The organism is Marinomonas sp. ef1, assembly GCF_002806845.1.
GTDB classification, from domain to species: domain Bacteria; phylum Pseudomonadota; class Gammaproteobacteria; order Pseudomonadales; family Marinomonadaceae; genus Marinomonas; species Marinomonas polaris.
The window spans coordinates 57,672-143,045 of the sequence record NZ_NHTT01000012.1 but is presented as its reverse complement, the minus strand read 5'-3'; the positions used below and the strand labels follow the sequence as shown (position 1 = coordinate 143,045).

Sequence of the window (85,374 nt, the reverse complement as noted above, 5' to 3'; positions counted from 1 at the left end):
GGGTGTATTTACGCGTGACCAGTAAAATCAAAAAGCTGATGTTATATGGTGTTGTCTTGGCCTTATTTGGTGAGGTGGTATTTTCCCTTCTTTTGGGAATGTACGAATATCGTTTAGAAAACGTGCCGCTTTATGTACCTCTTGGTCACAGTCTTATTTATGCTGCCGTGTTTTATATTCAAAAAGAAAAAATCATCCAACACAACAAAGCGCGGGTTGTTTCGATTTTGTATTGGGGAATGATCGTCTATTCAAGCCTTTGGTTGTTACTTGACCAAGATAGATTGGGCTTTCTTTGTATGCTTGGCGTTGTGCTGTTTTTGAAAAAAAAGCCGGGCAACGAGTTGTTCTTTCTCATTATGTTTTTCATGGTGGTGTATTTAGAGTTGCTGGGAACCTATTACCAATGCTGGGCGTGGCCTGATACATGGTTTTCAACGGTTTCTTTCATTACCAGCAGCAATCCACCAAGTGGTATTAGTGTGTTTTATTTTGGGTTTGATATTGGTTGTTTGTGGATTTATAAAAAGCTGAATAGGCAAAAGTGGAGCCGGATGAAATCGCTTAGGCTGCTTAGCAACTCTTAAATAAAAGCTTATAAAAAAACAAAACGAACCACTATTTTCATAGTGGTTCGTTTTGTTTATAGATCTGTTTAGTCTGAAAGTTTATAGATCAGCTTCAATGACAGCAACTAGCGCGTCATCTTTAGGTGTCACATCTGGCGAGAAACGAACCACTTTGCCATCTTTGGTGATAAGGAATTTTTCAAAGTTCCACACCACTTCTGGTGCTTTAGTCGCTTCGATTTTATGGCCGGCCAACATGGTAACCATGGCGTCACGATTCGGCGTAACCGGTGCTGCTTCAATCAGGCTTTTGTATAAAGGATGCTTGTCTTCACCAGTAACAACAATCTTGCTGAACATTGGGAAAGTCACATCGTAAGTTAGGCTGCAGAACTGTTGAATCTCTTCATCGCTACCAGGTTCTTGTCCCGCGAAATCGTTTGCAGGGAAACCAAGGATTTCTAAACCTTGCTCGTTGTATTTCTTGTACAAGGCTTCAAGGCCTTCGTACTGAGGCGTTAAACCACATTTAGACGCAACGTTAACAATCAAAACCGTTTTGCCTTGGTAAGTAGATAGGTCAACGCTTTCGCCTTGGATGTTTTTAACGCTGAGATTTAGTGGATGACTCATAAAAACTCCTTATCAATTTATATTCGATGCAAGGATCTTAGCGGTTTGTTGCTTAAACAATGCGGAAAGATTGCATAACCTTAGAGTAGATTTATTTTTAGCTTTTTAAGGGGCCGCCTTGATCTAACAGCAATTCGCGTAGTTTGCAGAACACCTCTGTAGATTGACGAACGCCGTCGTGTTCGTAGCTATTAGTCAGCCAAACTTGCGTGTTGGCAACTTGCTTCGCCGTTTTTAGTGACAGCTCACGAGGCACGTACATATCGTTGTGATACACCGCCGCGACGATAGGCACCTTGTTCTCGGCAAGCTTGGCAAGATCGTAAAGCGGCTTATAGTCTTGGTAGTCCGCTAGAGCATTCGCAGCATCAGCAAAAGGACGTAACGAAGTAATTTGTTCAAACATCCATGGATAGATCATTTCGCCCGTTAACATCAAAGGCGAGTGTGACGCGTCAAATTCACTAAACTGATCTCGCAGCTGGTGTGCGGCCCAGCTAGTGCTTTCATTAGGTCGACCATAAATGCTTTCATGGATGACTGCAAAAAGTGGCCCTTCATGGTAGCTGGTGTGGTTCATCACTTGTTCTAAAAATACATCACTGAGTTTGTTCTTGTCGCTGCCAGCAAAGGCTTCATCGACCAACCAATGCAGCTGATCAATCCCTGGTCCCATGCCCAGTAAAATACCGATGCTTTGGAATCGTTCTAAAGTAAGTTGGTCGCCATCAGGCAAAAGCACTTTCTCGTTTGTTAGGCATTGTGCGATCTTCGCCATGACCTTGGCGTCTTCTGGATAACAAGCATAATAGTCTTGGTTTTTCTCGATCACCCGCTGATAGGTGAGCTGGTAAACCTCTTGTGCCGATTCCTCTAAACCTGCCAATCCGCCCGTTATATAACACGCCGCTAGACCTTCAGGGGCTTGGGACAAATACGTCAGCGTGATAAAGCCACCGTAGCTTTGTCCCAAAGTTTCAAATAAACGACCACCATAGACCGTTTTACGTAAGTGTTCGCAGTCGGCCACTATGCTGTCGGCACGGAATTTAAGCAGATAATCACGACCGTCTTCGGCGGACAATTTATTGATCAGATTGGTATCGATGCGACTGCTACGCCCTGTGCCACGTTGATCGATCAGAATAACACGATGGGTTTTTAACGCTTCCACCATCCAAGACGGTGAACCTGGCATAGGGCGAGGGGATTTGCCGCCAGGGCCACCTTGTAAAAATAGTAACAAGGGTAACTCATCATCGGCGCGGTTTACATTAACCACCTCACGAGCAAACAGCGTAATCATTGAACTGTTGTCAGGGTTTTCATTAAGGCCCTTCTTAGAGCTCTTTTTAGGGATCTTGTTAAAGGAACGCCAATCCAACGGAACCTCTAGTTCGTGATTGGTGATGAGCATTCCTTTCATTTTGTACTGTTGGCTGACTGTGTTCATATTTCCCCGTTTCCTTGGCATAGCGATTTAAATCATTTGCCACTTTAGCACTGTCAGACATTGTAGTTCGAATGCTTTTATCCATCAGGATTGATTATTAAGATGTTTTTGCGTCAGCTAAAAAATAACGCAGAACCTTTTACAGCATTGTTCCCCAGACTTGAAATTGTTATTTTTAGTAGCAATCTATTACTCTAAGCAAAATGATTAGATATGCTTATGGATAGACACGATCCATATTAGATTTACGACAAGACAGCGCTACGGAGTGCCTTTATGAAAACACTTGATTTTTACCCTACGACAGAAATAGATGAATTGGCTTGGCCTGAAGAAAACTACGACTTAACAATTGATTCTTCGGCATTGCTATTTTTCACAGATTTTAAAAACAACAAACCTTTGGTCGTTGAATCCACAATACCTGTTCTCACTGCCAAAGAGCTAATGCAGAAAGAACACGTACGTTTGAAATTTGTTATCGATGAAAAGAAGCATTTTATTGGTGTGGTTAGCTCTGACGATATCATTGAGCGCAAAATCGTACAGAAAGTGTCTGAAGGCTTGGAGCGAGCTGAAATTGTTGTAGCTGATTTGATGACGGCTAAAAAGAACCTAAAAGCATTGGATTGGCAGGATATTTCTAAAGCCACCATTTCAGATGTAATTACTGCGCTTAAAAACAACGGTGAACGTCACTGTCTTGTTCTTGATCGTGAAAATCATGAGATTCGTGGTATTTTCTCTGCCAGTGATATTTCTCGAAGACTTCGTCTTAATATCGATATCCAAGAAAAAACCAGCTTCTCTAAAGTATTTACAGCCACACTTTAAAGTTCAAATAAGACTTTTTTGTCTGACACTTCCATAGCCCCTTATTGCTCGTTGTTCATAGGCAATAAGGGGCTATTTGGTTTAATGCAGTTCACTTAATCAACTTTTCGATAACATGGTCAAATACATTTACATGCAAAGCCATGCTGTCTCCTTCCTATGAAAACAGTTCTCTCAACATTGGCTCAGGGTTGTTCAAGAAGGCTTTGGTAACTCCGTAATGTTCGGTGTCTTCGTATTTTACTGGATAAATGCCTGTTTTATCGATTTGGTAAATTTTCGCTCCTGGATACGCCATAAGAATCGGTGAATGTGTTGCTATGATAAATTGAGATTGATTGTTTATCAGTTGATGCATTCGACTCAATACAGCGAGTTGTCTTGTTGGTGAGAGCGCGGCTTCTGGCTCGTCAAGGAGATAAAGCCCATTTCCGCCGAAACGTTTCAACATAAGAGCGAGAAAAGACTCACCATGGGATTGATGATGCAGCGACTTTCCGCCATAGCTATCTTTAATAAATGGTGCTGGCGAGGGGTCTTCATCTAATTCATCAATATTAGTGGCAACGTTATAGAAGCTTTCTGCCCGTAGGAAAAAGCCGTCTCGGTAGCGTTTAAAGGATTTCGAAAGGCGAAGGTAGCTATGTAGATCCGAATGAGTACTGCGCGTACCGAAGTTGAAGTTTTTGGTGCCGCCTTCTGCGTTGAAGCCAAGACTGACTGCAATGGCTTCGAGCAAGGTGGATTTACCACTGCCGTTTTCCCCAACAAAAATAGTCACAGCTTTATCGAACTCAATAAAATCCAGTTCCTTTACCGCTGGGATAGAGAAAGGATAAACCTCAAAAGAGTCGATTAAATCTCTTTTAAGTTCGATGGTTTTCAAATATGGCAGCGGTTCCATGCTCATTACTCTTGCTACTTTTTAGGGTTTATTCACAGACAAAAAAAGCCTCAAGGGAGGCTCTTTTGATGAGTTTTAACATAATAGCAATATAGCGCTAAGCAATCCAAATCTGTTGTACGTTGACAAATTCGCGGATGCCTTGTGGGCCAAGCTCACGTCCATAACCGGATTTACCAATCCCGCCTGATGGCAACCTTGGGTCACTTTTGACGATGCCATTGACGGCAATTTGTCCTGACTCCAGTGTCTCAATGGCTCGGTCTATGGCCACTTGGTTACTGGTCCAAATGCTGGCGCCTAAGCCGTATTCGGTGTCGTTTGCCAACTCCAGCGCTTGATCAATCGTATCAATTGGCGTCACGCTTAACACTGGTCCAAAAGTCTCTTCTTCAAATACTGTCATGCCAGGCTTTACATCAACCAATAACGTCGGCGGATAGAAGAAGCCCGAGCGAGAGGGTAAGTCTCCGCCTGTTAAACATCGAGCACCAGCTGCGATGCTTTCTGATACTTGGCGATGCAGTTGATCTCGTAAGTCTTCTCTCGCCAATGGCCCTAAATTATTGCTTTCGTCTCTTGGGTCGCCACACTTCAGTTTGCTAAAGCGTTCTCGCAGTGCTTCACAGACTTCGTTGTAAATTGATTTTTCGACAAACAAACGCTTCACTGAGATGCATGATTGCCCCGCATTGACCATGCGCGATAGGGTAATAATATCGAGGGCTTTTTCCAAATCCGCATCGGCCATCAGAATACAAGGATCAGAACCGCCAAGTTCTAACACGGCTGGTTTTAATCCCGCTGCGGCTTGCGAGGCAATGAATTGTCCCGCCTTGCTAGAACCGGTGAAAGATACAGCTTTCACTTTTGGGTGATCGATCATTTTGCTCGCCACTGCGTTTGTTACCGTTAAGTTAGCAACCACACTTTTTGGTACACCAGCTTGATAAAAACATTCGACCAATTTGTTTGCCGTGGCTGGCACATTAGGATCGGCTTTTAGCACGCAAGTATTGCCCGCCATTAAGGCTGGCGCCAGAAAACGCAATGCCAACCAAACCGGCGCGTTCCAAGGCAAGATACCCAAAACCGTACCAAGAGGAGGGTATTGCACATAGCTGTGGCTTGCGTCCGATTCTAAGGTTTCAGGTGTCAGAAACGCTTCGCCATTGTCAGCGTAATATTCTGCGCACCAGGCGCTTTTCTCAACCTCGGCAACGCCTTCTTTAATTGGCTTGCCCATTTCCAGCGCCATTAAATCGGCCAGTTCGTGTTTGTTTTCGCGCATCGTAGCAGCAACGGCCTTTAATATGGCTGCGCGTTTTGGGTAGCTTGTGGCTTTCCATCCGGAAAAGCCTGCTGCCACCTTATCGATGGCGGAGCGAGCTTCGTCTAGCGTTAAAGCTTCATAAGAAGGTAAAGCTTGCCCAGTCGTCGGGTTAATGCTTTCAAGCGTTGCTGTTTCTAATTTGGCTGCTGTTAACATGGTCACCTCCAATTAGCTGGCCGCTTTTTCGGCTTGCTTGGTGTTCGATTTGGTTTTCTTCGCTTCTTCTTTAGCAGGCAAGGTGCTGGGCTCTTTAACAGATACGCTGCTGGGCAGCTCGATTGCTCTTCTTTCCTGAGGCACTGCTACGCCGGATTTCACTGTGAAGTCGCGATCCATGCTAAAGAAAGAGCGACAACCGTCTTCGGTGATCTCGATAGTGTCTGAAATACCACAGGTTTTATCGCCTTCAATGCCCCACATCCATGGAATCATGTGGAAGGTCATACCCGGTTTTAACACCGCAGAATTACCTTGTTTCAAGCTGATGATATAGCCTTCATCCCAGCTTGGCGGGAAGGCGATACCGATAGAGTAGCCAGAGCGAGTAATCAAACTAGCACCCACTTGGTTGTCCATAATGATATTGCGCACCATGTTATCCACGTCCGACACTGTCATTCCAGGCTGTACCACTCGATGAATTTCATTGAGTGCGCGTTTCATGATTTCTTGGGATTGATACATGGCATCAGACAATTCGCCAAGAATCACAGTGCGCATCATGGCCGTATGATAACGACGATAACAACCACCCACTTCGAGAAAGACATGCTCGCCGGGTAGAACGGTACGACCTTCGAATGTTGCGTGACCAATCATGGTTCTTGGGCCAGAGGTGACGTAAGGCATCACGGCTGGCGTTTCACCACCAGCTCGGAACATAGCCGCGGCGATTTCCGCACCAATTTCATTTTCCGTAATACCGGGACGACAAATCTCGATGCCTGCTTTCATGCCTGCTTCTGTGGCGAGCGCCGCACGACGCATTACCATGATTTCTTCTTGAGACTTGCAGATCCGACCTTCTTCGACGATGCCGAAGCAATCCATCAATTTGGCATCTCGCAAGGTGGTATGAATGCAATCCTGCTGATAAGCAGGGAAGAAGTAACTATTGCGTTCATAACCAATACGTTTGTTGCCTAAACCAAATTCACGCAACGCATCCACCAGCATCTGGATGGCATCGCCCGTATCAGGGTAAGGTCGTGTGACCTCTACCCAAGTACGCGCAATCACGTTGGATTCCTCCAACGCGCGGGTGATCATAAACGGCTCTTTTTCGAGCGGAATGACCAGCGCCTGAAAGAAGGAATAACCTGTCGTTTGGTAATCAGTTAAATAAGTAATGTTTTCTGGATCGGTGATCACAATCGCATCCAAGCGACGCTCGGCAATGCGAGCGCGCAATTCACCCAACCGACGCTGATACTCAGCGAAAGTAAATGTCATATCATCGCGTTCAATCATGCGGCTTCCTCCATTACAAAACGTACAGCGTCTTTCAAAATATCCAAGCCTTCTGCAAGATCTGCTTCTGGGATGGTCAATGGTGGAATAATCTTCAACACTCGACCGCCACTGCCGCAAGCGCCAAGCATCAAGCCGTTATGGAAACAACGTTGTACGACTTTCGCTGCCACTTCACCGCTACCCATGTCCAAACCTAGAATCAGACCTTTGCCGCGCAGTTCTTTTGCACTGTTTTCGCTAACCAGTGGCTCTAGTACATCGCGTACCGTTTTGACTTTTTCCATGACTTCGTTCATCAGCTTGTCATCGTCAAAGTAGCTCAAGGCGACTTCGCCCGCGACAAACGACAAGTTTTGTCCACGGAAGGTGCCAGTGTGTTCACCTGGTGACCAATGCTTATCCAAATCTGGATGTACCAGATTCATTGCCATTGGCGTACCCGCGCCACCAATGCCTTTGGCTAAGGTGACGATGTCTGGATTGATTCCCATGTTATCAAAACTGAAATAAGAACCTGTGCGGCCGCAGCCCACTTGAATGTCATCGACGATCAACACAGAGCCAAATTCTTTGGCGAGTTTTTCTAATTTCTGCATCCATTCTTTGCTGGCAACGTTAACGCCGCCTTCCGCTTGGATAGTTTCTACCATAAAAGCTGCTGGTGGCTTGATGCCGCTGGATGGATCACGATACTGACTCGCCAATGCATCTAATGCCGCAAGTGAAGCTTCTTGATCGTGTTCCTGATCGAATAACTCATGGCTGACATGCAGCAAAGGCACGCCAGAAGCCTGACGGAAATACTCGTTGGCCGTTGCTGCCAAAGCGCCTAACGTCATGCCGTGAAAGCCTTGGCTAAAGGCGACAATGTTGTGACGGCCTGTGGCGTTACGTGCCAGCTTCATCGCGGCCTCTACCGCGTTGGTGCCAGTGGGTCCCATGAATTGCATACGGTGTGGCATGTTTCTAGGAACAAGAATGACATCGGTAAACTTCTGCATAAACTTAGCTTTGGCTTGGGTTTGCATATCCAAACTGTGAAGCACACCATCTTTTTGCATGTAATCGATCATTGCTTCTTTCATGTGTGGGTTGTTATGACCAAAGTTAAGCACCCCAGCGCCAGCGAAGAAATCAATGTATTCCTTACCATTTTCATCAATCTGACGTGAGTTTTTTGCCGTAACAAAAACCGTTGGGTACGTGCGAGCGTAAGCTCGAATGTTGGATTCTCGTTGTTCGAAAATAGTCATGTCGTCTCCTTATGAAACTTCTGTTCACTTGCTGTTTTGTGGTTATGCTTTTGGTTTTATCGCTTTGGTAGTGATTGATCGGTAAGGCCTGCGAGTTGGCAAAACCAACGGCAGACATCGGCAATCAATCGATCATTGAAATCGTAATGTGGACTGTGACAAGCCACGTTGTGGCCTTCGCCATCGTCACTGCCAATCAAGGCAAACGCACCGGGAATAGCTTGCAAATAGTAGCTGAAATCTTCCGACGCCATGATCGGCAAGGCTTGTCCGTGATTAAGTGTTTGTTCGCCATAAAGCGATTGCCAAACCTCGCGTGCATGAGTGGCTTGGTTCTTATGATTGATGGTTGCTTGATAACGCATGTCGTGTTGTACAACGCATTCCACGTCATAAGCTGCCGCAGTTTGCGTGGCGACATCGGTAATATGTTGGTTGATTAGCTGCCGAGTTGCTTCGTCGGGCACACGAATGCTGCCGCTTAGCGTCGCTGTTTCTGGAATCACCGTTGGCGCTGTTCCGCCATGTATTTGCGTTACGCTGATCACTGCTGTGGCTTGAGGTGCAATGCGTCGGCTAACGATCTGCTGTAACGCCACATTCACAGCACTGGCCGCCAAAATTGGATCGGCACATAATTCTGGTTGGCTGGCGTGCCCGCCACGGCCTTTGAATTTCATGCTGAAAGTTCCATTGCCGCACATGACAATATTGTCTGGGCAAGCGATCGTGCCATATGGCAGAGCAGGCCAGTTGTGCCAACCGTAAATTTCTCCGACATTTTCCAATGCGCCATCTTTGATCATTTCGCGGGCACCATGAAAACCTTCTTCGGCTGGCTGAAAGATGAGTACCACGGGCTGAGGTAACTCTTTTTCAAATTGTTTTAACCAACGTGCTGTTGCTAGCAGAGTGGCTGTATGTCCATCATGACCACAAGCGTGCATGCAGCCTTGGTTTAGTGATTGCCATGCTTTGCCTGTTTGCTCGTCAATTGGCAAGGCATCCATATCTCCACGCAAAGCAATCGTTTTGCCTTTAGCGTTTTTGTTCAGCCATGCGATGGTGCCAGTATCGGCACAGGTGCGCCATGGAATATCCATCGCATCGAGTTGGCTGCGAACCAATGCCGCTGTGTTTTTTTCTTGCCAACTAAGCTCTGGATGAGCATGCAATTGCTTACGTATGTTTTCCGCATAGATAATATTTTTTTGCCATAGATCCTGCATAATGACTCCCTGAACATTATCAAAATAAAGTCTGAATATTTTGGAGAACTTCATACAGTAGTAATTAATTAATAGCGGGGTTGCAAGTAGTCAAAATTAAAACAGCTGCGAGAATGAGCGTAAATAAATTAAAATATGATCCAAAAGAACCAAAAAAAACGCTCAAAACAAATAGATAGGGAAATAGGAAAAAACTTCAAAAAAATATGAAAATTCACATTTCATACAAGAAAATAAACGTTTTTAAGAGGCACCAAAAATGCACGTATTGCTCTTGTTTTGGGCGTTTAGCGGTGTAAGTATATATAGCTTTAAGATGTCACATCTAATGATTAGTTATATAAATTTTTTATTGTTTAAATTTAGAGTTCTAATTACTTTTTAGTTATTTATTTGTTCTCAAAGTTTTTTATTGTTTAGGTTTTTTGATTTAAAAAATAGGTTAGATATTTTTATTGTTGGCTAAATGGACTGGCTGAAAATGTTCTGGCGCTATATAAAACCATAGCGCCAAAAATAATGAGGATTACTGTAACCAATGAAAAGATTTTTTTAAAAAACTGACGGCGTTTTTTTGAATCCATTCTCCATGGGCAAGAATTATTTTGTCTGGCTGCCAATTTATCATGGTTTGTAGGCAGTCTCTTGCTGCTTCTTTTCGTCCTATAAAAGTCATCCGCCAATCGATGGGCATTTTGCCATTTGGGCTTATGATGCCAGTCATTTGTGCTAGCAGCTTCTTAATGCCTTTGAAGTGATCAGGGTGAAAGTTTTCAATTAAATCTGTCACGATTAGGGTCTTCGATTCTCTGTGGAAAAAGATCACCTCTTCCATGACCTTACTGCCTTTGAAAATCAATTGCTCTATTTGTTCTTGCCACTCAGGTTCAGGTGCATCTTTCAATGCACTATCAAAGTGTAAGTCTGGGCGCTTTTCTTCTAAACCTGGGGGAGCGTAGGACTTCGCTTCAGGGTATTGTTGCATCCACTCTTGCATAAACAAGTGATGAATTTTATTCGGTGAGACAAGATAAGATACCTTGCCCAGAGCGTTCACGTCGCTGATTAGCTCGTCACTGATTTTTGCTGGTGAATGAATCCATATCTCCCCAGAATTTAAGCGAATGACGGTCATTCTAGTGGTGTAGGGCATGGTGTACCAAGAAACAGTAGCACCATCATGGATCCAAATATTGTCTCCGATTTGTTGTAGCATTTTCATGGTTATCCTTAGCAAAACAAGTAGTAGATGAGTAACTCATTGTTTTCAAGCAGGATAAAAATAACACATGAATATTGTGTTAAATAGATTAAGGTCTTAAAAATAGGTTGAACTTTGATCTGCCTCCAGAAAACGTACAGTTTTCGGATATAGATGAAAAGCTTGAAGTGATGAGCAGTGGCCATTGTTTAGGCTATTTTTTTGCAGAAAGGTGAGGTTGCAAATAGGGCTTTTTTCATCTCGGCGTGGCTCAAAGAAAGGAAGATTTCAAAGGTTGCTTGAAAAATGGACTTCTGAAGCTGCTATTTTTATCGCATATTTGTTGGAAGTTAGGCTAAGGTAGATTCGTCTTTTTATCTTTTCTTAGGTGACTTATGCATAAACTCCCGCCTCGTGCGTTGGAATACCTTAATGCTATTGCTCGGTATAAAACATTACGAAAGGCTGCCGCTAGGCTGAATGTTGATCCTTCTGCTGTAAGTCGTTTGTTGTCACAGTTAGAGGAAAGTTTGCTATTACCTATCTGGGACAGAACGAATAATCGTAACCCAATTACTCCAGCAGGAGAGGAACTACTTCAGTATTATCGAAAAATGTCTGCAAGCGAGCAGGCAACTTTATCGAGAATCGATGACTTACTGAACCTACGAACTGGCGAAGTCCGCATTGCGGTAGGTGAGGGGATTTTAGGTGATCTTATTTCATCTTCATTGCAGTCATTTTTGGAAAAGCATAAAGGGATTCAACTTTCGGTAGAAATGGCCGGAGCACAGGATGCGGTACAGTTACTGCAGGAGGAACATATTGATTTTGCGTTAACCTATGCGTCGGTGAATAACCCTAAACTATATTGTCATTTAGAAACCAGCCATCCTCTTGAATTAATAGTACCGCCGGGACATGCTCTAACCAAGCAAGAAAACCCTGTTACTTTCCATTCTGTTGCCGAGTATCCTTTTGCGTTGCTTGATAAATCTACTGGTATGGGGCGTTTGGTCACACTTGCAGAAGAACTAAATCATTTAAAATTAACACCGCGTTTGCGAACCAACTCAGTTGCGGCGTTGAAGAATTTTGTGATGTCGGGCCTTGGTATTACTTTTATGCCGTTGTTAACAGTACGTGAAGAAATTAAACAAGGAAAAATCGTCGTTATTCCTATGGAAAGTAATATTTTTTCCCAAGCAAAAGTTCAAGTTTTAAGCATAGAGAGTAGAGAGCTAACTTTGGCTGCTCAGGCTTTATTGAATCATCTTAGCGAAACAATGGAATTCTTAGCTCTTAAATAGTGCGATAGGTTTTGTTTTGCCTTACGTGTTGACTTAATTGCAACGCTTTGATGCTTGTGATGTCAACAGCTCAAGTTTAAGTTGGTTGTGTGGATAATAAAATGATAGAAAAATCACATGACTCTAAAATCATAAAGGAACTCAAAAATGACAGTTATCAATCAAGTATTAGGCAAAACTCGTTTGTTTAAAGCAATGGCATTGGGAGCGGCGATTTCATCCATGTCGTTTGCTATCCAAGCTCAAACAATCAACCTAAGTTATAACGGTGCGGCTGATGTAGATAAGAATGCCGTACATTTATTTGCGACGAATCTGCAAAAATTAGTCGATCAGAAAACCAATGGTGAGCTGACCTTAAAGCTTTATCCAAATAGCATGTTGGGTGAAGAGGAAGAGCGCATGGAGCAGGTATTAAATACGCCAAGTCTAAATGTTGCTTCTTTTGGTGGTGTTTCTCCTTTATTCCCTGAAATTTTTGTTAGTGCAATTCCTTTCCTATTCAGTGATTTTGATCAAGCCCGCCAGTTTTTTGATGAAGGCAGTTACTGGAAAGCAGTGCAGAGCGAGTTTTATAAGCGCACTGGTGGACACCTAATGGCTGTAGTGGAAGAGGGTGGTTTTCTTGCCTTTACCAATAACAAACACCCAATTAAGTCTCCGAAAGATTTTGAAGGTCTTCGTTATCGTGCCATGGATAAAAGTCAGGTTGCTCTTTACAACGCATTTGGTGCGTCTGGTACACCAATCCCTTGGACAGAAGTTTATCTTGCACTAAAAACAGGTGTCGCTGATGGTCAGATGAATCCGCCTATGTACATTATTTTAGGCAGTTTATTTGAGGTGCAAAAATACGCAACTTTGGCAAATATCCAATATTCAGACCAGTTCTTAGTAGGTAATGATGAATTGCTAAAAAGCTTATCAGCTAAAGACAAAGCGGCTTTGTTAGAGGCTGTGAAAGAGGCTAATGACATCAACAGAAAAGCGGTGCAAAGTCAGGTTGAGTCTCGTATTGCTTTCTTGGAAGAGAAGGGGATGGAAGTATATCGCCCTACGGCTGCAGAGTTAGAAGAGTTTCGTACAGTAGGTCAGCCTTCTTACTTTCAGTGGTTAGAAGAGGAAGGTATTGATCAAAAATGGGTCGATTTAGCATTAAAAGATGTAGGTTTTAAAAAGTAAATCCCATTTAGTTCGGCGCCTTCGGGCGCCGTTACGAGGCAATTATGACTCTGAATTCTATACGTGCATCAGCGTATCGCTTGTTGTTGTTTATATCTGCATCCATTCTCGCTATGAATGTATTGCTTATTTTGTATAGCGTATTTACTCGCTATATTTTAAATCATTCGCCTATTTGGTCGGATGAACTTTCTCGGTATGGAATCATTGCCAGTGTCATGTTGGCGATGTCTTGCGCTTATGTAGACTCACGGCACATGAGAGTCTCTTTTGTCGAACAAAATGTCGGTCATACTGCTCGTCAGTTGATTCGTATGTATCAATGGTTAGTCGTGTTGTGCGTCTCATTATTTTTTACTTACGTAAGTGCACGTTACTCAATATCCATGGGTAAATTTGCCAGCATGAGTCTTGGCGTGAGTAAATCGATTCCTTTGTTATCTGTGCCTATTGGCTTTGGTGCACTGTTTCTGATGGTATTTATACAAGGACCATTCCCGCAGAATCAAGAGAGGAATGAAGTATGTTGATTGCTATCGTTGTTACCTTTTTAGTGAACATATTATTAGGCGTGCCATTATTCATTTGTCTTTTATTGGCATCATTAATCGGCTTTTATTTTGTCGATTTTTCGTTAGCTTATCGCATGGTTCCACAACAGTTTTTTGGCGGTATTAATTCCTTTGCTTTAATGGCCATTCCACTCTTTATTTTTGCCGGTAACCTGATGAATTCCTCAGGATTGACGTCACAATTGATTCGTTTAGCGAACTCATTGGTCGGACATCTACGTGGTGGCTTGGGTTACGTTAATGTGGTCTCTAGCGTGTTTTTTGCAGGTGTGAATGGTTCAGCCGTGGCAGATACCTCTGCTCTTGGGTCGTTGCTGGTTCCCGCGATGAAAAAAGAAGGCTATTCAACTAGCTATGCAGCAGGTTTAACCGCAGCCAGTTCTTTGATTGGACCGATTATTCCACCCAGTATTTTCATGATTCTTTATGCGTCTTTGACCAATACATCAGTGGGTGATTTGTTTCTTGCAGGCGTCATTCCAGGTCTATTGCTTGGCGGTGCATTTATCGTTATGAATTATCTGTATGCCAGAAAAGCGGGTTTACAAAGTCAAACAGAAAGATCCAGCTTTAAAGGTATTTTGCAGGCTTTTTGGTATTCGGCTCCAGCCTTGATTGCGCCTTTTATCATTGTTTCTAGTATTGTTTTTGGTTTTGTTACGCCTACAGAGTCAGGTGCTTTAATTGTTGCTTACGCTTTGTTGCTGGGGTTGTTGAATCGTAGCTTATCCTTTACCAAGCTTCGTGAAGCTCTGGTTGATACTGCTATTCTGACTGGCACCATCTTTGTCATTATCGCAGCGTCGTCTGTGGTTAGTTGGTTATTGGCTTATGCACAATTACCTTCTCAGCTCGCTGTATATCTGGAGCCTTTTAAAAATAATCCGACGGTTGTGCTTTTGATTCTTAGCCTGATTACTTTTTTTATCGGTATGTTGATGGAAGAAGTATCTGCGCTGATGTTACTTACGCCGGTATTTTTTCCAGTGGCGATTGCCTCAGGTGTTGATCCTGTGCATCTTGGTGTGGTTATCACCATAAATATCACTATTGCATTGATAACACCGCCAATGGGAGCATGTGTCTTTGTGGCTGCTGCGGTGAGTAAAATTGAGATTACTGAGATGTTTAAAAGTATTTGGCCGTTTGTGATGGTGGCCGTTTTTGCTCAGATCTTTGTTATTTGCTTTCCAAGCTTAACCTTACTACTACCGAGTATTTTTAATTGATATGAGCAGTTACAGACTACAAAATCAGATTCCTCCGTCAAATGATTTTTCTTGGGATAATTACAGGCAAATTTGCATTGAAGATAACGGGGAAGTATTGATACCGTTGAGTACATCGAACCGGTTAGTGACTTATCCTTTTTACGCAAAAATGGGTATCGCCAATGCCATTCCCGAGTGTTTTGTGCGGGAAAGTGTGTTTGATAAATTACACCAAGTAACTAGTCTTATGCCTTCTGGCATCAGATTAGTGGTGCTAGATGGTTGGCGTCCTTTTTCGGTACAACAATATTTGTTTGATACTTTAATTAACATCTTGAAAAAGTCGTTTCCGAATCATGCTGAAAGTTTTTTGCATGAAAAGGCAAAAAGTCTGGTTTCACCACCAAGTACCGATGTTAAAGCTCCCAGTCCACATCTTACTGGCGGATCGGTTGATGTGACCTTATGTGACGATATGGGGCGTTTTTTAGATATGGGCACTCACTTCGACGAAGCTAGTCAGTATTCATGGACCGACGCGCTTGAAGCGCCTAGTTGGAATAATAAAACGCCACAGGAAAATCGCCGAATTCTTTATAACGCAATGATCGAAGTAGGTTTTACTAACTTGCCTAGCGAGTGGTGGCACTATGATTTTGGAAATCAGCTGTGGGCGTATCGCACTGAAAGTAAGAAGGCGATCTATGGTGTTACTCGACCAAGAGACATCCTTAAGCAATGGGAAAGTGAAATCATAGACAATGGTTTTATATAGTTTTCTGTTGGCTATTTGGGGGTAGATCAAAAACTAAGTTGCCCTAGATAATATGTTTTATCTAGGGCAATCATTTTCATTAAACAGCTGCAGTTTAGTTGTTCAAATACTTGTACATTAACATTGTCTTTTTTAATTAATTGAATGACTCTATTCTTTTTTGTATTTCATCTTTCGGGTTTATCGAACCGCTGATTCATTAATATACCAAGTGTCATTTTTTCGATGGATACCAATGATGATAAGTGCTTCGCGTTTCTCGTAAATACCTTTCCACACAAAGCGAAAGCAACCGTCATGATCGTCATCACGATAGCCTTGTAAAGCGCCAAAATACTCGTAACCCACGTTTCGACCATTTCTGGCTTGCATGTGTTTGATGTCATGCTCAAAACGCTCTGGAGAGAAATCGACAAGATCTTTTTCTTCGTAATGCTTAACAAACAACTCATAGTTACCCGTGTCATCTGCTTTCAGCATTTCCTTAAGGAATTGTTCCGCGATGGCTCTTTCATTTTTGAGTTCAGGCATAGTGGTTTCCTTATGAATTTGTCGTGAAGTTTTAACGAGTCTAACTGTTGTCGGGTCTATTTACGAAACTTGGCCAAATGACAGCTTGCTATACTTGTCTCCGAGTTGGCTAGATATTACATCTAGTGCTTTAAATAACTTATTTTTAAACTTTGTTAAACTGCATATTTTTTAAAAATACATCAATGAATTTTTGCACCGCGGGTAGTTTTTCCCGGTTTTTACAGCTGTATAGATAAAAATTTCGGTAAATAATAGGATCGCAAATAGGTATTATAACTAGTCCATTTTGTTTCACTGATTCGATTGCATAAGGCAGACAGATCGTAACTCCTAAACCATTTGCAACCATGCTCAAGGCCGTTGACATGAAGTTAACCAAGTATTTCGGACTAATTATATACTCAGAAGACTCACGTAATAAATTGTCAATGATAAGCTCTGTAAAGGATCCTCGTAGAGTTATTAGCTCTAGGTTGGCAAGGTCTTTCCATCTGATATTGGCCTCTTTCGCAATCGGATGATTTGGGGTGAGTGCCAAATGAAAAGGGTGTGAGAATATTAGCTGTTTGTTAAGGCTAGATAGTAATTTTCTTTCTGGTCCAATACCAATATCCGCCTCACCTAGGTTGACAATTTCTTGTACGTTTTCTACCCCACAATCAATTAGACTGACTTCAACCTGAGGAAACATTTTACTATATAGAGCGATTATCCTAGGTAGTTCAGCCGATGCTAGTTGCTGAACAACAGCGATTCTTACTTTGCCATAGTCAAGTTTTTTTAGGCCCATCACTTCATTTGTCAAAGCGTCCATTTCATCTAGCATACGGATAACTGCAGGAAGAATGTTTCTACCGGCTTCGGACGTTTCTAATTTTCTGGTCGATCGATCAAACAAGCCTAATTCTAAGTTGAGCTCTAATTCCTTGATGATACTACTAAGTGCTGATTGAGTGATGTGCAGATTTTCTGCCGCTTTAGTAAAGCTTCCCTCTTGGTGAACCGCCAGAAATGCTCGTAATTGCCTTAGTGTAACATTCATTAGATTATCCTATATATTTATCAATATAATCTGTTTGTCTAATAAATATATACCTTATAGTATTTTTTACATAAAGATAAATATCTTCAAAATAAAAATAGAAGGGCTTATGGACATCAAAAAGACATTTTTACCTGTTGACGAGCGTAGCGATTTCTCAATTCACAATCTACCTTACGGAGTTTTTAGTAGTGGCAAGTTGAGCCCTCGGATAGGTGTCGCTATAGGTCACCAAATTATAGATTTGAGTCAGCTTGAAGAAGCAGGCCTCCTTCCTACTTCAGACAATTCTGTTTTTAATTGTGACACGCTTAACCCTTTTATTTCTCTTGGAAAAGAAATCTGGCATGAAACACGGGCTCGCCTTCAAGACCTTTTGGATTTCAATAATCCAGAATTACGTGACAATAACGAACTGTGCGACAAAGCAATCATTAACCAAGCCGATGTACAAATGCATTTGCCTATTCATGTTTCTTCTTATACTGACTTTTATTCATCTCGTGAGCATGCCTTTAACGTGGGCTGTATGTTTAGAGATCCTAAACATGCCTTAATGCCTAATTGGAGTGAGCTGCCTATTGGTTATAACGGTCGTGCTAGTTCTGTCGTAGTTAGTGGTACAGATATAGTTCGTCCAAGCGGACAGGTCAAAGTTCCTGATTCAGAACGCCCCATTTTTTCTAGCTCTCGAAAATTAGACTTTGAGTTAGAAACTGCTTTTATAATTGGGCGTCCAAACGCTATGGGTAAGCCTGTTTCTATTGAAAACGCTCATGAGCATATATTTGGTATGGTACTTCTCAATGATTGGTCCGCACGTGATATCCAGCAATGGGAATACGTTCCACTCGGCCCGTTTAATTCAAAAACATTTGCTTCTTCTATTTCGCCTTGGGTAGTGACTCTTGAGGCTTTAGAGCCATTTCGTTGTTCCGGACCTAAGCAAGAACCTCTTCCGTTGCCTTATTTACGCGAGAAGCGTGATAACAATTTTGATATTAACCTTGAAGTATCTTTCGATGTTGCAGGTCATGAAACGGTTATTAGTAAAACAAACTTTAAATACATGTATTGGACAATGCCTCAGCAACTTGCACACCACACCATCAGTGGCTGCAATATGCAAGTTGGTGACTTGTTAGGCTCTGGCACCATTTCAGGGAAAGATAAAGGGAGTCGTGGCAGTTTGCTTGAGCTGACTTGGAATATGACAGAGTCCCTTACCTTAAATAATGGTGAATCACGATACTTTATTGAAGATGGGGATGGCATCGTCATACGAGGATATGCTCAAAAAGATGAGGTGCGTGTAGGGTTTGGTGAAGTACGTGGAAAAATCCTTCCAGCTAACAAGTTTAATTTTTAAGGCGAATATCATGATTAAACTTTATAGCTATTTTAGAAGTTCAGCTGCATATAGAGTGCGTATCGCTTTAAATCTAAAAGCGCTGCCATACGAGTATATCCCCGTTCATCTATTAAATAATGGAGGGGAGCAACACACCGCTCATTATGAATCTATAAACCCTATAAAGCTGCTACCTACTCTAGTTGATGGAGAGCAATTTTTTACTCAATCACTTGCCATAATTGAGTATCTTGAAGAAGCCTATCCTAATACAACATCGCTTATGCCTGATGACGTCAATTTGCGAGCTAATATTCGGGCTGTTAGCCAAATCATTGCATGTGATATTCACCCTATAAATAATTTAAGGGTTATTCAATACTTAAATAATCGATTAGATGTCGATGAGACGCATCGTAATGATTGGTACAAGCATTGGATCACAGTTGGTTTTGATGCATTGGAAAAGGTTTTAGCTAAACAACATGGAAAATTCTGTTTTGGTGATATTCCAACCATGGCGGATTGTTGTCTAGTTCCTCAAATTTATAATGCCAAACGTTTTGAAATTAGCCTTGATAATTACCCACATATTCTTTCGGTTTATTCATCTTGTAAAGAGCATCCAGCATTTATTCAGGCCGAACCAGAAAAACAACCCGATATGGCTTAATATTAGAGGAAACTGTTATGACATTTAAAATAGAGCAAATTCACCATGTTGCATATCGTTGCAATGATGCAAAAGAAACTGTGGAGTGGTACACGAAAAATCTTAATATGGATTTCATTTTAGCCTTTGCTGAGAACCAAGTACCTTCAACCAAAGAACCAGATCCTTATATGCATATTTTTTTGGATGCTGGTAACGACAATGTACTAGCATTTTTTGAACTTCCCACCCAGCCAAAAATGGGGCGCGATGAAAATACTCCGACCTGGGTTCAGCATATTGCTCTTCGCGTCCATGATCGCGACACGCTTTTAGCTGCAAAAAAACAACTTGAAGAAAATGATGTCGATGTACTAGGTATTACAAATCATGGTGTATTTCATTCGATTTATTTCTTTGATCCAAATGGACATCGAATTGAACTGACATACGACGATATAACCGCTAAAGCTAAAATTGCTCAAATTACAGAAGAAATCAAATACGAAATGCTAGATGAGTGGACAAAAACCAAACGCGCTCCCAAGCATACGGCTTTTCTTCATGCGGAAGAGTTTGAAGGTAATAAAAACAATTAAATTATTTTCATTAATTCGTTAATTAGTACGAAAAGGTAAACGTGATAAAAAGAGGTGTTAGGAACATTAGATCCATGTTCTAGGTATAAATTCGAAAAATATTTCCTGCTATTGCTTAGTAGTAGAAATAATAAAAACAAAAAAATAAAACTTCATTGAGGAAATAAATATGTTTAAAACAATTCGCTCTATATTATTAGTCGGTTCCGTAGTAGCAGGAATTAATACACCTGTTTCAGCGCAGACAGTACTAAATGTAAGTACTTGGTTACCCCCTACGCATGTACAAAATTCTGTAGTGTGGCCAACTTGGGGGAAGTGGGTTGAAGAAGCCACAGAAGGGCGAGTTACAGTTAATATTGAGAATAGCTCGAATAACCCAGGCCAGCTATTTGAAGTTGTTGAAGACAGTGTTGCTGATGCGTCTTTTAGTTTTAATGGTTTTGTTCCTGGTCGCTTTGAGCTAGAGCAAATTGTCGAGCTTCCTGGGCTTGGTGCTAATGCAGAAGCGGCTTCTTTGGCTTACTGGCGCACTTATCAAAAATACCTACAAGCGGCAAATGAATTTGATGGACTTGAGGTTATTGGCTTATTTACTCATGGACCTGGCGTTATGCATACTAGCTTTCCTGTAAATAGCTTAGACGACCTAAAAGGCAAAAAAATTCGTATTGGTGGGGGAGTTCAAGCAGAAATAGGTAAACGACTTGGTGTAATTCCTGTCGCAGCGCCTGGAAATAAAGTTTACGAGCTTCTGCAAACAGGGGTGGTTGATGGTGCATTTATGCCTATGGTTGAACAACAAGGTATGCGTTTAGTTGAAGTTGCTCCTTATGTTACTGTGCTACCTACAGGGATGTACATGGGAGCGTTTTCTATGTTTATTAGTCCTGATTTTATGGACTCCATCGGTGAAAAGGATGCCGAAGCAATTCGCAGTGTATCAGGTGAACGCTTATCTTTAATGGCAGGAGCTGCTTGGGATAAATCTGATATTGAAGCAAAAAAGTTTTCTGAGGAAAATGGAGGTAAAGTTAATTTACTCAGTTATGGCGATCAGATGTCACTAGATTATCTTAAAGTTACGGATGGTATAGATCAACAGTGGTTAGAGTCCGTAAAAGGTAAGAAAGTTGATGCGCAAGCTGCATTAGATTTCCTCCGCATAGAAGCACAAATGTTCTCCACTAAACAAAAAGATGCTGGAGTTAATTAATGTCTTTTATCTCATGGTTGAATGCAAACTATGAGGAGAGAGGGCCAATGAAATGGTTGGCCTTCTTCTTTGAGCTAATAGCGGCAGCCACTCTATTTGCTCTTATGATCCTCACATGTGTTGATGTTGTTGGTCGTTATTTTCTTAATCATCCTTTAATCGGAGCTACTGAATTAACTGAGATTGGCTTAGCTATTGTTATTTTCTCTGTCATGCCTGTTGTTACATGGCGTGGTTCGCATATTGTGGTCGATTTAATTGATGCATTTATAAAAAACACGTATTTACGTGTGTTGGCATTAGTTTCATCTATCGTTATTTCATCTTCATTGTACTTTATATCCTTTAGAATATGGGATGTTGGATCCCGTATGTTAAAGCGTAATATTACTACTGAATTTTTGCATATTGAAACTGGACTTGTTGTTCAATATATTGCGGTATTAAGCTTTGTTACCGGAATAAGTGCTCTCCTTTATTTTTTATTATCAATCTTTGCACTACCAAATTTAGGAGAAAAGAAATGACTTTGATCCTAATAAGTTTTGCAGTTCTTTTAATGATGATAATGCTATTAAGGATTCCAATTGCATTTGCAATGGGCGTGGTTGGTTTTTTTGGCTTTGCTATTTTGAACGGACTAACTTGGGAAAATATAGGGAATTTTAGGTGGAGTATCCCACTTTCAATGGCTTCCAATCGCATTGTTGATACAGCGCAAGATTATGGCCTCTCAATAATTCCACTATTTATTCTAATGGGGAATTTAATAACAAGATCTGGCCTTTCAAAACAACTATACGCTGCTTCATATGCATTTCTTTGTCACAAAAAAGGTGGCTTAGCTATGGCTACTATCGCTGCCTGTGGTGGTTTTTCTGCGGTTAGCGGTTCTAGTCTTGCTACTGCGGCAACAATGGCAAAAGTGGCGATGCCACCTATGCGAAAATATGGCTATAGTGATGCTTTAGCAACAGCTTCTATTGCCTCTGGTGGCACATTAGGTATTTTAATTCCGCCAAGTGTAATGTTGATTGTGTATGGGTTATTAACTGAAACGAGTATTCGAGAGCTATTCGCAGCTGGTCTTATACCCGGCATATTAGGAATCTTTCTATATCTTGGGGCTGTTAAGTATGTTGTTTGGCGTGACCCAAGTGCAGGTCCTTCTGCTGAAGTAATGAGCTGGGCTGAAAGGCTGCATGCTCTAAAGGGAGTACGGGATATCTTGGGGCTGTTTATTCTGGTGATGGGTGGTATTTATTTAGGTATATTTACGCCGACAGAAGCTGCAGGTATTGGTGCTGGAGGAGCATTGGTTATTGCATTATTACGTCGAAGCCTGAGTTTATCTTCTCTGTTCAAAACACTAGCGGATAGCGCTCTAACATCGGCTACATTATTCGTGATTATTATAGGTGCGTTAATATTTTCTGATTTTATTAACCGTGCTGGGTTGCCTGGAATGATGGTGGATTTTGTTGTGTCACTAGATGTTGCTCCCATTTTGGTGATCTTCGTTATTTTAATGATTTACATTATCCTAGGTATGGTCTTAGAGAGTTTTTCCATGCTCCTCCTTACCATTCCTGTATTTTTTCCCATAGTTTCCGAGCTAGGTTATAGTTTAGTTTGGTTTGGTATTGTTGCTGTTATTGTCGTTGAGATTAGCTTAATAACGCCGCCTGTCGGAATGAATGTCTTTGTGTTAAGTAGTATTATTAGGGATGTCAAAACAGGGACTATTTTTAGAGGTGTATTACCTTTTTGGACTGCGGATATAATTCGCTTACTTCTCGTTGTTTTTATCGTTCAAATTTCAACGTGGTTGCCAGATATGATTTACAAATAATATGCATTTTTATCTTTTTAAAAATGTGTTTGGGTTTTCATATAAAGCCAGTAAGTAAGAATTTATACTGGCTTTATATGGTGTGGATTGATTTTAATCAGATGTCTGTGGGTTAGGCTCTAGATTAAATGATTTAAGAAAAAAGTAGACCTTTGAATGTATCCCAAAGTGTCAGACGCGATTGAAATATGAATAGGAAGAGTTATTTTGAGGTAAACTTTACCTCCAATATTATGGGAATGTGCACATGTCGCTAAAAATACTCAGCCACTTATGGAAGTCACCGATACTTTAAAACTTAAATGTTTATCGCCAAATCTAAGTTACTTTCAGATTCAACAAAAACTAACTTTGTCTGCCACTTATAGGCTACCGCTTAACTAGCCAAAATTCTTACGATTTCTGGCTTGCATGTGTTTGATATCATGCTCAAAACGCTCTGGAGAGAAATCGACAAGATCCTTTTCTTCGTAATGTTTAACAAACAACTCATAGTTGCCCGTGTCATCTGCTTTCAGCATTTCCTTAAGGAATTTTTCCGCGATGGCTCTTTCATTTTTGAGTTCAGGCATAGTGGTTTCCTTGCTTGCTTGGTTATTAGTGGTCTGAACGAATTGAAATTATAGCTGCTTTAAAAACTGCAATATTGTTGGTCAACTTAAAGCAACAAAACCACTTTATATTGCATAAAGTGGTTTTGAATTAGAATTTACGAAATCTAAAGGCTAGGGTTGAGTTAGTGGCTAATACCACTACCGCCAGCCACGGCAATATTATAAGGGATACCTTCAATGTTAATGGTCTTCGACTCAGAGAAGTCCTTTGCATTAATGAGGCGTATCAGGCCAGCATTTGGGTCAGTGATAACAATATTATCACCAGCCATGGCTAAGCGAGGTCTTGGATCATTCCAGTCCCCGTCCATACTGTATGGCGCTGTTACACGAGTGCTTTTTTCGATTTCACCACTCAATAAGTTAATACGGTGGATTTGACCATTTTCAGTTAGAACGTAGGCATTCTGAAGCCTAACTGGATCTAAAATGAAGTCCACACGGCGGAAGGGCAACTCCACAAGCTGCATGTAAGGTGCTTCTGTTGGATCTATGATGGCTAAGCTTTTTTTGCCATAGTTGCCAAGGAATATCTGAAAGGATTTAGAGCCTAATAAAGTGCCTGTTGTTTCCCCTTTTGGAAAGTCTGCAGGGTAAGGAAGCATTTTGTATTCTGTACCGTTTTTACCTGCTTTTGCGGCTAAGACTCCTTCTTTGCAACCGACAGTTAGATAAGCGCCAGAAAAAGCTTCTCCATGTAATCCTGTGCAAGTTTGCAAATCACCTGCTGGTGTTCCGTCTGTCTTAATTGCTTGTAAACCAATTCGTGGCGGAGCATGACCTTCTTCAGCTTCGTTAGATGCGATACTAGAAAGCCAGTTATCTTCCCAAGGTGTCACAAAGCCATGATGTGCATGATTTTGTTGGACTCGCGTTACTTCAATATGTCCCTCCGTTAGTTCATGGCCATCTAAAACATCAGCGTACCCACCTTTATCAAAGTTGATGGACACTAGATCATCGTGCTCAACTAGATGGAATGGACGAGGGCCCTGAAGCACTTTTTTTAGAGCGACAGGATCATTGATTTCTATATCTGTATGGGCACCGTGATCATGGAAGTGAAAGCCGGATTGAATAAAGTTCACCTGATCATTATCAGACTGAACCGCAACGATTAGGCCATTGTTGGAAACAGAGTAAAGCTTGCTTTGCCCTGCAGTATTAAAGGTCCAACGCTTATCTGGATTATCTAAGTCAAAAGCAGTGACTTGTGGTGTAGCGTGATCACCAATAAATACACGATAACGAGTCATGCTGTCATCGTGGTTTTCACTTGCAATCGCAATAGTACTAATGCTCAGTGCGAGAAGGCTAACACTGCTAAGGCGTTTGATCATTCAGTTTTCTCCTTGGAAATTATAATTTTTACTCAATGCAGACCTGTTACTTGCACCTGCCTTGTCCATCTAAGTTAAAAAGAATAGTAATGTTATAATGTAACAATATTTTGTGCAATTAATGTATAACCGATAGATTGGTAAAATTGATTACTTGAAAAGAGGAGAATGATGCAGCTTCAATAAAGTTTATTTCTTTAATCCTTATCAATATTCTTAAGACCAAGAAGGATAGCGGCAGCAATCAAAAGAGAGCCCGAGATTTTATTAAAATAGTGCCCAATACGGGATTGAAACTTTTTTGCGAAAGATGCCGCAGATTTGCCGTAAAAGCACAAGAACAAGCCATCAACAACAAGATAAGTGATGCTCAAGACGATAAATTGCGGCAACAAAGGCTGGGAAGTAGAAATAAACTGAGGGAACAGCGCAGCAAAGAAAATAATCGCCTTAGGGTTGGATGCTGAGGTGATAAAACCTTGCCAATATAAAGATCGAATGGAACGAGGTGAGGTGTTTTTTAAACCAGATTGATTTGAGAAAAATAACCTCAAACCTGAATAAATAAGGTATGCGACCCCAGCCCATTTAATCACTTCGAAAATCTGCTGAGAGGATCGAAGGCTTGCGGTTAAACCAATAGAGGCCGCGGTCATTTGCAAAAAGTTAGCGGAAAGGTCACCACAAGCCGTTGCGATTGATTTTTTAAAGCCATTAACAATACTGTTAGACAGCATTAGAATATGGCTCGCTCCTGGTGGAAACATGAACGCCAACACTGTTCCAAAATACACTAACCATACTTCAATACTCATAAACCTTACCTGCTGATAACTTATTGTGTTAACGCATAGGCTATTTTAAATTTCGATGGCTTAATTTATCTTGTATGACATAAAACATCGACAAGTTGCCAATTATGAATGCAAACGAGCTTATTCAATATTTTTCTGATCGTCAGGTTGTTTCAAAAATAATTAATCTGCCAGCGAATGGCGTAGAGGAATGGCACGCGCACCCGTGGCATCAAGTGTTATATCCGATCGCAGGATTACTGCAATCCACTATTGAGAGCAAAAGCATTATCGTTCCACATAACGGAATGCTCTTCATACCAGCCAATGCTATTCATAAGTCAGTATCTGTAACAAAAACGCAATTTTTAGCGGTGTATTTAAATCCAAAAAGTACTGTGAGTTATGGCAATAATGCAAAGTCTTGTTTGGTAATGCCATTCTTGAAGGAACTTATTGTGTTGTTGGTCAAGCAAGGTTTGGACAATCACACAGAGCAAATGACGACGAACTTGCTTTGTGTGTTACGAGATCAAATCGCTATAGCAGAGAGTTACGAAATTCCCTTGTTGATTCCAAATGATAGAAGATTGATGGCGATCTTCGTAGAATTTAATCAACAACCAGATTTGGCGTTAACTCTTTCTGAGTGGGCAACCAAGGTCGGCGCATCGCCGCGAACGTTATCGAGACTGTGCGCAAAAGAATTTAATCAATCCTTCGCCATGTGGCGACAAAATATCAGATTGGTTTTATCGCTACAGTTACTTGAGAAAAACATGTCTATTCAAAACATCGCCTTGGATTTAGGTTATCAATCTGATTCCGCCTATATCCATGCCTTTAAAGGATTGTTTGCTCAAACGCCCAGCCAATATCGTAAAAGGTGTTTGTTGGTTTAGACTATTTTATTTTTTGAGAGGGTTGCTAATTTCCCAACTCCAAACATTCCCCTTCCATTGCCTTAGTATCCTCAGGATCATGTGTAACAAGCAGGGCAGGTATGTTCGCTTGGCGTATTTCGTTGAGTACAAAGGCTCGTACGTCGCGTCTTAATGCTGGGTCTAGTTTGCTGAAGGGTTCGTCGAGCAGTAGGTAGTCGGGTTGGGAAAGTAGGGTGCGGAGCAGGGCGACGCGGGCTTGTTGGCCGCCCGAGAGTTCTTTCGGTAAAGCGCTGGCTTTATCGGGAATGCCGAGTTTTTCCAAGGCATTTTGTGCCATGGTGATGCGTTCTGCTTTGTTGATGTCGGCAGGAATGGCAAACAATAGGTTTTCGATGATGCTCATGTGTGGGAACAACAAGGGCATTTGTTGTAATAAGCCGACTTTTCGATCTTGCGTAGATTTTGTCTGCAAAGCTTCGTCGTTTAAAAAGGCTTCGCCAGTGGTGGTTAAGTTAGATGATAAAGAGCCGCTCAAAAAATGCAGTAGGCTGGATTTACCAATGCCACTCGGCCCCATGATAGACAAGATTTGTCCGTCGGCGATCTCAAAGCTTAAATCTTTGATAAGTGTCTTATCGCCCAAAGACAAAGAAAACGCATTTACAGTCAGCACATTTTGTCCTTTTCTATTAATCCAGTGTTTAAGGCTTTCTTGAATTTAAGTCGCCATTTTGTCCAGCGTGGTGGAATGAATTGCGCGAGCCAAAATACCATGATGGGAAAGAAGGCTTGCAACATTGCCATGCTGCCCACTTGCTTTCTATCACCCGATGCGGCTTGGGCAACGGCTTCGGTTGTTAAAGTGCTGTAACGGCCTTCACCCGCGATAAGAGTTGGTAAATATTGGGCGATGCTGACGGAAAAACCAATGGCAAAAGCGGTGAATATCGCTGGTTTTAGCATGGCGATTTTGACTAAGACATAATTGCGCCAAGGGCGATGATTGAGTCGATTGGCTTGCAGTAAGTATTCCTCTTCGTATGCCAAATAGGGGCCTTTTAGTGTTAAGTAAACATAAGGCAAAACATACATTAAATGCAGAGCAATAATCGCGCATAGATCGCCATTCAGGTTTAAATAAATCAGCAACACATGCAAACCAAATAAAAAACCAATTTGCGGTAATAGAATCGGCACGTAAATCAGCCAATCGAATACGTGCTGTTTACCATAGTCGGTGAAGTGAGAACGTCGCTTGGTTTCCAACATAACAAGACTGATGACGCAGGCTAACAGTGTGGCAATTAATGCAATGGCCAGTGTGTTCGAAGTGAGCTCAATCAACAGCGGAGTGGCGCGGTCGATATTGTCCCAAGTCCATTGGCTTGGTAACGCATCGGGAAACCGCCAGCGTCTGGCAAGCGACCAAATCGGCAGCAAAGCTAGAGCCACAAAGGCATTCAATAAGGCGAGCAAACCCAAAACTACGCCTAATCGAAGTAGGTTGTCGGTTAAACCAAAACGCTTGCCATTGCTGCGCTCTGCTCGGGTTAGCTTGCTAAACAATAAATGCGCCAGCTCCCAGCCTGCTAAAACGGCAACAATGATCAACATCAGAGAAATTGCGCCAGCGCTTGCCATTAAGCGCATGGATAAATCGGGATCATTAAACCAGCGTAACAATGTCACCGCCAGTGTCGACGGTGTGTTAGGGCCGATGACTAAAGCTAAATCCACCACAGTCAAACTAAAAGCAATGACGATGAAAATAGGCAAACGAATGATTGGATATAACTGAGGAATTAATACTTTGCACCACAAGGTAAAGCGGCTGTAACCGAGGGCTTGGCCGACTTGCAGGCTTTCTCGAGCCTTGATGCTTCTCATCGTGGCGAGCATGACAAACAATAGATAAGGCATTTCTTTTATCACAAGGGCGAGAATCAGTGAAATGCCAAAAGGGTCTTGCACCGTTATCCAGTTTGGCGGTCGATCGAACCCTGTCAGCCATGGGCTAAATAAGCGTACTAACCAACCGGACGGACTTAATAAAAACAACAAGCCGATGGCAATCGCCGCATGGGGAATCGCTAGAACCGGCGATAACGCGGCTTCGACTTTACGGAAAAACGGACGCTGATAACCCCAAGCCAATAGCGACAGTGCGAACCAAAGAGCGAATAATGGTGCGGCTATGCCGGTTATTAGAGTCAGTTTTAAACTGGCGTAAAATTCCCCTTGGGAGAATAGATTGCGCCAAGGTGCCAAGGAAATATGGTATTCGCCAAGGGGCGGGAAATACGCAAACGCAGGAAGCAAGGTGCCGACCAAGCCAATGACAATAGGAAAGATCAGTAATAGGGTGATAATCCCCGTGATCCATTTAGCGTGTTTTAACGGCATCTTGCTTCTTATTCAGCTAATTATAGAATTTTTCACGACGTCATGAATGCGGCAGTAGTCGTGCTATTAATTATTGTGCGTAACGCTTACGCCACTCCGATTCCAATGCTCCCACCCAACTACTGTGTGGTTCTGGCAAGGTTTGACCTAGCTCTTCAATGCTTAATGTGGCGATGCCACGTGGCAAGGCATCGAACTTGGCTTGCTCAGCAGCGGATAGTTTTGCGTAAGATAAAACACTTAAATCGCCCCAAATGGTTGGCGTTTGTTTTTTGATTTGCGCTTCTGGCGACAGCATGAAGTTCGCGACGACTTGTGCACCCGCTTTAGCACCACTGTTATAAGGAATTGCTAGAAAGTGTGTATTACCAATGGTGCCCCCAGTGAAGACGTAAGAGCGCACTGTATCCGGCAAATTGCCTTTATCGATTTGTACCGAAGCGGAGGAAATATCAAAGCTTAAGGCAATGTCGATCTCTTGGTCATCAAGCAAACGCACCATTTCTTCTGAGCTGGATGGGAAAGTTTGGCCGTTGCGCCATGCCACTTGGTGCAGTTGATCGAGATACGCCCATAACGGCGCGGTGATTTTTTCGAAATCCACAATGTCGGCCGGTTGCGACAGCGCTTTGCGGTAAGGCGTTAATTCGTACAAGGCTTGTTTCAAAAAGGTCGAGCCTAGGAACTGTGGTGGCTCAGGATAGGTGATTCGTCCAGGATGCGCTTTGGCGTAGGTGAGTAAATCGGCAATGGATTTTGGCGGATTACTCAAAGTCGCTGTGTCGTGCATGAAGATGACTTGCGCCATGCCCCAAGGAGACTCCATACCATCGACTGGCGTGCCGAAATCTTGGGTTAAGCTTTGACGGGCATTTTCATCTACATAAGTGATGTAGTTAGGTAGAGACTTGCTGAAAGGGCCGAACAGCAGATTGTTGTCTTTCATAGCGCGGAAATTTTCGCCATTCAACCAGATAAGATCGATGGAGCCATTGCTGTTTTTGCCAGCGGCTTTTTCGGCTAATACTCTGTTTACGGCGTCCGACGTGTCGGTTAGTTTCACTTGTTTAAGCGTCACATCGTATTCTGCTTTAATGCGATCAGCGGCCCACTGAATATAATCGTTAATGTTGTCGGCTCCGCCCCAAGCGTTGAAATACACTGTTTGGCCTTTGGCTTGTTGAAGCGTGTTTTGCCAGCTTTGTTGACTTGCGTTGGTTTGAGTTGAAGTGGCCAGTGTAGGCAAGCTTGATAAGGCTAGGGTGGCAGCGATGGAGGCCGCGACAAACGATTTTCTCATTCCTTTCTCCTGATGTTCTTTAGTTGTTTTAATCTTTACGAGTTCTTAGACGTAAATAGATCGTTGTTTCTTACAGCTTTTATTTAAGGAATTGGTTTTTATTAAAAATGGGTTTTAGCGTACCATGTTGCAGGCTCAATTTGGGCGAATGTTTCACGGCTTTTTTGCGAGGTGTTATGTCTTATCAAATCTACTCTCATGTATTACCTAGCGCGACACCGGGCACCCAGCGTATTTTAAAAGCGCATCATTTTGGCGAAGCGGGTGCACGTCCTAAAGTCTATTTTCAGGCGGGATTGCATGCCGATGAATGGCCAGGTTTTTTGGTGCTTAACACCTTGCTAAGACAACTAAAAAAAGCCGACGATGCAGGTTTGATTCAAGGTGAAATTGTCATTGTGCCTGTGGCGAACCCGATTGGTTTGGCGCAGAACTTCCACGGTTATATTCCCGGTCGTTTTGCGTTTTCCGATGGCGGCGGTAATTTTAATCGCAACTGGCCACAGTTGGGCGCGAAAGTTGAAAAACGTATCAAGGGTGATGTGACCGGCGACATTGAAAGCAATATTGACCTCGTCCGCCAAGCCATTCACGAAGAGTTGGCTTTGTTGCCCGAAACCACGGAACTGCAAGGCATGAAGAAAACCTTGTTGGCTTTGTCTATGGATGCGGATGAAATTATCGATCTGCATTGTTCTGGCGAAGCTAGTATGCACGCCTACGTGGCGCAAGAATTTGAAGGCCACTTTAAGCCATTATTGGCGCTATTGGGCGCGAAAGTTGGCTTGTCTGAATTAGAAACTGGCGCTGCTTCGTTTGATGAAACCAATGTCAGCGTGTGGCGTGATTTAAAAGCCCATTATGCCCATTTGATTCCTTGGGGAAGCCGCTCTTTAACGGTAGAATTACGCGGCGAAAATGACATCTCCAATGAGTTTGCCGAGCAAGATGCACAAGCTTTATTTGATTATCTTGTGCTGCGAGAAGTGATTGCTGGTAAGTCACCAGCGATTGATGACAGCGACGTTGAATATTATCCACTGGATGCCATGGATTTAGTAAAAGCGCCGTGTGCTGGCATTGTTTGTTACCACAAAGCCATTGGTGAAGAAGTGGAAGCGGGCGAGGTGATTGGCGAAGTGGTAAACCTGATGGACGATGATGTGGAAACCTCTAGTTATCCTCTGGTGGCGCGAACCAATGGCGTATTTTTCGCCCGCGTACAGCGTCGTTTGGTTGTATGTGGTGAATCCATCGCCAAGATCGCCGGCAGAGAACACCTCGCGTTTCGTGAGATCGGCAAGCTGTTTGAAGACTAGAAAAATTGACCACTTAAAAGTCGGCAATTAGTAATTGAAGATCCAATCGTATAAATACTAGGCAAAATTATTTTGACACAAGTACAGCCCAATACTGAGATGACCACCTTGTTAACCGATGAGCAAACGCTTGTTGTACATCACGATCTCACATCGCCTGCGAAAGTTATCGCCGTGGCGGGTGCAGGTAAAACCACCACCTTAATTTCTCGTATCGAGCATTTATTGGTTCAGGGTGTTGATCCGTCTCACATTGGCGTATTTATGTTCAACAAAAGCGCGCAGGAAGAATTTTCCGAGCGTTTGAGCAAGCGACTCATGAGTGCTGGGCATTTCCGTTCTCCCAGTGTGATGACTTTTCATGCCTTTGGGATGAAGTTTTGTCGTCGTTTGGAACAGCAAGGTTGGTTGTCTGCCGCCAAGTTAATTACAGACGATTTTAGCTTGGTGAAGATGTTACGCGAGGCCTTGCAACGTCTGGTTCGCAATGGTGAGAAAATCGCTATTTTGGATGAGAAAGATTGGCTGGAAGACGTGCTGTTATTTGTCGATCAGGTCAAAGCGTCTGACCAACCAGCACAGATTGTTTTTGAAGCCTTGGGCTGGTCCAGCGAACGCAAGTTTTTCCCTGCGCTATACGATGAATTAGAAAAGCTGCGCAAACGTAATAACATTCGTTTTTTTGCCGATTTACTCAGCGATCCTTATGAATTAATCAGTCAATTAGACGAAGCTGAACGCGTGAGAGTGCGTGGCTTAGTGCCTGATTTCCGTTATTTGTTAATTGACGAATTTCAAGATATCAACCCTTGCCAATACGAGCTGCTAAAGCTGCTTTATTCTGCGCCTTGCCAATGGATGATTGTGGGTGATGTACAGCAATGTATTTACGAATGGCGCGGTGCCAGTCCAGAGATCATGGCAAGCCAGTTTGACCAAGATTTTGCCAATGTGGTCACGTATCCGTTGAGCACCAGTTTTCGTTTTGGTCATGCGGTCGGTTTAATGGCGTCGAGCGTGATCAGTGAAAACGATCCTGATGCCTTGGTGATTGGCGCTGGCGAACGCACCAGAGTGTCTTTTGCACGAGCACCGAAGACAGGCAAAGCCTTGCTGGGCGAATTGAAAGCTTGGGTGGAAGAGGGTCGTGCGCTAAGCGATACCGCAGTGTTGGTGCGTTTGTACAGCGACATGGTGCCAGTGCAATTAGCCTTGATGCACAAAGGTGTGCCGTATCAATTACACGGTGATTCGCCGTTATTGGAAAATCGTCAGATTCGCATGCTAATGGCGTATCTTGCGGTGATTGCTGGTGGCTTAGAAAATACCAGCACGTTTTTTCACCCCGACGATATCGAATACTTGCTGATGATTCCGAGCCTTGGTGCTTCGATGGCTCAGCGTAAAACCTTAATCCAACAAGCCAAACAATCGCCGCATTTGTTGCCTCAGATTATTGAGTCTGTTGCGGATGCGACGGATGGTTGGCGCGCCAAAAAGCTTTACGAACGTGCTGACTGGTTGCGCAGCTTAAGTATTTATCGCACCGATCCGGCGCAAGGCTTGGCGCACACTTTAGAAAAGTTAGGCATTTATCGCTACTTTGAAAGCACCAGTAGTAAAGATATTCAGACCCAAGAGAAAATAGCTACTTGTGATGCCTTTATGGCCTATGTACGTGGTGTTGGCGGTGATGCAAAATCGATTTTAGAACAACTTGCCACCTTGAATGAAAAACAAACTGACGATGTTCACGGAGTGCATCTGATGACGATTCACAAGTCGAAAGGCTTAGAGTTCGATCAGGTGTTATTGTCTGGCTTACAAGAAGGGCGCTTTCCTTATTATGATGAGGATCTAAGCGCCATTGATAAGCAAGCTGCCAGTGATTTGGCATCCGAACGCCGTTTGTTTTATGTGGCGATTACCCGCGCGAAACAGAAACTCGTGCTATTGGAAACGCCGAGTGCAGACGAGCATAAACGCATGAAGCAGGGTGATATTCCCCGCGCAGCACTGAAAAGCTTGTCTTTATCGCGTTTTGTCTTTGAAGCGCAGCCTTATGCAGTGAGTCGTATTTGCGAAGCCTGGTATGTCGAAAATGTTGGCACGCCAATTGATACGGAAAAAGGTTCGGTCTTTCAGCGTTATTTGAACGCGGTCGATCCTTCTCCGTCGCTGACCTTTCGTCATCGGGTTGAAGGTAAAAGTCTCTTACAGCCCGGCGACAAAGTACGCCACGATCAGTTCGGTCAGGGTGTTGTCGTGCGACAAGAACGAGACGAAAAACAAATGATTTTTGTGGATTTTGGCGAAGTGGGTCTAAAACGCTTTAATCCTAAGCACACACAACTTATTAAACTGTCTTCCAGAGCCTAAGGAACGCGTAATGTCCATTCCATTGATTGATTTATCTAAACTGACTCACGAGAGCGAGTCAGTCCGCCAAACTGAAATAAACGCCCTAGACAAGGCGTGCCGAGAGATTGGATTTTTCTACCTAACTAATACAGGTATTCCGAAAGAATTGATGGCCGCGTTGATGCGTGAAGCTAAACGATTCTTTAATCAGCCGCAAGATGTGAAAAACGCTATTGATATTAAAGACAGTATTAATCACCGCGGTTATGGCAATATTGGTGAAGAGCAGCTGGATGAAATTGGTCACGCGGATTGGAAAGAAACCTTTGATATGGCGTTGGATTTTCCAAAGGATCATCCTTTGGTCGCGAAATACCCAACCATGTACGGGCCAAACCAAAATCCAAGTGATCCAGCAACCGTAGAAGTACTGCAAGAATACTATGTACAAGCCTTTCAGGTAGCACAAAAATTGCTGACGGCTATGGCGCAAGCACTGTCTTTGGACAATGATTTCTTTGTACGTTGCTTTAAAGATCACGTTACCGTGTTACGTATGATTCACTATCCGCCGCGTCCAGCTAACGACCATGACAACGGCGCGGGTGCGCACACGGATTACGGCTGTGTCACCTTGTTGTTGCAAGATCAGATTGGTGGTTTGCAAGTGAAAAATCGCAAAGGCGAATGGGTCGATGCAACGCCAATCGATGAAGCGTTAGTGGTAAATATTGGTGACTTGATGCAGCGTTGGACCAACGACGAATATGTTTCTACTGCACACCGTGTGCGTGCTTCGTTGCCAGATGTGCATCGTTACTCGTTTCCATTCTTTGTGGAACCAGACTACGAAACCAATGTTGAGTGTGTGCCGAGTTGCGCTACATCTGACAAACCTGCGAAATACGATGCTATTTTAAGCGGCGACTGGATTCAGTCGCGCTTTGATGCGACTTACGCGTATCGAGAAAAAGAGAGCGCATAAAAGAAGGGTGCATAAATAGTATCGCAATAAAAAACCTCATCTTGATCCAAGGTGAGGTTTTTTTGTTTTATCGCCTAGTAACAAGTTATCTAGGTAGATTTACTGTGCGAGGTAACCACCGTCTACAGGATAATACGATGCAGTAACAAAAGACGCCGCATCACTGGCTAACCAAGCCACAAGGTGGGCGACTTCTTCTGGTTTGCCAAGGCGCTTAAGTGCGTGTTTTTGAGCAAGCATATCTAGTGTCTCGGCATCTAAATGTTCATCGACCAAAGGCGTATGAATAAAGCCAGGGCCTACGGCATTTACACGAATGTTGTCCTCTGCATGCTCGACTGCAGCGGCTTTGGACATACCAACAACGCCATGTTTTGCGCTGACGTAAGCGGGTGAGCTCGGGAATGCAACTTGGCCAAGGATGGATGCCATGTTGATAATGCTACCAGAACCATTTTTACGCATGGCAGCAATGGCTTCGCGTTGGCAATAAAAAACACCGTTGAAGTTAACATCAATCACTTTTAACCAATCTTCTGTGGTGTAATCGCCAGATTTGCAAGCGGGGCCGCCAATGCCTGCGTTGTTGACCGCTATATCTAGACTACCAAGTTGCTTCACGGTTTCATCCATAGCAGCTTTGACCGATTCAGGATCACTTACATCGACTTTAATGGTGATGCATTTCACATTGTATTTACTGATAGATTGTCTAGCTTTTTCTAATGCTTCTTCATGAAGATCCCAAATGGCGACATCGGCACCTGAATAGGCCAGTAGCTCTACACAGGCTAAACCAATCCCTGATGCGCCGCCTGTTACCATGGCTTTTTTGTTGTCTAATTGGTAGTTGATCATGTTAGCTCCTTTTAATTGAATCAATGCAATTGAATAACTTACCCCTGAAGGGTAACAGTCAAACGATTAAGTTGCATGATGTAGGTCAAAGGAAGTGGGAAGATAAAGTAGCAATAATATAAAAGATAAATTATTTATTAAAAGTGACCGCTAGGCGGTCATTTTTAATAATTCAGACAAAGGTTGGATTTGGTAATTTTGACCTTTGATTCTGGCAATGTGTCCTGCTGGAACTTGAGTCCAGCTGTCGCTGCAATGGTCGAGAGGTTCTGAGCCAATCACAATGTGCTTGGCGAATTGCTTGCAGTATAGGCTTGGCGCCAGTTCATCACTGGAAAAGCGAATCGCGGTGATTTCTTCTCCGTCTGAAAAAACCGCCGTGAAGCGCAATGGATCTTTGATGTTCTTCTGTTTCATCATGTCGAGAATTTGCGATAAAGTTATCTCAATCGCATATTCTGGATTCGTTTCTAAACCATTGGCGATCATCAATAGGAAAATAACTTCTGAATCAGTTGCGCCATGACGGTGGCTATAAAGATGCTCTGGAATCAAGCGATCCAACTGCCAGCGTAAAGACTCATAACCGCCAATTTGTCCGTTGTGCATGAATAACCAATTCTTGTAACTGAATGGGTGGCAGTTCGAACGGTTGGTTTCTGTGCCCGTAGAGGAGCGAACATGGGCGAAGAATAGCCCACTTTTAATGTGTCTCGCTAAACTCTTTAAATTGCTGTCACTCCAAGCTGGCAAGACTTCATGATAAAGTCCAGGTTCTTCGCGTTCATCGTACCAGCCAAGACCAAAACCATCGGCATTCACGGTGACTTCGGATTTTCTGGCGCTTAAGCTTTGATGAATTAAAGAATGCTCTTGTTTAAAAAGCAATGACTCAAGGTAAACAGGATCGCCTTGGTACGCCATCCAACGACACATGATTTTCTCCTAGGAATAAAATAAAGGGAAGTAACTAAGTTACTTCCCTAGAGATCTTAATTTGCTGTAGCTCTATACTTTGAAGTAGCTGATTTTTGCCGACAATTGTGTGGCTAATGAAGCCAGCTGTCCAGCTGAGTTACTAATAGAATGTATAGATTTAGTGGTGCGTGATGCAATCTCCGTAATATTTTCGACATTGCGGCTTACTTCGGCCGTTACTGATGCTTGCTCTTCTGCTGTCGCTGAAATTCTATCGTTCATATCGCGAATTTTAGACACGGATTGATTGATATGTCGAAGCGAATCTTCCTCGTGTTTAACTTGATTTACGGCATCAGTGGAGCGCTGATGGCTCGATGTCATGGCTTTTACTGCAGAGCTTGTACCACTTTGTAATAGAGCAATCATTTTCTCAATTTCTTGTGTGGCATTTTGCGTGTTCTGTGCAAGATGGCGCACTTCATCAGCTACCACAGCAAAGCCTCGACCTTGCTCACCAGCTCGCGCAGCTTCAATCGCAGCGTTTAGAGCGAGTAGGTTGGTTTGTTCTGCAATACCTAGAATGACGTTAAGGATATTACTGATTTCTTTAGTATTGGATTGTAATTCATTAATAGTATGTGCAGAACTGGCTATTTCAGTCGCTAATTCTTGAATGCTATCAATTGTTCTAGTGACAATTGCGGTGCCTTCATTGGCTGCTGTTTCGGCATCATGCGCTGCTTGGCTTGCGTCTGTTGTGGATTCAGAAACATGCACTGCCGTGGCTTGAATTTCTTGTATCGCTTGAGATATGAAGTTGGTTTCTTGTTGTTGGCGATCGACCATTTCAGAGGATTCGTCGGTAATACGGTTAAGGTCATTAGCTGCATTGGTCAACATGGAGCTGGACTCAGCCACATCATGCAAAATGCTACTAAGCTGAATGACTAGTTTGTCCATTGCTGTTTCCAGCATGCCGATTTCGTCTTTGCGTGTGCTGGCAATTTTAGATTGAACCAAATCACCTGAGGCAATTTCTTCTGCGCGTCGAACAGCTTTAATAAGCGGTCTACAAATGCCGTTAACAATGATGATACTGACAGTGATACCAATCACAATGAGTACTGCGGCAAATAAACCACTGGCATAAATGGTTTGATCAAGTTTGCTGTTTTGGTTGTCTGCAACGGCGCTACTGTATTCATTAATGGAGGTTATAATTTCCTCCATTTGTTTGTTCACCGTAATCAAGCTTTCGTCAGCAGCGCGTCGAGATTTATTCGCTTTCATGGTGTTGAGCTTGACCCACCAGCTGTAGGTTTCTGTGCTGGCTTCTAAGAAGATAGCTTGTTGCTCTTCTAGTGCTTTAATCTGTTCTAGTAAGCCGTCTAATCCATCGTGTACTGGCATGGTTGCAAGAATGCTTTTTACATTTTCGATACTGGTTACCAACTCACCAGTGTAAGTTTTGAATTTTTCTGCTGATTCTGCAATTTGCTCAGTGCCATACCCACCAATTGTTTTAGCAATAGATACTTGGAAGTAACCGCGTTCAAATTCAACAGATTGTTGTAGTAAAAGCTGACGACTTTTTTCTAAGTTCTTAACTAGTTGGAGGCTTTGCGTGGAAAGGCTTTGTAATTCTGAAGACACGGATTTACTGGTAAGTGCAGAACTAACGCTCATACCAACAATAACCAGCGAAAAGAGTGCAATAAGTGAAAGTATTTTAGTGCGTACGGACAGATTTAACATAGTTAACCCAATGAATTAAGAGTGTTGGTCGATATCTCTTATCCAGCAATACTTATGCCAATCAAGTTTCATTCCCTCGCACGAAGGGCGTTGACTTGTTATCCTTCCTGAACTTGTACTTTATTTGATCTAAAGTTTGGCAAAATATTTGCTAGCTTCGAGAGTGAATAAAAAATTTGCTTTTTTACCGTTCAGATTCGATTGCATAATTCTTGTGGAATGTGCAAAAAAAACTGACAAGACCTAAGGTAACTCGAAAGGGAGAGAGAAGCATAGTGGTTTTTTGCCAAAATGCTCCATTTTTGTGCGTTTTTTGTAACTTACTTGGTTGTAGATGGTGCAGAGCTGATAACAACGTCGTTTCCGTCAACCGTAAAAAAGAAGCAGTCGCGTCGATTGGTATGGCAAGCAGGGCCTTGTTGATTCACTTTGACCAGAATCGCGTCGCCATCACAGTCGAATGACATAGATACCAATGTTTGGCGGTGACCAGAACTTTCGCCTTTACGCCAGTAGGTTTGGCGTGAGCGAGACCAATAACATACTTGACCTGTTTCTAGGGTTTCACGAATGGATTTTTCATTCATGTACGCCAACATTAATACTTCACCAGTATCATGTTGTTGCGCGATGGCCGCGACCAAGCCATGCTCGTCTGTTTTTAAATTTGCTAATACTGTGTCTAAAGATAGCTTTTCGCCTTTGGCGAGGTTTTCGTACTCTTTTAAGCTCATATTCTTGCCTTTATTTTTTCTGAGATTGCGCCTTTACCAATGCCTTCAAAACCGTGGGCTTCAATGTGCACATCTGGATTCTCTTCTGCTAATACATCGGCAATGTGGGCAGAAAGGGATTCAACCGTGGTATCGCAATCCAGCATGTAGACTTGATTGCTGTCGATTTTTAGCTCAAACAAACCTTGCTGGCTGGTGTAGCTAAAGCAGTGATAATTTACACCGTTTTCAGTCACTTGGCTTATCAAGTCTTCTTGGGTACCTAAATAGATGTCTTCCCAACGCTTTGCCCAATCGTGTTCCATTGCAGCATTTCGTGCGCCATCTGTGTAAATCTCAACCGTAGAGCGATGACCATGAGCAATCCGTTGGCAATTACCTGCATGCTTCTTTAAGCCATGGCTGTATTGATATTGTGCGCCAGTAATTTGCTCTGGTGAAAAACGCACGCTAACGGCTTCTAATTCCGCTGGCAGCAGATTAAGAATTTGCGACTCAACCCATTTAGCAACCGCTTCTGGCGTGACTTCTGTCATTGGCAATACACAAATGGCTTGGGTCGGCGCGTCGCACTGAAAGACACGTTTATCGTTAGTGGCGGCTTTACTGTGATCAAAGTGAAAAGACACGCGATCATCAGCTAATGGAGTCATAGTTGATCCGCTGTGCTCAGCAGGAATCGCCAGCATGTGATCGATATTTTCATCCAGCCATTTCTTGATTTGTTTTTTAACGATACTGAAATCACAAATCATGCTTTCATCGTTTAACTTGCCTGTCAGCACAATGTCTGTCTGCCAGCTTTCACCCAACAAACCACGTGTGGCATCAAAGTAGGAAAAATCCACGTGGGTCAGGTTTTTTACAAATAGCTTCAACTCGCTACTCCTATGATTCTTAATGGCGCGTATCTTACCGTAAATAGAAGCAGCGTTATAGCTTGATACAAAGAAGCAATAGAGTAGAGATGGAGTAGAAAAGGGTGATGATTAGCGGCAATTTATAAGTATTTGAAAATACATAAGAAAGGCGGTTGATATTTCGATTTTGCTGCGTATAATTGCGCCCCAAGGTCAACAAGCCTCCTTTATGGTGTCTCTGCTGGTCCCCTCGCAACGATAAACCGTTAATCTGGTCAGGTCCGGAAGGAAGCAGCCACAGCGGTGGACTTGTGTGCCGAGGTGCGGCTGGTAGAGATGCCACCTTAATCTCCCCAAAGTTCTAAACTCTCCCTTTTTTACACCAATATTTATTTCATTCTTTAATGCCGTTATAAATCTCTTCACGATGTATAGTTACGTCTTTCCTCGCTGCTGAACATAAACAACACCACTTGTAGGGCACGATAAGCGAAGCGTAATCTGCCGTGAAAGCGCAGCTTTCTTTTGTGAGCATAAATCATTTTTCGTTTGGCCCTAATAGATACAATAAGGGGAATGCTACACAGCCATGAAAGTGACGGACTGGACAAACGCTACATGCACACCCATTTGAGAGAACAGATGCGCAAAGCGTTGGGGGAGTGGGGCAATAAACTAAATCAAGCTTGTGAAAATAAAAAAGTATACTAAGATCAATGTCTAGAGATAAACAGCATATTTTTTATCTTAATTTAATCTGCAAAGAATGCTTGGAAGTGAGATATCTCATTCCAACAACCTTCCGGTCGGGTTGCTACCACCAAAATGACCGGTTTTAAACCTAAATTGGTAGCAAAGTCTGAGCCGTCTCTGTCCCGACCCTTTATGAGACTGAGACATTGTTGAAGGAGTTAGTCTATGACTAAAACTACTTTGGCGGGTTCAGCAAGTTTGCACCTTCGGCTAGGTGCTTTTGGTGTTTTGTTTACAGCTTTGTCTGTAGCATTTACTCCTGGTATTGCGTTCACGTTGACGCTAGTGGCATCAATTGCTTTAGCTAAGTTGTAATGCTTAGGTACGTATTCAGTTAGGCTGGCGTACCGCCTTTATTGTGTTTTAAGGCGGCTGATTTTTTTTGAACTTCTCTTCTTATATTTTTCTAATCATTACATACGAAAACTGGCAAATAGAAATTTATATATAGCTATTTTAGAAAGTAGAATCACAAACTAATGGAAGAATATTTTTTTGGTAGTCTAAAGTGATATTTATATAGTAAAATTATTGTAAATATTAGGTTGTTTAAGGATGAAGCTGTTTTGATCAAACAAAAATTAGAGAAAGGTAATATAAGGTTTTTCAAAGTAGACCATTGTGGCTTTTACAAGCAAAAAAGTGGTGGTAAACAGCATGTAGATGGTGACATGAAATTTGTCATTGAAAAATTTAATAATTGGGTTACTGGCCGAGAATTTCAAAATACTATTCCGTGGGATGTTGATGCTAACCCTAATCGTGAACAGCTCTACTGCAGGTGTATAGACGTTGATGATGAAACTGGTGATGCACTTGTGGTTTTTTGGAGACGCATTGGGAACGGAAGTACGAAATTTGGTGGCATATCTTTAAAAGCAAAAGTGGGTGATGATGGATCTCAGGATTTAAATATTGACACTGCCGATATGATAGTTGGTCAACCAATGTATTATTGGTTTATTCCAGAATTTAATGTAATTGCTACTGTTAACTTTCCACATGGTGCAGCAAGTACTGAGAATCTCCGTCATTATATAAAACGATGCTTTGATAATAGAATTGAACACCCCCATAAAAAAACAAGTCATGTTGATCATCCTGTTACTGGTAATACGATAAATGTGACTTATAAAAATCCAGATGATGGAAGTTCTTCTAGGTTTTATTTTGAATCTAGTCTTAAAGAGTTAAGTGCTAGTGAAATGGAGCCAGATAAATTAGCTACAAAAATTTCTCATGTTGTTACCCGAGATGTTATATCTCATGTTTCAGATGCTTCTGAAGGTAAAAAAACTATATTCAAGCTATTTGAGAAGGTTAAAGAAGTAAAAGATTCAAAAAAAGTTGAAATAACGGAAGAGGTTAGTTTAAACGAAAATGAGTTGAGGCGTTTAATTAAAATACATCAAGAAGAATTGCAGTTGTTAGAAGATGACAATAATTGGTGTAATATTGGTTTTAAAGAATATGGAAGTGATAAAGTAAGATGGATTGATAGTTATGTAACTCAATCATATATATTGATGTCTCCTAGACTAAAAGGAAGTTTATATTTTAACTCAAAAGCTGTGATGTATGAAATTAAGAAAAAAAGGAGCTCCCTTCTGAGTTTTCTAGCTCTTACGGCTAATTCTGCAGCAGATAATCAAAGAAATACAGTTATCGAAATGCCATTAAATGATGATACAATTGATATGTCTTTATCTAATGAAGTGTCTTCTCAAGGTTGAATGAAATGAAAGAAGTTCTGTTCTTTTTATTTAAAGCACTATTATCAAATTTTGTTTATGTGATATTTTCGGCAGTGTTAACATTTTTTTTGTATAATATCGTAAGGATGAGTGATTTATTTTTGATTAATTCTTCTTTGCAAAATATATCAATCGGTTTTTTTACATTGACAGGGATTTGGATTGCTTATATATATCCTAAAGCTATTTTGTCTTTTGCTTCTTCTAAAAAATTAGATGGTTATGATGACGACGAATTAAATAGAATACAAAGTTTAGTTGAGGTAGTTGTTTTTTCAATTGTGATTTTGATTTCGGCTCTTATGTTTAATTTATTTTACGCTTTGTTAAATCCATTGGTTTTAAATTTAGAAGCTAGAGTATATTTGAAAATTCTAGCTGTTTTTTCGATTTTTTTACTATTTTTTCTACAGTTGAAAATGGCGTTTCAACTAATTATTTCTAATATAGACTTCATTAATGATTTATTCATCACACGCGCTAAAAAGAAGGCAAGTGATGAATTGTTTCCTGAGCAGACTGATAATAAACCTTAAGACTTTTAAGGTTTATTCGGATTTACTCTTTTGATATTTTGATCTACCATTAATTTGCACTGGCAAAATCCAGTGTCGGGATTGCAACATCCGCCACAGATATCATGGCCATGATCCAAACCATCCGAAACTACCAACAACAACTCGCCAGAATCCAAACCAACCCCGCATGGGTCGACCAAACCATCGAACGCGTCAAAAACGCCACAGGCCGACACTTCGGAGAGGGTTAGAACAGTTTAGGAACAAGGGGCGAAAGCCCCTTGGTTATTCTTCCCAGTCTTCTTCTATTTCTTTATTACGAAATTTTTCGTCTAATTCCTTTGAGATTTTAAGCATTTCGTTTTGCATTAAGTCACTCAGGTGACCAAGAGGAATGTACTTGTTTCGCACTAAGTCGCTTTTTTTAAATTCAGGCAATCTTGATATGACAGAAAGGTATTCATTGAGTCTTTCTGGCTGTGTAGTAGGGCGCTGTATCTGTTTTGCGAAGGCAGAGGAAAAATCTTTAATGCCTTTCTCATTATCATCATCGTTTTGCTCACAATAAATCTTCTTAGCTAATTCTTTTTGAGACAATCCAAGCTGTTCACAAACTCTCTTAATTTCTAAGATTAATTGTTTGCTCTCTTCCAGTTGTTCTTCCTTGTTTTCTTTTTTTGTCCTCATACGTCCTTTTCCATTGGTTAAGATGTTTTTGTCCTCAGGGCATGTATTTTTAATTTAAGGAGTAATAACTATGTTGAAATTCATTAACGTACAAGCAGGAAAAAACACACCACCAAACGGACCAAGTACTACAGGTAACCCTTCAGGTGGTGGTCGTGGTAACAATTCACCACGTGGTAAATAGTTAGTAGCAAGCTGCGATATTAGCTTTAAAACGAGTAACAAATTGTTGCTCGTTTTCTTTAATGTCACTGTAACTTATATCATCTACAGTTTTTTCTAGTGCACAAACACAGAGAGAAGCTTTTTCTTTAGCGGACTTTCTAGATAGGGCGTAGAATTGCCCAGAAGAACATGCGCTGATCAATTCATATTCTGCTGCCATTGGGTAGCGATCATCTGAAATCGCCTTTTCAACTTTGTATCCACCAAGTGCGGCTATGCAAACAGCGAAAGTAGTTGATATTATTGGTTTTTTGAAACGTTTGTAATAGTGATTAGCTAGCGTTTTTTCACACTTCCCACACTTAATGTTCTCTGCGTATTCTATTTGATTTGCTTCTTGACAGGCAGGGCACTCGATCTGCATTGTTTTTCCTTGTGCTGGTTTAACGTCTAAAAAAATAGATTTTAGACGAACGATGCTGCTAAGTCTTTACAATATTCATAAGTCTCACGTCTCTCTTTGCTCGCAAAATCGGAAATACTGCCTCTTACAAAAATTCACTTGGTCATTCCCGCTGCCTAAAACTATACTGTATATCCATACAGTATTTTGGTGTTGATCATGTGTGTGACTTATCGTGATGTGTTCGAGTTGGCGGCTCAGGGCGGTTCGCCTGTATGAGCAGCAATAAAACAGTCTTTGCTTTGGTCGATTGCAATAACTTTTACGCCAGTTGTGAGAAGTTGTTCCGGCCAGATTTAAAGCACACGCCTGTTGCTGTGTTGTCGAATAACGATGGTTGTATTGTCGCGCGCTCCAAAGAAGTGAAGGCGCTGGGCATTAAGATGGGCGTGCCGATGTTTCAGGTTCAGGACGAGATAAGAAAGCACGGTATTGTGTGCTTTTCGTCGAATTATGCGCTGTATGCGGATCTGTCGAATAGGGTGATGACCATCTTAGAAGAGGAAGCGCCACGGCTGGAAGTGTATTCCATCGATGAAGCCTTTATGGATTTAACCGGTGTCGATCACGTGACAGATTTGCTGGCGTTTGGCAAACGAGTAAAAGCCAAGGTCGATCAATGGACGGGCATTACGGTAGGCGTGGGTATTGCGCCAACCAAGACGTTGGCGAAGTTGGCCAATCACGCGGCGAAGAAGTACCCAGCCACCGGTTCGGTGGTAGATTTGATGGACCCAGACAGACAAAAGCGTTTATTGGCAATTGTTGATGTCAGTGATGTGTGGGGTGTTGGCCGTCGTACCACGGCAAAGCTAAAGGCGAGGGGAATTCATACCGCGTTGGATCTGGCGAATGCTGACCCTAAATCGATTCGAAGTGAGTTCTCTGTGGTGCTGGAGCGAACCATTCGAGAGTTGAATGGGGTATCGTGTTTGGATCTGGAATTGGTTAGGCCAACAAAGCAGCAAATCATTTGCAGTCGGTCATTTGGTCACAAGGTGACAGACAAGCAAGAACTACGCGAAGCCATTGCCAAGTACACAACCAGAGCGGCCTCGGCAACGTCTTCTTCGCCTCGCAAGGCGTGTCATCACAATGGTCAATGAAACGCGAACACCTATCGCCAGGCTACACGACCAGATGGGATGAACTGCCCAAGGTTTGGTGACTTTTTTTGTACGAATCTCCAATAGAAAAAGTCGTCATATGAATTTGGAGTCAGATAAAAAATTGATTGTTAACGATGCCGCCAAATCCTTTTGTATAACAGAAAGCATCGCCGTCGTACCCGCCACCGACATCATGGCCATGATCCAAACCAGCCGAAACTACCAACAACAACTCGCCAGAATCCAAACCAACCCCACATGGGTCGACCAAACCATCGAGCGCGTCAAAGGCGCTATGATCGTCTTTATTGTCTTTTTTCGAATGTACAAAGCCTAGATTAAAAACACTTAAGTGAAATAACTGAAAAATCTGGATGTTTTCAGATATTTCATTTATGTTTGCTGTTACTGAGGCTGGCTTTTAGCTTGCCTTGATAGTGTTAAGGGTGAGGGGTTACTCGAATGATTAAAACAAATTTAAATGTTGAGCCAGATACCAGTGCAATAATCAAAGCGCAGCAGTACCTGAAGCTGCATCAAGCGGATCTTGATAAGTTAAAAATTGATGTGTTACTCAAGAATGGTCAAAAAGCTGAATTTGAATTACCCAAATTGACGCTTGATGCACTTGTTCAAGTGTTAGGTCAATTGGCTAGGGATGGAGGTGATCAGTTCTTTGAACAGCAGATTGACTTGGAGAAAATGGTTAGTCCTGCTGTGGCGGCTAAATTTCTTGGGATGTCACGACCAAAGGTAACAGGCTATATTTTGGCTGGGCAAATTCCATCTATGAAAGTAGGTACACATCATCGTGTAAAAATGGCAGATGTGTTGTTATTTAAAGAGAAGCTTTCTAGTGCCAAGGGATCAAGAGAAGAGACTCTTAGTTTAATTGCTAACTTTGAGCAAGAGTCAGATTCGATGTAAGGGAACTATAAAGATCCGGAGATCACGGTCGAAGATTTGCTAATAAAGCTTGATCGTTCAGTGCCAAGTTTTACACATTTAGTAAGAGGGTCATGACTTAAGAGCTTGCTTGTGTTGTTTTTAAAGTACCGGCTTTAGGTGATTTTTTGTGTTTCAGACGCCACCAATAAAACAGTTGTAGAAACAATAAAACCGCCAGTTGGGCGGTTTTATTGTTTTAGCGCTTGGACTAAGTGATCAGCCTTGGCTGACGAACTTCATTGAGATGGAGTTAACGCAGTGGCGGATGTTGTTTTCTGTGAGTCTTTCCCCTTCAAATACATGACCTAGGTGGCCTTCGCAATTGGCGCAGACGATTTCTATGCGTCGGCCATCGGCATCTGGTACGCGTTTTACAGCATTGGGGATTTCGTCGTCAAAACTTGGCCAGCCGCAGTGAGAAATGAATTTGTGTTCTGAGGTGTAAAGCGGCGCTTCGCATTGGCGACAAACATACAGGCCGCCTTCCATTGTGTCGGTGTATTCTCCAGTGAATGGACGTTCGGTGCCTTTATCAAGGATTACACTAGCTTCTACAGGTGTAAGCTTGTTGTATGGTTTACTCATAAGACTTGTTCTCCTGTCACTATGATGGACGTTATTGGTATAAATTATGGCATGCCTTATCGCTGTAGACTAAGACAATAAATTGCACGGCGAGTTCGAGTTTTTGTGGGCGTTAGTTTTTAGTAGGGGGTGAGCATAAAAAAGCCCATCTTAAAGACGGGCAATTTTGTGTGCGGATACGCCATTATCAATATATAGCGTCGAACTTTGGACTTGAGTTTAAGGTTATTCCATTAAACCAAGGCGCTTTTCTTCGGCTTCACGTAAGAAACGGAAAAGTTTTTTACGGTTTGTGGTGTTGCCTTCTTGAGATACTTCTTTTTGAGATTGGCGAATAAGTTGTCTAAGCAGTTGAATGTCTTCAATCTGTGGGTTTTCTGCTAAGTATTCAGACAGCACTTCTTTGCTGTTCTCGCCAATTAGCATATCGCGTTTAATCTCAAGCTGATGAAATAGCTTGTTGTAAGCAGCAGAAGTGGAATCGAAAAGCGCTACACGGTGCGCTATGGCTTCATGGTCTTCTGTACGCATTACTTTGCCGATGTATTGCAAGTGTCTTCTCATGGCTTCATGTTGCTTTATGCGGCCAGCTTCAACGAATGCTTCGCGTAGAGTGTCAGACATTTCCACTTTTTTAAGCTGATTTTTGCTTAAGCCTAGTAGTTTTTTTCCAAGATCTTGCAGGGCTTCCATTTCACGCTTGATCTGGGTTTTGCTCTTAGGGGTTTCTTCGTCGTTGTTTTCAAATTGATCAAAGTCTGTCATGGGAACCTATATTAGAAAAATAGTAGCGAGACCAAGGAAGGATAGAAATCCAACCACGTCGGTCACGGTAGTCAAAATTACGCTGCCTGCTAGGGCAGGGTCGATGCCAATTTTTTTTAGTAGAATTGGCAGAAGTGTACCAGTGGCTGCTGCAAATAGCAGATTTATTATGATGGCGCCCGCAATGATATAGGCAATCTTGATGTTGTCAAACCAAAGTGCGGTAAGTGCGGCTATTACTGTTGCCCAAAGAAGGCCATTTATGAGTCCAACAATGAGCTCTCTATTAAGTAGCCAGCGAGTATTGGTGGAGCCTATCTGATTGAGTGCAATACCACGAATGACCAGTGTCAGTACTTGAGAACCAGCTATACCGCCCATGCTAGCAACGATTGGCATGAGTATAGCTAATGCGACAACTTGGTCTAATGTCTCTTGGAATAAGCCAATAACGTAAGACGCTGTAAAGGCGGTTATTAGGTTTATGCCAAGCCAAACTGCACGTCGCTTGGTGGTTTTCATGATAGGCGCGAAGGTATCTTCGTCATCATCAAGACCCGCCATGCTTAACATGGAGTGTTCGGCTTCGTCACGGATAACGTCTACAACGTCATCGATGGTGATGCGGCCAAGTAGTTTTTTAGTTTTGCTGTCAATAACGGGAGCGGATACTAGGTCCATTTTTTCAAAAAGCTGCGCGACTTCGCTAGCTGGTGTTTCTGCGTCAATGACGGTGAATTCTGTTTCCATGATATCGCGCACTGTTGCGTTAATATCTGATACCAGTAGTTTGGTAAGTGGAAGTATTCCTAAAAGGCGATCTGAGCGGCTGACAACAAGTAAGTTGTCTGTCATGTCTGGTAGTGTTGAGTGTCTGCGTAAATAGCGAAACACCAGATCGACGGTAATATTTGGACGTATGGTGATGGTGTCCGTATTCATCAAGCCGCCGGCAGAATCTTCCGAGTAGCTTAATAGTGCTTCAACTCTTGTTCTGTCTTGCGTGGACATTGACGCAAGAACTTCTTTTACGACCTTTTCTGGTAGGTGTTGTAGTAAGTCGGCTAGGTCATCGCTTTCAAAATGTTCGGATACGGCGATAAGTCGCTCTGTATCCATGTTTTTCATGAATTGTACGCCAATATCTTCGCTTAGATATTGAAGTACTTCGCCTTCATTCTTGGCTTCTATTAACTCCCAAAGAAGCTTACGCTCTTTGGGAGGAGAAGACTCTAATAGACGAGCAACATCCTGTGCGGGCAAAGCGCCGTTAAGTAAATAACGGATTTGCATGGTGGTACCGGATTCGAGCGATTCGGTGACCGTTTGGAGGTGATTTAGAGTGTTTTGCTCTGACATATAAGTCTTACTCGTCTTCACCAAAACGATTATTTATTAATTCTATTACCGCTTTTATTGCATCTAACTCGTCTTCACCATTGGTTTTGATGCGAATTTCTGTGCCTTTGCCGGCAGCAAGCATCATCATTGCCATGATGCTTTTTCCGTCAACATTTCGGCTATCTTTTTCTATGGTGATATCGCAAGAAAAGCGAGTGGTTGTTTCAACCAATTTGCCAGCAGCGCGAGCATGCAAGCCAAGTTTATTTATGATCGTGACGGACTCTTCCTGCATGCTTTTTTCCTATATTAGTGATTCAAATATATTGAATAGTTCTTCATTGGTCTGTGCTGTGCGCAATTTATCCAGTGCTTCTGGGGATTGGGCAAGTTCTGCTATTTGAGCTAGCGTTGCAAGGTGTTGGTCACACTCATGAGGTGGAACAATTAATGCAAATATTAAGTCTACCGCTCTTTTATCGATGGAATCGAAATCAATCGGAGTTTGCAATGACATAACGACAATAGCGGTATGGTTTGCAGATTCTAGGCGACAGTGTGGAATAGCTATGCCGTTGCCTATGCCTGTACTACCTAGCTTTTCACGACCTAGTAGTGCGTCATAGACAGCTTCGTTGTCACAATGTAGTCGGTTGGAAGCAACTTCAGCAATGCTTTCAAGTACTCGTTTTTTACTAACAATATCTTGTTTTGCGAGAACGAGTTCCGCTTTTAATAATGATTTCAAGGACATGATAAAATGGTTTCCGTTTAGATCAGTCGTTTTCGTTCATTGGAAGGAGGGATGTTCATCGCCTCTCGATATTTGGCTACAGTGCGTCGAGCAACCTGTATGCCTTGGTCTGCTAAAATAGCAGCTAGCTTGTTATCACTTAACGGTTTTTTCGCCGGTTCATCCGATACAAGCTTTTTAATCATAGCTCGTATTGCGGTAGAAGAACATTCTCCGCCGGAGGCGGTGTTTACATGGCTGGAGAAAAAGTATTTCAGCTCAAAGATGCCCTTCGGTGTGTGCATGTATTTCTGAGTTGTTACCCTGGAAATAGTTGACTCATGCATACCTACTTCTTCTGCGACATCGTGAAGAACCATTGGTTTCATGGCTTCTTCGCCTAGTTCGAAGAAATCAATTTGTCGACTTACAATGCAGCTTGCCACTTTTAATAAAGTTTCGTTGCGGCTCTGTAGGCTCTTCATGAACCATTTTGCTTCTTGAAGAGAGGTTTTTATGTAAGTCACATCTTCTGCTGTTGCTGCTGCAGTGCTAGCCATCGCTGAGTAAGTCTCATTGATTTTGATGGGTGGCAAAGCGTCATTATTTAGTTCCACTTGCCATACGTCATGGCGTTTTTTCACTGTGACATCAGGAATAACGTAGTCCGTGTCGTCAGCGTCAATAACTGAGCCTGGGCGTGGGTTGAGCTGTTGAATCAAATTGACGACTTCTTTTAGCGCTTCGTCTTTGAGTTTTGTTTTACGGCTCAACTGAGCAAAATCTCGATTACCTAGTAATGGTAGGTAATGATCAATAAGATTGTATGTGCTCTTATACAGCGGGTGGCTTTGGAATGCTTCTAGTTGCACAAGAAGGCAGTCGCGTAGGTCAATTGAGCATACGCCTACAGGGTCAAAGCGCTGCAATCTATGCTGCACTGCAATGACTTCTTCAATATCTAGATCTTCTAATTCAGTGCCGAGAGATTCCCAGATGTCATCGGGAGAAATGCTTAAGTAGCCATCAGGTTGAACGCATTCAATGATGGCGTAAGCGATTTCAATGTCGCGATCTGACATGTGGGTTAAATTTAATTGCCATATAAGATGGTCTTGGATGCTTTCTGCTGGTGCGTTACGGCTTTCGAAGTCGCTATCGCCTTCGTAGCTGTTGTGATCGCTGACAGCTGCAGAACTTTGATAGGTATCATCCCAGTTACTATCTATGGATAGTTCTTCAGGGATGCTTTCTGTCCACTCAGATTCTACGCGTGGTTCTTCGCTATTATTGTCGACTGTTGTATCGGCAGCGCTTTTTGATTCTATGCTTGCAGGGATGTCGTGATGAATTTGTTCGTCGTCGTCGAGCTCAAGCAATGGGTTCGATTCAAGAAACTCATGAATTTCTTGTTTTAAATCCAACGTAGAAAGCTGCAGCAAGCGAATAGCCTGTTGCAGTTGTGGCGTCATAGTCAGCTGTTGACCAAGCTTTAATTGTAAAGACTGCTTCATAGAGCAACTCTTTCTTCTATTTGAATGAATTGGAACGAGTTATGCATACTACTCCCTTTCTACAGCAATGATAAGGGGTTACAGACGGAAGTCGTCGCCTAAATAGACCTTTTTTACTTGTTCATTGTTGATGACGGTACTGGCATCACCAGATGCAATGATGTAACCATTGCCAACAATGTAAGCTTTATCACAGATGTCTAGTGTTTCTCTGACATTGTGATCGGTAATTAAGACACCGATTCCACTTTCTTGGAGATGTTTGATTATGTGTTTTATGTCACCAACTGAGATAGGGTCTACGCCGGCAAAGGGTTCATCAAGTAGGATGAATTTTGGGTTCATGGCAACCGCTCTCGCTATTTCAACCCGGCGCCTTTCTCCTCCTGATAGTGCCATTCCTAGGTTGGTGCGAATATGGGTGATATGAAACTCTTCTAAGAGTTCTTCTAGTCTTTCTTGTTGTTGTGCTTTTGTTAGCTTTTTGCGGGTTTCTAAAATTGCTAGGATATTATCTTCTACAGACATTTTCCTAAAAATAGATGCCTCTTGAGGGAGGTAGCCAATGCCTTTTTGAGCACGAGTATGCATGGCGTCATGAGTGATGTCTTGGCCATCAATAAATATGCCGCCAGCGTCGTTTGCTACCATGCCAACTATCATATAAAAACAGGTGGTCTTACCCGCGCCATTAGGGCCAAGCAGGCCAACGGCTTGGCCAGACTCAACGGAAATAGATACATCCTTTACGACTTGGCGTTTTTTGTAGCTCTTCGCAAGGTGTTTTGCTTCTAGTAGTGCCATCTATTTTTTATTCTCAGGTGCTTGTTTATCTTTTGGCGCTTGTGGTTGTAAGGTCATTGATACGCGCCCTGAATCTTTTTTCTCAGCACTGAATGTGCCGTCATCAATCATATAGAGGATGTAGTCTGCGGTGATGGAGTTCTGCATTCTGCTTAGGTAACCATCACCAATAATTTCTAATTTTGATTCGCTGGTTAAATAATGTATTTCATTGCCTTTACTGATAACAATGTTGCCGCTCCAGTCTATCTGCTGACTGAATTTCGCAGGTTTTCCTGTGGCTTCTAGGCTGCTAAATTTTCGGGTCTTAGCGTCTGTTGTTACTTTAAGGTATTGGGCCTGAATTTCAATGGTACCTTGCTTAACAAATACATTACCTTTGTATATTGCTTCGCCTGAATTTTGGTCGAATGATGCCTCATCAGCTTGTATTTCTAATGGCTTGGTTGTGTCTTCAGGTAGTGCGTATGCGTATTGGCCAATTAGGGCTGAAGTAAGCAACACGCTGACGTTAATGAATCGTTTCATATTTTCCTCGTACAGATCCTGTCATCACGACTTCTTCTGAGTTTATATATGTTGTAATTGTGCCAGCAGAAGTCTCTCCTTGAGTGGAGATAAGTGTTGCATTTCCATAGCTGGTTAGTGATTGATCTTTATCTAAATAATGTATGTTATCTGCACTTAGCTTTATATCTTCAGATTGAAGGTATTTTTTAGTCGCTCTGGCATTTTCGGTTAATAGAATATCATTACTTCCGTCTTCAATAACCCCTTTATCTGCTTTTGCGCTCCAATGGCCTGATTTTGAGTAGCGCTCGACGTTAGGCGTTTGTAAGAGTGTTTTGGATTTTGCTATGTAGTGCAGCGTTTGTTCAGCATCAAGTGTTTCTATCAGAAGCCCGTCAGCATCAAACTCTTTAACTTTGACCTTAGTAATAAAGTAGTCTGGAGAACTGCTTAATGAGTCTGCTTGAACGAGGTTTTGTATAGGTGCTGCCCCATACCATCCTAAAGAGGCTACTACTATTAAAGTAGCCCCAATGATTAAAAGGCTTTTGGGTTTTGTTAGTGTTTTTAACGAAAGCATTACACCGAACCGTTTGAGCTAATAATAAATAAATAAACACCATAAGAAGCAATAAGCGGTAAGCCTACCCATCTAGGGATGCTGTTGTTTTTCGTTTTCCTGAAAATGAAAATAGCAAGAGCGAGTGCAACAGTTAAACCTAATACCCAAGGGAAATCTCTGCTTATCACGCTTTGATCTACTAGTCCTGGAGCAATAAGGGCTGGTAGTGGTAATACGGTGGCCAAGTTGAAGATGTTTGATCCCAATATATTGCCAATTGCTATATCGTGATGGCCTTTTCTGACGCTGCTAATTGAAGCCGCTAGTTCAGGTAGGCTGGTTCCAACTGCAACGATAGTAAGGCCTATAACTAATTCGCTTACGCCTAAAGCGGTTGCTATGCCTATTGCACCCCAGACAAGTAATTTAGAACTTCCTATCAATACAGCTAATCCGATTAGTGCAATGATGAGGGATTTGCTGACAGAGGTTCCATCGTCTTCTGGTAAGCCTTCTTTTAAATCTTTTTCTAAATCTTTACTGCCTCTTAGCAATATTGTCAGGATAATAATAAAAGCAGCAATTAGAATCACGCCATCCCATACGCCAAGGGTCTGATCGTATAGTAAAAAACCTGCTAGCAGGGTGATAGCTAATACGAGAGGGACTTCTTTGGTGGACAGTCCGGAGGCGATTGGAATTGCTGAGAATAATAATGTGATGCCGAAGACAAGTGCGATGTTGGCAATGTTCGAGCCAAGCACATTGCCAACTGCTATTTCTGGTGCGTTATCAAGTGCCGCAATGGCCGAAACGACCATTTCTGGTGCGGATGTGCCGAACGCGACTAACGTAATCCCTATTATCATTGGATTTACATTCAGTTTCTCTGCTACAAGCGCAGAGTGTTCTATAAATTTGTCGGAACTCATTACGAGCAAAACTAACCCTACAATTAGGGCGATAGAAAACAACAGCATGGTATTGATATTACTCAAAGATACAGGGAGTACCATTTAATGAGGTTTGGCGTTGAAATTCAAGGCTTGATCTTATAAACAAAGTGGATTTGGCTGTGTCATGATTTTATTTGTTGGGGGGCGATGTTAGTATCGGGCCATATTTGATAGGGATTAAAAAGGTGTGTCAGTGGTAGATGCTTATATAAAGGTCCAAAATGTTAGTTTTTCAAGGGGAGAGCGTTCTATTTATGAGAACGTATCACTTACTATTCCAAGAGGTAAGATTACTGCGGTGATGGGTCCTAGTGGGACGGGGAAGACGACATTGCTACGTTTAATTGCGGCGCAGCTCGCACCAAACTCAGGCACTATTTTAGTAGACGGTCAAAATGTTCACGCTTTGTCCCGCTCTGAACTTTATAAGGTGCGCAAAAAAATGGGCATGCTTTTTCAAAGTGGTGCTTTGTTTAGTGATATGACTGTCGCTGAGAATATTGCTTTTCCAATGGAAGAACACACCAAGCTGGATGCAAAAACAATAGCGGGTATTGTCTCTGATAAGCTTTATAGCGTTGGTTTACGCGGTGCCGCTAATCTAATGCCGTCGGAATTATCTGGAGGGATGGCTAGACGTGTTGCGTTAGCCCGTGCTATCTCTTTGGATCCAGAGTTAGTAATGTACGATGAGCCTTTTACTGGGCAAGATCCTATTTCTAAAGGTGTTCTTGTTAAGTTGATACGCCAGCTTAATGATTCAGCAAATATGACGTCTGTTCTTGTATCTCATGATGTTGAAGAGTCTCTTTCTATTGCTGATCATGTGTGTATTTTAGCTGGCGGGCGAGTGATTGCTGAGGGTTCTGCCGACGAAATTCGTGCTTCTGATGACCCTGAGGTAAAGCAGTTTTTGAATGGTGAACCTGATGGTCCTGTTCCCTTCCATTATCCAGAAGAAAGTATTTCTAGTAGGGCTGCATTATGAAAAGCATTGAGTTGTTGGGGGCGTCGCTACTGGATTGGCTTGAAGCTGTTGGTCGAGCCGGAATATTTTTGGTACAAAGTATTTTTAGGTTGCCTGTTCGGTTTAAAGAGTCTGTAAATTTGCTAGTGAAGCAGCTTTACTCTGTTGGGGTGTTATCTCTCGTTATTATTATTGTTTCAGGTGCTTTTATTGGCATGGTGCTGTCGCTTCAGGGTTACAGTATTTTGGCTAAGTTTGGCTCAGAAGAAGCAGTCGGGCAGCTACTGGCGCTTTCTTTGTTGAGGGAGTTGTCTCCAGTGGTTACGGCGCTTTTGTTTGCTGGACGTGCTGGCTCATCTTTGACGGCTGAAATTGGTTTGATGAAAGCAACGGAGCAATTATCCAGTTTTGAGATGATGGGTGTTGATCCTCTAAGACGGGTGATTGCGCCTCGCTTTATTGCTGGTGTGATTTGCTTGCCTATCTTGAGTTTGATTTTTTCTGCGTCGGGTATTCTTGGCGGACATCTTGTTTCTGTTGAATGGTTAGGTGTTTATGATGGCGCTTTCTGGTCATCAATGCAGCAGTCTGTGTATTTTGATACTGATATTATGAATGGCCTTATTAAGGCGTTATGTTTCTCAGTTGTTGTTACATGGATCGCTGTTTATCAAGGTTATGAGTGTGTCCCCACTTCTGAAGGGATTGGTAAAGCAACCACTCGTACAGTGGTTTTAGGTTCATTGGCTATTTTGGCTTTAGATTTTGTATTAACCGCCGCTATGTTTGGGGATTTTTAGCATGAGAAGTAAGCGTTCAGAATTGTTGGTAGGGTGTTTTATTGTATTGGGCGTTGTTGCTCTTGTTTATTTGGCCGTTCAAGTGAGTGGGCTTGCCTTCTCTAGCAAGAAAGACACGTATCAGGTCGTTGCTAGGTTTGATGATATTGCAGGGCTCACAAATCGAGCTAAAGTCTCTATTGCTGGCGTGGCGGTTGGTAATGTTGAGTCAATTACGTTTGATAAGAAGTTGTATATGGCTTTGGTAACAATGAATATTGATTCGGACGTTAATAATATTCCTACCGATAGTTCTATTGCAGTGTTGACGAGTGGTTTGCTGGGTGAGAAGTATTTAGGTATTTCTATTGGGGCTGAGGATGAAATGCTTAAAAATGGCAGTGAAATTTTTGATACCCAATCCGCCCTGGTTTTAGAAACTTTGATCAGTCAGTTCTTGTTCAAAGGCGGCGATTCGGAGAAGTAATATATGTCTAAGATTTTATCTGGTGTTGTTTTTGTTTTTTCCTTGCTTGGGTCAAGTGTAACTTGGTCTGACGTTGATGGTGCAAGGGATACGGTTATTAAAGTTGTTGACGCTTTTCGAACAGATATCGTTGCTGATAAAGCGGTGTTGTCTAAAGATCCGGTTTTATTAGAGAAGCGAGTTGATAATATCTTGGCGAATGTGGTCGATTTTGATGATTTTTCCAAAAAAGTGATGGGAAAATATTATCGAAGAGCATCGCCTGAGCAGCGTATTCGCTTTGCCAGTGTTACTAAAGATACCTTGTTGAAAACATACGGTACTTCCTTGCTTGAGCTGGATGCAGATCGAATTAATGTTTTACCTCTAGGGCCTCAAGGTAGGGGGAAAGAAACCAAAGTTGACGTTGACTTCCAGATGGAATCTGGCGGCATGTTAAATATCAGCTTTTTCATGGAAGAGTCTAAAAAAGGTGTATGGATGTTGAGTAATGTTGTGATTAACAACATTAACTTTGGCTTAACCTTTCGTAAGCAGTTTGGTGTCATGATGGAGCAGAATAAGAATGACATTGAGTTGGCTATTTCTGCTTGGCGAGAGTCTCTAGCGAAGAAGTCTTAATTCAATAAATCTGGCTTTATTGTGAGCAATAAAATCCGAACCCATTAAATGGGTTCGGATTTTTTGTTTTTTGGGAGGGAGCATTGTCAGTCTTGATTAAAATCTTAGAAAACAAGTGGTTTTTTATTCAGAGTTAGGCTTAGAGGTGTTAAGTAGTTGGCTGTACTCATGTAGAATAGGGGAATCGAGCATATTTTATATATTGGAGCGACTGTGAACGCAGGTGAAGTTAAAGCACTTTTGGAATCCTCTATCCGCAACTGTGAAGTGGTTGCAGAGGGAGAAGGTTGTAATTTTCAAGTAGTTGTAGTGACAAGTGAGTTTGAGGGGCTGTCAACGGTTAAGAGGCAGCAGCTTGTGTATTCACATCTTCAAGAAGCTATTTCCAGTGGCGCCATTCACGCCGTTACAATGAAAACCTATACGCCAGAACAAATAAGCAAGCTATAAAAGCTATTATAAGAGATTAAAAATATGGATAAGCTTCTGATTACCGGTGGTACTCGGCTTAATGGTGTTGTTCGTGCTTCTGGTGCGAAAAATGCTGCGTTGCCAATTTTAGCGGCAACCTTGTTAACTAAAGAATTGATCACAATTAAAAACCTTCCTCATTTACACGATATTACCACCATGCTTGAGCTGCTTGGCTCTATGGGATGTGGCGTTGTTGTTGACGAAAAAATGAGTGTTCAGCTGGATGTTTCGACTCTTAATAATTGCGAAGCGCCTTATGATCTTGTTAAAACCATGCGCGCTTCTATTTTGGTTCTTGGTCCTTTAGTCAGTCATTTTGGTAAAGCGGTTGTATCACTTCCTGGTGGTTGTGCTATTGGTAGTCGACCAGTGGATTTGCATTTGCGTGGTTTAGAGGCCATGGGTGCAACAATCGCTGTAGAAGGTGGCGATATTATTGCAAGCGTTGATGGTCGTCTTAAAGGTGCTCGTATCTTTTTTGATAAAGTGACAGTAACGGGAACTGAAAACCTGTTGATGGCAGCGACTTTGGCTGATGGACAAACTATTTTAGAAAACGCGGCGCGTGAACCTGAAGTGGTTGATTTAGCTGAATGTTTAATTTCAATGGGCGCTAAAATTAAGGGCCATGGTACAGATACCATTATTATTGATGGTGTTGAAGCTTTGCATGGTACCAGTTATCCAGTGATGCCAGACCGTATTGAAACAGGTACTTTCTTGGTTGCTGCTGCTATTACTGGTGGCAAAGTGCGTGTTATTGATACCAATGTTAAGTCGCTTGAGGCTGTTCTTTCTAAATTGGAAGAGGCTGGCGCGAAAGTAACTTGTGGTGATGATTGGATTGAAGTGGATATGGAAGGGCGTCGTCCAAATGCTGTAAACATCAGTACTGCGCCGTACCCTGCGTTTCCAACAGATATGCAAGCACAGTTTGTTGCCTTGAACTCAATTGCAAACGGCGTTGGTCGAGTTATCGAAAATATCTTTGAAAATCGTTTCATGCACGTAGATGAAATGCTTCGCATGGGAGCCGATATTGAAGTAAATGGTAACACTGCAATCGTTCGTGGTTGTGAGCGCTTGAAAGGCGCGCCAGTAATGGCGACGGATTTACGTGCTTCTGCAAGTTTGGTGCTTTCTGCTTTAGTAGCAGAGGGTGATACAAAGATTGATCGTATCTATCATATTGACCGTGGCTATGAGTGTATTGAAGAAAAATTCGGTTCATTGGGTGCGAAAATTTCACGGGTCTTAAATTAATATGAGTAAAACATTAACGATTGCGCTGTCGAAAGGGCGCATTCTTGGTGAAACTTTACCGCTTTTAGAAAAAGCGAATATTGTTCCAGTTGAAGATATTAGTAAGAGCCGAAAATTAATATTCGATACCAATCATGAGCATATCAAGCTAGTTATTTTGCGTGCGACTGATGTACCGACTTATGTTGATCATGGTGTGGCAGACTTTGGTGTTGCTGGTAAAGATGTGTTGATGGAAGCATCCACTAAAAATCTTTACGAGCTGCTGGATCTTAAGATAGCGAAATGCCGTTTGATGACGGCGGGCGTTGTTGGTCAGCCATTGCCTAATAGACGTTTGAAAGTTGCTTCGAAGTTTATCAAAACAGCGAAGGCATATTTTGCTGAGCAAGGTATTCAGGCTGATGTCATTAAGCTATATGGTGCGATGGAATTGGCGCCTATTATGGGCTTGGCTGATCTTATTGTGGACATCGTTGATACAGGCAATACACTAAAAGCAAATGGTCTTGAGGCTCGTGAGTTGATCGCGCCAATCAGTACACGTTTGGTGGTCAATAAAGCGGCTTATAAAACGAAGTATTCTGAAATCGAGCCTATCCTAGAAATGATAAGACGTGCGGTTGAAGATAACGAGGGCAAATAATTGAACCTGAATATTCGAGAATTCTCTTCTAGTTCTGCTGGTTTTCGCTCTGAACTAGAGTCTTTACTTGCTTGGGACTCAGTGTCTGATGCAGGCGTACAAAAGGCAGTGGCCGATATTGTTGAGCAAGTTCGTCTTAAGGGTGATGAGGCGGTTATTGAATTCACCAATCGTTTCGATCGTCGACACGTTGTTTCTTCTGCTGAGCTTGAAATTTCACGTGAAGAGTTGGCTCTTGCAAAAGGTCGAGTCAGTGCTGAGTTAGTGGCTAGCTTGGAAGCGGCAGCAAAGCGCGTTCATGATTATCATGAACGTCAAAAGCAGCCATCTTGGCAGTATCAAGAAGATAACGGTACCGTGCTTGGTCAAAAAGTAACGCCTTTAGATCGTGTTGGTGTTTATGTGCCAGGTGGTAAAGCGGCTTATCCTTCTTCTGTGTTGATGAATGTTATGCCTGCTAAAGTAGCTGGTGTTGGCGAAATTATCATGGTTGTTCCAACGCCAGATGGTTTGGTTAATGATATCGTTTTGGCGGCGGCTTATATTGCTGGTGTGGATCGTGTATTCACTATTGGTGGTGCGCAGGCTGTTGCGGCTTTGGCGTATGGTACTGAAACTATTCCAAAAGTTGATAAGATTGTTGGCCCAGGTAATATCTATGTGGCCACAGCTAAGAAGATGGTGTTTGGTGTTGTCGGTATCGACATGATTGCCGGACCTTCTGAAATCCTCGTTGTGTGCGATGGTAAGACGGATCCTGATTGGATTGCCATGGACCTATTCTCTCAAGCGGAACATGATGAAGACGCCCAGTCTATCTTGATTTCTCCTGATTTAGCTTTTATCAAAGATGTAAAGGCTTCTATGGAGCGTTTGATTGAAACTCAAAGTCGCAAAGATATTATTAAAGCTTCTTTAGAAGGTCGTGGAGCCTTCATTCATGTTGAAAATATGGATGAAGCTATGGATATTGCGAACATAGTAGCTGCTGAGCACCTTGAGTTATCTATTGATGAACCTGAGAGATGGGCGGAAAAAATCCGTCATGCTGGTGCGATCTTTATGGGTCGTCATACGCCAGAAGCATTGGGTGATTATTGTGCAGGACCAAATCATGTTTTACCAACGTCTGGTACGGCAAGATTTTCATCACCTTTGGGTGTCTATGATTTCCAAAAGCGTAGTTCTTTGATTTATTGTTCGCCTGAAGGGGCGAGTGAGTTGGCAAAAATTGCTTCTCCTTTGGCTCGTGGAGAGTCTTTAGAGGCGCATGCTATGTCGGCGGAATATCGTATTCTGAAGGATTTTTAATGGCGGGTAATTTATCGCATCCAGCTGCTCTTTATAAGCTGAGAAAGGTAACGCGTATTTCAGCGTTAGTTATCTTGTTTTTAGTGGTAGTTGGTTTTTTTATGCCGGCAGATTATCGGGTGGAGCGTAGTGTGATTATTAATGCTCCTCGTGATGTGGTTTACCAAGATATGCTTCAAGGGGATCGTTTGCCAGATTGGATGTTTGTTCAGGATGGTAAAGTGGCTTCATTTGAAGGTGTTTTGGGTAAAGGTGATTCTGTTGCCTTGTTTTATGATAAAACAACCGAGCAGGGTGTTTTATCGGTGACTGAATCATCTGAGGATGTCGTGCGTTTTGATGTGCGTCCTAAACCGAAGGTAAACTTAGTGCATAATCAAATATACTTGCAGGAAAGCAAAGGCGGTACTTTGGTTAAGTGGACGATCGAAGGTAGCCTTAGTGCTGGCTTGTTGAGTCCATATCTTGCGATGTTTGCAAATGATATTGCGGGTAGTAATTTTGAGCGCAGCTTGCAGAAGTTGAAAGAGCAGGTTGAGTTTCAGCATTAGCGCATATCCTAATATGTAATACGTTGCATCGTGGGTTGTTTTTCTAGCATGATATTTGTCTGATAGGATTGCTGCCCGCGAATGCCAACCAGCGAAATGCGTGTTCCAGGTTTTAGTGATGCTATTAGGTGTCTTATCTGAAATGGGTCTTCGCTCGGCGTGTTGTTAATTTCAAGTATTATATCCCCAACTTCTATTCCGGCTTTTTCAGCAGGACTTTCTTTAGTTATATCGCTTACTAATAGTCCGTGATTTGATGGTAAGAGTAAGTTATCTGCCAGAGACTGAGTTATTTTTTGAGCGTCCATTCCTAAGTATCCTCTTACTACTTCCCCTTGTTTTATAATATCGGTCATAACATCGAGAGCGTCGTCAATCGGTGTGGCAAAGCCAATTCCTTGTGAGCCGCCAGTGCTTGAATAAATGGCAGAGCTAATGCCAATGAGTTCGCCTCGTAGATTGACTAACGCGCCGCCTGAATTGCCTGGGTTTATTGCTGCGTCCGTCTGTAGGAAATTTTCATAGGTGTTAAGGCCTATGCTGTTTCGGCCTTTGGCGCTAATAATGCCTGCTGTTACCGTCTGTCCAATTCCAAATGGGTTGCCTATAGCGAGGATCTTGTCTCCAACTGACACCTTGTCACTGTTGCCCATTTTAATGTTGGGAAGATTAGGTAAGTCTATTTTTAAAACCGCTAGGTCGGTGGATGGATCTGAGCCAATGAGTTTTGCTTCAACACGTCTATCATCATGAAGAGCAATGACAATACTTTGTGCATTTTGAATGACGTGATGGTTTGTTAGTATGAAGCCATCTTTCGTTGCTATGACGCCAGAGCCTAGGTTAACGCTGTGTTTTGCTTTGTTTGAATCGCTAAGGCCTTTTTGTTGTATGACTTGGGTGTAAATGTTAACAACAGAAGGTGTGGCGATTTTGACTGGCGTTGAATAGCTAGAGTCGGAGATTTTTTGTTTCTCCTGTATAAGTAGTACAGCTAGACCTATACAAGTGCCAGAGAGAATAGAGATAATGATGGGCGTCCAGTAGGTTTTTTGATTCATAAAGTATAAGGAGTTGTTTTGCTACGCAGTGAATTTGAGTTATTGCTTAATAAGACATTAAGTCCAAGTCGCTTCAAAGATTATGCGCCCAATGGGTTGCAGGTGGAAGGAAAAAAAGAGATTAACCGCGTGGTTACTGGTGTAACTGCTAGTCAGGCGTTAATTGATGCTGCTATTGACTATAAAGCAGACGCTATCTTCGTTCACCATGGTTATTTTTGGAAGAATGAAGATCCCAGAATTGTTGGTATGAAATATCGTAGAATTGCGTCTTTGATTAAAAATGATATCAATTTATATGGCTATCACTTGCCATTAGATGCACATCCTACGCTAGGTAATAATGCTGGCTTAGCTGATGCTATTGGGCTTTTAAATCGGTCTGGCTTGCAGGTAGGCGTGCCTATAGAAGAGTCTATCGGAGTTGTTGGTGAGTTAAGTGAGCCAGTTACATCTGATGTATTTCGAGGAATAGTCGAATCTGCTGTTGGTCGAAATATACTATTTGAATGTGTTAATGATCGCCCAATTCATCGGGTGGCGTTGTGTACTGGTGGTGCGCAAGGCTATATAGAGCAGGCCGTAGCTGTTGGTGTGGATGTATTTATCACTGGTGAGGTTTCTGAGCAGACAATTCATATTGCGCGTGAAATGGATATTCATTTTATTGCGGCAGGGCATCATGCAACTGAGCGTTTTGGGGCGCAGTCTATGGCTGCGTATTTATCTAGTGAGTGTGGTTTGGAAGCAGTCTTTATTGATGTAGATAATCCAGCTTAGTGAGATGTTAAACAGATGAAAAAAAACGGGCTTTTGAAAGCCCGTTTTTTGTTGGTATGTTTTCTTGTTAAAAAGTTCGTTTTGGTTCGAGGTCTATATTTCTATCATCAAGACCGAATGATTCGCTCAGTGTACCAGGCTCTTTATCTTTTTTCAGAGCGTAGTCTCTTGGTGGTTCGAAAGATGCAGGCTCAATAGTATCGGTATTGTTTGAAGCGGCTGTGCTTCTTTCAATTTTTATGTTGCTTAATTGAGTTGCATTATCTGCAAGAGTGTTTCTGAGGTCTGCTAAGCGTTTTTCTGCAGACATTAAGTGTTCATTACTGTCAGTGAAGAAGTTGTCGATAATAACTTGCTTGCTGTCTAGCTCTTGCTGTAGTGACTTCATCGTGATGATGTTTGAGCTTGAGTCAGCTTTTTTGCTGTTATTTTTTGCACTGTAGCTTTTAAGAGCAAGTGTAGCAACACAGCCAATAATGATGCCGGTAATAAAGATAATAATGTTGAATTCTTCTAAGTTCATGACTTTCTCCAAAAAACAGATAATCCATTATAGCGAAACCACCCCTACGATAACAGCTTGATAGGTGTTGTTTAAGATGCAATTTGTTAGAATAAGCATAATTTACTAATCGAACGAAAGAGCTGCGATGACACCCATTACACGTTACAAGCAAGATTTGACAAGAACAGACTTTAATTACGATCCAGCTCAAGAAGAAGCAGTGGAAGCTCTTCAGGATTTATTTGACCGTTTGGTTGCGAGCCAAGCAGATAAATCCTCCAGTGGCCTCTTGGGACGCTTTTTGAAAAAGAAAGCGCCGACTGTTGAGCAAGGGTTGTATTTTTGGGGTGGAGTAGGTCGAGGTAAGACCTATTTAATGGATACTTTTTTTGACTGTTTGCCAACAGAAAAGAAAATGCGTCTCCATTTTCATCGCTTTATGCAGATGGTTCACCAAGAGCTTCGTAAGTTGCATGATGTTAAAAATCCATTAGAGATTGTTGGTAAGGAAATTTCGTCTAAAGCGCAGGTGTTGTGTTTTGATGAGTTTTTTGTGACAGACATAACTGATGCTATGATTTTGGCTGGCTTACTTGAGGTGCTGTTTGAAAATGGCACGACTTTAGTGGCAACTTCGAACATAGAGCCAGATGGCTTGTATAAAAATGGTTTGCAGCGGGCACGTTTTTTACCGGCTATCGACCTTGTGAAAAAATACACTAAAGTCATGAATGTTGATGGTGGTGTGGATTACCGATTGCGTACCTTGAAACAAGCTAAACTTTATCACTTTCCTTTAAGTGAGGAAGCGGATGAGGCTTTAAATGAGCGTTTCATGAGTTTAATTTCTGATGCCTCGCATGTTGTTGAGGGTGGTGCTGCAGAAATTGAAGGTCGTAGCATTCCTTTGTTACGAAGCTGTGAAGGGCTTGCTTGGTTTGATATCAAAGCGTTGTGTGATGGGCCAAGAAGTCAGGTTGACTACATTGAACTAGCGCGTCTTTACACTACGGTAATTGTTTCTAATTTACCGCAAATGGATGCGTCACGAGATGATTTGGCGAGACGCTTTATTAACTTGGTAGATGAGTTCTATGATCGCCATGTTAAGATGATTTTTTCTGCAGAAGTTGCTATTCCAGATATTTATACGGGTACGCGATTGGCTTTCGAATACGACCGTACAGTGAGTCGATTATTAGAGATGCAATCAGAAGAATATTTGTCTTTAGAGCACCGTCCTTAAGTGTATTTCGACTTTCATATTTCATTGTGTTGGTATATACTTCGCTCGCCTTTTTAAAGGTAAGTGTACGTTGATCAAGTAGTTTACTACTTGGCCAACCAATAATAATAGGTATAGCGTGTCATTGAGCACGCGTATTGAAAGGGTTTTTTGATGAAAACTTTTACAGCTAAACCTGCTGAAGTTCGCCGCGACTGGTTCGTGGTTGATGCTGAAGGCAAAACTCTAGGCCGCTTGGCTACTGAAATTGCTCGTCGTCTACGTGGCAAGCATAAAGCTGAATATACTCCACACGTTGATACTGGCGATTATATCGTTGTTGTTAACGCTGAGAAAATTCACGTTACAGGTAACAAAGCAGCTGCTAAACAATACTACCGCCATACTGGTTACCCAGGCGGCTTGCGTTCTATGAATTTCGAGAAGTTGATTGATCACGCTCCTGAGCGCGTTCTTGAAATCGCCGTAAAAGGTATGTTGCCAAAAGGTCCTTTGGGCCGTGCAATGCACAAGAAAATGAAAGTGTACGCTGGTACTGAGCATCCACATGCTGCTCAACAGCCTCAAGCCCTTAACATTTAATACGGAAGATCATTATGTCAGCTACTCAATACTACGGTACAGGTCGTCGTAAAACGTCTACCGCTCGTGTGTTCCTTAAAGCGGGTTCTGGTAACCTAGTTATCAATAACCGTACTCTTTCTCAGTACTTCGGTCGTGAAACAGCTCAAATGGTTGTTCGTCAACCTCTTGAACTTGTTGGCGCTACTGAAAAATTTGACGTTTATATCACTGTTAAAGGTGGTGGTATCTCTGGTCAAGCTGGTGCGATCCGTCACGGTATCACACGCGCTTTGATGCAATATGATGAGACTCTACGTCGTACTCTACGTTCTGCAGGATTCGTTACACGCGACTCTCGTGAAGTTGAACGTAAGAAAGTTGGTCTACGCAAAGCACGTCGTCGTCCTCAGTTCTCTAAGCGTTAATTTTCGCTTTGGAATTATTATCAAAACGCTTGGTGTTTTCGCCAAGCGTTTTTTTTGCTTGAAATAAAGTTGGCTATAGAATTCTTGCAACAAAATGGTTTTTCTAAGAAAAATTGTTTGAAAATAATGTTAGAATAGTCGGGCTTTGAAATTCATGGTTTCATAAGTGTATTTTAGTTTGCTACGTGTTGCTTGAAGTCTAGGTTTGAGATATTTCTCTTTATAGACTCAAGTACTAAGTTAAAGCCTTGTTTTATAAGAGGTGCGCGAGTAAATATTCCATGAAAAATTTTCTGTGTTGACGATATCATGTAATATTTTTGTTACTTCGTCACCATATTATAGTTTGTCCCCTCCTTTGAAGGGGATGTAGATGTTTTCAATATAGGGGTTAGACATGGGTGTTATTGCAAAGCGCTCCTCAATGACGTTCTTCTCTGATGGAGAAGATCATTACAGCCATAGAGTTCGTATTGTATTGGCTGAGAAAGCCGTCACAGTGGACATCATAGATGTAGACCCGTTTAACAAGCCAGACGAGTTGGCGGATGTTAATCCATACAATGAGCTACCAGCTTTAGTTGATCGTGATTTGGTTCTTTATGAGCCAAATGTCATGATGGAATACTTGGATGAGCGTTTTCCACATCCACCATTGCTGCCTGTATATCCTGTTGCTCGTGCTGAAAGTCGTTTGTTTATGTATCGTATTCAGCGTGATTGGGCAAAGCTAGTTGATTTGATTCTTACCAGTAAGGACAAAGAAGCTGTTGCTAAAGCACAAAAAGAATTACGTGAAGGTTTGTTGAACGTTACTCCAATTTTTGAAGAAAAACCTTATTTCATGAGCGATGAGTTTACTATCGTGGATTGTTGTTTGGCTCCAATCTTGTGGCGTTTGCCTATACTTGGCGTAGAGATTCCTAAGGATCAAGCAAGAGCGCTGTACAAATATATGGATCTTGTCTTTGCTCGTGAGTCTTTCCAAGAAAGCCTTTCTGAAGCAGAACAAGAAATGCGTTTAGACTAAGCTGAGGCTTTATCTCGGTTTTGTTAAGTAGCAAAAGAGGAGCTTATAGCTCCTTTTTTTTACTAAATATTTATTAGGTAGGAGACAAAATGTTACCGAAAAGATCTTATTTATTAAATGCCGCTTATTCTTGGGTTGCTGATAACGATATGACGCCTTATTTGCTGGTAGACGCTCAGCAAAAAGATGTCGTGGTGCCTACCGAGTTTGTTAAAGATGGTCAAATAGTTTTAAATATTGGTATGTCTGCTGTGCGTCATTTGATCATGGATAAAGACGCTGTCTCGTTTGAGGCGCGCTTTAGCGGTAAACCTATGCAGGTTTATGTGCCGATACGAGCGGCACTGGCTTTATATGCAAAAGAAAATGGCGATGGTTTTGTTTTTCCGGATGAAGAATTTTTTGATGAGCCGACTCCAACACCACCAGAACCTAAAAAAGGTTTTCAGTTGAAAGTTGTGAAATAAAGAATAGCGCAACATCTCGCTATACTTTTCTAACAGACAAAAAAAGAGCCGCTTTAAAGTGGCTCTTTTTTTGTCTCAAATATTTTTGATTGAATCTACTTAGTCTTCGTAGCCAAATAGTTGGCGCTCAAGTAGGTCAACCAATATGTGAATGACGCTAAGTTGGCATTCGTGCACTCTGGCTGTGCCAAGAAGATTGATCTTTATCTCTGTATCATCCTGAGAGGTGAGTGACGAGACATTTTTTGCTTCTGGGCTAGTTAGCGCGACTATACTCATTTTGCGTTCATGGGCCGCTTGAATGGCTTGTATTATTGGTGAGGTGTTGCCTCTGTTAGCAATGACAAACAGTATGTCGCCTTGATTGCCTAGTGCAGTGATTTGCTTTGAGAAAACATCGTGATAGCTATCGTTATGAGTAATTGCTAATAGAGCGGAGCCTTCGCCGCTTAGGTTGATTGCTGGCAGTCCAGGGCGCTCTCTGTCCATTCGGTCTAACATTAAAGTACTGAAGTACTGAGACAGGTGAGATCCTGTGCTGTTGCCGATACAAATAACTTTACCACCAGAAGCAATGCTTGAAAAAATCACTTTTGCAGCATGTTCAATATAAGGAGGTAAACTTTCCAGGGCTTGTTGTTGTGCTTCAAAACTCTGGGCAAATTGTGTGTAGATTGCTTCTTGAAAATCCATAGTGATTAAAATACTGCTTTAAGCCAGGTTAAATGTTGAGAGTCTATTTTTTCGTCAAATAGTATCGCATCGAAGCGACTTGCGTTATTTACTTTATTATTCTTTTGTAGCCATAAAGCCGCGCTGTTGCGTACTTTCTTAAGCTTTGATTGTCCAAGGCTTTCAGCGGCATTGCCGTGAGTGTTATTCGCACGAAAGCGCACCTCTACAAAAACATAGGTATTTTGATCTAAAAAAATTAAATCAATTTCTCCGATACGGCAGAAGAAGTTTCGTTCTACAAACCGAAGCCCTTGCTTTAGTAAAAAGGCTTCGGCTGCTTGCTCGGCTTTCTCACCGTTATTTTTCGGTGCCTTCCTTCTGTTTAAAAAACTGGTGACTGGTTGCATATACCAAATTTCCTTTTCGGTAAGTCATGATCTCAGGTCGTTTATGAAATATGCCATTCTCATCCATGGTGATAATGCCAGTATTTGCAGAAATTTTAGTGCTCGGAAGCAGGGTGAATAGCTGGTATTTGCTTGCTAGTAAATACGAGTCGGCACCTAGAGCTTGTAATCTGCGCAAAATATTTGAATTTTGATTTTTAGGCAAAGCATCTAACGAAGTGTTGTTTGGCGTAAGAGCTGGAGCTTCTGTAAAAAGTATGCGCTCAATATCTTCAGGTTTTGTTGATCTTTCTGGGGCGCTATCATTTAGAGTGCTGCTGGCTAACATTGGTATTTTGTCAGCGAAGTAGAAATCTAAAAGAGGTCTGATTTGTTTAGCGTCGTTGAGTTTGCCAATGTAATAGACGTAATCCAAATCTTCGCGAGATCTTGCGATGCTGTCTACGCTTGTGCCTATCCATTTTTCTACGGATCTTTTACGGGCATAACTCTCATTAATCAAAAGCAGTTTCTGAATCGCATCTTGTCTGCCTTTTGGTGTGTTGGCATAAGACTGATTAGAAGTGATGGTGACGTTTTCTTTCGCTGCTGCGGCACGAAATTCATCACTTTGTTTTAGTGCCCATGTATCCTGAGTGCTAAGGATCGCCGCTTTCGTTGCGCCTTCTTGCTTAGCGAAGGTGATCAGTTCGTGTATTTCATCTTCTGCGCTCAAGGAGAAGTGATAAAGATTTTTTGGGTGTTGATTTATGTCCAGCTGATTTAGTGCTATCACCGGGTAAGGTAGGTCTAAACGACTTACTTGAGCAACATTGTTTTTTTGCAATGGCCCAATGATGACATCGGGTTGTTGTGCATTTGCGGCGGCAAGTGCTTCACTAATGTTTGAATAGTCATCAATGTTAACAATGCTAACTTGTGGCCTTGCTTCTTTTTGGTTGTAAAAAGAGGCAAAAAAGCCATCTACAATGGCTTGAGATGCGCGTTCTAATTTGCCGCTCATTGGTAACATCAAGACGATTTTTTTCGGTGCCATCTGTTCAACGGATGACATGATTTCGAAATCTTGCGGTGGCGAAAGTGCTGCGGGGTGGTTTGGGTTTTCAATCTGCCAATTTTTGAATATCTTGAGTTGTTGCTCGATTGACAGTGATTGATCTCTTAATATGCTGCTGATGGTCAGCCAGCCATTAAGTAAGGGTTTTTGCAGCTGGTATAATTCATCAATTTCATTTTGCGTTAAATTTTGGATAGCCATCCATAATTTTGCTTGATTCTCTTCACCTTCATTTAGCGGAAGGTTATAAGTTAAATCCATTCGTAGATTTACGACTTCAAGCCAATTGCCAAAGTATTCAAGAATCGATGCTTTTGTTTCTTTCAATCGATTCTGATTGTCAGGATGGCTTGCTGCAGGCAGTTTGTCGGCTTTTTCTAGGTAAGCTAAAGCGTCGGTGGAATTGTCTAAATTTGAAGAAGCTAAAGCAGCAAGTAAATAGGCTTCAAATTGAATCGACGATGTTGTAATTAACACCTTACTTTCTAATTCATCAATGGTTTGTTGATACTCGCCTTGTGCATAGAAGTTTTTTGCTGCGTTGTAGGCATCCGCTAGCTCCTTAGAAACATCCGAAGTTTTAATTGGATGGTAGATGCTAGGCGGCAAGGTTCTTTCTTGCGAGCTGCTACTGGCGTTTTGTACCCTGTTTTGAGACTGATCCATATTTAAATTCATGGAATTACAGGCGCTTAGCAGAAAAGAGCAAAGAGTTAATGATATGATGCGGTAATTAATTAGGCTCATAAGCTTATAAAATGACAAATAAAAGAGGCCACATGGTACCACATAGTTCTGATGATGCGAGAGGGTCGCTATACATAGTTGCCACCCCAATTGGTAATCTAGACGATTTCAGTAAAAGAGCCGAGCAAACTTTACGTGATGTAGACTATATCGCAGCTGAAGACACTCGACACACCCGACGTTTACTCAATCATTTTGCCATTGAAGCAAAACTTTTTTCCATTCACGATCACAATGAAAAAGACAAAGCTGATTATGTAGCGAGCTTATTAGACGAAGGTAAGAGTGTCGCTCTGGTGTCTGATGCAGGAACGCCGCTTATATCTGACCCTGGCTATCACGTTGTGCATGCATTACGAGAAAAAGGCCATAAAGTTTTGCCGATCCCAGGTGCTTGTGCATTGGTCGCCGCTTTGTGCGCCTCAGGCTTACCAACGGATCAATTCTTTTTTGCGGGTTTTGTACCAGCCAAATCCAAAGGGCGCTGTGATTTATTTGAATCTTGGAAGAAGCAAACTGGCACCGTGGTATTTTACGAATCCACTCACCGAATTTATGATTCAATTGCGGATGTGCAAAAAGTCTATGGTGAAGACGCGCAATTAGTATTGGCTCGCGAAGTAACGAAAACGTTCGAGACTTTCTTGTCTGGTACCGCATCTGAAATTCTTGTCAAGTTCGATGCAGATGCTAACCAATTACGTGGTGAATTCGTCGTTATGCTGAGTTTTACGCAAGAAAGCGGTAACGAAGCAGAATTAGAAGCGAAGCGTATTCTGACAATATTGTTAGAAGACTTACCAGTTAAACAAGCGGCAGCTATGGCGGCTAAATTAACCGGTGAAAAGAAAAATTACCTTTATAAAATGGCGCTGGAAATGCAAGGCGATAATTAAATTAAACTATGAGTGCTACGTATATGATGTTTGAGAAAAATAAAAAAAATAGCGTGAAGTTTTTATCTTTTGCCGCGTTAGTCCTATTAAGTTCACAAGCTGCTCAAGCCCGTACTTGGGATGAAATAAAGCAGAGTGGGGAATTAAAGGTTGGATTAACGGGGGATTATTCTCCTTTGTCGTTTTATAGCAAAGCCGGAAATTTAGAGGGCTTTGATGTTGATATGATGACGAACCTGGCAAAGTCATTGGACTTAAAAGTAAATTTCGTTAAAACAACTTGGCCTGCACTTTCTCAAGATCTTGCTAATGATAAGTTTGATGTTGCAGCTGGCGGTGTGACGAAAACGCAAAAGCGTGCAGAGCAGTTTTCTTTATCCGATTCTGTAGCTGCAAATGGCAAGATCATTCTAAGCAATTGCAGTAATGCTAAGCCACTGAATACACTAGAAAATATTAATCAGCCCACCGTGAAAGTCATAGTGAATCCAGGTGGCACCAACCAAACTTATGTGGATGAGCACATTACATCTGCTGATATCATTCGGACTAAAGATAATTTTGCTAACTTGCAAGGAATTCGTGATAACACGGCGGACGCCATGATTACAGATTTAATAGAAGGCAACTATTACCAACTGCATGAAAAGGGTGTGTTTTGTGTTTCTTCAAAGCAAATATTAGCTGGTACGTCGAGTGTTAAAGTTTATATGATGAAAAAAGATAATAGCCATTTGCTTGGAAAGGTTAATGCGTGGCTTCATGATTCTGATAAATCAGATTTGATGATGCATTGGGGTATTACTCAGTAAACTATTCATTTTATTTTTAGTGGCCCTGATAAGTTGTATTTTGCTCTTGAAGGAAAGCTCTTGATCAATCGGGCAAAAAATCCGTATTTACAAGATCTATTGCCTGAGAGTATGCTTGCACAACTTGTCGGAGTGCCATTTGGCTGAGATCGCATAATTAAGTGCGGGATCCGCAGAACCTGATCGGGCTAATACCCGCGTAGGAAACAAGAAAGTCTCCATTTTTCTTTTCTGCATCGAATGAACTCCTGATTTTTTATGGAATCGATGCAGTCATATCCTCTAAAGCATCCTTTTTAATAAAATTCAGGGTTCACGTTTTGCAATTAACGCCAGTAGTGCGTTTGCCTGTGAAACAGCACCCCAGACAAGCAATTCTCCATTTTAAAAATAAGGGAAGTGCTCATGTCGACTATTAATGAATTAAACAGCGAATTGAACAGCGAAGCCAATCAACATAAAAAACCAGCCAACTTATCTAAAAAGCAGTCTCGTGAAGAATCACGCCAAGCCGCGAAATCTTTTATCGAATCATTACAAGCAAGACCTTTTCCCGCGTCTGAACGTATATATCTAACTGGCTCAGACGACTCGATTCGCGTTCCTATGCGCAAGATCAATCTGACAGACACACCGATAGGTTCTGATCCAGACAATCTTACTTTCGAACCAAACGAAGCTATTTATGTTTACGATTGCTCTGGTCCTTATGCTGATCCGCAAGAAAATATCGATGTTTACCGTGGTTTGGCGCCAATGCGTGCGCCATGGATTGATAAGCGTAATGACACCGAAGTATTAACGAGCGTGTCATCTGAGTTTGCCCAGTCACGCTTAGAAAATTCTGCACTGGACGAATTACGCTTTAAAGAATTGCCTAAAGTGCGCAAAGCTCGCCAAGGTAAATGTGTGACGCAAATGCATTACGCTCGCCAAGGCATCGTCACGCCGGAAATGGAATACATCGCACTGCGTGAAAATCAGAATATCGATGCCATCAAGAGCGAGTTGTTATTGAGGCAGCATCCTGGAAAAAGCTTTGGTGCTAATCTGCAAACTCGTATTACTCCAGAGTTTGTGCGCGACGAAGTAGCAAGAGGTCGTGCCATTATTCCTAACAATATTAATCACCCTGAATCTGAGCCAATGATTATTGGTCGAAATTTCTTGGTGAAAGTAAACGCTAATATCGGTAACTCTGCCGTGACGTCTTCCATTGAAGAAGAAGTAGAAAAACTGGTTTGGTCTACTCGTTGGGGCGCGGATACCGTGATGGATTTGTCTACTGGTAAAAATATCCACGAAACTCGCGAATGGATTTTACGTAACTCTCCCGTGCCAATCGGTACTGTACCAATTTATCAAGCCTTAGAAAAAGTCGATGGTGTGGCTGAAAATCTTAATTGGGAAGTATTCCGCGATACCTTGATCGAGCAAGCGGAGCAAGGCGTGGATTATTTCACTATTCATGCGGGTGTATTGCTGCGTTATGTGCCAATGACGGCTAAGCGTCTTACAGGAATTGTGTCTCGTGGTGGTTCCATCATGGCTAAATGGTGTTTGGCACATCACAAAGAAAGTTTTTTGTACGAACGTTTTCGTGAGATTTGTGAGCTTTGTGCGGAATACGATGTGGCTTTGTCGCTTGGTGATGGCTTGCGTCCGGGTTCGATTATGGATGCCAATGACGAAGCGCAAATGTCGGAACTTCGCACCTTGGGCGAGCTGACGAAAGTTGCTTGGGAATACGATGTGCAAGTGATGATTGAAGGTCCTGGGCATGTGCCAATGCAATTGATCGAAGAGAATATGACAGAACAACTTAAGCATTGTCACGAAGCGCCGTTTTATACGTTGGGGCCATTAACTCAAGACATCGCACCGGGCTATGATCACATTACCTCTGGCATTGGTGCCGCTCAAATTGGTTGGTACGGCTGTGCCATGTTGTGTTACGTGACGCCAAAAGAACATCTCGGTTTGCCTAACAAGGAAGACGTTAAACAAGGTTTGATCACTTATAAAATCGCTGCCCATGCGGCGGATTTAGCCAAAGGCCATCCTGGGGCGCAAATTCGAGATAATGCCTTGTCGAAAGCACGCTTTGAGTTTCGTTGGGAAGATCAGTTTAACCTATCGTTAGACCCTGAAACGGCTCGCTCTTACCATGATGAAACATTGCCGCAGGCCTCTGGCAAAGTAGCGCATTTTTGTTCCATGTGTGGGCCAAAATTCTGCTCGATGAAAATCACCCAAGAAGTGCGTGACTATGCGAAAGGTCTAGAGGACGCTCAAAAAATCGATACGAGTGCTTTAGAAGCGAACGCAGTTGATGTCAGTGAAGCCGAAACGGGCATGCAAAAAATGTCCGAGCAATTCCGTGAGCTAGGCAGTGATGTCTACTTAACCACAGATAAGCTTACAACCGATAAATCAAAAGAAAAATCGTTGTAAGTAAAAGGAGGATTTATGTCTATAAAACCTCCTGTTGTCTGGTGTGTGGGCGGGTCGGATTCGTCCGCCCACGCAGGACTTCAAGCGGATTTGCGTACGGGGCAAGATTTAAACTGCCATGTACAAACGATTATCACCTGCATCACAGCGCAAAACTCCAAAGAGGTGCGCTCTGTTGAACCGGTTTCTTTGACTATGTTTGATGAGCAATGGCAAACCTTGCTCGATGATGTGCCGCCAAATGCTATTAAAGTGAGTTTGCTTCCTTCAATCGAGATAGTTAAAGCGTGCTCGAATTGGTTGAAACTTATAAAAATATATTTCCCGAAAGTGCAGGTGGTATTTGACCCTGTTATGGCGGCGAGTAGTGAATCGGGCAATCAATTGCAGCAAACCGACGCAGGTGCGAGTTTGCTGGATCATATTTTGCCGTATGTAGATGTGATCACACCAAATTTGATGGAGTTTAGTGCGCTTACGGGCTTATCTGGTGAACTGGCTATTGAGGATTTGCAGGCTGAAATGACACCGTATTTCGCAGCGTCTGAAAGCCGTTGGTTGCTTAAAGGAGGCCATTGCAGTCACTTAGATGGCTCAACTGACTGGTTAGTAGATCGTAACTCTATCATTGGTTTCGCAAGTGAAAGGCTTTCTGTACACAATACACGAGGCACGGGTTGTACCTTGTCGACAGCGCTGGCTAGCTTTATCGCCCATGGTTACGATTTTTTAGATGCTATGACCATGGCCAAAGCCTATATCACGGGTGCATTAAAAACCGGCGTGCAAATTGGTGAAGGGGCAGGGCCGCTTGGTCGTCCTGGTTGGCCGTTGCAAATTGAAAATCTGCCAACAATTGTCACGCCAAATAATCCTACGACGTCGATAAGTTTGCCTTTTGCCAAGGTGGATCTCGATAAAATGGGCTTGTATCCAGTAGTGGATTCCATTGCTTGGTTAGAGTTAGTGCTCAAGCAAGGAGTGAAACTCGCCCAGTTGCGTATCAAAGACCCTGACGATGAATATCTGGAAAATAAAATCCAGCAGGCGATTGCCTTGGGCAAAGAGTACGACGCCCAAGTCTTTATCAACGACTATTGGCAGCAGGCCATCGCCTTTGGCGCTTATGGGGTTCATCTTGGCCAAGAAGATTTAGATTTGGCAGATTTAGCACAAATCCAAGCGGCTGGCATGCGGCTTGGCATCAGTACTCATGGTTACTATGAAATTGCCCGCGCTCAATCCATTCAGCCAAGTTACATCGCGTTAGGTCATATCTTCCCTACACAAACCAAAGACATGCCATCTCAGCCGCAGGGACTAACTCGACTTGCCCATTACGCGACTTTATTAAAAGGCGTGTTTCCAACCGTTGCGATTGGTGGCATCAATGCAGAGCGCTTGTCTGCTGTAGCTCAAACGGGTGTTGATAGTGTTGCGTTAGTAACGGCTATTACCAAAGCGGTTGAGCCAGAAGCCGCGACTCGATCACTTATTTGCTTGTTTGAAATGCACTTGAACACTCAAAGAAATAAGGGAGGCAAGTAATGAAAATCATGCTGAACGATGCGCCTCATGAATTCTCAGGGGAAACTTTGCAGGACTTGCTTACTCATTTAGACAAGAGCGAGCAAGGCATTGCTATTGCGATAAATCAGCAAGTGGTGCCAAAGAGTTTGTGGCGCAGTACTGAGTTGAATGAGCAGAGTCAGGTGTTTATTTTTGAATCCATTGCTGGGGGCTAATATGTCGTCTTTATTTATTGCAGGACACGAATTTCATTCTCGACTTTTTACTGGTACAGGGAAATACGCCAGTGCCGACGCCATGATGGATTCTTTAACCGCCAGTGGAAGCGAACTGGTAACCTTGTCATTACGTCGTATGGATTTAAAAAACCAGACGGATAATATTCTTAAGCCTCTGCAGCAGCAGGGCATAAAACTGCTGCCCAATACTTCCGGTGCTCGCACCGCGAAAGAAGCGGTATTTGCTGCCGAGCTTGCCAGAGAAGCATTGCAAACCAACTGGGTGAAGTTAGAGATTCATCCTGATCCGCGTTACTTGATGCCAGATGGCATGGAAACCTTGTTGGCTGCCGAAGAGTTGATCAAAAAAGGCTTTGTGGTAATGCCTTATGTCCATGCTGACCCTGTGCTGTGTAAGCGATTAGAAGAAGTGGGTTGTCAGTGCGTGATGCCGCTTGGATCGCCGATTGGATCGAATATGGGGTTGGCAAGTCGCCCATTTTTGGAAATCATTATCGAGCAAAGTACTGTGCCTGTGATTGTGGATGCTGGTATTGGTGCACCGTCTGATGCGGCATTGGCGCTAGAAATTGGTGCTGATGCGGTATTGGTGAATACCGCTATGGCCGTTGCTAGACAGCCAGCACAAATGGGTAAAGCTTTTAGACTTGCGGTGGAAGCGGGGCGAATGGGGTATGAGTCCGGTTTGGGGGAAAGGCGAGTGCAGGCTCAAGCAACGAGTCCATTGACTGATTTTCTCGGGGCATTGTCATGATAGACGGAAGCAGTAATAAAATTCGTTTGTTAGAACAAAGCCCAGCGGTAGAAGGGCAGTTTAGTCATTTTGTGGAGAGTACAGATTGGCAAGCAGTGACCCAATCTCATCAAGAGAAAACCGAAAAAGATGTGTTGCGAGCCTTGAGTAAGGACAAGCTCGATGTCGATGATTTCGCTGCCTTGATCTCGCCAGCAGCAGAGCCTTATTTGTTGGAAATGGTCGCGAAAAGCGAACGACTTACCTTGCAGCGTTTTGGCAATACTTTGAGCTTATTTGCACCCTTGTACTTATCTAACACTTGTGCGAACGAATGCACTTATTGTGGCTTTTCTATGAGTAATGCGATTAAGCGTCTTACGTTGAATGAAACTCAGGTGGGAAAAGAAGTCGCAGCGATTAAGAGTAAAGGTTTTGATCATATCCTTTTGGTGACTGGGGAAACTAATAAGGTTTCCATGCCGTACTTTGAGCGCATGATTCCCTTGATTAAGCCGCATTTTAGCCAGCTTTCCATGGAAGTTCAGCCATTAGATGCTAGCGAATACAAACAGCTGCAAGGTATCGGTCTGGATGGGGTGCTGGTTTATCAAGAAACCTATCGTCGCAAAACCTATCTTGAGCATCATCTGCGGGGTAACAAATCAAACTTTAATTATCGCCTCGACGCACCTGATCGTATTGGGCAGGCTGGTATTCATAAGATTGGTTTGGGTGTGTTACTTGGCTTGGAAGACTGGCGCACGGATTCGGTGATGATGGCGCATCATCTACGGCACCTGCAAAAGCGCTATTGGCGAAGCCGCTTTAGTGTGGCGTTTCCGCGTATTCGTCCTTGTGAAGGTGGCATAGTGCCAAAGTCGATAATTTCTGATCGACAATTGGTTCAGCTTATTGCGGCGTGGCGTTTGTTTGATAGAGATTTAGAAATGAGTCTGTCTACTCGTGAATCACCTGAATTCCGTCATCATGCGGTGCGAATGGGTTTTACCACTATGAGTGCAGAATCCAAAACCCAGCCGGGTGGATACGCGGATGACTCTCAAGAAGCTCTTGAACAGTTTGAGATCAGCGACGAGCGACCAGTCGCTGAAATTATGGCGATGATTCGTGAGCAGGGACGTGAAGTTGTCTGGAAAGACTGGGATCCTGCGCTTTCACATGTTTAAAAAGAGGATGAGCGTAAAGCCATTCATCGCCATTCCTAAGAATATGTTCGGTCTTACTCGGTTAATGGGGAAAATCTGCGAATGCGCATTTTCCCTTACGCTCTCATGACAAGTTGTGCATCTCGATTCACTCTCTTTGATACTGTTTGACGAATAAATGGACATAATAGATTTCATCCAAACAGGAAACAGAGCTTAAGGAGCCAACTATGTTTAATCGTAAAAAAGCAGGAATGATGGGTGTTATCGGTTTGAGTGCCGCGATTATAACCGGTGTAGCAGTGAGTGCTTATGCAGAAACAAAATCACCTCAAGGTGATGTTGTCAAAGGTCAAGCCACTCAGGAAGCTCCAATGAATGCAGTACCAAGTCATGAGCAGCTTGCAAGCCGTATGGCTCAACAACTTGGTTTAGATGAAAAAACGCAGTCGAAAGTATCTGATCTTTTTGAAAAAGATGGCAAGGCGATTCGTAAAATTCAAGAGCAGCTACAAACAACTCAAATGGAGCTAAGTAGCCTGTCACCGAGTTCAAAAGATTATATGGACAAAGTTGATGATCTTGCAGAAAAAAGCGGTGAGTTAACCGAAGATCTTACCATTGCCTATGCAAAAAATAGAGCAGGCTTGTATGCCTTGTTAACTCCGCAACAGATTAAAAAGCTGGAAACGCCAGCACAACCACAATCTTAATTTTTCAGTAAATCATTTCCCTTTTTACTGAAATCTATTACTGATAATCCCCTTTATTAGTAATCCTGTACTGAGAGCCTTGCCCCAGCCGTCAAAAAGCTGGGGCTTTTTTATTTGTAATTTGCAGTTTGTAATGTGAAAAAAGGCCAAATTTTTTAATGAATTTGGCCTTTTTCGTGTTATCTAAAGTGACTGTTAGCTGGCGATGGTATTGAACAATTCAAAATAGGTTGGGAAGGTTTTTGATGTGCAACCCGGATCGTTGATGGTCACTGGCGTATCTGAGAAGGCAACGAGTGAGAAGCACATCGCAATGCGGTGATCGTTATAAGTATCGATGGCCGCATGTTGAAGTTTCTCAACGGGTGTGACGGTAATGAAATCTTCGCCTTCAATCACGTCGGCACCGAGTTTTTTCAGTTCAGTCGCCATGGCATATAAACGATCAGTTTCTTTCACGCGCCAGTTGTAGATGTTGCGAATCGTTGTTGGACCTTTGGCAAATAGTGCGGTTGTTGCGATGGTCATGGCCGCATCAGGAATGTGGTTCATGTCCATATCTATGCCGTTAAGCTCGTTACGTTCCGCTTCGATCCAAGTTGGACCGTAGGTGATTTTTGCTCCCATTTTCGCCAGTACATCGGCGAATTTCACGTCACCTTGTACGCTGTCTGTGCCAACGCCGTGGACTTTAATTTTCCCGCCTGCAATAGCAGCAGCTGCCAAGAAGTAAGACGCAGAAGAGGCATCGCCTTCTACCATTATTTCACCAGGGCTTTGGTAAGTTTGCTGACCTTTTACAACAAATGCTTGGTAATTCTGGTTTTCCACTTCCACACCAAATTGCTTCATGGCATGTAGCGTGATGTCTATGTAAGGCTTAGAAACCAATTCGCCATCAACTTTGATGATTAAATCATCTTTTGCCAATGGGGCGCTCATCAATATAGCGGTTAGAAATTGGCTTGAGATGTTGCCTTTAATAGACACTTCGCCGCCAGATAAGCCATTTGCTTTAATGCGCAAAGGTGGGTAATTTTTCTCGCCTTCGTAAGCGATGTCGACACCAAGTGCTTGCAAAGCATCTACAAGGTCGCCAATTGGGCGTTCGTGCATGCGTGGCTCACCATGTAGATGAAACTCACCTTTGCCTAGGCAAAGTGCTGCAGTCAAGGGGCGCATTGCTGTACCAGCGTTGCCAAGGAATAAATCACCGAAATCCGCCTGGATCGGACCGCCAAGTCCTTCTAATACACAGGTTGTGCCATTGTCTTCAAGTGAATAGCTTACGCCCAGTTTAGTTAGGCTTTCTAGCATGCGGCGAATATCGTCGCTGTCTAGTAGATTGGTGATTTTAGTAGTGCCTTTTGCTAGCGTTGCTAACAATAAAATACGGTTTGAAAGGCTTTTGGAACCCGGAATTTGGATCTCTCCATTGGCTTTGGAAAGAGGGCCTAGCGTAATTGAATTCATTATTAAGTCCATCACAGTGGTGTTTATTGTTTCGACTTTGCGGTTCGTTATGTGTCGCTGCGTGTGAATTATAAGTGTTCGATATTGGCCGTAATTTATTCGTTATAGTGTGTCCATTGTTAAGTGGTCGCGTCGCTCTTTCGTTAGAGGTCGGTCTTGAATGTGCAATAGTATACCTTCGATGATGTTTCCTGTCAGTTATGCCGATTCACTCAGTTTGCTGTTTTTTATAACAAAGTATCTTTAGAATGCTGATAAATAAAATAATGAAGTTGAGGAAAATATCCATGAGACACCAATATCATCCCCTTGGTTTTGAAGGGTCACGTATCGCTCAAGGTTTTTGGCGGCTAGAAGAATGGAATATGACTGCTTCAGAAACACTAGGCTTTATTGAAGCATGTTTAGATCTTGGTGTGACGACGTTTGATCATGCGGATATTTATGGTGGTTATCAGTGTGAAGCTTTGTTTGGCGAAGCGTTAAAGCTTAAACCTGCTTTGCGAGATAAGATGGAAATCATCACTAAGTGTGGGATTTTGTTGCCGTCAGAGAATCGCCCAGACATTCAGGTGCATCGTTACGATTATCGTGCTGAGCACATATTGGCGAGTGTTGATCGATCTTTGGTGAATTTGCAATGTGAGCATATCGATACCTTGTTATTGCACCGTCCAAGTCCTTTGATGGATGCAGATGAAGTTGCACAGGCATTTGATTTGCTGTTTACGCTTGGCAAGGTGAAGCATTTCGGCGTATCCAACTTTACCACTCGTCAATTCGATTTGTTGCAGTCGCGCCTTGATGCTCCTTTGATTATTAATCAAGTCGAATTATCTCCGCTGGCGTTGCAGCACTTTGAAGATGGTACATTGGATCATGTGCAGCAGCATGCTGTAACACCAATGGCTTGGTCACCTTTTGCTGGTGGTGAATTGTTTTCAGGAACAAGCGAAAAAGCAAAGCGAGTTCAAGCTGTGTTGAGTAAGTTGGCGCAGGAAAAAAATTGTACAGTTGATCAAATTGTTGTCGCATGGTTATTGCGTCATCCAGCTGGTATTTGTCCTGTTATGGGATCTGGAAAAATTGCTCGTTTAGCTGCAGCAGTAGATGCTGTGTCTACTCCGCTTAGTGATGATGATTGGTTTCGTATTTGGGTCGCATCTCAAGGTCATCCAGTACCTTAAATATCTTTTAATTTTTAGATACTTAAAGAATATAAAAGCCGCTTCTGCGGTTTTTTTGTATCTATTGTTCGACCTTTGTTTTGCTTGGTGTAGAAAACGTGTCGTTTCGTAAATCAGTAACGAAAACTAGAAATTTATTCACTATACTGCGGCAATATTAATCCGTCTTGAGGTGATTTGAATGAAGCAAAATTTTGTCGCGGGAATAATGTTATTAGGTGTGTTCGCTTTTACTGGTTTGCACGCGCAGACTTTATCTAAGCCAACAGGTCCGGTTATTTTAACGATCACAGGAAACATCGAAAATACCAATACAGACGGAAAAACGGCCGAATTTGACCGCAACATGCTGATGAACCTTGAAGTGGTAAACCAAAAAACCATGACCCCTTGGAGTGAAGGTGTTGATGTTTATCGAGGGCCTTTGTTACGTTCTGTGATGTCCGCAGTGGGTGCTAAAACAGACGAACTATCTGTAACTGCTTTAAATGATTACAGTGCAAAAGTGCCAAAAAAAGATGCTGAAGACTACGATGTGATTCTTGCAATGGATATGAACGGTAAAGCTATGAGCGTAAGGGATAAAGGGCCTCTTTTTCTGCTTTATCCTTTTAGTAGTACCCCAAGTTTGAATAATGAAGTTATACATAATCGCTCTGTTTGGCAAATCAAATCGATAAACGTTGAGTAATATTTAGTATGCAATTTCGCTTCTCTTCAATCGCTAAAATGCTCGGAGCAAAGAGGTCATCGCCTTTCGTTTTGCTGGCTGCAACTGCACTTATATTTATGGGAGCAGCTATGTTAATTTTTACTGAATTGGTTGATCGACAGAAAATAATGTTATCAGCGGTTGAAGAAGATGCATTGTGGGCCGCATATCAACTAGATAGAGAAACTTTGAAGTTAAGGAACTCACTAAAGTTATTGGAAGATGATTTTAGTGAGGAGCGACTAAATGATTCACGTGTTCGATTTGATATTCTTTATAGTCGCGTGAATGTATTAGCCAAAGGGCAATTAAGGATTTTATTTAACCGTTTAGACAATGCCGACGAGCTAATGGCGACCCTTCAGAGCGAAGTATCTGAAATTGATCATCGTCTTTTTGTTGATAAATCACTAATCAATGTTGAGGAGCTTTTAGAAAAAAGCAATTTTCTTCTTAAAGAAACCGAAGGTGTTGTTTTAAGTACATTGGCTTCTAGGTCAAAGAATAAGGTTGAACAGAGGAATGATAGTTTAGGTTTATTTCTTTACTTGGGGTCTTTAATTGCATTGTTAACTATTACTATGGTTTTTATTATAGTAATGCTTTTCAAACAATTAAAAGTCGCAAAGCAGTCTTTTGAAAGATCTCAGAAATTAGCTGGCGAGCTTGAAATTGCTGTTTTTTCTGCAGAGCAAGCTTTAAAAGTTAAATCAGAGTTTTTAGCAACAATGAGTCATGAAATTCGTACCCCAATGAATGCTATTGTCGGCTTTAGTTATTTATTATTAGATGGGGATTTAGGTAGGGATCATCGCGAAAAAGTGCTTAAAATTCAGCAGTCGGCTGATGCTCTTCTTTCGATCATTAATAGTGTTTTAGATTATTCAAAAATTGAATCAGGTAAAATAGATTTAGAAAATAGATCGTTTAGCTTAGATGAAGTACTGGAGTATGTTTATCAGACGGGTGAAAACCCAGCTCGATCCAAAAATTTAGATTTTATGATATTTCGTGATTTTACCATTAGTGATAGTTTGATTGGTGATAAGACCAGACTTCAGCAAATTCTAGTAAATTTGGTTGGTAATGCAATTAAGTTTACAGATTCTGGTTCCGTCATGGTTAAAATTCATCAATCAAATAACGAAGAAATTTTGATTGATGTGCAGGACAGTGGTATTGGCATAGCTGAAAATGTCGATGTGTTTGGTGTGTTTAAACAAGCCGATAGCAGTACTACAAGGTTATATGGCGGTACTGGCTTGGGGTTGAGTATTACGCAAAAACTAGTGGGGTTGCTTGGCGGTCATATTTCTTATAAAAGTGTATTGAACGAAGGCAGTGTTTTTACAATTAAACTTCCTTACCGCCCAGATTCGAAATCGACTTTACCACATTTAGAAAATGTGACTATATTTGAAGAAGACCTTGGCATAGCTTCTTTTTTTACAGAGCTAAATTTTGACCGTATCTCTAAGTTGAAACTATCGGATATGTCAGAAAATCACTTGATGATAATTGCAGGCCGTCATTGGTTGAATGATGAAGGTATGGTTTCTGAACAACTCAAAGGTTTTGAAAAGCATATACTATTCTTAAATGGTAGCGATTTGAATATGCCTGATTGTCAAGTGTCAGGACTTGTTACTCCTACCAATCTGCATAAAAAAATAGCTGCTTTTAGTTTAGGTGAAGACGATTCAAAGAATGAGAAATCCATTAAGGCTGCTTTAGGTAATAAAGAGTTCTTTAAAAGTAAAACTATATTATTAGCTGAAGATAACAAAATAAATGCCAATATCGTTAAGGCTATAGTTGAAAAGCTAGGGGCATCCGTTGATTGGGTTGAAAACGGTAAAGATGCTTGGGAAAAGTCACTTCTTCGCGATTATGATTTGATTCTAATGGATATTAGGATGCCCATAATGGATGGTTATGAGGCCAGTGAAAAGATATTCAGCTCATTACGTAATAAAAAACCCCCTATTCTTTTTTTGACGGCCGATGCTTTAAGTTTAAAGCAAGAGAACCTTGCAGATTTAGGTATTGATGATGTTTTGTATAAACCGTTAGATCCATATCTTTTGATTGAAAAGCTTGAGTTTTGGATAATGAAGTATGGATTTAACTCGTTGACTAAACAAGAAAGCGGCTCTTTTTCGCGGGATAATAAAGGTTTAATTTCTTTATGGTCTGACATTGAAAAATTAGAATTGTTTTTAGAGAGTGGAGATTCTGATTCTGAAATGTTAGTCAAAAAAATAATCGAAAAATGTTCTGATTACGAAGGTATAGATATTTTAAAGTCTGCCCTAGAAGATATTTCTTCTTATGATTATCAAGATGCCATGGGTAAGATTCAGGCTTTTAAACGTGGCTTCGTATCATGAGTGTAGTAAAGGAGAGCGAATTGGCTAGTACAAAGGAAATAGTAAGTCGGATGGCTTCAAAAAACAAAAGAGTACTTATTGTTGATGATGTTCCTAGAAATATTGATTTACTTAAAGATATTCTGTCGGAACAGTACCATGTCCAAGTGGCAAAAAGCGGACTGTTAGCTTTAAATATTATTGATCGATGCTTACCAGATATTATATTGCTGGATATTATGATGCCAGATATGAATGGTTTTGAAGTATGTGAGCGATTGAAATCTAACCCAAAAACACAAGACATTCCTGTTATTTTTTTAACGGCTGTTACTGATCCTCAGCACGAGCAAAAAGGTTTTGATGTTGGTTGTGTGGATTTTATTACTAAGCCAATAACGCCTCTAACAACTTTAGCTAGAGTGTCAACCCACTTAAAATTAGCTGAAGAAAATTTACGTAACAAACAAATTATTGATGATAGAACTCGAGAGCTTGATGAAGCATTGGAGTCCGCTATAGGTATGTTAGGTGCGGTAAGTCAGCTTAAC

General features: G+C 42.1%; 91 protein-coding genes, 1 other RNA gene and 1 riboswitch (1 of these 93 cut by a window edge). Of the genes, 53 read left to right on the top strand and 39 right to left on the bottom strand.

Going from position 1 to position 85,374, the window contains the following annotated elements; all coding sequences use genetic code 11:
- The coding region (locus CCS02_RS16820) for a hypothetical protein (protein WP_100637199.1) at positions 1–587 on the top strand (587 nt) is incomplete at its 5' end.
- An 81-nt stretch (positions 588–668) separates the two neighbouring features.
- Here the strand turns inward: CCS02_RS16820 and CCS02_RS16815 are convergent.
- Together CCS02_RS16815 and CCS02_RS16810 are read right to left on the bottom strand one after the other, a co-directional pair.
- Complete coding sequence (locus tag CCS02_RS16815; RefSeq protein WP_072839784.1) at positions 669–1,202, bottom strand: glutathione peroxidase; 534 nt, start codon at positions 1,200–1,202, stop codon at positions 669–671.
- A gap of 97 nt (positions 1,203–1,299) precedes the next feature.
- Complete coding sequence (locus tag CCS02_RS16810) at positions 1,300–2,655, bottom strand: alpha/beta fold hydrolase (RefSeq protein ID WP_100637198.1); 1,356 nt, start codon at positions 2,653–2,655, stop codon at positions 1,300–1,302.
- 276 nt (positions 2,656–2,931) lie between these two features.
- Here CCS02_RS16810 and CCS02_RS16805 point away from each other — a divergent pair, with 276 nt between their 5' ends.
- Positions 2,932–3,489 (top strand): CBS domain-containing protein, encoded by a 558-nt coding sequence (locus tag CCS02_RS16805; protein WP_100637197.1) that lies wholly within the window; start codon positions 2,932–2,934, stop codon positions 3,487–3,489.
- Positions 3,490–3,646: 157 nt separating this feature from the next.
- On the opposite strand, the gene CCS02_RS16800 is transcribed toward CCS02_RS16805, so the two are convergent.
- The 6 genes from CCS02_RS16800 to CCS02_RS16775 form a co-directional block, all read right to left on the bottom strand.
- Entirely contained in the window at positions 3,647–4,393 is a 747-nt protein-coding gene (locus CCS02_RS16800) for an AAA family ATPase (protein ID WP_232728899.1), read from the bottom strand.
- A 97-nt stretch (positions 4,394–4,490) separates the two neighbouring features.
- On the bottom strand, positions 4,491–5,882 hold the full coding sequence (locus CCS02_RS16795; RefSeq protein WP_100637195.1) for an NAD-dependent succinate-semialdehyde dehydrogenase: 1,392 nt from the start codon (positions 5,880–5,882) through the stop codon (positions 4,491–4,493).
- Positions 5,883–5,894: 12 nt separating this feature from the next.
- Positions 5,895–7,196 (bottom strand): ectoine hydrolase, encoded by a 1,302-nt coding sequence (gene doeA, locus CCS02_RS16790; protein ID WP_100637194.1) that lies wholly within the window; start codon positions 7,194–7,196, stop codon positions 5,895–5,897.
- The gene (locus CCS02_RS16785) at positions 7,193–8,452 is read right to left on the bottom strand and encodes an aspartate aminotransferase family protein (protein ID WP_100637193.1); all 1,260 of its coding nucleotides are present in this window, start codon (positions 8,450–8,452) and stop codon (positions 7,193–7,195) included. Before CCS02_RS16785 ends, doeA begins: the two co-directional genes overlap by 4 nt.
- A gap of 56 nt (positions 8,453–8,508) precedes the next feature.
- A complete protein-coding gene (gene doeB2 / locus CCS02_RS16780; RefSeq protein ID WP_100637192.1) occupies positions 8,509–9,681 on the bottom strand; it encodes a N(2)-acetyl-L-2,4-diaminobutanoate deacetylase DoeB2 in 1,173 nt (390 codons plus the stop codon).
- 526 nt (positions 9,682–10,207) lie between these two features.
- Positions 10,208–10,903 carry a DUF4336 domain-containing protein gene (locus CCS02_RS16775; RefSeq protein ID WP_198515407.1) on the bottom strand — a complete coding sequence of 232 codons (696 nt, stop codon included), beginning with the start codon at positions 10,901–10,903 and terminating at the stop codon, positions 10,208–10,210.
- A gap of 374 nt (positions 10,904–11,277) precedes the next feature.
- Here CCS02_RS16775 and CCS02_RS16770 point away from each other — a divergent pair, with 374 nt between their 5' ends.
- From CCS02_RS16770 to CCS02_RS16750, 5 genes are all read left to right on the top strand, one after another.
- Positions 11,278–12,192, top strand: coding sequence for a LysR substrate-binding domain-containing protein (locus CCS02_RS16770; protein ID WP_100637191.1), 915 nt, complete (start codon positions 11,278–11,280; stop codon positions 12,190–12,192).
- Positions 12,193–12,339: 147 nt separating this feature from the next.
- A complete protein-coding gene (locus CCS02_RS16765; protein ID WP_100637190.1) occupies positions 12,340–13,374 on the top strand; it encodes a TRAP transporter substrate-binding protein in 1,035 nt (344 codons plus the stop codon).
- Positions 13,375–13,418: 44 nt separating this feature from the next.
- Positions 13,419–13,904, top strand: coding sequence for a TRAP transporter small permease (locus tag CCS02_RS16760; protein WP_100637189.1), 486 nt, complete (start codon positions 13,419–13,421; stop codon positions 13,902–13,904).
- Entirely contained in the window at positions 13,898–15,175 is a 1,278-nt protein-coding gene (locus tag CCS02_RS16755; RefSeq protein WP_100187976.1) for a TRAP transporter large permease, read from the top strand. The genes CCS02_RS16760 and CCS02_RS16755 overlap by 7 nt, the downstream gene beginning before the upstream one ends.
- A gap of 106 nt (positions 15,176–15,281) precedes the next feature.
- On the top strand, positions 15,282–15,932 hold the full coding sequence (locus tag CCS02_RS16750) for a M15 family metallopeptidase (protein ID WP_232728898.1): 651 nt from the start codon (positions 15,282–15,284) through the stop codon (positions 15,930–15,932).
- Positions 15,933–16,112: 180 nt separating this feature from the next.
- Here the strand turns inward: CCS02_RS16750 and CCS02_RS16745 are convergent, their stop codons facing one another.
- The gene (locus CCS02_RS16745) at positions 16,113–16,463 is read right to left on the bottom strand and encodes a hypothetical protein (protein ID WP_100637187.1); all 351 of its coding nucleotides are present in this window, start codon (positions 16,461–16,463) and stop codon (positions 16,113–16,115) included.
- A 145-nt stretch (positions 16,464–16,608) separates the two neighbouring features.
- The gene (locus CCS02_RS16740) at positions 16,609–17,508 is read right to left on the bottom strand and encodes a LysR family transcriptional regulator (RefSeq protein WP_100637186.1); all 900 of its coding nucleotides are present in this window, start codon (positions 17,506–17,508) and stop codon (positions 16,609–16,611) included.
- A 109-nt stretch (positions 17,509–17,617) separates the two neighbouring features.
- Between CCS02_RS16740 and fahA the strand changes: the two genes are divergently transcribed.
- The 6 genes from fahA to CCS02_RS16710 all read left to right on the top strand — a co-directional run bounded on the left by fahA (position 17,618) and on the right by CCS02_RS16710 (position 23,178).
- Positions 17,618–18,877, top strand: coding sequence for a fumarylacetoacetase (gene fahA / locus CCS02_RS16735; protein WP_100637185.1), 1,260 nt, complete (start codon positions 17,618–17,620; stop codon positions 18,875–18,877).
- A 10-nt stretch (positions 18,878–18,887) separates the two neighbouring features.
- On the top strand, positions 18,888–19,532 hold the full coding sequence (gene maiA / locus CCS02_RS16730) for a maleylacetoacetate isomerase (protein ID WP_198515406.1): 645 nt from the start codon (positions 18,888–18,890) through the stop codon (positions 19,530–19,532).
- A gap of 17 nt (positions 19,533–19,549) precedes the next feature.
- On the top strand, positions 19,550–20,110 hold the full coding sequence (locus CCS02_RS16725; protein WP_100188741.1) for a VOC family protein: 561 nt from the start codon (positions 19,550–19,552) through the stop codon (positions 20,108–20,110).
- A 169-nt stretch (positions 20,111–20,279) separates the two neighbouring features.
- Positions 20,280–21,326 (top strand): TRAP transporter substrate-binding protein, encoded by a 1,047-nt coding sequence (locus CCS02_RS16720; RefSeq protein WP_100188740.1) that lies wholly within the window; start codon positions 20,280–20,282, stop codon positions 21,324–21,326.
- Positions 21,326–21,853, top strand: a complete 528-nt coding sequence (locus tag CCS02_RS16715) for a TRAP transporter small permease (protein ID WP_100637184.1) — start codon at positions 21,326–21,328, stop codon at positions 21,851–21,853. The genes CCS02_RS16720 and CCS02_RS16715 overlap by 1 nt, the downstream gene beginning before the upstream one ends.
- Positions 21,850–23,178 (top strand): TRAP transporter large permease, encoded by a 1,329-nt coding sequence (locus tag CCS02_RS16710; protein ID WP_100637183.1) that lies wholly within the window; start codon positions 21,850–21,852, stop codon positions 23,176–23,178. The genes CCS02_RS16715 and CCS02_RS16710 overlap by 4 nt, the downstream gene beginning before the upstream one ends.
- 380 nt (positions 23,179–23,558) lie before the next feature.
- Here CCS02_RS16710 and CCS02_RS16705 read toward each other — a convergent pair whose 3' ends face one another.
- From CCS02_RS16705 to CCS02_RS16695, 3 genes are all read right to left on the bottom strand, one after another.
- Positions 23,559–23,750 carry a hypothetical protein gene (locus CCS02_RS16705; protein ID WP_100637182.1) on the bottom strand — a complete coding sequence of 64 codons (192 nt, stop codon included), beginning with the start codon at positions 23,748–23,750 and terminating at the stop codon, positions 23,559–23,561.
- Positions 23,751–23,914: 164 nt separating this feature from the next.
- Positions 23,915–25,132, bottom strand: a complete 1,218-nt coding sequence (locus CCS02_RS16700; protein WP_100637181.1) for a metallochaperone AztD — start codon at positions 25,130–25,132, stop codon at positions 23,915–23,917.
- 197 nt (positions 25,133–25,329) lie between these two features.
- Complete coding sequence (locus CCS02_RS16695; protein ID WP_100637180.1) at positions 25,330–25,947, bottom strand: LysE family translocator; 618 nt, start codon at positions 25,945–25,947, stop codon at positions 25,330–25,332.
- Positions 25,948–26,051: 104 nt separating this feature from the next.
- Here CCS02_RS16695 and CCS02_RS16690 point away from each other — a divergent pair, with 104 nt between their 5' ends.
- Positions 26,052–26,828: an AraC family transcriptional regulator gene (locus CCS02_RS16690; protein WP_100637179.1), complete on the top strand. Its 777-nt coding sequence runs from the start codon at positions 26,052–26,054 to the stop codon at positions 26,826–26,828.
- 25 nt (positions 26,829–26,853) lie between these two features.
- Here CCS02_RS16690 and CCS02_RS16685 read toward each other — a convergent pair whose 3' ends face one another.
- The 3 genes from CCS02_RS16685 to CCS02_RS16675 form a co-directional block, all read right to left on the bottom strand.
- Positions 26,854–27,483, bottom strand: coding sequence for an ATP-binding cassette domain-containing protein (locus CCS02_RS16685; RefSeq protein ID WP_100637178.1), 630 nt, complete (start codon positions 27,481–27,483; stop codon positions 26,854–26,856).
- A complete protein-coding gene (locus CCS02_RS16680; RefSeq protein ID WP_100637177.1) occupies positions 27,477–29,213 on the bottom strand; it encodes an ABC transporter permease in 1,737 nt (578 codons plus the stop codon). Before CCS02_RS16680 ends, CCS02_RS16685 begins: the two co-directional genes overlap by 7 nt.
- 70 nt (positions 29,214–29,283) lie before the next feature.
- Positions 29,284–30,513, bottom strand: coding sequence for an ABC transporter substrate-binding protein (locus CCS02_RS16675; RefSeq protein WP_100637176.1), 1,230 nt, complete (start codon positions 30,511–30,513; stop codon positions 29,284–29,286).
- A gap of 176 nt (positions 30,514–30,689) precedes the next feature.
- Between CCS02_RS16675 and CCS02_RS16670 the strand changes: the two genes are divergently transcribed.
- The 3 genes from CCS02_RS16670 (at position 30,690) to CCS02_RS16660 (ending at position 35,178) form a co-directional block, all read left to right on the top strand.
- The gene (locus CCS02_RS16670) at positions 30,690–31,832 is read left to right on the top strand and encodes a succinylglutamate desuccinylase/aspartoacylase family protein (RefSeq protein ID WP_048814325.1); all 1,143 of its coding nucleotides are present in this window, start codon (positions 30,690–30,692) and stop codon (positions 31,830–31,832) included.
- Between the two features lie 72 nt (positions 31,833–31,904).
- On the top strand, positions 31,905–34,211 hold the full coding sequence (locus CCS02_RS16665) for an ATP-dependent helicase (protein ID WP_232728897.1): 2,307 nt from the start codon (positions 31,905–31,907) through the stop codon (positions 34,209–34,211).
- Between the two features lie 10 nt (positions 34,212–34,221).
- Positions 34,222–35,178: an isopenicillin N synthase family dioxygenase gene (locus CCS02_RS16660; protein WP_100637175.1), complete on the top strand. Its 957-nt coding sequence runs from the start codon at positions 34,222–34,224 to the stop codon at positions 35,176–35,178.
- Between the two features lie 99 nt (positions 35,179–35,277).
- On the opposite strand, the gene CCS02_RS16655 is transcribed toward CCS02_RS16660, so the two are convergent.
- From CCS02_RS16655 to CCS02_RS16635, 5 genes are all read right to left on the bottom strand, one after another.
- Positions 35,278–36,036 (bottom strand): SDR family NAD(P)-dependent oxidoreductase, encoded by a 759-nt coding sequence (locus CCS02_RS16655; protein WP_100188438.1) that lies wholly within the window; start codon positions 36,034–36,036, stop codon positions 35,278–35,280.
- Between the two features lie 150 nt (positions 36,037–36,186).
- Positions 36,187–36,972: a class II glutamine amidotransferase gene (locus tag CCS02_RS16650; protein WP_072839818.1), complete on the bottom strand. Its 786-nt coding sequence runs from the start codon at positions 36,970–36,972 to the stop codon at positions 36,187–36,189.
- A gap of 72 nt (positions 36,973–37,044) precedes the next feature.
- Positions 37,045–38,712 (bottom strand): methyl-accepting chemotaxis protein, encoded by a 1,668-nt coding sequence (locus tag CCS02_RS16645; RefSeq protein ID WP_100637174.1) that lies wholly within the window; start codon positions 38,710–38,712, stop codon positions 37,045–37,047.
- Positions 38,713–39,032: 320 nt separating this feature from the next.
- Positions 39,033–39,446 (bottom strand): phosphoribosyl-AMP cyclohydrolase, encoded by a 414-nt coding sequence (hisI, locus tag CCS02_RS16640; protein WP_100637173.1) that lies wholly within the window; start codon positions 39,444–39,446, stop codon positions 39,033–39,035.
- On the bottom strand, positions 39,443–40,324 hold the full coding sequence (locus CCS02_RS16635; protein ID WP_100637172.1) for a 6-carboxytetrahydropterin synthase: 882 nt from the start codon (positions 40,322–40,324) through the stop codon (positions 39,443–39,445). Before CCS02_RS16635 ends, hisI begins: the two co-directional genes overlap by 4 nt.
- Positions 40,325–40,545: 221 nt before the next feature.
- Here CCS02_RS16635 and ffs point away from each other — a divergent pair.
- From ffs to CCS02_RS22495, 5 genes are all read left to right on the top strand, one after another.
- Positions 40,546–40,642: signal recognition particle sRNA small type (gene ffs, locus CCS02_RS16630), an RNA gene on the top strand.
- Between the two features lie 582 nt (positions 40,643–41,224).
- Positions 41,225–41,374: a hypothetical protein gene (locus tag CCS02_RS22185; protein WP_157808006.1), complete on the top strand. Its 150-nt coding sequence runs from the start codon at positions 41,225–41,227 to the stop codon at positions 41,372–41,374.
- Positions 41,375–41,625: 251 nt separating this feature from the next.
- On the top strand, positions 41,626–42,792 hold the full coding sequence (locus CCS02_RS16625) for a hypothetical protein (protein ID WP_100637171.1): 1,167 nt from the start codon (positions 41,626–41,628) through the stop codon (positions 42,790–42,792).
- 5 nt (positions 42,793–42,797) lie between these two features.
- Positions 42,798–43,349 carry a hypothetical protein gene (locus CCS02_RS16620; RefSeq protein ID WP_100637170.1) on the top strand — a complete coding sequence of 184 codons (552 nt, stop codon included), beginning with the start codon at positions 42,798–42,800 and terminating at the stop codon, positions 43,347–43,349.
- A 110-nt stretch (positions 43,350–43,459) separates the two neighbouring features.
- A complete protein-coding gene (locus CCS02_RS22495; RefSeq protein WP_269800432.1) occupies positions 43,460–43,582 on the top strand; it encodes a hypothetical protein in 123 nt (40 codons plus the stop codon).
- A 34-nt stretch (positions 43,583–43,616) separates the two neighbouring features.
- Here CCS02_RS22495 and CCS02_RS16610 read toward each other — a convergent pair whose 3' ends face one another.
- Together CCS02_RS16610 and CCS02_RS16605 are read right to left on the bottom strand one after the other, a co-directional pair.
- Positions 43,617–44,018: a hypothetical protein gene (locus CCS02_RS16610; RefSeq protein WP_100637169.1), complete on the bottom strand. Its 402-nt coding sequence runs from the start codon at positions 44,016–44,018 to the stop codon at positions 43,617–43,619.
- A gap of 184 nt (positions 44,019–44,202) precedes the next feature.
- The gene (locus tag CCS02_RS16605) at positions 44,203–44,607 is read right to left on the bottom strand and encodes a hypothetical protein (protein WP_100637168.1); all 405 of its coding nucleotides are present in this window, start codon (positions 44,605–44,607) and stop codon (positions 44,203–44,205) included.
- A gap of 254 nt (positions 44,608–44,861) precedes the next feature.
- Between CCS02_RS16605 and CCS02_RS16600 the strand changes: the two genes are divergently transcribed.
- From CCS02_RS16600 to CCS02_RS16590, 4 genes are all read left to right on the top strand, one after another.
- Positions 44,862–45,752, top strand: coding sequence for a Y-family DNA polymerase (locus CCS02_RS16600; RefSeq protein ID WP_442919323.1), 891 nt, complete (start codon positions 44,862–44,864; stop codon positions 45,750–45,752).
- Positions 45,731–45,814: a DUF4113 domain-containing protein gene (locus CCS02_RS22565; protein ID WP_442919324.1), complete on the top strand. Its 84-nt coding sequence runs from the start codon at positions 45,731–45,733 to the stop codon at positions 45,812–45,814. The genes CCS02_RS16600 and CCS02_RS22565 overlap by 22 nt, the downstream gene beginning before the upstream one ends.
- A gap of 38 nt (positions 45,815–45,852) precedes the next feature.
- Positions 45,853–46,092: a hypothetical protein gene (locus CCS02_RS16595; protein WP_198515405.1), complete on the top strand. Its 240-nt coding sequence runs from the start codon at positions 45,853–45,855 to the stop codon at positions 46,090–46,092.
- 125 nt (positions 46,093–46,217) lie between these two features.
- Positions 46,218–46,682 carry a helix-turn-helix domain-containing protein gene (locus CCS02_RS16590; RefSeq protein WP_100637167.1) on the top strand — a complete coding sequence of 155 codons (465 nt, stop codon included), beginning with the start codon at positions 46,218–46,220 and terminating at the stop codon, positions 46,680–46,682.
- A gap of 237 nt (positions 46,683–46,919) precedes the next feature.
- Here CCS02_RS16590 and CCS02_RS16585 read toward each other — a convergent pair whose 3' ends face one another.
- The 10 genes from CCS02_RS16585 to CCS02_RS16540 all read right to left on the bottom strand — a co-directional run bounded on the left by CCS02_RS16585 (position 46,920) and on the right by CCS02_RS16540 (position 54,533).
- Entirely contained in the window at positions 46,920–47,288 is a 369-nt protein-coding gene (locus CCS02_RS16585) for a methionine-R-sulfoxide reductase (RefSeq protein WP_072839848.1), read from the bottom strand.
- Between the two features lie 225 nt (positions 47,289–47,513).
- A complete protein-coding gene (gene yjgA / locus CCS02_RS16580; protein ID WP_100637166.1) occupies positions 47,514–48,053 on the bottom strand; it encodes a ribosome biogenesis factor YjgA in 540 nt (179 codons plus the stop codon).
- A 6-nt stretch (positions 48,054–48,059) separates the two neighbouring features.
- Positions 48,060–49,412, bottom strand: coding sequence for a magnesium transporter (mgtE, locus tag CCS02_RS16575; RefSeq protein ID WP_100637165.1), 1,353 nt, complete (start codon positions 49,410–49,412; stop codon positions 48,060–48,062).
- A 7-nt stretch (positions 49,413–49,419) separates the two neighbouring features.
- Entirely contained in the window at positions 49,420–49,689 is a 270-nt protein-coding gene (locus CCS02_RS16570; RefSeq protein WP_012070121.1) for an HPr family phosphocarrier protein, read from the bottom strand.
- A 9-nt stretch (positions 49,690–49,698) separates the two neighbouring features.
- Positions 49,699–50,148 (bottom strand): PTS IIA-like nitrogen regulatory protein PtsN, encoded by a 450-nt coding sequence (ptsN, locus tag CCS02_RS16565; RefSeq protein ID WP_012070120.1) that lies wholly within the window; start codon positions 50,146–50,148, stop codon positions 49,699–49,701.
- A 17-nt stretch (positions 50,149–50,165) separates the two neighbouring features.
- Entirely contained in the window at positions 50,166–51,641 is a 1,476-nt protein-coding gene (locus CCS02_RS16560) for an RNA polymerase factor sigma-54 (protein ID WP_072839851.1), read from the bottom strand.
- Between the two features lie 78 nt (positions 51,642–51,719).
- Entirely contained in the window at positions 51,720–52,445 is a 726-nt protein-coding gene (lptB, locus tag CCS02_RS16555; RefSeq protein WP_012070118.1) for an LPS export ABC transporter ATP-binding protein, read from the bottom strand.
- Entirely contained in the window at positions 52,446–52,973 is a 528-nt protein-coding gene (gene lptA, locus CCS02_RS16550) for a lipopolysaccharide transport periplasmic protein LptA (protein ID WP_072839852.1), read from the bottom strand.
- The gene (gene lptC / locus CCS02_RS16545) at positions 52,957–53,535 is read right to left on the bottom strand and encodes an LPS export ABC transporter periplasmic protein LptC (RefSeq protein ID WP_100637164.1); all 579 of its coding nucleotides are present in this window, start codon (positions 53,533–53,535) and stop codon (positions 52,957–52,959) included. Before lptC ends, lptA begins: the two co-directional genes overlap by 17 nt.
- Entirely contained in the window at positions 53,535–54,533 is a 999-nt protein-coding gene (locus tag CCS02_RS16540; protein WP_100637163.1) for a calcium/sodium antiporter, read from the bottom strand. The genes lptC and CCS02_RS16540 overlap by 1 nt, the downstream gene beginning before the upstream one ends.
- Before the next feature lie 127 nt (positions 54,534–54,660).
- Here CCS02_RS16540 and CCS02_RS16535 point away from each other — a divergent pair, with 127 nt between their 5' ends.
- From CCS02_RS16535 to CCS02_RS16495, 9 genes are all read left to right on the top strand, one after another.
- Positions 54,661–55,461: an ABC transporter ATP-binding protein gene (locus tag CCS02_RS16535; protein WP_084122376.1), complete on the top strand. Its 801-nt coding sequence runs from the start codon at positions 54,661–54,663 to the stop codon at positions 55,459–55,461.
- A complete protein-coding gene (gene mlaE, locus CCS02_RS16530) occupies positions 55,458–56,240 on the top strand; it encodes a lipid asymmetry maintenance ABC transporter permease subunit MlaE (RefSeq protein ID WP_100188416.1) in 783 nt (260 codons plus the stop codon). Before CCS02_RS16535 ends, mlaE begins: the two co-directional genes overlap by 4 nt.
- A gap of 1 nt (position 56,241) precedes the next feature.
- A complete protein-coding gene (gene mlaD, locus CCS02_RS16525) occupies positions 56,242–56,706 on the top strand; it encodes an outer membrane lipid asymmetry maintenance protein MlaD (protein ID WP_072839856.1) in 465 nt (154 codons plus the stop codon).
- A gap of 3 nt (positions 56,707–56,709) precedes the next feature.
- Entirely contained in the window at positions 56,710–57,327 is a 618-nt protein-coding gene (locus CCS02_RS16520; RefSeq protein WP_072839857.1) for an MlaC/ttg2D family ABC transporter substrate-binding protein, read from the top strand.
- A 213-nt stretch (positions 57,328–57,540) separates the two neighbouring features.
- A complete protein-coding gene (locus CCS02_RS16515; protein WP_012070110.1) occupies positions 57,541–57,777 on the top strand; it encodes a BolA family protein in 237 nt (78 codons plus the stop codon).
- A 24-nt stretch (positions 57,778–57,801) separates the two neighbouring features.
- On the top strand, positions 57,802–59,064 hold the full coding sequence (gene murA, locus CCS02_RS16510; protein WP_072839858.1) for a UDP-N-acetylglucosamine 1-carboxyvinyltransferase: 1,263 nt from the start codon (positions 57,802–57,804) through the stop codon (positions 59,062–59,064).
- Position 59,065: 1 nt separating this feature from the next.
- The gene (hisG, locus tag CCS02_RS16505) at positions 59,066–59,710 is read left to right on the top strand and encodes an ATP phosphoribosyltransferase (RefSeq protein ID WP_012070108.1); all 645 of its coding nucleotides are present in this window, start codon (positions 59,066–59,068) and stop codon (positions 59,708–59,710) included.
- Complete coding sequence (gene hisD, locus CCS02_RS16500; RefSeq protein WP_100637162.1) at positions 59,711–61,021, top strand: histidinol dehydrogenase; 1,311 nt, start codon at positions 59,711–59,713, stop codon at positions 61,019–61,021. It abuts the gene before it with no gap.
- Complete coding sequence (locus tag CCS02_RS16495) at positions 61,021–61,572, top strand: SRPBCC family protein (protein ID WP_100637161.1); 552 nt, start codon at positions 61,021–61,023, stop codon at positions 61,570–61,572. The genes hisD and CCS02_RS16495 overlap by 1 nt, the downstream gene beginning before the upstream one ends.
- A gap of 8 nt (positions 61,573–61,580) precedes the next feature.
- Here CCS02_RS16495 and CCS02_RS16490 read toward each other — a convergent pair whose 3' ends face one another.
- The gene (locus tag CCS02_RS16490; RefSeq protein WP_072839861.1) at positions 61,581–62,633 is read right to left on the bottom strand and encodes a S1C family serine protease; all 1,053 of its coding nucleotides are present in this window, start codon (positions 62,631–62,633) and stop codon (positions 61,581–61,583) included.
- 18 nt (positions 62,634–62,651) lie between these two features.
- Between CCS02_RS16490 and CCS02_RS16485 the strand changes: the two genes are divergently transcribed.
- On the top strand, positions 62,652–63,413 hold the full coding sequence (locus CCS02_RS16485) for a Nif3-like dinuclear metal center hexameric protein (protein WP_100637160.1): 762 nt from the start codon (positions 62,652–62,654) through the stop codon (positions 63,411–63,413).
- A 67-nt stretch (positions 63,414–63,480) separates the two neighbouring features.
- On the opposite strand, the gene CCS02_RS16480 is transcribed toward CCS02_RS16485, so the two are convergent.
- Positions 63,481–63,936, bottom strand: coding sequence for a DUF1043 family protein (locus CCS02_RS16480; RefSeq protein ID WP_072839863.1), 456 nt, complete (start codon positions 63,934–63,936; stop codon positions 63,481–63,483).
- Positions 63,937–64,063: 127 nt separating this feature from the next.
- Here CCS02_RS16480 and zapE point away from each other — a divergent pair, with 127 nt between their 5' ends.
- The 5 genes from zapE to CCS02_RS16455 all read left to right on the top strand — a co-directional run bounded on the left by zapE (position 64,064) and on the right by CCS02_RS16455 (position 67,650).
- The gene (gene zapE / locus CCS02_RS16475; protein WP_100188410.1) at positions 64,064–65,164 is read left to right on the top strand and encodes a cell division protein ZapE; all 1,101 of its coding nucleotides are present in this window, start codon (positions 64,064–64,066) and stop codon (positions 65,162–65,164) included.
- 153 nt (positions 65,165–65,317) lie between these two features.
- Positions 65,318–65,746: a 50S ribosomal protein L13 gene (rplM, locus tag CCS02_RS16470; RefSeq protein WP_072839865.1), complete on the top strand. Its 429-nt coding sequence runs from the start codon at positions 65,318–65,320 to the stop codon at positions 65,744–65,746.
- Between the two features lie 14 nt (positions 65,747–65,760).
- The gene (gene rpsI, locus CCS02_RS16465; RefSeq protein ID WP_072839866.1) at positions 65,761–66,153 is read left to right on the top strand and encodes a 30S ribosomal protein S9; all 393 of its coding nucleotides are present in this window, start codon (positions 65,761–65,763) and stop codon (positions 66,151–66,153) included.
- A gap of 397 nt (positions 66,154–66,550) precedes the next feature.
- Entirely contained in the window at positions 66,551–67,183 is a 633-nt protein-coding gene (locus CCS02_RS16460) for a glutathione S-transferase N-terminal domain-containing protein (RefSeq protein ID WP_072839867.1), read from the top strand.
- 89 nt (positions 67,184–67,272) lie between these two features.
- Positions 67,273–67,650: a ClpXP protease specificity-enhancing factor gene (locus CCS02_RS16455; RefSeq protein ID WP_072839868.1), complete on the top strand. Its 378-nt coding sequence runs from the start codon at positions 67,273–67,275 to the stop codon at positions 67,648–67,650.
- 99 nt (positions 67,651–67,749) lie between these two features.
- Here the strand turns inward: CCS02_RS16455 and CCS02_RS16450 are convergent, their stop codons facing one another.
- The 3 genes from CCS02_RS16450 to CCS02_RS16440 are packed head-to-tail and all read right to left on the bottom strand — an operon-like array spanning position 67,750 to position 70,455.
- Positions 67,750–68,343, bottom strand: a complete 594-nt coding sequence (locus CCS02_RS16450; RefSeq protein WP_100188409.1) for an SIS domain-containing protein — start codon at positions 68,341–68,343, stop codon at positions 67,750–67,752.
- 5 nt (positions 68,344–68,348) lie between these two features.
- Positions 68,349–68,732, bottom strand: coding sequence for a YraN family protein (locus CCS02_RS16445; RefSeq protein ID WP_100637159.1), 384 nt, complete (start codon positions 68,730–68,732; stop codon positions 68,349–68,351).
- Positions 68,683–70,455 carry a penicillin-binding protein activator gene (locus CCS02_RS16440; RefSeq protein ID WP_232728896.1) on the bottom strand — a complete coding sequence of 591 codons (1,773 nt, stop codon included), beginning with the start codon at positions 70,453–70,455 and terminating at the stop codon, positions 68,683–68,685. The genes CCS02_RS16445 and CCS02_RS16440 overlap by 50 nt, the downstream gene beginning before the upstream one ends.
- Before the next feature lie 113 nt (positions 70,456–70,568).
- Here CCS02_RS16440 and rsmI point away from each other — a divergent pair, with 113 nt between their 5' ends.
- The 8 genes from rsmI (at position 70,569) to CCS02_RS16400 (ending at position 79,082) form a co-directional block, all read left to right on the top strand.
- Positions 70,569–71,432 carry a 16S rRNA (cytidine(1402)-2'-O)-methyltransferase gene (gene rsmI / locus CCS02_RS16435; protein ID WP_100637157.1) on the top strand — a complete coding sequence of 288 codons (864 nt, stop codon included), beginning with the start codon at positions 70,569–70,571 and terminating at the stop codon, positions 71,430–71,432.
- Between the two features lie 23 nt (positions 71,433–71,455).
- Entirely contained in the window at positions 71,456–72,244 is a 789-nt protein-coding gene (locus CCS02_RS16430; protein WP_198515403.1) for a transporter substrate-binding domain-containing protein, read from the top strand.
- 118 nt (positions 72,245–72,362) lie between these two features.
- Positions 72,363–72,467, top strand: a riboswitch (TPP riboswitch).
- A 182-nt stretch (positions 72,468–72,649) separates the two neighbouring features.
- Positions 72,650–74,698: a phosphomethylpyrimidine synthase ThiC gene (thiC, locus tag CCS02_RS16425; RefSeq protein ID WP_232728895.1), complete on the top strand. Its 2,049-nt coding sequence runs from the start codon at positions 72,650–72,652 to the stop codon at positions 74,696–74,698.
- Positions 74,699–74,713: 15 nt separating this feature from the next.
- The gene (thiE, locus tag CCS02_RS16420) at positions 74,714–76,246 is read left to right on the top strand and encodes a thiamine phosphate synthase (RefSeq protein ID WP_100637156.1); all 1,533 of its coding nucleotides are present in this window, start codon (positions 74,714–74,716) and stop codon (positions 76,244–76,246) included.
- Positions 76,246–76,443, top strand: coding sequence for a sulfur carrier protein ThiS (thiS, locus tag CCS02_RS16415; RefSeq protein WP_072839874.1), 198 nt, complete (start codon positions 76,246–76,248; stop codon positions 76,441–76,443). The genes thiE and thiS overlap by 1 nt, the downstream gene beginning before the upstream one ends.
- Position 76,444: 1 nt before the next feature.
- Positions 76,445–77,221, top strand: a complete 777-nt coding sequence (locus CCS02_RS16410) for a thiazole synthase (protein ID WP_100637155.1) — start codon at positions 76,445–76,447, stop codon at positions 77,219–77,221.
- Entirely contained in the window at positions 77,218–78,390 is a 1,173-nt protein-coding gene (gene thiH, locus CCS02_RS16405) for a 2-iminoacetate synthase ThiH (RefSeq protein ID WP_100637154.1), read from the top strand. Before CCS02_RS16410 ends, thiH begins: the two co-directional genes overlap by 4 nt.
- A gap of 209 nt (positions 78,391–78,599) precedes the next feature.
- Positions 78,600–79,082 carry a Spy/CpxP family protein refolding chaperone gene (locus CCS02_RS16400; RefSeq protein WP_100637153.1) on the top strand — a complete coding sequence of 161 codons (483 nt, stop codon included), beginning with the start codon at positions 78,600–78,602 and terminating at the stop codon, positions 79,080–79,082.
- A gap of 195 nt (positions 79,083–79,277) precedes the next feature.
- Here CCS02_RS16400 and aroA read toward each other — a convergent pair whose 3' ends face one another.
- The gene (gene aroA, locus CCS02_RS16395; RefSeq protein WP_100637152.1) at positions 79,278–80,555 is read right to left on the bottom strand and encodes a 3-phosphoshikimate 1-carboxyvinyltransferase; all 1,278 of its coding nucleotides are present in this window, start codon (positions 80,553–80,555) and stop codon (positions 79,278–79,280) included.
- 287 nt (positions 80,556–80,842) lie between these two features.
- Here aroA and CCS02_RS16390 point away from each other — a divergent pair, with 287 nt between their 5' ends.
- From CCS02_RS16390 to CCS02_RS16375, 4 genes are all read left to right on the top strand, one after another.
- A complete protein-coding gene (locus CCS02_RS16390; protein WP_100637151.1) occupies positions 80,843–81,742 on the top strand; it encodes an aldo/keto reductase in 900 nt (299 codons plus the stop codon).
- 181 nt (positions 81,743–81,923) lie between these two features.
- Complete coding sequence (locus tag CCS02_RS16385) at positions 81,924–82,433, top strand: molybdopterin-dependent oxidoreductase (RefSeq protein WP_100637150.1); 510 nt, start codon at positions 81,924–81,926, stop codon at positions 82,431–82,433.
- A gap of 8 nt (positions 82,434–82,441) precedes the next feature.
- Positions 82,442–84,844 carry an ATP-binding protein gene (locus tag CCS02_RS16380; RefSeq protein ID WP_100637149.1) on the top strand — a complete coding sequence of 801 codons (2,403 nt, stop codon included), beginning with the start codon at positions 82,442–82,444 and terminating at the stop codon, positions 84,842–84,844.
- 20 nt (positions 84,845–84,864) lie between these two features.
- On the top strand, positions 84,865–85,374 hold the start of the coding sequence (locus CCS02_RS16375) for an HD domain-containing phosphohydrolase (RefSeq protein WP_232728894.1). Its footprint extends 546 nt past the window's final position; the window shows 510 of its 1,056 coding nt (coding positions 1–510); the start codon lies at positions 84,865–84,867; the stop codon falls past the right edge of the window.

Bases quoted from the DNA above. Each gene is read 5' to 3' on its own strand.
- CCS02_RS16815 (WP_072839784.1), bottom strand. From the start codon at position 1,202: ATGAGTCATCCACTAAATCTCAGCGTTAAAAACATCCAAGGCGAAAGC.
- CCS02_RS16810 (WP_100637198.1), bottom strand. From the start codon at position 2,655: ATGAACACAGTCAGCCAACAGTACAAAATGAAAGGAATGCTCATCACC.
- CCS02_RS16805 (WP_100637197.1), top strand. From the start codon at position 2,932: ATGAAAACACTTGATTTTTACCCTACGACAGAAATAGATGAATTGGCT.
- CCS02_RS16800 (WP_232728899.1), bottom strand. From the start codon at position 4,393: ATGGAACCGCTGCCATATTTGAAAACCATCGAACTTAAAAGAGATTTA.
- CCS02_RS16795 (WP_100637195.1), bottom strand. From the start codon at position 5,882: ATGTTAACAGCAGCCAAATTAGAAACAGCAACGCTTGAAAGCATTAAC.
- doeA (WP_100637194.1), bottom strand. From the start codon at position 7,196: ATGATTGAACGCGATGATATGACATTTACTTTCGCTGAGTATCAGCGT.
- CCS02_RS16785 (WP_100637193.1), bottom strand. From the start codon at position 8,452: ATGACTATTTTCGAACAACGAGAATCCAACATTCGAGCTTACGCTCGC.
- doeB2 (WP_100637192.1), bottom strand. From the start codon at position 9,681: ATGCAGGATCTATGGCAAAAAAATATTATCTATGCGGAAAACATACGT.
- CCS02_RS16775 (WP_198515407.1), bottom strand. From the start codon at position 10,903: ATGAAAATGCTACAACAAATCGGAGACAATATTTGGATCCATGATGGT.
- CCS02_RS16770 (WP_100637191.1), top strand. From the start codon at position 11,278: ATGCATAAACTCCCGCCTCGTGCGTTGGAATACCTTAATGCTATTGCT.
- CCS02_RS16765 (WP_100637190.1), top strand. From the start codon at position 12,340: ATGACAGTTATCAATCAAGTATTAGGCAAAACTCGTTTGTTTAAAGCA.
- CCS02_RS16760 (WP_100637189.1), top strand. From the start codon at position 13,419: ATGACTCTGAATTCTATACGTGCATCAGCGTATCGCTTGTTGTTGTTT.
- CCS02_RS16755 (WP_100187976.1), top strand. From the start codon at position 13,898: ATGTTGATTGCTATCGTTGTTACCTTTTTAGTGAACATATTATTAGGC.
- CCS02_RS16745 (WP_100637187.1), bottom strand. From the start codon at position 16,463: ATGCCTGAACTCAAAAATGAAAGAGCCATCGCGGAACAATTCCTTAAG.
- CCS02_RS16740 (WP_100637186.1), bottom strand. From the start codon at position 17,508: ATGAATGTTACACTAAGGCAATTACGAGCATTTCTGGCGGTTCACCAA.
- fahA (WP_100637185.1), top strand. From the start codon at position 17,618: ATGGACATCAAAAAGACATTTTTACCTGTTGACGAGCGTAGCGATTTC.
- maiA (WP_198515406.1), top strand. From the start codon at position 18,888: ATGATTAAACTTTATAGCTATTTTAGAAGTTCAGCTGCATATAGAGTG.
- CCS02_RS16725 (WP_100188741.1), top strand. From the start codon at position 19,550: ATGACATTTAAAATAGAGCAAATTCACCATGTTGCATATCGTTGCAAT.
- CCS02_RS16720 (WP_100188740.1), top strand. From the start codon at position 20,280: ATGTTTAAAACAATTCGCTCTATATTATTAGTCGGTTCCGTAGTAGCA.
- CCS02_RS16715 (WP_100637184.1), top strand. From the start codon at position 21,326: ATGTCTTTTATCTCATGGTTGAATGCAAACTATGAGGAGAGAGGGCCA.
- CCS02_RS16710 (WP_100637183.1), top strand. From the start codon at position 21,850: ATGACTTTGATCCTAATAAGTTTTGCAGTTCTTTTAATGATGATAATG.
- CCS02_RS16705 (WP_100637182.1), bottom strand. From the start codon at position 23,750: ATGCCTGAACTCAAAAATGAAAGAGCCATCGCGGAAAAATTCCTTAAG.
- CCS02_RS16700 (WP_100637181.1), bottom strand. From the start codon at position 25,132: ATGATCAAACGCCTTAGCAGTGTTAGCCTTCTCGCACTGAGCATTAGT.
- CCS02_RS16695 (WP_100637180.1), bottom strand. From the start codon at position 25,947: ATGAGTATTGAAGTATGGTTAGTGTATTTTGGAACAGTGTTGGCGTTC.
- CCS02_RS16690 (WP_100637179.1), top strand. From the start codon at position 26,052: ATGAATGCAAACGAGCTTATTCAATATTTTTCTGATCGTCAGGTTGTT.
- CCS02_RS16680 (WP_100637177.1), bottom strand. From the start codon at position 29,213: ATGCCGTTAAAACACGCTAAATGGATCACGGGGATTATCACCCTATTA.
- CCS02_RS16675 (WP_100637176.1), bottom strand. From the start codon at position 30,513: ATGAGAAAATCGTTTGTCGCGGCCTCCATCGCTGCCACCCTAGCCTTA.
- CCS02_RS16670 (WP_048814325.1), top strand. From the start codon at position 30,690: ATGTCTTATCAAATCTACTCTCATGTATTACCTAGCGCGACACCGGGC.
- CCS02_RS16660 (WP_100637175.1), top strand. From the start codon at position 34,222: ATGTCCATTCCATTGATTGATTTATCTAAACTGACTCACGAGAGCGAG.
- CCS02_RS16655 (WP_100188438.1), bottom strand. From the start codon at position 36,036: ATGATCAACTACCAATTAGACAACAAAAAAGCCATGGTAACAGGCGGC.
- CCS02_RS16650 (WP_072839818.1), bottom strand. From the start codon at position 36,972: ATGTGTCGTTGGATGGCGTACCAAGGCGATCCTGTTTACCTTGAGTCA.
- CCS02_RS16645 (WP_100637174.1), bottom strand. From the start codon at position 38,712: ATGTTAAATCTGTCCGTACGCACTAAAATACTTTCACTTATTGCACTC.
- hisI (WP_100637173.1), bottom strand. From the start codon at position 39,446: ATGAGCTTAAAAGAGTACGAAAACCTCGCCAAAGGCGAAAAGCTATCT.
- CCS02_RS22185 (WP_157808006.1), top strand. From the start codon at position 41,225: ATGACTAAAACTACTTTGGCGGGTTCAGCAAGTTTGCACCTTCGGCTA.
- CCS02_RS16620 (WP_100637170.1), top strand. From the start codon at position 42,798: ATGAAAGAAGTTCTGTTCTTTTTATTTAAAGCACTATTATCAAATTTT.
- CCS02_RS22495 (WP_269800432.1), top strand. From the start codon at position 43,460: ATGATCCAAACCATCCGAAACTACCAACAACAACTCGCCAGAATCCAA.
- CCS02_RS16610 (WP_100637169.1), bottom strand. From the start codon at position 44,018: ATGAGGACAAAAAAAGAAAACAAGGAAGAACAACTGGAAGAGAGCAAA.
- CCS02_RS16605 (WP_100637168.1), bottom strand. From the start codon at position 44,607: ATGCAGATCGAGTGCCCTGCCTGTCAAGAAGCAAATCAAATAGAATAC.
- CCS02_RS16600 (WP_442919323.1), top strand. From the start codon at position 44,862: ATGAGCAGCAATAAAACAGTCTTTGCTTTGGTCGATTGCAATAACTTT.
- CCS02_RS16595 (WP_198515405.1), top strand. From the start codon at position 45,853: ATGAATTTGGAGTCAGATAAAAAATTGATTGTTAACGATGCCGCCAAA.
- CCS02_RS16590 (WP_100637167.1), top strand. From the start codon at position 46,218: ATGATTAAAACAAATTTAAATGTTGAGCCAGATACCAGTGCAATAATC.
- CCS02_RS16585 (WP_072839848.1), bottom strand. From the start codon at position 47,288: ATGAGTAAACCATACAACAAGCTTACACCTGTAGAAGCTAGTGTAATC.
- yjgA (WP_100637166.1), bottom strand. From the start codon at position 48,053: ATGACAGACTTTGATCAATTTGAAAACAACGACGAAGAAACCCCTAAG.
- mgtE (WP_100637165.1), bottom strand. From the start codon at position 49,412: ATGTCAGAGCAAAACACTCTAAATCACCTCCAAACGGTCACCGAATCG.
- CCS02_RS16570 (WP_012070121.1), bottom strand. From the start codon at position 49,689: ATGCAGGAAGAGTCCGTCACGATCATAAATAAACTTGGCTTGCATGCT.
- ptsN (WP_012070120.1), bottom strand. From the start codon at position 50,148: ATGTCCTTGAAATCATTATTAAAAGCGGAACTCGTTCTCGCAAAACAA.
- CCS02_RS16560 (WP_072839851.1), bottom strand. From the start codon at position 51,641: ATGAAGCAGTCTTTACAATTAAAGCTTGGTCAACAGCTGACTATGACG.
- lptB (WP_012070118.1), bottom strand. From the start codon at position 52,445: ATGGCACTACTAGAAGCAAAACACCTTGCGAAGAGCTACAAAAAACGC.
- lptA (WP_072839852.1), bottom strand. From the start codon at position 52,973: ATGAAACGATTCATTAACGTCAGCGTGTTGCTTACTTCAGCCCTAATT.
- lptC (WP_100637164.1), bottom strand. From the start codon at position 53,535: ATGCTTTCGTTAAAAACACTAACAAAACCCAAAAGCCTTTTAATCATT.
- CCS02_RS16540 (WP_100637163.1), bottom strand. From the start codon at position 54,533: ATGGTACTCCCTGTATCTTTGAGTAATATCAATACCATGCTGTTGTTT.
- mlaE (WP_100188416.1), top strand. From the start codon at position 55,458: ATGAAAAGCATTGAGTTGTTGGGGGCGTCGCTACTGGATTGGCTTGAA.
- mlaD (WP_072839856.1), top strand. From the start codon at position 56,242: ATGAGAAGTAAGCGTTCAGAATTGTTGGTAGGGTGTTTTATTGTATTG.
- CCS02_RS16520 (WP_072839857.1), top strand. From the start codon at position 56,710: ATGTCTAAGATTTTATCTGGTGTTGTTTTTGTTTTTTCCTTGCTTGGG.
- murA (WP_072839858.1), top strand. From the start codon at position 57,802: ATGGATAAGCTTCTGATTACCGGTGGTACTCGGCTTAATGGTGTTGTT.
- hisG (WP_012070108.1), top strand. From the start codon at position 59,066: ATGAGTAAAACATTAACGATTGCGCTGTCGAAAGGGCGCATTCTTGGT.
- CCS02_RS16495 (WP_100637161.1), top strand. From the start codon at position 61,021: ATGGCGGGTAATTTATCGCATCCAGCTGCTCTTTATAAGCTGAGAAAG.
- CCS02_RS16490 (WP_072839861.1), bottom strand. From the start codon at position 62,633: ATGAATCAAAAAACCTACTGGACGCCCATCATTATCTCTATTCTCTCT.
- CCS02_RS16480 (WP_072839863.1), bottom strand. From the start codon at position 63,936: ATGAACTTAGAAGAATTCAACATTATTATCTTTATTACCGGCATCATT.
- zapE (WP_100188410.1), top strand. From the start codon at position 64,064: ATGACACCCATTACACGTTACAAGCAAGATTTGACAAGAACAGACTTT.
- rplM (WP_072839865.1), top strand. From the start codon at position 65,318: ATGAAAACTTTTACAGCTAAACCTGCTGAAGTTCGCCGCGACTGGTTC.
- rpsI (WP_072839866.1), top strand. From the start codon at position 65,761: ATGTCAGCTACTCAATACTACGGTACAGGTCGTCGTAAAACGTCTACC.
- CCS02_RS16460 (WP_072839867.1), top strand. From the start codon at position 66,551: ATGGGTGTTATTGCAAAGCGCTCCTCAATGACGTTCTTCTCTGATGGA.
- CCS02_RS16455 (WP_072839868.1), top strand. From the start codon at position 67,273: ATGTTACCGAAAAGATCTTATTTATTAAATGCCGCTTATTCTTGGGTT.
- CCS02_RS16450 (WP_100188409.1), bottom strand. From the start codon at position 68,343: ATGGATTTTCAAGAAGCAATCTACACACAATTTGCCCAGAGTTTTGAA.
- CCS02_RS16445 (WP_100637159.1), bottom strand. From the start codon at position 68,732: ATGCAACCAGTCACCAGTTTTTTAAACAGAAGGAAGGCACCGAAAAAT.
- CCS02_RS16440 (WP_232728896.1), bottom strand. From the start codon at position 70,455: ATGGATCAGTCTCAAAACAGGGTACAAAACGCCAGTAGCAGCTCGCAA.
- rsmI (WP_100637157.1), top strand. From the start codon at position 70,569: ATGGTACCACATAGTTCTGATGATGCGAGAGGGTCGCTATACATAGTT.
- CCS02_RS16430 (WP_198515403.1), top strand. From the start codon at position 71,456: ATGATGTTTGAGAAAAATAAAAAAAATAGCGTGAAGTTTTTATCTTTT.
- thiC (WP_232728895.1), top strand. From the start codon at position 72,650: ATGTCGACTATTAATGAATTAAACAGCGAATTGAACAGCGAAGCCAAT.
- thiE (WP_100637156.1), top strand. From the start codon at position 74,714: ATGTCTATAAAACCTCCTGTTGTCTGGTGTGTGGGCGGGTCGGATTCG.
- thiS (WP_072839874.1), top strand. From the start codon at position 76,246: ATGAAAATCATGCTGAACGATGCGCCTCATGAATTCTCAGGGGAAACT.
- CCS02_RS16410 (WP_100637155.1), top strand. From the start codon at position 76,445: ATGTCGTCTTTATTTATTGCAGGACACGAATTTCATTCTCGACTTTTT.
- thiH (WP_100637154.1), top strand. From the start codon at position 77,218: ATGATAGACGGAAGCAGTAATAAAATTCGTTTGTTAGAACAAAGCCCA.
- CCS02_RS16400 (WP_100637153.1), top strand. From the start codon at position 78,600: ATGTTTAATCGTAAAAAAGCAGGAATGATGGGTGTTATCGGTTTGAGT.
- aroA (WP_100637152.1), bottom strand. From the start codon at position 80,555: ATGAATTCAATTACGCTAGGCCCTCTTTCCAAAGCCAATGGAGAGATC.
- CCS02_RS16390 (WP_100637151.1), top strand. From the start codon at position 80,843: ATGAGACACCAATATCATCCCCTTGGTTTTGAAGGGTCACGTATCGCT.
- CCS02_RS16385 (WP_100637150.1), top strand. From the start codon at position 81,924: ATGAAGCAAAATTTTGTCGCGGGAATAATGTTATTAGGTGTGTTCGCT.
- CCS02_RS16380 (WP_100637149.1), top strand. From the start codon at position 82,442: ATGCAATTTCGCTTCTCTTCAATCGCTAAAATGCTCGGAGCAAAGAGG.